We start from the raw sequence: 112375 nt of genomic DNA, 5'->3' as shown, positions 1-112375 counted from the left end.
GCGGCGGAAGAGCCCGACGAACCCGAAGACGATGTGCCGCCGCCCGAGGCCTTGGTGCCCTGCACGACCGTGACGTTGCCGCCTTCGAGCACCTTGCAGCCCTTTTGCTGGGCCACGGTGGCGTTGTTGGTGTACTCGTTGCCGCAACGCCAGACGCGCTCCTGCGCGAGCGCCGGCAGCGCGGCCAGCGAGGCGGCCAGGAAAATGAGGGAAGCAGTCTTCATGTGGAATCGGTGGAAGGCAGGTGGAGAGCGCAACAAAGGCGCATTTTCAGGCAATTCGACGCCGATGGTGACCAGATGTTCCGCGCCCATGAAAAAGGACGGCCGAGGCCGTCCTTTTGTTGTACTTCCACTCGGGCAGGCCGGGTGGAATGGCTGTTGCGCTTGAGCGTTCTACAGCCGATGTAGAGCCGATTTACAGCGAGTAGTACATGTCGAACTCGACCGGATGGGTCGCCATGCGGAAGCGCGTGACTTCCTGCATCTTCAGCTCGATGTACGCGTCGATGTAGGCATCGGTGAACACGCCACCCTTGGTCAGGAACGCACGGTCCTTGTCGAGGTATTCCAGGGCCTGGTCGAGGCTGTGGCACACGGTCGGGATCAGCGCGTCTTCTTCCGGCGGCAGGTGGTACAGGTCCTTGCTGGCGGCTTCGCCCGGATGGATCTTGTTTTCCACGCCGTCGAGGCCGGCCATCAGCAGCGCCGCGAAACCGAGGTACGGGTTCATCAGCGGATCGGGGAAGCGCGCTTCGACGCGGCGGCCCTTCGGGTTGGCCACGAACGGGATGCGGATAGAGGCCGAGCGGTTCTTGGCCGAGTAGGCCAGCTTCACCGGGGCTTCGAAGCCGGGCACCAGGCGCTTGTAGCTGTTGGTGCCGGGGTTCGTGATGGCGTTCAGGGCACGGGCGTGCTTGATGATGCCGCCGATGTAGTGCAGGGCGAAGTCCGACAGGCCTGCATAGCCGTCGCCTGCGAACAGGTTCTTGCCGTCCTTCCAGACCGACTGGTGCACGTGCATGCCGGAGCCGTTGTCGCCGACGATGGGCTTGGGCATGAAGGTGGCGGTCTTGCCGTAGGCGTGGGCCACGTTGTGGATCACGTACTTCTGCAGCTGGACCCAGTCGGCGCGCTGAACCAGCGTGCTGAACTTGGTGCCGAGTTCCATCTGGCCGGCGTTGGCCACTTCGTGGTGATGCACTTCGACCGGGATGCCCAGCGATTCGAGCACCAGGCACATTTCGGAGCGCATGTCCTGGAAGCTGTCGACCGGGGGAACCGGAAAGTAGCCACCCTTCACCGCGGGGCGGTGGCCGGTGTTGCCGTGCTCGTATTCCTTGTCGGTGTTCCACGAGGCTTCTTCGGACTCGATTTTCACGAAGCAGCCCGACATGTCGTTCTTCCAGCGAACGCCGTCGAACACGAAGAATTCGGGTTCCGGACCGAAGAAGGCGGTGTCGCCCAGGCCCGATGCCTTCATGTACGCCTCGGCGCGCTTGGCGAGCGAACGCGGGTCGCGCTCATAGGCCTTGCCGTCTGCCGGGTCGATCACGTCGCAGGTCAGGATCAGCGTCGTTTCTTCGAAGAAGGGGTCGATGTTGGCGGTGTTCGGGTCGGGCATGAGCTGCATGTCCGAGGCTTCGATTCCCTTCCAACCAGCGATGGACGAACCGTCGAACGCGTGGCCCGAGGTGAATTTGTCTTCATCGAAGTGCGACACAGGCACGGTCACGTGCTGCTCTTTGCCGCGGGTGTCGGTGAAGCGGAAGTCGACGAACTTGACCTCGTTTTCCTTGACGAGCTTGAGTACATCGGCGACGGTCTTTGCCATCAGTTTCTCCTGAGTTGGATGGTGGTTAGGAATACAGAGACGAGGGATGCAGTTTCTGTGCCATTGTCACCTCGCCGGATATGGCTTTGGTGACGGCTGCAAACCCCAAATGAAAGCAGAAGTTCACCGAATTGGTGCCATGAACTTTAACGCACCAATTCGGGGCCAAGCTTGGCATCAAAACCGTGCAGGCCTTCGATCAGCTGGGCGTAGGCGGCATCGAGCCGGCCGGGGTCGCCCTTCACGCCAAGCTCGATGTGGCGGCCATATTCGGGGTGATCGACGCTTGGAAGGCTGAACACCTTGACGCCGGAGTGCCGGTCTTCGATGGCCTGCATGAGCGGGGTCAGGGTGGCTTCCATGGCACCGAAAACGATCACGGACTTCTCCGCGACCGCGTTTTTGGTGAACAGATCGGCATATTGGCCGTCCAGCACCGACTCCACCATGGGCCAGGCCATGACCGGGAAGCCGGGCACGAAATGCACGTCGGCCACGCTGAAACCCGGGATCTTGTTGTACGGGTTGTAGATGAGCCGCGCGCCCTGCGGGAACACGCCCATGTTCAGCCGATGCACGTTGTCCGAGCGGTCGGGCTCGTAGGGCACGCCCTGCTCGCGCGCGGTGTCCTGCATGCGCTCGCGGATCAGCAGCTCGGCCTCGGGGTGCAGCGCCAGCGGCACGCCCAGCGCCTTGGCGGCGCACTGGCGGGTGTGGTCGTCGGGCGTGGCGCCGATGCCGCCGGTCGAGAAGACGATGTCGCCCGAGGCAAAGGCCCGGGCGAGCGCGGCGGTGATGCGCGCGGGCTCGTCGCCCACGTACTCGGACCAGCTGAGCTGCAGGCCGCGGGCGGCGAGCAGCTCGATGACCTTGGCCATGTGCTTGTCGGCCCGCTTGCCGGAAAGAATCTCGTCGCCGACGACGATGAGACCGAATGCGCGTGTCATGGTGAACCCCATTGAGAAAGAGCGGCCTTGTTGGCTTGCGCGACCTGGGCGGCTTCGATGGCGTCAGGCGCCGCTGTGCCGCCGGCAACCGACGCCGCGGCCACCGCGCGCTGCGCGCGCAATTGCCCGAGCGCGTCGAGGCAGTAGTGCGCGAACCAGAGCGCGGAAAAGGCGAAGACCAGTGTGTAGATCCAGATGGCGATCGGCACCAGCACGAAGAAAGCGGCGGCGAACAGCAGGCCCGATGCCCACACGATGCTGGGCGCCGCGCCCAGGTAGCCGCACAGCACGCCGATGCACAGCAGCGGCAGCCGGTGCGCGCGCAGCAGCGCGGCGCGCTCCTCGGGGCTGGCGTGCTCGGCCAGCGCGTCGAAGCTCATCACGCGGTAGGTGAGCCAGCCCCAGATCAGCGGCGGAAGAATGAGCACCAGCGGCGGAATGAGCCACAGCGGCATCGACACCACCAGCGCCACCAGTGCCAGCACGGTGACGCCCAGCGAGCGCAGCACGCTGCCGAAGAACGAAGCGCCCTTCTTCTGCTCCAGCGAAGGAAAGCGCCGCTCGGCCACCAGCTTGGTGAGCGCGGGCGCCATGAAGCCGGCCACGATCAGCAGGCACACCACCACGATGAGCGGCGTGGCGGCGAGCACCACGACCAGGGGCGCCAGCATGCCGGTGACATCGCCGGAGAACAGCCGGCCGATCCAGGCCCAGAAACTCGACAGCAGCGGCCAGGCATCGAGCGCGCCGCGCGTCCAGGCCATGGCGCCCTCCCAGAAAAAGTAGCCGAGCCCCGCGGCCAGCACCACCATCAGGCCCAGCGGCAGCAGCGACAGCACGATCACGCGCGGCAGCATGCAGTAGGCGACCGCGCGCCAGAAGGAGTCGAGGAGCAGGCGCATGAGGCAGCGAGGATAACGCCTGCGGCAAGCCGGTCAGGGGCCGTAGCCCCTCAGGCGCGCCCGACCATTCGCTTCAGGCCGAGCCACTGCTGCGCCCAGAAGCCGCGGCCGTAGTCGCGCACGCGGCCGTCGGCGCCGGGCTCGACCTGGTCGCGGATGCCGGTGGGGTCGTAGCGGTTCTCGAAGTTGGCGGTGCCGAACAGCATGTCCCACCACGGCAGCAGCACGCCGAAGTTGTGGCCGCCCAGCGTGCTCTTGCCGTTCGACTCGTGGCCCAGGCCGATGCTGTGGTGCAGCCGGTGAAAGCGCGGGCTGATCCACAGCCGCTCGCCCAGCGCGCCGAAGCTCAGGCGCAGGTTGGCGTGCTGCAGGCTCTCGCTGAGCTGCGTGAACGCGACGAAGGCAATGAACTGCCCCGGCGCCACGCCGATGAGCTGCGCCACCACCACGATGAGCGTGTCGTGCACGATGTCGTCGAGCAGGTGGTTGCGGTCGTCGCTCCACATGGTCATCTGGCGCTGCGAGTGGTGCAGCGAATGCAGGCTCCACCACCAGTTGAACTGGTGCTGGCCGCGGTGGATCCAGTAGCCGACAAAGTCGAGCACCACCAGGTAGATGGCAAAGGCCAGCACCGGCACGTCGGTCACGCCGGGCCACACCTCGTCGAGGTGGAAGGTGCCCCAGCCCGCCGTGCGCAGGCTGCCCATGGCGTCGTCGAAGAAGGGCTGCAGCACGAAGAAGATGGCCAGGCGGAACAGGCCGAGCCGGTGGATCAGCGTGTAGAGCACGTCGATGCGGATGGCCTGGCGGTCGACCACCGGCTCCACCGAGCGCCAGCGCTGCAGCGGGCCGATCACCGCGATCAGCACCACGATCTGGATGGCGCCGACCAGCAGCCAGCCGGTGGCATCGAAGGCGTCCTCGGTCCAGCCGCCCAGGCCCACGGCGAAGACCAGCGGCTGCACCACCGTCTCGAAGAACCAGCCCTGCAGCGTCGAAAAAAGATCCGTCAACCACTCGATCACGGGAAAAACCTCAAGGATGGGATGCGATCCAGGCGCGGAAGTCGGGGTGCTGGCGCAGGGTTTCGAAGCAGAAGCCCTTGGCCTTCAGGCCCACGATGAGCGGCTCCAGGTTGGCCGGCGCCCATGGGTCCTTGCGTGACCAGATGCCCAGGTGCGCCAGCAGGATGTCGCCGGGGCGGATGCTGCCCAGCGCCTGCGTCAGCAGCTTGGCGTTGCTGAACTTCTCGCTCGGCAGTTCGTCGCCCAGAAAGCCCGCGGGCGACCAGCCGGCGTACTTGTAGCCGCAGCCCTCGGCGGCGGCCAGCAAGGCCGGCGAGGTCTTGCCGCCCGGCGCGCGGTACAGCGGCAGCGGCTTCTTGCCGGTGATGGCGGCCAGCCGGTCGGACGACTTGCGGATGTTGGCGCAGTACTCGGCCGCGCTCCAGGTCGATTCCTTGCCGTCCTGCGGGCCGGCCGAAGGCTTGATGCGGAAGCTGGGCGGCGTGCCCTTGACGTCGGCGCGCCAGTAGGCGTGGTCGTAGGTGTGGGAGCCGAACTCGTTGCCCTCGGCCGCCCTCGCCTTCCACCACGGCGCCCAGTGGTCGTCCAGGCTGTCGCCGTCGGTCTGGGTGCGCTCGGCGGCGGCGAAGAAGGTGACGCGCACGTTCTGCCGCTTGAGCACGTCGGCCACCAGCGGCGCGACGCCCATGTGGCCGGTGTCGAAGGTCAGGTAGACGGGCTTCTCGCAGGTGGCCGCACCTTGCGACACCCCGGCGGCCCCGGCCGCCCAGGCCGCCGGCACCACGCTGCCGGCCAGCAGCGCCAGCGCGGTGGCGGCGCGCTTAGGTGCGCTTGCCATGGTCGAGCGTCCACACGCCGTGCGGCGAACGGCCCACGTTCACCTGGCGCACCACCTTCTGCGCCACCAGGTCGACCACGGTGAGCTTCTTGGCCCAGCGCGAGGTCACGTACAGCGTCTTGCCGTCGGCCGACACGTCCATGCAGTCGGGGCCGCCGGGCACGGCGTAGCTGGCGACCACCTTCAGCGTGCTCAGGTCGATGCGGCTGATGGTGTTGGCCACGCGGTTGCTCACGAACACCGTCTTGCCGTCGCCGGCCGAGCGGAAGGCGTGCGCGCCCTTGCCGGTGGGAATCTTGCCGACCAGCTTGGGCTCGGCGCCGGCCACGTCGAACACCTGCACGCCGTCGCCGCCGGTCAGGCCCACGAGCAGCGTCTTGTCGTTGTGCACGCCGAAGATGTCCGCCGGCATCGGGCCGGTGGCGGTGCGCCACTTGATGGCCTGCGTGGGCAGGTCGACGGCGATCATCTCGTCGCTGTCCTGCATGGTCACGTAGGCGATGGTGCTGGTGTTGTCGATCCAGATGTGGCTGGGCGTCTTGCCGGTGGCGATGCGCTTGGCCAGCTTCAGGTCCTTGCCGTCCCAGCGGTACACGTCCACGTGGTTCAGGCGGTTGCCCGCGGTGACGAACCACTTCATGTCGCGCGAGAACTGCAGCTGGTACGGATCGATGATGCCGTACACCACGCGCTGGACCACCGCCGTGCGGGGGTCGAGGAAGGTCAGCGAGTCGCCCGCCGAATTGGCCACGATGACCGACTTTTCGTCGGGCGTCATGTAGATGTGGTGCGGCTCCTTGCCGGTGGCGATGCGCTGCTTTTCGCTCCAGTCGACCGGGTTGATCACGCTCACGCTGGCGTCCAGCGAATTGAGCACGAAGATCGGCGGGGGTTCGGCCGGTGCGGCGGCGGCTGGCTGGAGCGCCAGGGCCGCGAAGGCAGTCAGGCAGGAGAACAGGAGGGCAGCGGTGCGGCCGGTCGGTCGGGCAGTGAGGCGCAAGGGGAAGTTCCGAGAGAGAGTTGGGAATGTTAACGGTCGAGCATTAAGACTGGCTGACCGCGAGCGCCCTCTTTCCCCCAGGCGCCGCCCCTCAGCCCTTGTCCCTCGGACGTTGGCCCCTCGATCGTTGGCGTTACTGGCCTTCAGACGGCTTGGCAGGCTTCGCCGTCTTGGTCGGCGCGCGCAGCGCAGCGACCTCCTCGGCCGTCAGCCAGCGCCATTGCCCGGGCGCCAGGCCCTCGGGCAGCGCCAGGTCGCCGATGCGCGAGCGGTGCAGACCCTCGACCCGGTTGCCGACCGCGGCCAGCATGCGCTTGACCTGGTGGTACTTGCCCTCGGTCAGCGTGAGCCGCAGGTGCAGCGGGCTGTCCGACTCGCAGGCGGCGGCGCGCACGGGCTTGGGGTCGTCGTCGAGCACCACGCCGGCCAGCAGCCGGGCGATCTGCGTCTCGTCGACCGGGTGCTTGGCCGTCACCTCGTAGACCTTGGGCACGTGGTGCTTGGGCGAGCCCATCTTGTGGATGAACTGGCCGTCGTCGGTCATGAGCAGCAGGCCGGTGGTGTCCTGGTCGAGCCGGCCGATGGCCTGAACGCCCTGCACCGCGCCCTTGTTGGGACGCAGGCGCAGCGGCGACGGCAGCAGCGTGTAGATGCTCGGGTAAGTCGAAGGTTTCTGCGAGCACTCGGTGCCGGCCGGCTTGTGCAGCATCAGGTAGGCCTTCTCGTGGTACGCCCACGGCGTGCCCTGCACGGTGAAGAGCAGGCCTTCGGGGTCGAGGTCGGCAAAGGGGTCGGTCACGGCCTGGCCGTCGATGCTCACGTGGCCTTGCTGTGCAAGGCCCGCGCACACGCGGCGCGTGCCGAAGCCCTGGGTATAGAGGATGTCTTGCAGGTGCATGGGGAATCAAAAAAAGCGGCCGCGGCCACAGGGCCACGACCGCCTTCGAGTGTGCCGCAGGATCAGTAGCCCGCCGCCAGGCCCGTGTTGCGGCGCGGATCGTTGGCGCCGTAGAAGCGGTTGTTGCCCACCGGCTTGCCGCCCAGCGTGGGCGCGCCCACGATGATGGCCGCCAGGTGGTTGGCCGGCTGCGGCACGCCCAGGTTGTGGCCCATGTCGGTCAGGATCTTGCGCGTGTCGGGGCTCAGCGCGAACACCTCGACGTTGGTGACGTCAGGCAGCCATTGCTGGTGGAAGCGCGGCGCATCCACGGCTTCCTGCACGTTCATGCCGTAGTCGACCACGTTCAGGATGGTGTGCAGCACCGCCGTGATGATGCGGCTGCCGCCGGGCGTGCCGACCACGAACACCGGCTTGCCGTCCTTCGACACGATGGTCGGGCTCATCGAGCTCAGCGGGCGCTTGCCGGGGGCGATGGCGTTGGCCTCACCCTGCACCAAGCCGTACATGTTGGGCACGCCGATCTTCGAGGTGAAGTCGTCCATCTCGTTGTTCAGCAGCACGCCGGTCTTGGCGGCCGTGACCTTCGCGCCGAACCAGTCGTTCAGCGTGTAGGTCACCGACACCGCATTGCCCCACTGGTCGGTGATCGAGTAGTGGGTGGTGTTGCTGCCTTCATGCGGCGCCACGCCGGGCTTGATGTCCTTCGACACGCCGGCCTTCTTCGGGTCGATGGCCGCGCGGATCTTCTCGGCGTAGCCCTTGTCGAGCAGGCGGTCGAGCGGGTTCTTTACAAAGTCGGGGTCGCCCAGGTAGCTGTTGCGGTCCACGTAGGCGTGGCGCATGGCCTCGATCTGGTAGTGCACCGACTGCGCCGAGCGGAAGCCCAGGTCCTTCAGCGGGTAGCCCTCAAGAATGTTGAGCATCTCGCAGATGATCACCCCGCCCGAGCTGGGCGGCGGCGCCGACACCACGCGGTAGCCGCGGTAGTCGCACTCCACGGGTGCGAGTTCGCGGGTTTGGTACTGGTCGAGGTCGGCCTGCGTGATGATGCCCTTGCCGGCCTGGCTCGACGCCACGATCGCGTTGCCGACCCAGCCTTTGTAGAAGCCGTCGGGGCCGCTCTTGCTGATGGCGCGCAGCGTCTTGCCGAGGTCTTTCTGCACCAGCTTCTGGCCGACCTGGAAGGGCTCGCCCTTGTTCAGGAAGATGGCGCCGGAGACCGGGTCTTTCTGGAAGTCGGCGGTGGAGGTCCACAGCATGTCGATGTCGCCCTGCTCCAGCGCAAAGCCCTTCTCTGCCAGCTGGATCGACGGGGCGATCAGCGCGGCGCGCTTCATGGTGCCGTACTTCTCGCGCGCGTATTCCATGCCCGAGACCGAGCCGGGCACGCCGACGGCGAGGTGGCCGTTGGTGCTCAGGCCCTTGACGACGTTGCTGTCCTTGTCGAGGTACATGTTGGCCGTGGCGGCCAGCGGCGCCTTCTCGCGGAAGTCGAGGAAGGTCTTGCGGCCGTCGGCCAGCTGCACGGTCATGAAGCCGCCGCCGCCGAGGTTGCCCGCCGCCGGGTACACCACCGCCAGCGCGTAGCCCACGGCCACGGCCGCATCGACGGCGTTGCCGCCGCGCTTGAGCACGTCGACGCCGACCTTGCTGGCCAGGTGCTGCGCGCTCACGACCATGCCGTGCTCGGCCGCAACGGGCGCGACCGATGCGGCGTTGGACGCGCCGGCGGCCGCCAGCGCGAGCACCGCCGTCACTGCGGTGCGCAGCTTGGGGGTCCAGTGGATGTGTTGCATGTGGAAGTCTCCTCTGTAGGTGTGATGGAAGAAGAAAGAGAAAGGGCGCGGGGGCAGCGTCAGGCCGTGAGCAGCGCCTTGCGGCGCAATGCGGCCAACGCCAGTGCGACCTGCTGGCGGGCGAATTCTTTCACCGTCGCCGGGTCGGTGAGCGGCTTGTCGTCCTTCACGAAGCGCAGGCGATCGGCGCGCACCTCGGCTTCGAGGTGCTCGGCGAGCGCATCGTGCGAGCGCGTGCCGTCCAGCAGCGGCAGCAGGCTGCGTTCGAGCGGCGACAACGACACAGGCTCGTGCCACTGGTTGCACACGCCGGCGTTCGCACCCGTGCCCATGGGCAAGGCGGGCGCGCTTCGCATGGCGGCCAGCGCCTGCGGCTGGCTGGAAACCGCGGCGGCCACCAGCACCGGAGAGCGCCGGATGCGCAAGGCACCGAGGATCAGCAGCTCCTCCAGCATGCTCATCACCACGGGCTCGACGGTGGCCGGCGATTGGTCGGTGAGGCGGGAGGCCGCCTCAGTCAGCGCCTGGGGCGACAGCGATGCGGGATAGGCGGCGTTCAACAGGTGCGCCACCGCCTTCTGCACCGGAAGCCGCGGCGTGACCTTCAGCCCGCGCATGGCATTGCAGGGCTGCGCTTGCGCATCGAGCGTGAACGCACCGCCGTCTTCGGGCGCGAACACGCCGGCGAACTCGAGCGCGCCGATGCGCGCGGGGTCCAGCCGGTAGCGCACGCTCGCGGCGCTCGCCTGCTTGACCAGCAGCGTCTGGCGGAAGGTGCGGTTGACCAGGAAGTCGAGGTACTGCTCCATCAGCACCTGGCTGCCGCCGCATTCACGCAGCAGCGGCTCGCGCACCTTGTCGCCGTAGTTCTGCACGAACATGGTCGACGGCTCGGCATCGCACAGGTAGGCCAACCCCTGGGCCTCGGCGCGCGCCACGAATTCCTTGAAGTAGCACGGCGCGTTGCACGGCTCGAGGAACTCGTGCAGCAGGTAGGAGCTGCTGGCGCTGCGCACGATGGGCATCGTTTCTTCGAGCGTCTTCTTGAGCACGCTGTCGGCACGCGCCGATTGCTCCAGGAACTCCAGCATGCCGCGCGCGTACGAGAGTTTTTCTTCGGGTGTGTCGCGCGGGCCGCCGCGCAGGATCATGGCGTCGCGCACGATCTCCCGCGCCTTCCAGCCGGGGTACACGTTGTAGCTCACGTAGGCCACGCCGTTCGGCGCCAGGTTCTGCGAGCAGATGCGCAGGATGGCCTCCTGCACCGGGCCCGGCACCCAGCTGTACACCCCATGGCAGACGATGTAGTCGAACTGGCCAAACGAGGCGTCGATGTCGGCGATGTCGAACGCCTTCAGCTCGATGTTCGACAGGCCCGTGTGGCCGATGGCAGTTACGCCATGCGCGACCTGCACCGGGGACAGGTCGACGCCGAGCGCCTGCGCGCCCGGGTGGCGCGCGGCGAAGGGAATCAGGTTGCCGCCGGCGGCACAGCCCAGCTCGAGCACGCGGGCCTTGGCGGGGTCGGGCGCCTCGAGGCCGAAGAGATACGCCAGCGCTTCCAGATGCTCCATCGCCGTCTGCGGGAACGGGTGCGAGTCGTAGGGCACCTCGTCGTAGTAGCGGGTCAGCGTGGAAGTCAGCGTATTCGGCACGGGTGTCCTTTTTCGGGATCTGGGCAGGCGGGACGCCTTGCTGCAGCAGCAGCGACGAGCGGTTTGCGTGAATGCAATGTGACAGCGCTGGGCGGACTATAGCTTCGCGGCCGGGCAAAAAACACGGGCGCCAAATGCCTCTTGCGCGCGCATAAAAAAAGCCCAGCCGCGAGGGCTGGGCTTGAAAGCCTATCTGCCTGGCAAGCATCAAGGCCCCCGCACAGGTCGACCCGCGGGGGACGGTTTACCCGTCAAGGAGAAATTGGAAACGCCGAGAGCCGCGTTGGGGGCGCTGTCGGCGCTACTGGGCATGACCGGGCGCAGCCAGTCGGCAGCAGCGTCCTCGGGCCACATGGCGCGCAGGCGTTCGTCACGCCACAGCACGCGCGCCATGTCTTCGAGCTCGACCACATCCACGCTGTGCCACTGCTGCTGCAGCCGGTGCGCGCAAGCGGCGATCCAGAGCGTGGCGGGCATGTTTTCGGTGGGCATGGTTTACTGTACATTCATACAGTCTTTTCAGCAAGGATGTTCGACATGTCCGTGACCACAGAAACGCCCGCGCCCATCAATCACGCGCTGAAGGAAGCGCTCGCCTGGATCTCGAAGTTCGCGCATGCGTGGCAGGCCATCGAGCCCGCGCCCCGCAGCCTGAGCATCGACGGCTTCATCATCTGGGGGCCGGTGCTCTACGAGAAGCACAAGCAGGAAGACCCGGTGCAACTGGCACGGCGGATGTTCGGCAACTCGGGCGAGTACTTCAAGTACATCTACCCGGGGCGCGGCCATGGGAGCAACGATGCCCGGTCTTAGAATGGCCCGATGAATTGGCGCACACTGTTTCCGCTTGCCTTGGTCCTCGCAGGCTGCTCGACTCCCCCTAACGAGGTGACCCAGGTGCGTGATGGCGTGTTCCGCGCCATGACCTACGTGCAGGCTTCTGACTACTGCGACGCAAGAAGCAAGACGCCACGTTGGCTCGGCAAGGCACCGGCCGAACAGGGCGTGCTGTTCCAGTGCAACTGATCTGCTGAGATTCGATCTTCGGGAGACTGGCGACGCTTGATGGCGTCGACCTTGGTTTTTCGACCCTGTGAGCTGTCGACCTTGGTGTTCGACTGACGGCGATGCAGGGAGACAAGGCGAGGAAGCATGTACCGCTTAGGTACGCCTCGCGGGCCTCACGTTGAGTAAGACCGGAATATGGTGGAGCTGGGGGGATTTGAACCCCCGTCCGCAAGCCTTCATCGCGCAGTTCTACATGTTTAGTGATCTGATTTAAGTCTCGCTTCCGGAGTCGCGCAGTCACACGCTAAACCGGACGCCAGCACCCTATTTTCTCGCCCCGACCCAAGGTACCCGGATCGGAGCCAGCCCATGTAATTATCTTTGCAGCCGGGAGGTTTCAGATTGCTCTGTCACCCCCTTGCCCAGCCCATCGGCCTGCTGTTGCAAAGCTCACTGGCAATTAAGCAGCGAGTGCGAAACGTTCGTCGTTTGCAGTTAGTTTGTTTGAATCTGTTTTACGAGCGCATTCAGCTCGACATGCCCCGCTGCGATTCCGAACCCACGTCGAAACCAGTGCAGCCCCAAGCGACTCATTTTAGGCGCTATTGAGCAACTTCAAGAGCTCCAGGGGCGAAGAGATTGAAGCATCTGCGTTCCACAGCGCCGAATCGGCCTGCGAACCCATGTAGCCATAGGCGGCGGCAACGGTGCGCATGCCTGCGGCCCGGCCCGCGATGATGTCGCGCTCGTCGTCGCCCACGTAGATGCACGCGTCCGACGGCACACCAAGGCGACGCGCCGCCTCGTGCAACGGCTCGGGATGCGGCTTGGCGAATGGCGTGGTGTCGCCGCTGACCACCGCGCCCGCACTCTCGAAAAGCGGAATGGCGCGCGTCAGCGGATCGGTGAAGCGCATCGACTTGTTGGTCACCACGCCCCAGAGCAAGCCCTGCTGGCGCAACGCCTCGATCAGCGTCTGGACGCCGTCGAACACGTGCGTGTTGAGCAACATGCGGCGCTCATAGGCAACGAAGAATTCCTCGCGCAGCTCGTTGAACTCCGGCGATTCCGGCGTGATGCCGAACGCCACGCCCAACATGCCCCGCGCGCCCGCGCCGGCCATCGGGCGATAGCGCTCCAGCGGATACGACGCAAGACCGCGATCGGTGCGCATCTTGTCCGCGGCAGCGCCCAGGTCGGGCGCGCTGTCGATCAGCGTGCCGTCGAGGTCGAACAGCACCGCCCGGGTCTGGCCGCCCATCATGCTTGCGCTTTCGGCAAAGCCGGCTTTTGCGTGGCAAACATGTAGTTGACGCTGGTGTCGCCGCTGAGCCAGTAGCGCCGCGTCAACGGGTTGTGCTCCAGGCCGCGCGTGTGTCGAAGGTCGAGGCCCGCCGCGCGGCAATATCCGGCCAGTTCGCTGGGCCGGATCAGCTTCGCGTACTCATGGGTGCCGCGCGGCAACATGCCCAACACGTACTCGGCGCCGACGATCGCCAGCATGAAGGCCTTCAGGTTGCGGTTGATGGTGGAAAAGAACACCCATCCGCCCGGCTTGACCAACGTGGCGCAAGCCTGGATGACCGACGCTGGCTGCGGCACGTGCTCGAGCATCTCCATGCAGGTGACCACATCGAAACTGCCCGGCTGCTCCGCGGCGATGGCCTCCGCGCTGATCTCGCGGTACTTCACGCCGCGCGTACCCGCCTCGAGCGCATGCAGTTGCGCAACCTTGAGCGCCTTGCCGGCAAGGTCGATGCCCAGCACATCCGCGCCCTTGCGGGCCATCGAATCGGCGAGGATGCCGCCGCCGCAGCCGATGTCCAGCACGCGTTGCTGCGAAATAGGCGCAATCCCGTCAATCCATTCCAGGCGCAATGGATTGATTTCGTGCAGCGGGCGGAATTCACTCTCCAAATCCCACCAGCGATGCGCCAGCTCTGAAAACTTGGCCAGTTCGGCCGGATCGGCATTCACGTTTTCTGTCATGCAGCGATTATGAAACGAGCAATGCCGGATAAACACCACACGGCTTTGACGAAAGACGGATCGCCAATTCGACGCCCATAAAAAAACCCCGCCGAGGCGGGGTTTTCATTTGATGGAATCAACCGATCAGTTGGCGCGGGTGCCGACCACTTCGATTTCCACACGACGGTTCTTGGCGCGACCTTCCTTGGTCTTGTTGTCAGCCACTGGCTGCGACTTGCCCTTGCCTTCGGTGTAGACGCGGTTGCGTTCGATGCCCTTCGAGACCAGGAAGGCCTTGACGGCTTCGGCACGACGGACCGACAGGCGTTGGTTGTAAGCAACCGAGCCGATCGAGTCGGTGTGACCCACAGCGATGATGACTTCGAGGTTGACGCCACGGATCTTCTCGACCAGGTCGGTCAGCTTGGCGCGACCTTCAGGCTTCAGAACCGACTTGTCGAAGTCGAAGAAGGCGTCGGCAGCGAAGGTAACCTTCGAAGCGGCGACTTGTGCAGCGGGAGCGGGAGGCACCACGCCAGGGGCGGGAGCAACAGCAGCCGGAGCAGCAGGAACCAGAGCGCCGTCGCAACCGGCAGCAGCCGTAGCAGGCGTCCAGTTGGCATCGCGCCAGCACAGTTCGTTCGTGCCGTTCTTCCAAACCAGTTCGCCAGTGCCGTTTTGCCAGTTGTCGATCGTAGGACCGCCGTCCGCAGCGGTGACACGGGTCTGCGCGCCGGCGGCAGTGGCGAGCGCAGCGACTGCAAACATCATCGCCACTTTATTCAGTTTCTTCATGGTTCTCCTCTTGGGGAAAAAGCCGCAGCCGCGCTGCGAATCAAGGACGCTTTAAGTGACCACCACCCAAAACGTTGAGGCGATTGTGCCATAGGGTCTTTGGCAAACAGGCCGCCGGGCACCCCGGAAGCGTAGGACGGAGGCGGAATAGGCGGCTTGTGTTGCGGCGGTGCGACACCCCTCACAGCGTAAAATTTCGCCTTCCTGCCGCCAGCCCCTTGCTCATGACCTCCTTCGCAAAAGAAACCCTGCCCATCAGTCTCGAAGAGGAAATGCGCAGCAGCTATCTCGATTACGCCATGAGCGTGATCGTGGGCCGAGCGCTCCCCGACGCCCGCGACGGTCTCAAGCCGGTGCACCGGCGCGTGCTCTTCGCCATGCACGAACTCAACAACGACTGGAACCGGCCGTACAAGAAGTCGGCCCGTATCGTCGGGGACGTCATCGGCAAGTACCACCCCCACGGCGACCAGTCGGTCTACGACACCATCGTGCGGCTGGCCCAGGACTTCTCGATGCGCCACATGCTCGTGGACGGCCAGGGCAACTTCGGGTCGGTCGACGGAGACAACGCAGCCGCAATGCGTTATACGGAAATTCGGCTGGCCAAAATTGCGCATGAAATGCTGGCCGATATCGACAAGGAAACCGTCGACTTTCAGGACAATTACGACGGCTCCGAAAAAGAGCCAAAAGTGCTGCCCAGCCAGTTGCCGAATTTGCTGGTCAATGGCTCTGGCGGTATTGCGGTGGGCATGGCCACCAATATTCCGCCGCACAACCTGAACGAGGTGGTCGATGCCTGCCTGCATTTGCTGCGCAACCCGCAGGCCACCATCGACGAACTGATGGAAATCGTGCCCGCGCCCGATTTCCCCACCGCCGGCATCATCTACGGCATCAACGGCGTGAAGGACGGCTACCGCACCGGCCGCGGCAAGGTTGTGATGCGCGCCAAGTGCCACTTCGAGGACATCGACCGCGGCCAGCGCCAGGCGATCATCGTCGACGAGCTCCCCTACCAGGTCAACAAGAAGACGCTGCAGGAGCGCATGGCCGAGCTGGTGCATGAGAAGAAGATCGAAGGCATCAGCCACATCCAGGACGAGTCCGACAAGTCGGGCATGCGCCTGGTGATCGAACTCAAGCGCGGCGAAGTGCCTGAAGTGGTGCTGAACAACCTCTACAAGCAGACGCAGCTGCAGGACACCTTCGGCATCAACATGGTGGCGCTGGTCGACGGCCAGCCCAAGCTGTGCAACCTGAAGGACCTGATCGAGGTCTTCCTGCAGCACCGCCGCGAAGTGGTCACGCGCCGCACCGTCTTCACGCTGCGCAAGGCCCGCGAACGCGGCCATGTTCTCGAAGGCCTGGCGGTCGCGCTTGCCAACATCGACGAGTTCATCCGCATCATTCGCGAATCGCCCACGCCGCCGGTCGCCAAGGCCGAGCTGATGACCCGCAGCTGGGACAGCAAGCTGGTGCGCGAGATGCTCACGCGCTCGCGTGCCGACGGCGGCACCATCAATGCCGACGACTACCGCCCCGAGGGGCTGGAGCGCGAATACGGCATGGGCAACGACGGCCTGTACCGCCTGTCTGAAACGCAAGCCCAGGAAATCCTGCAGATGCGCCTGCAGCGCCTCACCGGCCTGGAACAGGACAAGATCGTCGCTGAGTACAAGGACGTGATGGCCGAGATCGACGACCTGCTCGACATCCTGGCCAAGCCCGAGCGCGTGTCGATCATCATCGGCGACGAACTGGGCGCCATCAAGCAGGAGTTCGGCCAGTCGAAGGTCGGCGCACGCCGCAGCATGGTCGAGCACAGCGCGTACGACCTCTCGACCGAAGACCTGATCACCCCGACCGACATGGTCGTCACGCTCTCGCACAGCGGCTACATCAAGAGCCAGCCGCTGGGCGAGTACCGCGCGCAGAAGCGCGGCGGGCGCGGCAAGCAGGCCACGGCGACGAAGGAAGACGACTGGATCGACCAGCTCTTCATCGCGAACACGCACGACTACATCCTGTGCTTCTCCAACCGCGGCCGGCTCTACTGGCTCAAGGTGTGGGAAGTGCCGGCCGGTTCGCGCGGCTCGCGCGGCCGCCCGATCGTGAACATGTTCCCGCTGCAGGAAGGCGAGAAGATCAACGTCGTGCTGGCGCTGACGGGCGAAAAGCGCGTCTTCCCCGCCGACCAGTACGTGTTCATGGCCACCTCGATGGGCACCGTCAAGAAGACGGCGCTCGACGAGTTCAACAACCCGCGCAAGGGCGGCATCATTGCCGTGAACCTCGACGAGGGCGACTACCTGATCGGCGCCGCACTCACCGACGGCAAGCACGACGTGATGCTTTTCAGCGACGGCGGCAAAGCGGTGCGTTTCGACGAGGAAGACGTTCGCCCCCTGGGTCGCGCCGCGCGCGGCGTGCGTGGCATGTCGCTGGACCCCGGACAGGGCGTCATCGCCATGCTGGTGGCCGAGGACGAGCAGCAAAGCGTGCTCACCGCCACGGAAAATGGTTACGGAAAACGAACAAGCATTACGGAATACACCCGCCACGGCCGGGGAACCAAAGGCATGATCGCGATTCAACAGAGTGAGCGCAACGGCAAGGTCGTTGCCGCCACTCTCGTGCATGCGGATGATGAGATCATGCTCATCACCGACAAGGGCGTGCTGGTGCGCACCCGGGTTGCCGAAATTCGCGAATTGGGTCGCGCGACGCAAGGCGTCACGCTGATCGGGCTCGACGAAGGCGCCAAACTCAGCGGGCTACAACGTATCGTCGAAAACGACGCGAACGGCGAGAGCGAGCCTGACGCGGACGATACTTCCTCATCTTCAACGGAGAATCCTCAGTGAAAAAAATCAAACTCGCACTTCTGACGGTCGCCCTGGCTGGCACTTCGATGGCAGCAATGGCCCAGGACAAGGCCACGCTCATCAAGCAGTTCATCGACATCCAGCGTCCCGGCATCGAATCGCTGGCACGCGGCCTGGTCGAGCAGTCGAGCGCCCCGATCGCACAAGCGGGTTCGCAGTACCTGCAGACGCAAGTGCCTGAAGCCAAGCGCGAGTCGGCTGCCAAGGCCGCCGATGCCGAGCTGAAGAAGTACTTCGACGACGCCTACCCCATCGTTCGCGACAAGGCCGTGCAACTGGCCCCTGGCGCGCTGACCCCGCTGCTCGAGCAGAACTTCAGCGAAGACGAACTGAAGCAACTGCTGGCCTGGATCAACTCGCCCCTGAGCAAGAAGTACCAGGACCTGAACCCGAAGATGCAGACCGCGCTGACGGAAAAGCTGGTCGCCGACACGCGCGGCACCATCGAACCCAAGATGCGCGCGCTCGACGAGAACGTCGCCAAGGCCCTGGGTGCTCCCACCGAAGGCGCCGCCCAAGGTTCCGCCAAGGCTCCCGCCAAGGCACCAGCCAAGAAGTAAAGCAACGTGACCCAGCAGCAGACGCCGGCCGGCAAGCGCCCCTACAACTTCTCGGCCGGTCCGGCTGCCATGCCGGAGGCGGTGCTGCAACGCGCCGCCGCTGAAATGCTCGACTGGCAGGGCAGCGGCATGAGCGTGATGGAGATGAGCCATCGCGGCAAGGAATTCGGTGCCATCTGCACCCAGGCCGAAGCCGACATCCGCACGCTGCTGGCCATCCCCTCCAATTTCCACATCCTGTTCATGCAGGGTGGCGGCCTTGGCGAAAACGCCATCGTCCCGCTGAACCTGTCGCGCGGCAAGACTGCCGACTTCGTCATCACCGGCAGCTGGAGCATCAAGTCCCACAAGGAAGCGCAGCGCTATTGCAATGCGCGCGTGATCGCCAGCAACGCGGACGACCAGCACACGAAGCTGCCCGACCCGGCAACCTGGCAGCTCGGCAAGGATGCCTCGTACGTGCACGTGTGCTCCAACGAGACCATCAACGGCATCGAGTTCCAGCAACTGCCCGACCTGGCGGCGCTCGGCAGCAATGCCCCGCTGGTTATCGATTTCTCGTCGCACGTGGCCTCGCGCAGCGTCGACTGGTCGCGCGTGGGCCTTGCCTTCGGTGGTGCCCAGAAGAACCTCGGCCCCGCCGGCCTGACCATCGTGGTCGTGCGCGACGACCTGCTCGGCCATGCGCTCGAGATCTGCCCGAGCGCGTTCAACTACAAGACGGTGGCCGACAACACCTCCATGTACAACACCCCGCCGACCTGGGGCATCTACATGGCAGGACTCACGTTCCAGTGGCTGCTGGCGCAGAAGGAAGGCGAGCTGACCGGCGTGGCTGCCATGGAGCAACGCAACATCGCCAAGGCGAAGCTGCTGTACGACTTCATCGACGGTTCCGACTTCTACGCCAACCGCATCGACGCCAGCTGCCGCTCGCGCATGAACGTGCCGTTCTTCCTGGCCGACGAAAGCCGCAACGAGGCGTTCCTGGCCGGCGCCCGCAAGGCAGAGCTGCTGCAGCTCAAGGGCCACAAGTCGGTCGGCGGCATGCGGGCGAGCATTTACAACGCCATGCCGCTGGCAGGGGTGCAAGCGCTGGTGACCTACATGCGAGAATTCGAGCGATCGCACGCCTAGTTGCGTGCCCCGCTCAGTTGCTCGCACAGATGACCGATTCCGCACCCACACCACCCACCACGCCCGGCGCTCCCGCCGACCAATCCGAAAGCCTGTCCGATCTGCGCGTGCAGATCGACTCGCTCGACCAGCGACTGCTGAGCCTGCTCAACGAGCGCGCGCATGTGGCCGAACTGGTCGGCGAGGTCAAGAAGCGTGAAGGCACGCCCTTCTTCCGCCCCGACCGCGTGGCGCAGGTCATCGACAAGATGCAGAAGACAAATGGCGGTCCGCTCAAGGACCTCCATGTCGCGGCCATCTGGCGCGAAATCATGTCGGCCTGCCTGGCCCTCGAATCGCCACAGCGCGTGGCCGTGCTGGGCCCCGAAGGCACCTTCTGCGAACAGGCCGCCATCGAGTACTTCGGCGGCGCGGCCGACCTGATCTACTGCGCCAGCTTCGACGAGGTGTTCCACGCCACTGCCGCGGGCAGCGCCCAGTACGGCGTGGTCGGCGTCGAGAACTCCACCGAAGGCGTGGTCACCCGCTCGCTCGACCTGTTCCTGCACTCGCCCACGCACGTGGTCGGCGAAGTCAGCCTGCTGGTGCGCCACCACTTGTTGCGCAGCAGCAATTCGCTCGAGGGCGTCGAGGCCGTGCTGGCCCATCCGCAGGCACTGGCGCAGTGCCAGACCTGGCTGTCCAAGCACCTGCCCAACGCCGAACGGCGCGCCGTGTCGAGCAACGCCGAAGGCGCCCGCCTCGCGGCCACCAACCCGGCCTGGGCCGCGCTGGCCGGCGAACGCGCCGCCACCCGCTTCGGCCTGCACATCGTGGCGCACGCCATCCAGGACGACTCCTACAACCGCACCCGATTCGCGATCATCTGCCTGCCGCAGACGCTGGCCATGCCGCCGGTGTCGGGCCGCGACTGCACGAGCCTGATCGTCTCGGTGCCGAACCGCCCGGGCGCGGTGCACGACCTGCTGGTTCCCCTGAAGGCCAACAACGTGTCGATGACGCGCTTCGAGTCGCGACCCGCGCGCACCGGCCAGTGGGAGTACTACTTCTACATCGACCTCGACGGCCACCCCTCGCAGCCCAACGTGGCCGCGGCGCTGGCCGAGCTGCGCGGCCTGTGCGCGTTCTACAAGGTGCTCGGCGCCTACCCCGTGAAGGCCTGAGCGGGGCAGACAGACAGCATGTTCGAACAACTGGGACTGATCGGCTGCGGCCTGATGGGCGGCTCCTTCGCGCTGGCGCTGAAGCGCGCGAGGCTGGTGAAACGCGTGGTCGGCTACAGCAAGTCGCCCTCCACCACCGAGCGGGCGCGCCAGCTCGGCGTGATCGACGTGGCCGCGCCTTCCGCGCTGCTGGCGGTGTCGGGCGCCGACATCGTGCTGCTGGCCGTGCCGGTGGCGGCGTCGGAAGCCACCTTCAAGGCCATTCGCCACGGCATTTCGAGCGACACGCTGGTAATGGACGTGGGCTCGACCAAGGGCGACGTGATCGAGGCGGCGCGCAACGGCCTGCAGAAGCAGTTCTCGAGCTTCGTGCCGGCGCACCCCATCGCGGGCAAGGAGCTCTCGGGCATCGAGCACGCCGAGGCGTCGTTGTTCACCGGCCGCCAGGTCGTGCTGACACCGGTCAAGGCCACGCTGCGCTCCAACGTGCAGCGCGCCTCGCAGGTGTGGAGCGGCATCGGCGCCCATGTGCTCACGATGACGCACGAGGAGCACGACGGCGCCTTCGCCGCAGTGAGCCACCTGCCGCACCTGCTGGCCTTCGCGTACATCAACGGCCTCACCGCGCAGCCGCAGGGCGAGCGCTTCCTGAGCCTGGGTGGCCCCGGCTTTCGCGACTTCTCGCGCATTGCCGCGAGCGACCCCGTCATGTGGCGCGACGTGCTCATGGCCAACCGCGAACAGGTGCTCGAGCAGTCGCGCGCCTTTCGCAAGGCGCTGGACGACTTCGAGGCACTGATGGCCGCGGGCGACCTGCAGGCCATCGAGCAATCGATCGCCGCCGCCAGCAAGGCCCGCGCGGCCTGGAAACCGGCCACCGACACCTCGTCGCAGCAACAGGACAGCTGACATGTTCTCGACAGCCTTCCTCGACCTGCCCCCCCTTTCCGGCGCAGCCGGCACGGTTCGCCTGCCGGGCTCCAAGAGCATCTCGAACCGCGTGCTGCTGCTGGCCGCGCTGGCCAGCGGCACCACGACGATCCACGACCTGCTCGACTCCGACGACACCCGCGTGATGCTCGACGCTTTGCGTGCGCTCGGCTGCGGCATCGCGCCGGACGGCGCCACGCTGCGCATCACCGGCCTCGGCGGCAAGTTGGCGCCCAGCGAAAGCCTGCTCCCGCTGTTCCTCGGCAATGCCGGCACCGCGATGCGCCCGCTGACGGCGGCGCTGTCGCTGCTGGGCGGCGAGTTCGAGCTCAGCGGCGTGCCGCGCATGCACGAGCGCCCGATCGGCGACCTGGTGGACGCGCTCACCCAACTCGGCTGCCGCATCGACTACCTCGGCAATCCCGGCTACCCGCCGCTGCGCATCCACCCGGTGCCGCACCGCGAACTGGCGCTCGACGCGCCGATTCGCGTGCGCGGCGACGTGTCGAGCCAGTTCCTGACCGCGCTGCTGCTCGCGCTGCCCCTGGCCGCGGCCAGCGACATCGTGATCGAGGTGGTCGGCGAGCTGATCTCCAAGCCCTACATCGAGATCACGCTGAACCTGCTGGCACGCTTTGGCATCCAGGTGCGGCGAGACGGCTGGGAACGCTTCACCATTCCCGCGGGCAGCCGCTACAGTTCGCCGGGCGACATCCACGTGGAGGCTGACGCCTCTTCGGCCAGCTATTTCATCGCGCTCGGCGCCATCGCCACGGGCGTGCCCGGCAAGAACGGTATCCGCATCGAAGGCGTGGGTGCCGATTCGATCCAGGGCGACATCCGCTTCATCGACGCGGCCCGCCAGATGGGCGCCGAGGTCGACAGCGGCCCGAACTGGCTCGAAGTGCGCCGCGGCGCCTGGCCGCTGAAAGCCATCGACCTCGACGCCAACCACATCCCCGACGCCGCGATGACGCTGGCCGTGATGGCGCTCTACGCCGACGGCCCGAGCACGCTGCGCAACATCGCGAGCTGGCGCGTGAAGGAAACCGACCGCATCGACGCCATGGCCAACGAGCTGAAGAAGCTCGGCGCCACGGTCGAGGCCGGTCCCGACTTCATCCGCGTGCACCCGCTGGCGCCGGCCGGCTGGCGTGCCGCGAGCATCCACACCTACGACGACCACCGCGTGGCCATGTGCTTTTCGCTGGCGGCGTTCAATCCGGCAGGCGTGCCGGTGCGCATCCTCGACCCGCACTGCGTCGCCAAGACCTTCCCCGACTACTTCGAAACCCTGTTCTCGGTCGCGCAAGCCGCCGAGGTGCCGGTGATCTGCATCGACGGCCCGACCGCCTCCGGCAAGGGCACGCTGGCCGCCGAAGTGGCGCGCCTGCTGGGCTACCACTACCTCGACTCCGGCTCGCTCTACCGCGTGACCGGCTTGGCCATGCGGCGCGCCGGCCTGAGCGCCGACACGCAGCACGAAGCGCAGATCGCCGCCCTGGCGGCCGCCCTGCCCCTGCAGTTCACCGAGGGCAAGGTACTGCTCGACGGCGAGGATGTCAGCGAGGACATCCGCACCGAGGCGGCCGGCATGGACGCCTCCCGCGTGTCCACGCTGCCCGCAGTGCGCGAGGCGCTTTTGGGCCTGCAGCAGCGCTTTCGCGAGCTGCCCGGGCTGGTGGCCGACGGGCGCGACATGGGCACCGTGATCTTCCCCGACGCAGCGCTCAAGGTGTTCCTCACGGCCAGCGCCGCCGAGCGTGCCGAACGGCGCCATAAGCAGTTGATTTCAAAGGGTATTTCGACTACACTCGACAGTCTTCGCTCCGACTTGGAAGCACGTGACGCCCGGGACTCCTCTCGCAGCGTCGCCCCTCTGAAGCCGGCGCAAGACGCTCGCCACCTCGACAACTCCCGGCTTTCCATCGAGCAATCGATCGACACGGTGTTGAACTGGTGGCAAAAAGTACAGCCTTTCAAGTCCGCTTGAAAAGCTGGCGCCCGACGGAATATCGGAAGGCGCCTACCGCTCCAGCAGGCTCTCTTCGCGCGACAGCGCACCGGCCTGCTGGTTGTTCAACGAACCCGGGCTCACGCCCACCCAACCGCCGTCTCCAGACCCACAGCAGTCGCACGCAATTTCGCAAGAGCGCCTGCCAACCCTGCCTGACGGAAGGAACCATAAATGTCTGAATCTTTTGCCGACCTATTCGAAGAGTCCCTGAAGCGTTCCGAAATGCGCACCGGCGAGGTCATCACGGCCGAAGTCGTGCGCGTCGAACATAACCACGTCGTCGTCAACGCCGGTCTGAAGTCCGAAGCGTATGTGCCGATCGAAGAGTTCAAGAACGACAAGGGCGAACTCGAAGTCCAGGCCGGCGATTTCGTTTCCGTTGCCATCGGCAGCGTTGAAAACGGCTACGGCGACACCATCCTCTCGCGCGACACCGCGAAGCGCCTCGCTTCGTGGCTCGCCCTGGAGAAGGCGCTGGAATCGGGCGACTTCGTCACCGGCACCACCAGCGGCAAGGTCAAGGGCGGCCTGACCGTCCTGGTCAACGGCATCCGCGCATTCCTGCCGGGCTCGCTGATCGACACGCGTCCGATCAAGGACCTGACCCCGTACGAGAACAAGACCCTCGAATTCAAGGTCATCAAGCTCGACCGCAAGCGCAACAACGTCGTGCTGTCGCGCCGTGCCGTGGTCGAAGCCAGCATGGGCGAAGAACGCGCCAAGCTGATGGAAACGCTGAAGGAAGGCGCAGTCGTGCGCGGCGTGGTCAAGAACATCACCGAATACGGTGCGTTCGTGGACCTCGGCGGCATCGACGGCCTGCTGCACATCACCGACATGGCATGGCGCCGTGTTCGCCACCCGAGCGAAGTCGTTCAGGCCGGCCAGGAAATCACCGCCAAGATCCTCAAGTTCGACACCGAAAAGAACCGTGTCTCGCTGGGTCTGAAGCAAATGGGTGACGACCCGTGGATGGGCGTTTCGCGCCGCTACCCGCAATCGACCCGCCTGTTCGGCAAGGTCACGAACATTGCCGACTACGGCGCGTTCGTCGAACTCGAACCCGGCATCGAAGGCCTGGTGCACGTCTCCGAAATGGACTGGACCAACAAGAACATCGCTCCGAACAAGATCGTCTCGCTGGGCGACGAAGTCGAAGTCATGGTCCTGGAAATCGACGAAGACAAGCGCCGCATCAGCCTGGGCATGAAGCAGTGCAAGGCCAACCCGTGGCAAGAGTTCGCTCAGAACACGAAGCGTGGCGACCGCGTCAAGGGCCCGATCAAGTCGATCACCGACTTCGGCGTGTTCGTTGGCCTGGCTGCCGGCATCGACGGCCTGGTTCACCTCTCGGACCTCTCGTGGAACGAAGCCGGCGAAACCGCCGTTCGCAACTACAAGAAGGGCCAGGAAGTCGAAGCGATCGTGCTGGCAGTCGACGTCGACCGCGAACGCATCTCGCTGGGCATCAAGCAGCTCGACAGCGACCCGTTCACCACGTTCACCACCGTGAACGACAAGGGCCAGATCGTGACCGGCAAGGTCAAGACCGTAGACGCCCGCGGCGCTGAAATCGACCTGGGCGAGGACATCCTCGGCTACCTGCGTGCTTCGGAAATCTCGCGCGACCGCGTCGAAGATGCCCGCAACGTGCTGAAGGAAGGCGACGAAGTCACCGCCATCGTCGTGAATGTGGATCGCAAGACCCGCAACATCCAGCTGTCGATCAAGCAGAAGGACATGGTCGACGAACAAGGCGCCATGGCCAGCCTGAGCCAGCAGTCGGCACGCGAAAACGCGGGCACGACCAGCCTGGGCGCCCTGCTGCGCGCGAAGCTCGACAACAGCGACAACAAGTAAGCTGAGTCCGAAGACAGAGCAGGCCAGGCGCTCAGCTTGGCCACTCTGTCTTTTTTTTCGTCCACGTTTTTGTTTGGCCCATGACCCGCTCAGACCTCGTCGAAGAACTTGCAGCGCGCTTTGCGCAGCTCACTCACCGCGATGCGGAATACGCCGTCAAGACCATCCTCGACGCCATGAGCGACGCGCTGGTGCGCGGGCACCGCATCGAGATTCGTGGCTTCGGCAGCTTCTCGGTCAACCGGCGTCCGCCACGCATCGGGCGCAATCCGCGTTCGGGCGAGAGCGTGCAGATTCCCGAAAAGCGGGTGCCGCATTTCAAGCCGGGCAAGGCGCTGCGCGAAGCGGTCGATGCAAAGACCGCCGAACTCGACGCCGGCAAGGACGCCAAGGGCCACAAGGCCTGAGGGCCTGAACGCACTGGACACCAGCGGTTCGAAATGCCTGCAAACGTAGAATGCTCCCGGCAACGGGAACAGCTATGAAATACCTCCTGTGGCTGCTCAAGGCAGCCATTTTTTTTACGCTCTTCGCTTTCGCGCTGAACAACCAGCAGGACGCGACCGTCTACTTCTTCTTCGGCACCTACTGGCGCGCACCCCTGGTGCTCGTCGTGCTCGCGGCGTTCGCCGGCGGGCTCGTGGTGGGTGCGCTGGGCATGCTGCCCGGCTGGTGGAAACACCGCAGCGCGGCGGCGCAATTGCCCGCCACGTCCGCAACTTCCGCCGTGCCCAGCGTGGCGGACACGCAAACCTTCACACCCGCCGCCGCACCGGCCGCGGCGCCGACCATTTCAGTCACCGACCTTCCCGCCGTACGTCAACATGGACTTTGATCCCAGCTGGCTGCTGATCAGCCTGCCCGTCGCCTTCGTGCTGGGCTGGCTCGCATCGCGCTTCGACATCCGGCAACTCAAGCTCGAGAACCGCCAGGCGCCCAAGGCCTACTTTCGCGGCCTGAACTTCCTGCTCAACGAGCAGCAGGACCAGGCCATCGACGCCTTCATCGAGGCCGTGCAGAACGACCCCGACACCCAGGAGCTGCACTTCGCGCTCGGCAACCTGTTTCGCCGCCGTGGCGAATACCAGCGCGCGGTGCGCGTGCACGAGCACCTGCTCGGGCGCGGCGACCTGAGCCGCAGCGACCGCGAACGCGCGCAGCACGCGCTGGCGCAAGACTTCCTGCGCGCCGGCCTGCTCGACCGCGCGGAAGCCGCACTGCAAAAGCTCGAGGGCACGCGCTACGAGAACGAGGCGCGCCTGTCGCTGCTGGCCATCTACGAGCGTTCGCGCGAGTGGGCTCAGGCCGCCGACGTGGCGCAGAAGCTCGACGAATCCGACCAGGCGAGTTACAGCACGCGGCGCGCGCACCACCTGTGCGAGCAGGCCACCGAGCACGTCGCGTCGGGCGACCTGGCCGGCGCCGCCAGGCTGCTCGCGCAGGCGGTGGAACTCGCACCGCAGGCACCGCGCCCGGCCATCGACACGGCCAACCTGCAACTGCGCAACGGCAACCCGGCCGGCGCCTTCGACACCCTGGTCGCGCTCAGCGACACCGCGCCGCTCGCGCTGCCGCTCTATGCCGCCGCGCTGCAGCAGGCCGCGGTGGCCGCGCACCGTGAAGCCGACGCGCTCGAGCTGCTGCAGCGGCGCTACGTGGAGTCGCCTTCCATCGACGTGCTCGAGGCCATGATCGCGCTCGGCGGCACGCCGAGCGCCACTGTGGAAGAGCCGCAGCCCACGCCGCGCGACGGCTACATCGCGCACCTGGCGCAGCAGCCTTCGCTGGTCGCGGCATCGCGCTGGCTGGCCGGCGAGAAGTTCGAGCACGAGCAGTTCCACCCGCAGGTGCAACGCGCGCTCGACCAGGCCACCCGCCCGCTCATGCGCTACCGCTGCGCGGCCTGCGGCTTCGAGGCGCACCAGTACTTCTGGCACTGCCCCGGCTGCCAAGCCTGGGACAGCTATCCGCCGCGCCGCGTCGAAGAGCTCTGACACCCCCGAAAACCTTGAGCAATCCGATCAAGGTTTTGAACAAAGGTCACATGGCCGCGAACTATGCTTTCGCGCGTCAACGACCTGCTTTCTGATCCCGTTGAGCGCGGGCCGACGTTCTGTCGGCAGTGAGTCAAATCAACCAATCAGGGAGTAAAAAAATCATGTTCAAGAAAATCCTGGCCGCCACGGCCATGCTGTTCGCGGTCGCGTCGTTCGCCGCGGTCGACGTCAACAAGGGCACGGTCGCCGACCTCGACGGCATCAAGGGCGTGGGCCCCGCGATGTCCAAGCGCATCCTCGATGCGCGCAAGGAAGGCGAGTTCAAGGACTGGCCCGACCTCATGCAACGCGTGAAGGGCGTGAAGGAGAAGAACGCGGAGAAGCTGTCGGCTGAAGGCCTGACGGTGAATGGCCAGAGCTTCGGTGGCGGCGCACCCGCCAAGGCGAAGGAGGCCAAGGCAGCCAAGGCGCCCAAGCCCTGATGCCGGGCTGAGTCCGGTCTGAGTCCGGTCTGAGTCCGGCCCGAGTTTGGCCTCAAGCCGGCCTCTGACCCCGCTTCGGTCCGCCCCCGGATCGAGCCCACGCAAAGCCGCCTTCGGGCGGCTTTTTCACGCGCGCCGTGCCAGCCGCATGCAGGCTGCAACGCCCTCCGCATCACGGCGCAAGGCAGGGAAAGGCCTCAGCAAGTGGCCCGGAATTTGCACGTAAGCTGAGCTTTCATTCTGCTTTCATCACACTCCGGAGCGCGTCCATGAATCACAAGTTCGGCATTGCCCTGGCGGGCCTCACCCTCGGCGCCGCGGCCTTCGCGCAGACCAAGTGGGACCTCCCCACCGCTTACCCGGCCACCAACTACCACACCGAAAACATCACGCAGTTCGCCAAGGACGTGGACGCCGCCACCGGCGGCAAGGTGAAGATCACGGTGCACGCCAACGCCTCGCTCTTCAAGGCGCCCGAGATCAAGCGCGCCGTGCAGAGCGGCCAGGCGCAGGCCGGCGAGATCCTGCTGGCCAACTTCGCCAACGAGAACCCGATCTACGCGCTCGACGGCGTGCCCTTCCTGGCCACCACCTACCCCGAGGCCCGCAAGCTGTACGACGCGTCCAAGCCCGCCATGGAAAAGCTGCTCGCGGCGCAAGGCATCAAGGTGCTGTTCGTGGTGCCGTGGGCGCCGCAGGGCATCTACACCAAGAAGGAAATCAGCTCGGTGGCCGACCTGCGCGGCATCAAGTGGCGCGCCTACAGCCCGGCCACCGCCAAGATCGCCGAGCTCATCGGCGCGCAGCCGGTGCAGATCCAGCAGGCCGAGCTCAGCGCGGCGATGGCCACGGGCGTGATCGAGAGCTACATGAGCTCGGGCTCCACCGGCTACGACACCAAGACCTACGAGCACATCAAGAACTTCTACGACACGCAGGCCTGGATCCCGAAGAACGCGATCCTGGTCAACGCCAAGTCCTTCGACGCGCTCGACCCGGCCGCGAAGGCCGCCGTCGCCAAGGCCGCGGCCGACGCCGAAACACGCGGCTGGAAGGTCGCGCAGGAGAAGAACGACGAGTACAAGCGCCTGCTCGCCGAGCGCGGCATGAAGGTGCACAAGCCCTCGGCCAAGCTCGACGCCGACATGCGCCAGGTCGGCGGCATCATGCAGGCCGACTGGCTGAAAGTAGCCGGCGCGGACGGCGCCGCCATCGTGGACACGTACAAGAAGAAATGATGACGCCCCCACGCTCGTCACTTCGTGTATCGCCGCCCCCCGAGGGGGCGCAGGCCTCCCCTGGGACGGCCCGGCGGGACGCCTGAGCCATGCGCCGCTTCCTCGACCGCCTGTACGACGGTGCAGGCGCGCTCGGCGCGTTCTGCGTGTTCCTGATCTTCGTGCTGATGATCCTGGCCGGCGTGGGCCGGCAGATGAACTGGCACGTGAGCGGGCTCAACGACATCGTGGCCTGGCTGTGCGCGGCCGCCGCGTTCTTCGCGATGGCGCACGCGTTTCGCCATGGTGACTTCGTGCGCGTGACGCTGCTGCTGGAAGCGGTGCCGCCCAAGGTGCGCCGCGTGCTCGACGTGGCCTGCCTGCTCATCGCCTCGGTGTCGGTGGCCTACCTCACCTACTGGGCGACCAGCTTCACCTACGAAAGCTACGAGTTCGCCGAAATGGCCACGGGCCTGGTCGTCATTCCGATCTGGATTCCGCAATCGACCTTCGTGGTCGGCTGCTGGCTGCTGCTGATCGCCATGGTCGACGAGCTGGTCGGCGTGGTGCGCGGCGAGAAGCCGAGCTACCAGCGCGCCATCGAAGAGCGGCATGCCGCCGGCGATTTTTCTTCCGACGTCTGACGGGTCTTCATGATCGAAACACTGCTCATGGGCGCGCTGCTGCTCGCCATCATGCTGGTGCTGCTCGCGGGCGGCGTCTGGATCGCGATGACGCTGGCCATCGTCGGCTGGGTCGGCCAGGCTTTCTTCACCAACACGCTGCCGGGCAAGAACCTGTTCTCGGCCTTCTGGGAGAGCAACGCGAGCTGGGAGCTGGCGGCGCTGCCGCTGTTCATCTGGATGGGCGAGATCCTGTTTCGCACCAAGCTCAGCGAGGAGATGTTCGAGGGCCTGCGCCCCTGGCTCAACCGCGTGCCCGGCCGGCTGATGCACACCACCATCCTCGGGTGCGGCGTGTTCGGCTCGGTGTCGGGCTCGTCGGCGGCCACCTGCGCCACCATTGCGAAGGTGGCGCTGCCCGAGCTCAAGCGCCGCGGCTACAACGAGCAACTGGCCATCGGCTCGCTGGCCACCGCGGGCACGCTGGGCATCCTGATTCCGCCGTCGATCACCATGGTGGTGTACGCCGTGGCGGCCGACGCCTCGATCATCCGCATCTTCCTGGCCGGCTTCCTGCCGGGCTTTCTGCTGATGCTGCTGTTCTCGGGCTACATCGGCTGGTGGAGCCTGCGCCACCCCGACCAGGTGCCGCCTGCCGACCCGCCCACCACCTTCATGCAGAAGATTCGCCTGTCGGGCAACCTGATTCCGTGCGCGCTGCTGATCGTGTTCATCGTGTGGGTGCTGGTGGCCGGCTGGGCCACGGCCACCGAGTGCGCGGCCTTCGGCGTGCTGGGCTCGCTGGCCATCGCGGCGTGGGGGCGCAGCCTGACCTGGAAGAACTTCAAGGACGGCATCATGGGCGCCACGCGCACCAGCTGCATGATCATGTTCATCCTGGCGGGCGCGGCCTTTCTCACCAAGACCATGGCCTTCACCGGCATTCCGCGCGAGCTGGCCGAGTGGGTCGACAGCATGCACCTGTCGCCCTACGCGCTCATCGGCGCGCTGGTGGTGGTGTACCTGGTGCTGGGCACGGCGCTGGACGGCATCTCGATGATCGTGCTGACCAGCGCGGTGGTGCTGCCGATGATCCAAAAGGCAGGCTTCGACCTGGTGTGGTTCGGCATCTTCATCGTGCTGCTGGTCGAGATCGCGGAGGTGACGCCACCGGTGGGCTTCAACCTGTTCGTGCTGCAGAACATGACGGGCAAGGACAGCAACGTGATCGCGAAGGCGGCGATTCCGTTCTTCTTCTGCCTGGTGTTGTGCATCGCGCTGATCACGCTGTTCCCGAGCATCGTGACCATCCTGCCGGACCTGGTGATGGGAAAGGAGAAATAGACTCGCCCCCAGGCTTCGCGCACTTCGTGTCGCTTCTCCTCCCCCCTACCGGGGGCAACACCTGCGGCCCGGCGAAGCCGGTTCCGCGGTGTTTCTGAAGCAGGCTGGGAGCCACTAAAGTCCTCGCATGCTGCTGAACGCCTTCGTCATCTGCCTCGCCGCCTGTGTCGGCGCCCTCATGCGCTGGGGCTTCGCCCTGTGGTTGAACCCCGGCGGCATCCTGCCCTGGGGCACGCTGGCGGTGAACCTCATCGGGGGCTACCTGATCGGCGTGGCCATCGGCGTGTTCAACGGGCTGCCGAACATCGACCCCGCATGGCGGCTGATGGTCATCACCGGCTTCCTCGGCACGCTGACCACCTTCTCCAGCTTCTCGGCGGAAATCGTCGGCATGCTGATGACCGGGCGGCTCGGCCTGGCGCTGGGCACGCTCATGCTGCACCTGGGCGGCTCGCTGTGCCTCACCTGGCTGGGCTTTCGCACGGTGCAGGCTTTCTCGGGCTGAGCATGACAGGCGCATTGCCCCAAAAACAGCCTTATGTCTTACGGTTATAGATAAGGCTTTCCATAGGGTCGGCCGATAGAATCAACCCCAATGCCCCTGGTCTTTCTCGTCGCACTCCCCTTTATCGCCAGCGTGCTGGCCGCGTTGATGCCGTCCAACGCGCGCAACAGGGAGTCGACCCTCGCGGGGCTGGTCGCACTGGGTTGCGCCATCCAGGCGGCATGGTTCTTTCCGCAGATCGCGCACGGCAATGTGCTGCGGCAAGAAATCGAATGGCTGCCGGCCCTGGGCCTGAACCTCGTGTTCCGCATGGACGGCTTTGCGTGGCTGTTCTGCATGCTGGTGCTGGGCATCGGCGCGCTGGTGGTGCTGTACGCGCGCTACTACATGTCGGCCTCCGACCCGGTGCCGCGCTTCTTCTCTTTCTTCCTCGCGTTCATGGGCGCGATGATGGGCGTGGTGCTCTCGGGCAACCTCATTCAGATGGTGCTGTTCTGGGAGCTCACCAGCCTCTTCTCGTTCCTGCTCATCGGCTACTGGCACCACCGTCGCGACGCGCGGCGCGGCGCGCGCATGGCGCTCACCGTGACGGGCGCCGGCGGGCTGTGCCTGCTGGCCGGCGTGCTGGTGCTGGGGCGCATCGTGGGCAGCTACGAGCTCGACGAGGTGCTGGCCTCGGGCGAGCTGATTCGCGCGCACGCGCTCTACCCGGTGGTGCTGGTGCTGGTGCTGCTGGGCGCCTTCACCAAGAGCGCGCAGTTCCCGTTCCACTTCTGGCTGCCGCGCGCCATGGCCGCGCCCACGCCGGTGTCGGCCTACCTGCACTCGGCCACCATGGTGAAGCTGGGCGTGTTCCTGATGGCGCGGCTGTGGCCCGTGCTCTCGGGCACCGAGCAGTGGTTCTGGCTGGTGGGCGGCGCGGGCGCCATCACGCTGCTGCTGGGCGGCTTCATCGCCATGTTCCAGCGAGACCTGAAGGCGCTGCTGGCCTACTCGACCATCTCGCACCTGGGCCTCATCACGCTGCTGCTGGGGCTGAACAGCCCGCTGGCGGCCGTGGCGGCGGTGTTCCACGTGATGAACCACGCGACCTTCAAGGCGTCGCTGTTCATGGCGGCCGGCATCATCGACCACGAGACCGGCACGCGCGACATCCGCAAGCTCAGCGGGCTGATGCGGCTCATGCCCATCACCGGCACGCTGGCCATCATCGCCAGCGCCTCGATGGCCGGCGTGCCGCTGCTCAACGGCTTCCTGTCGAAGGAAATGTTCTTCGCCGAGACCGTGTTCATCCAGGCCACGCCCTGGGTCGACTTCAGCCTGCCGGTCATCGCGACCATCGCGGGCATCTTCAGCGTGGCGTACTCGGCGCGCTTCGTGTTCGACGTGTTCTTCGGCCCGCCCTGCGGCAACGACGTGCCCAAGCACCCGCACGAGCCGCCGCACTGGATGCGCGTGCCGGTCGAGCTGCTGGTGCTGGTGTGCCTGGTGGTGGGCGTGGCGCCGGCCTGGTCCATCGGCCCGCTGCTGGCGGCGGCCGCCACGCCGGTGGTCGGCGGCACGCTGCCCGAATACAGCCTGGCCGTGTGGCACGGCTTCAACCTGCCGCTCATGATGAGCTTCGTGGCCCTGGTGGGCGGCGGCGTGCTGTACCTGCTGCAGCGCCGCCAGCGCGCGCGCGGCGGGCTGGAGAACACGCCGCTGCTGCACCGCTTCGACGGCCAGGTCATCTTCGAGCACCTGCTCGCGCTGCTGAGCGAAGCCGGCCGGCGCAGCCGCCGCCTGTTCGGCACGCGCCGCATGCAGTGGCAGTTGCTGCTGCTGGTGCTGGTGGCCGTGGCGGGCGCCGCCGCCTCGTTGTGGGCCACGCCCGCGGCGCCCGGCACGCGCGAGCTGCTGCCCTTCTCGCCGATGTTCGCCATGACCTGGATCATCGGCGGCACCTGCGCGCTGGCCGCCGCGTGGCAGGCCAAATTCCACCGGCTCGCGGCGCTCATGCTCGCCTCGGGCGCGGGGCTGGTGTCGTGCGTCACGTACATCTGGTTCTCCGCCCCCGACCTCGCGCTGACCCAGCTGGTGGTCGAAGGCGTGACCACGGTGCTGATCCTGCTGGGCCTGCGCTGGCTGCCCATGCGCAGCAAGGACGTCATCCAGCCCGCGCGCGCGCGGCTGCGCCCCTGGGGCCGGCGCGGGCGCGACCTGCTGGTGGCCACCATCGCAGGCGCCGGCATGGCCACGCTGGCCTGGGCCATGATGACGCGCACCTTCCCGCAGAGCATCTCGCCCTTCTTCCTGGAGCGCGCGCTCACCGAAGGCGGCGGCACCAACGTGGTCAACGTGATGCTGGTCGACTTCCGCGGCTTCGACACCTTCGGCGAGATCACCGTGCTGGGCATCGTGGCGCTCACCGTGTATGCGCTGCTGCGGCGGTTTCGCCCGGCCATCGAGTCGATGGCGCTGCCGGCCCAGCAACGCCTGCAGGTCGACGACGGCAGCAGCGACCTGCTGAACCCGCGCCGCGCCAAGGACACCGCCGTCGGCTACCTGATGGTGCCCGCCGTGCTGGTGCGCCTGCTGCTGCCGCTGGCGGTGCTGGTGTCGGTCTACTTCTTCATGCGCGGGCACAACGCGCCGGGCGGCGGCTTCGTCGCGGGGCTGGTGATGTCGGTGGCGCTGGTGCTGCAGTTCATCGTCTCGGGCACCGAGTGGGTGGAAGAGCACCTGCGCATCTACCCGCGCCGCTGGATCGCCATCGGCCTGCTGCTGGCGCTGTGCACCGGCGGCGGCGCGGTGGTGTTCGGCTACCCCTTCCTCACCACGCACACCGCGCACCTGCACCTGCCCGTGCTGGGCGAGGTGCACGTGCCCAGCGCCCTCTTCTTCGACATCGGCGTGTTCGCGCTGGTGCTCGGCGCCACCATGCTGATCCTTACCGCCCTGGCCCACCAATCGGTGCGCAGCCACCGCTGGGCCGACGAACAGGCCGAGAAAGAAGCCCAGGCCGCGGCCGAAGCCGTGGAGGGAGCGCACTGATGGAAATCGTGCTCGCGCTCGCCATCGGCGTGCTCACCGGCTCGGGCGTGTACATGCTGCTTCGCCCGCGCACCTTCCAGGTCATCATGGGCCTGACGCTCATCTCCTACGCGGTCAACCTCTTCATCTTCAGTATGGGCCGGCTCAAGGTCGACAGCGAGCCGGTGCTCATCAAGGGCTTCGAGGCCACGCTGGCCAACACGGCCGACCCGATGCCGCAGGCGCTGGTGCTCACCGCCATCGTCATCGGCTTCGCCATGACGGCGCTGTTCCTGGTGGTGATGCTTGCCTCGCGCGGCCTCACCGGCACCGACCATGTGGACGGTGAAGAACGGCAGGAGGCGGAGTGAACGAAATCTCGCACCTGCTCGACGAGCTGCTCGAGTTCAGCATGCCGCACCTGGTGGCGGTGCCCATCCTCGTGCCCATGCTCACGGCCGCGCTCATGCTGCTGCTGGGCGAGAACCGCCGGCGTACCAAGTCGGCGCTGAGCGTGGTCTCGGGCCTGGTCGGCCTGCTGGCCGCGCTGGCGCTGCTGCGCTGGGTGAACGCGGCCGACACCGGCGGCGGCCCCGGCTCCATCGGCGTGTACCTGCCGGGCAACTGGCGCGCGCCCTTCGGCATCGTGCTGGTGGCCGACCGGCTCTCCACCATGATGGTCGCGCTTACCGGCGTCGTCGCCTTCGCCGCGTCGATCTATTCCACTTCGCGCTGGGACCGCGCGGGCGTGCACTTCCACCCGCTGCTGCAGTTGCAGCTCATGGGGCTGAACGGCGCCTTCCTCACCGGCGACCTGTTCAACCTGTTCGTGTTCTTCGAGGTGATGCTCGCGGCCTCCTACGGCCTGCTGCTGCACGGCTCGGGCCGGCTGCGCGTGCAGGCGGGGCTGCACTACATCGCGATCAACCTGGCGGCCTCGTCGCTGTTCCTCATCGGCGCGGCCATTTTGTACGGCGTGACCGGCACGCTGAACATGGCCGACCTGGGCGTTCGCATCGCCGAGCTCGCGCCGGGCGACCGCGGGCTGGTGCATGCGGCGGCGGCCATTCTTGCCACGGCCTTCTTCGCCAAGGCGGGGGCGTGGCCGCTCAACTTCTGGCTGGTGCCGGCGTACAGCGCCGCGGTGTCGCCGGTGGGGGCCGTGTTCGCGCTGCTGACCAAGCTGGGCATCTACACCATCCTGCGGCTGTGGACGGTGCTGTTCGCGCCCGACACCGGCGCCTCGGCCGCCTTCGGGCAGTACGCGCTGGAGGGCATCGGGCTGGCCACGCTGTTCGTGGGGGCCATCGGCATCGTGGGCACGCAGCGGCTGTCGAACCTGGCGGGCTTCAGCGTGCTGGTGTCCGCCGGCACGCTGCTCGCGGCGGTCGGGCTCGGCCAGCCCGCCGTGTGGGCGGGCGCCCTGTATTACCTGCTGAGCTCCACGCTCGCGGTGAGCGCGTTCTTCCTGCTGATCGACATGATCGAGCGCTGGCGCAACGCGGGCATGAGCGTGGCGCCGCACGAGGCCGCGGGCAATGCGCCCTACCTCACCGAAGACCTGCGCGTGCTGTCCGACGTGAACCTCGACGACGACGCCCAGGCGCTCTACGGCCGCGCGATTCCCGCGGGCGTGGCCTTCCTGGGGCTGAGCTTCATGGGCTGCACGCTGCTGCTCGCGGGCCTGCCGCCGCTGTCGGGCTTCGTGGGCAAGTTCGCGATGCTCTCGGGGCTGCTGGGCACGACGGCGGTGGGCGGCGCGGGCTGGGCCTTCCTGGCGCTGCTGATCGTCTCGGGCTTCCTGTCGCTCATTGCGCTGAGCCGCACCGGCATTCGCCACTTCTGGACGCAGCCGCACGCCACCATGCCTTCGCTGCCCGCGCTCGAGGTGTTGCCGGTGGCCGCCCTGCTGGCCGCCTGCGTGGCGCTCACGGTGTGGGCCGAGCCCGTCATGCAGCACGCCAAGGCCACGGCCGAGGGCCTGAAGACGCCCACGGCCTACCGCGACGCGGTGTTGGGGGCAAGGCAGATTCCCAATCCCCCGAAGCCTGCCACGAAGGAAGCCCCGGCCCCATGAAGCGCCTGATTCCTTCGCCACCGCTGTCCTTCGCGCTGTTCGTCGTCTGGATCCTGCTCGAACAGTCGCTGGAGGCCGCCACGCTGCTGTCGGCCGTGGTGCTGGCCATTGCCGTGCCGCTCATCACCAAGGGGCTGCGCCCCGCGGCCGTGCGCATGCGCCGGCCCGGCGTGGCGCTGCGGCTGTCGTTCGTGGTCACCTACGACATGCTCAAGTCGGCGTACGACGTGGCCCGGCTGCTGCTCACGCGCCGCACCACGGACATCCACGCGCGCTTCGTGCAGATTCCGCTGGACATGCGCGACCCCAACGGCCTGGCCGTGCTCGCGATGATCATGTGCCTCACGCCCGGCACCGCCTGGGGCGAGGTGTCGTTCGACCGCAGCACCCTGCTGATCCACGTGTTCGACCTGGGCGACGAAGCGGCCTTCGTCGCGCTCATCAAGCAGCGCTACGAACGCCCCCTGATGGAGATCTTCGAGTCATGACACCCGTTCTTTTCTGGGCCTTGAAGTTCGCGCTGTTCCTGCTGGCCGTGGCCATGCTGTGCGCGCTGTCGCGCCTGCTGGTCGGCCCCACGGCGCAAGACCGCGTGATGGCGCTGGACTGCCTCTACATCAACGGCATGCTGATGATGCTGGTGCTGGGCATCATCTACGCGAGCAACGTGTACTTCGAGGCGGCGCTGCTGATCGCGCTGTTCGGCTTCGTGGGGTCGACGGCCATCGCCAAGTTCCTGCTGCGCGGGGAGGTCATCGAATGAACGATTTCATCGTGGGCCCGCTGCCGCTGTGGGCCGAGATCATCACCGCCGTGTTCGCGGTGCTGGGCGCGGCCTTTGCCGCCATCGGCTCGTTCGGGCTGGTGCGCCTGCCCACCTTCTTCCGCCGCATCCATGCGCCCACGCTGGGCGCGACGGTGGGCGTGTGGTGCATGACGATTGCCACCATCGTCTATTTCTCGGTGCAGGGCTTCAGCCTGTTCCTGCACGCGGTGCTGATCGTGCTGTTCATTGCGCTGACCGCGCCCATCACCACCATCTTCCTGATGCGCGCGGCGCTGTTCCGCGAGCGGCAAAAGGGCGGCGACGTGCCGCCGCAGGCCAAGTCGGGCTGACCGGCTGACCAGTTGCACCTGGCTTGACCGGCTGGGCGCTCAGCTCGGCTGCAGCTGCTGCATTTCCTTCGCGCGCGCCACCTCCACCTCGCGGGGCAGCGTGACCGCGTTCTTCACCGCCAGGATCTCCGCCATCACGCTCACCGCGATCTCCGGTGGCGTCTTGCTGCCGATGTAGATGCCGATGGGCCCGCGCAGGCGCGCGAGCGATTCGTCGGTCTGCTCGAAGTGCTCGATCATGCGGTCGCGCCGCGCGTCGGCATTGCGGCGCGAGCCGATGGCGCCCACGTAGAAGGCCTCGCTCTGCAGCGCCTCCAGCAGGGCCAGGTCGTCCAGCTTGGGGTCGTGTGTGAGCGCCACCACGCAGCTGCGGCGGTCGGGCCGAAAGGCGAGCACGGCGTCGTCGGGCATCTCGGTGGTGATGTGCACGCCGGGCAGCGACCACGCGGTGCGGTACTCGGCGCGCGGGTCGCACAAGGTCACGGCGAAGCCGCTGAACTTGGCCATGGTGGCGAGGTATTCGGCGAGCTGGCCGGCACCGATGAGCAGCATGCGGTACTCGGGGCCGAAGGTGTTGGTGAGCTCGGTGTCGTTCACCGTGAGCTCGTCGGGCGCGCGCGCCTCGGCGAGCCGCACCGCGCCGGTGGCCAGCGTCACGGTGCGCTTCATGAGCTTGCCCTGCTCCAGCTGCGCGACCAGCAGGTCGAGCGAATCGGCGTCGGGCGCGTACTCGAGCAGCAGCTCCAGCGTGCCGCCGCACGGCAGGCCGAAGCGGTGCGCCTCGTCGGCGGTGATGCCGTACTTCACGAGCGCGGGCGGCGCGCCCAGCGGCACGTCTTCGCCCTTGCCGTGGGCATGGCTGTAGCGGGCGATGAGGTCGTCTTCGATGCAGCCACCCGACACCGAGCCGACCACGGCGCCGTCTTCGGCCAGGGCCATGATCGAGCCCACGGGCCGGGGCGACGAGCCCCAGGTGCGCACCACGGTGGTCAGCAGCGCGCGCTTGCCGGCACGCCGCCAGTCGCGCAGCGTGCGCAGCACCATGACGTCGAGGTTTTCCATGGGGCGGGTGCGTCCTCAGCCGGCTTCGCCAGACGTGCCCGATGTGCCCGCTGTGCCCGGCGTGCCTGGAGCGGCGGGTTCGTCCTTCTTGCCCAGCCCGATCTTCTTCATCAGCCCGGACATCATGCCGGCCTTCTCCGCCGGGGCTTCCGCGTCCTCGGCCACTGCCGCCGGCGGCGGGCCGTAGCGGCTTTGCATCTCGGCGTCGAAGCGCTTGAAGAAGTCGTCGGCGGTGGACTTGGCGGCACCGTCGATCAGGCGCTGGCCCAGCTGGGCGATCTTGCCGCCGACCTGGGCCTGCACGGTGTAGTCGAGCTCGCAGCCCGCGGCCGGCGTTGCGGCCGTGGCCTCGTGCGCCAGCGCGGCATCGACCGGCGCTTCGCCCTCCACCGCCCCGGCCGCCCCGGCCGCCAGCGGCTTGAGCGACACGCTGGACGAGCCCTTCGCAAAGCCCGCCACGCCGCCCTGCCCCTCGAAGGTCAGCTTGTAGCCGTCGGGCGCCACGATGTCCGACAGCATCACCTTGCCGCTGAACTTGGCCGACACGGGGCCGATCTTCAGCGCCAGCGCCACGCTGTAGGTGTTGTCGCCCGTCAGCTCGAACTTGTCGCAGCCGGGAATGCATTTCTTCAGCGTCTCGGGGTCGTTGAGCGCTTCCCAGGCCTGTTGTTGGGTGACGCCGAGGCGGCGGTTTCCGAGCATTTCCATGGTGGGTGTCCTTTTCTTGTCGTGTTCCGCGCTAGCGGCCGGAGTGCGCGTTCTGCCCCGACCTCATCAGGGCGGCCAGGCTCGAAGCCAGCTGCGCGAGTGCGCTGAGATTGTGAACCGCGAGCATCGCGTCCGCATGCCGGTGCAGCACGCCGGCCCCACGGGCCAGAGGGGCGTAGCCGTCGAAGCGCAGCAGCGGGTTGAGCCACAGCAACCGGCGCGAATGGCGCTTCAGCCACAGCAGCTCCTGCTCGAGCACCGCGGGTTCGCCGGTGTCCAGCCCGTCGCTGATCACCAGCACCAGCGTGCGCCGGCCGGTCAGGCGGCGGGCGTGGGCGCGGCGCAGTTCGCCCAGCGAATCGCCCAGCCGGGTGCCGCCCGCGAAATCGTCGATGGCCAGGCTGGCCGCGACCAGCATGTCGTCGGTGTCGGCCAGCCGGAACGCGGGCGTCAGGTCGGTCAGGCGGGTGCCGAAAGCGAACACGTCGCGCCGCCCCGCCCGCCGCGTGGCCGCATGCAGAAAGGCCAGCAGCAGCCGCGCGTAGCGCTCCATGGAGCCCGAGACGTCGACCAGCACCAGCAGCGGCAAGGGCTGCGGGCGCCGCGTGAGCCGGGGCAGCCGCAAGATTTCGCCGCCGGTGCGCGCCGCCTCCTGCAGCACGCCGGGCCAGTGCATGCGCGCATGCTGCCGGCCGGCCTCGCCCGCCAAGCGCAGGCGGCGCGACGGCAGCTCGGGCACAGGCAGGCGGATGTCGCGCGCCAGCCGCTCCACCAGCCGGTATTCGGAAGCGCCCAGCGCGTTGAAGTCGGCGTGCTGCAGGCGCTGGCGGTCGCTGGCGGTCATGGCCGCGTCGAACTCGATCTCGCGGTCGGGCTTGGCAGGCTCGGCGGGCTTCGCGGCATTGCGGGGCGCGGTGAGCGCCTCGCGCACGCGCGGCCGGCGCTTCGACGGCTCGGCCTTGCCTTCGGCGCTGGGCAGCATCTGCGCGAGCAGCTTGTTGGCCAGCTCCGGGTCCTTGAACCAGGCGTCGAACAGTTCGCGGAACACCATGCGGTCCTGCTCGCGGCTGACCATCACGGCCTCCATGGCGGCGCCCAGGTCGCGCTTGTCTTCCACGCCGACCAGCGTGGCCGCCTCGGCCGCCAGCGCGATGCGCATGGCGTCGGTGCGAACGCCCGCGCGGCGCAGCGCGCGGCCGAAGGCGGTGATGTTGCCGGCGAGCTTGCCGCTGCGCACATCGCCCAGCTGCGGAATGCCCTGGGAACCTGGATCACCGCCGGTGCGGGCTGCCTCTGCCATGCGCGTGCCCGGCGCGCTCAGTGCGCCGCCGGCTCCTCGGGCTTGAGCAGGTCCGACGCCAGCTCGCGCGTGAGCGCGGCCACGTCGTCGCGCTGCTTGAACAGGATGCCGGCAGTGTCGACCACCACTTCGGGATCGAGCTCGACCGTGTCCAGCGCAATCAGCGCCCTTGCCCACTCCACGCTTTCGGCGATGCCGGGCGCGCGCTGGAAGGCGTTGACGAAAGGCGCCTCGCGCAGCCGCGCCACGAAGGCCGACACCTGCGCCGACAGCGCCTCGCCCGCCTGCGGCACCTGGGCGCGCACGATGGCCAGCTCGCGCTCGCGCTCGGGGTAGTCGAGCCAGTGGTACAGGCAGCGGCGTTTCACCGCGTCGTTGAGTTCGCGCGTGCGGTTGCTGGTGAGGATGGTCACGGGCGGCACCACGGCGCGCACCGTGCCCAGTTCGGGAATGCTCACCTGGTACTCGCCCAGGTACTCGAGCAGGAAGGCCTCGAAGGGCTCGTCGGCGCGGTCCACCTCGTCGATGAGCAGCACCGCGCCGGGCGCCGGTGTCTGCAGCGCCTGCAGCAGCGGGCGGCGGATGAGGTAGTGCGGCTGGTAGACCTCGGCTTCCACGTCGCGCGCCGCGCCGCTGGCTTCGGCCGCGCGCATGTGCAGCAGCTGCGCGGCGTAGTTCCATTCATACAGCGCCTCGCGCTGCTCCAGCCCGTCGTAGCACTGCAGGCGCAGCAGCTCGCGGTTCAGCGCCTTCGACAGCGCCTTGGCCAGCTCCGTCTTGCCCACGCCGGGTTCGCCTTCGAGCAGCAGCGGGCGCTGCAGCTTCAGCGCGAGGAACACGGCCGTGGCCAGGCGGCGGTCGGCGAAGTAGCCGGCCTGCACCAGGCCGTCGGAGAGCGAATCGATGGTCGGGAAGATCATGGCCAAGCGTAGCGGAAGGCGCCGGTGCAGCGCGCCTTCCAGCCTCCTTGTGGCGTCGTCGTCTTCGTAGGCTTCGTGGGGAGCGCCCGCGCGCTCAGCCCAGCGCCTTGGTGACCGCGCGTTGCGTGAGCACGCTGATCAGGTTCGCGCGGTAGGCGGCGGAGGCATGCAGGTCGCTGTTGAGGTCGCTCGCGTCGATCTTCACGCCCGCGGCGGACGCGGCGGTAAAGCTCTGGTTCAGCGCGTCTTCCAGCCCCGCATGGCGGAACACGCCATTGCCCGCGCCGGTGACGGCCACGCGCACGACGCTGTCGTACTGCGCCACGAAGACGCCGACCAGCGGAAAGTGCGAGGCCTTCTGGCGCAGCTTCTCGTACACGGCGCGCTTGGGAACCGGAAAGCGGATGGCGGTGATCAGCTCGTCGTCTTCCAGCGCGGTGGTGAACAGGCCCTGGAAAAAATCGTCAGCGGCAATCTCGCGCTTCGACGTGACCACCGTGGCACCCGTGCCCAGCACCGCGCTCGGGTAGCACGCCGCCGGGTCGTTGTTGGCCACCGAGCCGCCGATGGTGCCCATGGCGCGCACCTGCCGGTCGCCGATGCGCGAAGCCAGGTCGGCCAGCGCCGGAAACGCCGCTTTCAGCTCGGCGTGGTTGGCCACGTCGAGGTGGCGCGACATGGCGCCGATGGTGAAGCTGTCGCCGTCCTTGCTGATGCCGGTGAGCTCGCTGATGCCGCTCAGGTCCACCAGCTGGTCGGGGGCGGAAAGCCGCAGCTTCATCGAGGCCAGCAGGGTCTGGCCGCCGGCCAGCGCCTTGGCGCCGGCACCGATCAGCTTGGCCGCATCGGCCACCGAGGCGGGCCGTTCGAGTGTGAAGGCGTACATGGTGTGTGGTTCCTTCTTTGTTGTGTTCAGGGAGCGGGCCGGCCCTGGGTGCTGGCGGCGAGCGCGGGCTCTTGCGGCATGGCGTCCTTCGCGGCGCTGCCGCTGCCCTTCTGCATCGCTTCCCAGACGCGGCTGGACGATGCGGGCATGTCGAAGTCCTTCACGCCCAGGGGCGCCAGCGCGTCGAGCACGGCGTTGATGACCGCCGGCGGCGAACCGATGGCCCCGGCCTCGCCGCAGCCCTTGGTGCCCAGCGGGTTGTGGGTGCACGGGGTGCACACGGTGTCCAGCTTGAACTGCGGAAACTCGGCGGCGCGCGGCATGGCGTAGTCCATGAAGCTGCCGGTGAGCAGCTGGCCCGTTTCGTTGTCGTACACGCAGTTTTCCAGCAGCGCCTGGCCGATGCCCTGCACCAGCCCGCCGTGCACCTGGCCCTCGACGATCATCGGGTTGATGATGGTGCCGAAGTCGTCCACGGCGGTGAAGCGGTCGACCCGCACCTCGGCGGTCTGCCTGTCGATCTCGACCTCGCAGATGTAGGTGCCGCCCGGAAAGGTGAAGTTGGTCGGGTCGTAGAAGGCGGTTTCGTTCAGGCCCGGCTCCAGCTTGTCGAGCGGGTAGTTGTGCGGCACGTAGGCCGTGAGCGCCACCTGGCCGAACGGAATCTTCTTGTCGGTGCCCTTGACCGTGAACTCGCCGTTGGCGAACTCGATGTCGGCGTCGCTCGCCTCCATCAGGTGCGCGGCGATCTTCTTGGCCTTGGTCTCGATCTTGTCGAGCGCCTTCATGATGGCCGCGCCGCCCACCGAGATGGAGCGCGAGCCGTAGGTGCCCATGCCGAAGGGCACGCGGCCGGTGTCGCCGTGCACCACGTCGACGTTTTCCACCGGAATGCCCAGGCGCGCCGCCACCACCTGCGCGAAGGTGGTCTCGTGGCCCTGGCCGTGGCTGTGCGAGCCGGTGAACACCGTCACGCTGCCGGTCGGGTGCACGCGGATCTCGCCGCACTCGAACAGGCCCGCGCGCGCGCCCAGCGCACCCGCGATGTTCGACGGCGCGATGCCGCAGGCCTCGATGTAGCTCGAGTAGCCGATGCCGCGCAGCTTGCCCCTGGCCTCGCTGGCCGACCTGCGCGCCGCGAAGCCGTCGACCTCGGCCAGCGCCTGCGCCTTGGTCATGCAGGCGTGGAAGTCGCCGGTGTCGTACTGCAGCGCCACCGGCGTCTGGTACGGAAAGGTGGTGATGAAGTTGCGCTTGCGGATCTCGTCCTGCCCCAGGTTCATTTCCCAGGCGCAGCGCGACACCAGCCGCTCCAGCAGGTAGGTGGCCTCGGGCCGGCCGGCGCCGCGGTAGGCGTCCACCGGCGCGGTGTTGGTGAACCAGGCATCGACCTCCACGTAGATCTGCGGCGTGGTGTATTGGCCCGCGAGCAGCGTCGCATAGAGGATGGTCGGCACCGCCGTCGAGAAGGTCGACAGGTACGCGCCCAGGTTGGCGTCGGTGTGCACGCGCATGGCGAGGAACTTGCCGTCCTTGTCCATCGCCATCTCGGCATGGCTCACGTGGTCGCGGCCGTGCGCGTCGGACAAGAAGCACTCCGAGCGCTCCGCCGTCCACTTGATGTTGCGGTTGAGCTGCTTGGCCGCCCAGGTGAGGCACACGTCCTCGGCGTACAGGAAGATCTTGGAGCCGAAGCCGCCGCCCACGTCGGGCGCGATCACGCGCACCTTGTGCTCGGGCAGGCCCAGCACGAACGCCGTCATGAGCAGCCGCTCGACGTGCGGGTTCTGGTTGGACACGTACAGCGTGTAGTCGTCGGTGCCGCGGCTGTAGCTGCCGATGGCCACGCGCGGCTCGATCGGGTTGGGAATGAGCCGGTTGTTGACCAGGTCGAGCTTGGTCACGTGCGCGGCGGTGGCGAACACCGTGTCGACCGCGGCCTTGTCGCCCAGCGCCCACTTGTAGCACTGGTTGTCGGGGGCTTCGTCGTGCAGCGTGGTGTTGCCGGTTTTCTTCGCCGCGTCGGCCACGCTCACCAGCGCGGGCAGCACGTCGTAGTCGACCACCACGGCCTCGGCGGCGTTCTTCGCCTGCTCGACCGTCTCGGCCACCACCATGGCCACGTGGTCGCCCACGTAGCGCACCTTGTTGATCGCCAGGATCGGGTGCATCGGCTCCTTCATGGGGGTGCCGTCGGGGTTGTTGATGAGCCAGCCGCAAGGCAGCCCGCCCATCTTCCCCTCGATGTCCTTGCCGCTGAAGATGCCGACCACGCCGGGCATCTTCAGCGCCTCGGCGATGTCGACCGACTTGACCGTGGCGTGGGCGTGCGGCGAGCGCACGAAGACCGCATGGCTCTGGTTGGCCAGCGTGATGTCGTCGGTGTAGTTGCCCGCGCCGGTCAGGAAGCGGTAGTCTTCCTTGCGCCGCAGCGCCTCGCCGATGTGGGGCAGGTTCGAGAAGTCGGAGGCACCCATGATGTCGCTCCCTTCACGCCGTGACGGTTGCTTTGACCGGCGTGCCCGAGGCCATCGCCTCGCCGCCCATCTTCACGGCCTTCACAATGTTCTGGTAGCCCGTGCAACGGCACAGGTTGCCGTCGAGCAGCTCGCGGATCTCGGTCTCGCTCGACCTGGGGTGGTGGGTGCACAGGTCGATGGCGCTCATGACCATGCCCGGCGTGCAGAAGCCGCATTGCAGGCCGTGGCATTCCTTGAACGCCGCCTGCATGGGATGCATGGTGCCGTCGGCCTCGGCAATGCCCTCGATGGTGGTGATATCGCTGCCCGCCGCCTGCGCGACCAGGATGTTGCACGACTTGACCGCCCGCCCGTTCACATGGACGGTGCACGCGCCGCACTGCGCGGTGTCGCAACCCACATGGGTGCCCGTGAGGTGGAGGTGCTCGCGGATGGCGTGGACAAGGAAGGTGTTGGGTGGCGCGTCGACCGTGACCTGGCGGCCGTTGACCTTGAAAGCGACCTGCATGTGGCTGTCTCCGTGAAAGGTGATGGCTGGTTCAGCGAAAGCATCTTGGATGGCGACCTTTCGCACTATCCTAGGCAAAACCCTTGCCACTTGCACAGAGCGCGCGAAATTCTCAAAATGAAACAGCTTGCCATCCGGCGAGCCGGGAAAAGCCCCGAAAAGCGCGTGCACGCGAGCCCCCCACGATGCCTGTCTCTCTTGTTTCACCGCCGCCGGAGCGGTCGCTGGCCATTGCCCAGGCCCGGCGCGAACTGATCGATGGCGAGTCGCCGCGCGCACGCGGCGCGGCCTGCATCGACTCATGGATCGCCCGGTCGTGGCAACGCTGCATCGAGGCCGGCCGCCGGCCGCAGCAGCGGGTGAGCTTCGAGCCGGTGAGCCGGAGTCACAGCTGCGACATCGCCGAGCGCAACCGCGCGCTGATCGCCGTGGCGCGTCCGGTGATCGAACGGCTTTCGCGCGCCATTGCCGACACGCGCTACTTCGCCATCCTGACCGACGCCGAGGGCATCGTGGTCGACGTGGGCAACCTGCCCGACGGCACCGACACCGCCAGCCGCTGCGCGCGCGACATCGGGCGCGTGGGCGTCGACCTGTCGGAGCGCGCCATCGGCACCAGCGCCATCGGCACGGCGCTGGCCGAGCAGGAGTCGGTGTGGCTGCACGGCGGCGAGCACTTCTTCGACGACACCAGCGTGTACAGCTGCGCCGGCGCGCCGCTCTTCGGTCCCCAGGGCGACTGCATCGGCATGCTCGACCTGACCGGCGTGCAGGTGGTGGAGCGGCCCGAGCTGCGGCACCTGGCCGCGCTGTCGGCGCGCAGCATCGAGAACACCCTGGTCATGCGCGAGCCCTGCGAGCTGCTGCTGCACCTGGCGTGGCCGGGCAGCCCGGCCGGCGAGGCGAGCGAAGGGCTGCTGTGCATCGATGCCGGCGGCAGCGTGACCGGCGCCAACGCGGCGGCGCGCCAGATGCTGCACCAGCCGCTGGCGCGCAACACGCAGCCGCTGCATTTCAACGACCTGTTCGCCCTGCCGCTGCACATGATGTTCGACGCGGCCCGCCGCGCCGACGCGGTGCTGGAGGTGCCGCTGTGGTCCGGCCTGCGGGTGCAGGTGCGGCCCCAGGGCGGTGGCCGCGGCGGCGCGGTGGCCGCGCCCGCCGTCGATGCACGCCCGCGCCTGCGCGACGTGGAGACCGCGCTGATCCGCAAGGCGGTGGCCGATGCGCGCGGCAACGTGGCCGAAGCCGCGCGGGCGCTGGGCATCAGCCGGGCGACGGTGTACCGCAAGCTGTGGCGCGGACGGCCGGCGGGCGCGCCGGACTGAGCCCTGCGCAGCAGGAAGAGATCAAGCGGCGCCACACGCCATCAGGCCCCATCAAGCACCCACGGGCACCTTGTCCAGGAAGCCCGTCACCGAGCGCAGCTTGCCTGCGTCGAGCTGCGCGAAGTCGGTGCCCTGGATCAGGTCTTGCGCCCCGCTCGGCCCGAGCGTCCACGAGAAGCGCAGCTGGTCGCCGTGCGCGTCGGCCTTGCCCAGCAGGTGGAAGCGAAAGCCCGGAAAGCGCTGGTGCACCGCGCCCACCAGCGCGCTGATCTGCGCGTGGCCGCTGGCCTGCGCCATCGGGTCGATGTAGTGGGCGTTGGCGGTCCAGCCGGCTTCGATCAGCGCGGCGCGGCGCGCGGCGTCGGTCTCGTTCCAGACGGCGATGTAGTCGCGGGCGATCTGGGTGGCATCGTGTGCGGCGGTGTTCATGGTGGCCATTCCTTTCGGGGGGTTCGACCCGCAACAGCGCGGGGTGAAGGAATGGTCGCGGCGCACGCGATTCGCGTCGATGACGTGGCAGGTTATGTGGGCGTTATGTGGTGGTGTCCATCGCCGCGTCCGCGTCCAGCGGAAACACCGGCCGGCGCACCTTGCTGAACGGGAACAGCCCGTAGTCCGAGCTGGTCACGCCCGGGCTGTCGCACTCCACCAGCGCGGCCGACAGCGGCACGAACACCGGCCGGCAGTACATGCGCGACTTCAGCAGCAGGAAGCGCTCGGTGCGCGGGTCGAGCCCCGCGCACTCGAACACGCCGATGTCCCACGGCTCCTGCGTGCGCTCGGTCACCACGATGCGCGCGGCACCGATGTCGAACAGCACCGTGCGGCCCATGCTGCTGCGCTGGCCGGTGTAGGTAGGGCCGGTGATGACGTAGTCGCCGTCGCTGATGGCGCGCACCGTGCCCGTCAGGCGCACCGGCGTCTTCGACAGGCCGATGCCTTCGAGCGACACCTTGTTGCCCAGCGCCACCGTCACTTCGGCGCCCTCGCCCGCCGCGACCAGCTCGGCCACCGCCTCGGGGTCGCACAGCGGGCCCACGCCGATGCCGTGCAGGCCCTGGGCCAGCGCCTCCTGCAGCACGTCCATGGTGTCGCAGCTGCCGCCGGACATGCAGTTGTCCCCGTGGTCGAGCAGCAGCACCGGTTTGGAGGCGCCATGCGCGATGAGCTTGGCGCGCGCAATCGATTCCGCCAGCGGTTCGCTGCGGTAGATGAAGGCCTCGCGCTCGTTCCACATCTGCGTGGCGATGCGGTCGGCCGTGGCCTGCGCGCGCTCGGGCGACTGCGCGTCGACCACGATCACGCTCATGCACGGCGCCTCGATGTCCGACAGCGAGAAGCCCGCCAGGATCGACACCGCCAGCGACTCCGACCGCTCGGCCGCCTGCGCCGCCTCGATGGCCCGCTGCATCGCGCCGGTGAACGAGGCGCTGCGCAGCGTGTGCGCCATCAGCGGCAGCTGGCGCCAGCGCATGTGCGGCTGGCTGCGGCCGGCGAGCAGGTCGAACAGCAGGCGGCCCGCGTGCGCGCCGGTCTCGTACATGTCGATGTGCGGATAGGTCTTGAAGCCGACGATGACGTCGGCGTTGCGCACCATTGCGGGCGTCACGTTGGCGTGCAGGTCGAGCGCCACGCCAATGGGCACGCCCGGCGCGGCGGCGCGCAGGCGCACCAGCAGGTCGCCTTCGCCGTCCGCGCTGTTCTGCGCCACCATGGCGCCGTGCAGGTCGAGCAGGATGGCGTCGCAGCCCGGCGCCGCGTCCACGATGCATTGGGTGAGCGTGGTGTAGGCCTGCGCATCGACCGGCCCGCTCGGGTTGGCCGAGGCCGACACCGGCGTGACCACCGCGGCGCCCGCCTGCTCGGCCAGGTCGATGAAGGCCGACATCGCGGTGCGCATGCCCTTGTTGTCGGCGTACGCCTGCGCGCCGAAGGTGGGGCCGTCGGGCCCGAAGGCCGCGAGCGGCGTGGGCACGGGCGAGAAGGTGTTGGTCTCGTGGTTGAGGCGCGCGATCAGGACCTTCACGACACCACCCCCGCGCTTTGCAGCATGGCCTGCAGCAGCACGTTGCAGCCGGCCTCGAGGTGGTCGGGCTGCGCGTCCTCGATCTCGTTGTGGCTGATGCCGTCCAGGCACGGCACGAAGATCATCGCCGCGGGGCACACGCGCGCGAGGTACACCGCATCGTGGCCGGCGCCGCTGATCACGTTCATCCAGCCCAGGCCCTGCGCCTGCGCCGCGTCGCGCACCGCCGACACCAGCCGGGGCGTGAACGGTTGCGGCGGAAAGTACACCACCTGCTCCACCGTGGCCACGACCTTGCCCTTGGTGGCGATGCGCTGCACCGCCGCCTTCAACTCGGCGTCCATGGCCGACAGCACCACGTCGTCGGCCGCGCGCAGGTCGACGCTGAGCTTCACGCGGCCCGGGATCACGTTGCGCGAGTTCGGATAGTTGTCGATCCAGCCGACCGTGCCGCGTGCGTGCGGCGCGTGCGCCAGCGCGATGCGGTTCACCTCGATGACGAGCTCCGACGCGGCGAGCAGCGCGTCCTTGCGCAGCTCCATCGGCGTGGGGCCGGCATGCGCTTCCATGCCCTGCATCACCACGTCGTACCAGCGCTGGCCGAGCGCGCCCTCGACCACGCCGATCACGCGCTCGTTGGCTTCCAGCACCGGGCCCTGCTCGATGTGCGCCTCGAAATACGCGCCCACCGGCGAAGCGGCGGCCGAGGCCGGCGTGCTGCCCGCGTAGCCGATGGCCTGCAGCGCATCGGACACGCTCACGCCCTCGGTGTCGCGCTGGGCCAGTGCGTGCTCCAGCGTGAAGGCATCGACGAACACGCCCGAGCCCATCATCACGGGCACGAAGCGCGAGCCTTCTTCGTTGGTCCACACGGCCACCTCGATCGGCGCCTCGGTCTGCACCTTGGCGTCGTTCAGCGCGCGCACCACCTCCAGCCCGGCGAGCACGCCGTAGTTGCCGTCGAACTTGCCGCCGGTGGGCTGGGTGTCGATGTGGCTGCCGGTGGTAACGGGGGGCAGCGCGTTGTCGCGGCCGGCGCGGCGCGCGAAGATGTTGCCGATGGCGTCCACGCGCACCTCGCAGCCCGCCTCGCGCATCCAGCGCGTGAACAGGTCGCGGCCCTGGCGGTCGAGCTCGGTCAGCGCGATGCGGCAGACGCCGCCTTTCTCGGTGGCGCCCAGTTGCGCCAGCTCCATCAAGGAGTTCCAGAGCCGCTGGCCGTCGATGCGGAGTTCGGTGTGTGATGTCATGGTGTTGCGAATGAGAAAAGAGGGGCGCGGGTGTTCAGGCAAGGCCCACGCCCAGGTAGCGGTCTTTCACTTCGTGGTCGGCCACGAAGTCGGCGTTGGCGGCCTCGTGCACGATCACGCCCTGCTCGACGATGTAGTGGCGGTCGGCCAGCTGCATGCAGACCTCCAGGTTCTGCTCGACCAGCAGGATGGCCACGCCCGCGGCCTTGATGGTCTTCAGCTGCGCGACGATTTCCTCGACGATCACCGGCGCGAGCCCCTCGACCGGCTCGTCGAGGATCAGCAGGCGCGGATGGTTCATGAGCGCGCGGCCAATGGCCAGCATCTGCTGCTCGCCGCCCGAGAGCTGCCCGCCGCCGTTGCGCCGCCGCTCCTTCAGGCGCGGGAAGATGCGGTAGATGTCGTCCAGCTGCCAGGGCGATTCGCGCCGCTGGCCGAGCAGCAGGTTTTCTTCCACCGACAGCAGCTTGAAGACGCCGCGGTGCTCGGGCACCAGGCACACGCCGCGCTGCGCGATGCGGTGCGGCGGCTGGCCGGCAATGTCAGCGCCCTGGAAGCGCACCCGGCCGCCGGTGGGCGTGACCGCGCCGGCAATGCTCTTGAGCGTGGTCGACTTGCCCGCGCCGTTGCGCCCCAGCAGCGTGACCAGTTCGGCCTCGCCCACGGTCAGCGAGACGCCCTGCAGCACATGGCTCTTGCCGTAGTGGGCGTGCAGCGCTTCGACTTCGAGGATGTTCGCGCTCATCGTGTCGCCTCCGTTGGTTGATGGCCGGCGATGCCCCGGCTGCTGTCCCCTCTCCCCTCGGGGAGAGGGCTAGGGTGAGGGCCAGCGGCGATGGCAAAGCCGCTGCATGTGCGAAGGCCCCTGCCCTCACCCCCGCCCTCTCCCCAAGGGGAGAGGGAGCAAGACATGACGCGGCTCATGCTTTTCCCCCGGTGATCATGTTGCCCAGGTACGCCGTGCGCACGCGCGCATCCGAGCGGATGTCGCCCGGCAGCCCCTCGGCCAGCACGCGGCCCAGCTGCATCACGGTGACGGTGTCCGAGATGTCCATCACGATGTTCATGTTGTGCTCGATCAGCACCACGGTGTGCGCGTCGCGCAGGCCGCGAATGAGCTGCTTCATGTCGTCGAGGTCGTCGATGCCCATGCCCGAGGTCGGCTCGTCGAGAAAGATGGCCTTGGGCTTCGCGGCCAGCGCCATGCCCACCTCGAGGCGGCGCTGCTGGCCGTGCGACAGCACGCTGGCGGGCGTGTCGGCCAGGCGCTCCAGGCCCACGCGTGCGAGCACCTCGGCCACGGTGTCGGCGCAGGCGCGCTCGCCCACCGGCGCACGCCAGCAGTTCATGGCCTGGCGCGGCGCGATGCCCTGCGCGGCCACGCGCAGGTTCTCGCGCACCGACAGGCTCGCGAACAGGCTGGTGACCTGGAACGAGCGCGCCATGCCGCGCTGCACGCGCTTGTGGTCGGGCTCGCGCGTCACGTCGTGGCCGTCGAACACGATGCGCCCGCCCGTGGTAGTGCCGGTGCCCGTGAGCATGTGGAACAGCGTGGTCTTGCCCGCGCCGTTCGGCCCGATCACCGAGTGCACGGTGTTGCGCTTGATCTTCAGGTCGACGCCGCCCAGCGCGGCGAACTTGCCGTAGTGCTTGGTGACGCCAATGGCTTCGATGAGAACGTCGCTCATGCCTTGTCTCCCTGCGCAGCGACCGCGGGGGTCGCTTTTGTCGCCTTTGACGTTGCTGTTTCAGGCACGGCCTTGCGGAACACGCGGCGCCAGGCGCTCTCGCCCAGGCCCCACAGCCCGCGCTGCATGCCGATGCTCACGCCGATCAGCAGCAGCCCCAGCAGCAGCAGCCAGCGCGGCCACAGCGTGGAGAGCCAGTCGGCCAGCAGCACATAGAAGGCCGAGCCCAGAACCGAGGCGAACAGGTTGCCGGTGCCACCGATGACGGTGATGACCAGGATCATCTCGCTGGTGTGGTACTCGGCGTTCGACAGCGGCGCGATGCCGGTCATCATCGCGTGCAGCCCGCCCGCCAGGCCGGTGACGGCGCCGGAGATGACGAAGGCCAGCAGCTTGAAGCGCTTCAGGTCGTAGCCCACCGCGGCGGCGCGGTCCTCGTTGTCGCGAATGGCCAGCAGCGTGCGGCCGAACACCGAGTCGGTCACGCGCAGCAGCAACGCGAACGCGATCAGGAAGACCACCGCCACGAAGGCGTAGTACTTCCACGGCGTGTCCATGAAGGCGGGGCGCGGCACGTCGAGCAGGCCGTTGTCTCCACCGGTGAGGCCCGAGGCGGTGTACGCCACGAAATAGAACATCTGCGCGAAGGCCAGCGTGAGCATCACGAAGTAGGTGCCGCGCTGGCGAATGGCCACCCACCCGACCACCGCCGCGCCCAGCGCGCCCATGGCCACGGCCGCGAGCAGCGCCAGCGGCATGGGCACCTGCAGCCGCGTGAGCAGGATGGCGATGGTGTAGCTGCCCAGCCCGAAGAAGATGCCCTGGCCGAACGAGAGCAGCCCCGTGTAGCCCAGCAGCAGGTTGCAGCCCACCGCGGCAAGGCCGTAGATGAGCACTTCGCTCGCGAGCGAGCCCGAGCGCAGCACCAGCGGCAGGCCGAGCGCGACGACGAGCGCCAGCAGGAATGAATATTTTCTTGGCATGGCGTGGGTCATCCTCTGCGGCCGAGCAGGCCATGCGGGCGCAGCAGGAGCACGGCCCCCATCGCGACGTAGATCATCAGGCTCGCGCCCGGCGGCCAGATGGTGCTCATCAGGCTCTGCACGATGCCGATCAGCAGCCCGCCGACCAGCGCGCCGCCGAAGCTGCCGAGCCCCCCGATCACCACCACCACGAAGGCCACGCTGAGCGCCTCCACCCCCATGAACGGCTCGGCGCCGCGAATGGGCGCGGCCAGCACGCCGGCCAGCGCCGCGGTGGCCGCGCCCAGCGCGAACACCAGGCTGAACACGCGGAACACGTTGATGCCCAGCAGCGACACCATCTCGGTCGATTCGCTGCCCGCGCGCACCGCGCTGCCCAGGCGCGTGCCTTCGAGCACCCACCACAGCAGCACCGCGAGCACGGCGGTGAAGCCGATGACGAACAGCCGGTACTTCGGGTAGATGAAGCTGCCCCACATCACCACGCCCTGCAGCAGGTCGGGCGTGGGCACGCTGTTGCCCAGCGGGCCCCAGAACACGATGACGATCTCTTGCACCGCCAGCGCCAGGCCCACGGTGACCAGGATGTGGAACTCGTGCGGCTTGGCGTACACGCGGCGCAGCAGCAGCTTCTCGGCCAGCCAGCCGAGCGCGCCCACCACGAGCGGCACCACCACCAGCGCGACCCAGAAGTCCAAGCCCCACTGCATGGCCTGGTAGCACAGGTAGGCACCCAGCAGGTAGAATGCGCCGTGCGCGAAGTTCACGAAGCGCAGCAGGCCGAACACGATGGACAAGCCAACGGCCAGCAGGAAATACAGCATGCCGATGCCGATTCCGTTGATGGTCTGGAGCAGGTAGACAGACATGGTTATGCGTAATGACAGGCTCGAATGCGGTGCCCCCTAAAGAACACCGCGGAACCGGCTTTGCCGGGCCGCGGGTGTTGCCCCTGAAGGGGGTTGGAGGCCACGCGCAGTGGGCAAGCCTGGGGGTTAGCTCAACTTGCAGCCTGTCTTGTCGACGGACAGGAACGACTTGCCCGAACTCACCACGTCCACGTAGTCGGCCGGGTTCGCCATCTTCGACTTGGCCTTGCCCTTGAGCAGGTAGTAGTCCTTCACCACCTGGTGGTCGGCCTTGCGGATTTCTTCGGCGCCGGTGAGGCCGTCGTACTTCATGCCTTCCAGCGCGGCGATGACGGCCTTCTGGTCGACCGTGCCGGCCTTGACGATGCCGTCGATCAGGATCTTGGTGCAGATGTACGAGCCGGCCAGGCTGTAGTTGGGCACGATCTTCAGCTTGTCGGCCGTGCGCTTGACCAGGTCCTTGTTGAGCGGGGTGTCGGCCGTGTGCCAGTACTGCGCGCCGAAGTACACGCCGTCGCACAGGTCGGCGCCCAGCTCGTCGAACTGCTCCAGGCCCGAGGCCCAGGCCATGAGGATGGTCATGTTCTTGTGCATGCCGAAGCTCACCGCCTGGCGCAGTGCCGCCGACGACTGCGCGCCGAAGTTCAGCAGCAGCAGCACGTCGGGCTTGGCGGCCATGGCGTTGGTGAGGTAGCCGCTGAACTCCTTCTCGTTGAGCGAGTGGTAGCTGTTGCCCACGTGCTCGATGCCCTTCTCCTGGAAGATGTTCTTGGCCGCGCTCAGCAGGCCGTCGCCGAACACGTACTGCGGCGTGATGGTGTACCAGCGCCTGGCCTTCGGCATGGAGGCGATCAGCGGGCGCACCGTCTGCTCGATGGCGCCGAAGGTGGGCACCGACCAGCGGAAGGTGGCGGGGTTGCAGTCTTTGCCGGTGATTTCGTCCGCGCCCGCGGTGGTGATGAACAGGCCGCCGGCCTTCTCGGCCTCCTTGCCCATGGCCAGGGCTTCGGACGACAGGATGCCGCCCGCGAAGAACTTCGCGCCCTGCTGCTGCGAGGCTTCCTGCACCTTGCGCACGGCGGTCGCGGGCTTGCCTTCGGTGTCGAGCACCGTGTAGGCCAGCGGGCGCTTCAGCACGCTGCCGTACTGCTCGATGGCCAGCTTCATGCCCAGGTCGGCGAACTTGCCGTTGGCCGCGAAGGCGCCCGACATCGGCACCGGGCAGCCGAAGCGGATGGCCTCGGCCGATTGCGCGAAGACCGAGCGGCTCGCCAGGAGCGAGGCCGGGGCGGCCGACAGGGCGGCGAGCTGGAGGAGGTGTCTGCGTTGCATGGTGGGTTCTCCGGTCGTGGGGGAAAGTTGAGGAGCGGTTGAGGAGCGCTTGAGGAGCGGTTGAGGTGGGAACGGAACGTGGATGCCTGCGAATGCGGGCGAATTTAAGCGGATAAATAGGATTAATATGCTGGTAAAAACCCGCTAGCAAAACCCGTACCCAACGCCAGAGAGGGCCCTCGCATGACGCCGTTTAAGATCGCCCGCTGTTGCGCATCCCGCGCATCTCCCGATGGGCATGGAGCGTGTGAATGAGAGTGGGGCAGAACCGCCCGAAGCGGCAAAAGCTCTCGGACGTCATCGTCGAAGACGTCAAGCGCTGGATCGTGGCGGAGCGCAAGCAGCCCGGCGACCGGTTGCCCAACGAGAAGGAACTGATCGAGCTCTTCGGCTATTCGAAGAGCACCGTGCGCGAGGCGCTGAAGGCGCTGGAGGTGCGCGGCCTCGTCGCCATTCGCACCGGCCCGGGCGGTGGCGCGTACCTGCAGCAGGTGTCGGTGGACCATGCGTCGGAGCCGCTGCGCAACTTCCTGCACTTTCACCACCTCGACGGGCACCACATCTACCAGCTGCGCAAGGCGCTGGAGCCCGAACTGGCGGTGAGCGTGGTCGGCAAGCTCACGCCCGAGCAGTTCGAGAAGCTCGAAGCCAACGTGCGCCTGTGCACTGTCGAGCCCACCAACGAGGATGAGCTGCGCACGCAGCGCGAGGCCGAACTGGCCTTTCACACCATGCTGGCCGAAAGCTGCCCCAATCCGGTGCTTTCCTTCATGTGCCGCTTCCTGAACGACCTGCTGCGCGACCTCGTGGTCTACAAGAAGGCGCTGGACCACCACCACTTCGGCGAGACCAACGTCGACTACCACACGCAGTTGCTGGCCGCCTACCGCAAGGAAGACGCGGACGAAGTGCGGCGCCTGATGGCCGAGCACATGGTCGACGCGGAGCACCACATGCACGAGATGGAAGCGCACATCGGGGCGAAGCACCTGCTGCTGCCCAGTGGGCAGCGGTAGCCGGATCGAGCCTGAACGGCCGCAGATGGCCGATCGGGCGCATCGCGGCGATCGATGCAGATATCCCTAATAATAGAGCAGCTCTTTGCCGTCTTCATCCCTGAGATGAAGCTCGCCGCGGTCGGACACGCCCATGAGTCGGGGTCGTACGGATTCGATGGCCAGCAGGCTGTTCCTTGTCCTCTGGTAGAGGCTGATTCCGCCGTGATCGCCGCGGCCATCGCAGCAGGCCAGGTCCGCAGGCCAATAGGTGATCCAGAAAAAATGCTGCCCGTAGCCCGTCCATCTTTCCCATGAACTGAAGGCGGGCACGCCACCGGTTCGGCCCTGGCCCTGGAAGTAGCCGTCGACCTCGGCCGCGGTGGCCTGCCGGAGACTGCTGGTCGGGATGATGCCCACCTCCCGGTGGGACAAGGAATAGATCGCAATCGAAGGGTCCTGCGCCAGTGAGTCGACGCCCAGCGCGTCGATCTGTGCGTGGTTGCCGAGGACGGTTGCGTTGGTGGTCAACAGGGCGATCAAGGTCGAATCGGAGATGCTGCGCGCCACGTCCTGTCGGGTCACGTCGAGCGGCAGTAGTGCGAGTTGATGCTTGCCGTGCGCGTCGTACCGTTGGATATTGGAAGCAAGCTGGCGGTGCAGGTAAGCCTTGATGACCTGCAACCGCAACTGCTCCGGCGCCAGTGGAGGGCACGGCTTGCCACAGGTTTCGACCTTGATGGCCTCGACGATCTTGACCCGATACGACCAGACCCCACCGAGGGCCAACATCAGGCCCAGCAAGACAGCGGTCACCCGGAATTCACGCATGTGCCTTCTCCAGGCACTCCTGAAACGCCAACACCGCCCGCGACGGCTTCGGTGACCTGCGCAGCAGGCTCACGAACCGGCACGCATAGTTGAAGCGCGCCGGCAGCACCGCCTTCATGAGCCCGCGCTGCTCGAATGCCTGCGCATAGTGGTCGGGCAGGAAGCCCAGGAACCGCCCCGAAAGAATCAGCGTGGCGATCGCCTCCTGGTCGAAGCCCGTGGCCTTGCGCGACAGCTTGGCGCGGTGGCTCAGCTCCATGTTGGGCGAGTGGTAGCCCAGCCCCGCGAAGTGATGTTCGCGCAGCTTCGCCCAGGTGAGCCTGGCGTGGCTGGCATCGAACAGCGGATGGCCTTGGCCGCAGTACAGCAGCATGGTCTCGTCGAACAGGTCGGCGTACACCAGGCTCTTGGAGCTGCGGTGCGCCGGGATGATGCCGATCTGGAAGTTGCCTTCGAGCACCCCCTGCTCGATGGCGTTGATGGAGCCCACGTGCAGCGCCAGGCTCACCTCGGGCGCCATCTCGGTGAAACGCGCGATCGCCTGGCCGATGCGGGCCTTGGGGTTGGTGGCCGTCTTGTCGAACACCGCCACCTCCAGCTGCCCGCCCATGCGGTTGTGGATGTCGTCGATGCTGCCGCGAAAGGCATCGACCGAGGCCAACAGGCGCAGCGTTTCGTCATACACGCGCTGCCCTTCGGCCGTGAGCGCGAAGCCCGCGCGCCCGCGCCGGCACAGCACCAGGCCCAGCCGCGTTTCCAGGTCCTTCACGTGGCGGCTCACGGTGGAGGTGCCGATGTTCAGCTCCAGCTCGGCGGCCGCCATGCCGCCGCAATCGACCACGCTCTTGAACACCTTGAGCAGGCGCAGGTCCATGTCGCTGAGCTGCCCCAAAACGGCGCGGTTGCGCGGGCCGGCGGCACCGTTGCGGGGCTTTTCTTTTACTTGCATGAAGTGTCAAGTGAACATTGATATTGCGCCATTCTCCACACTGAAGGGTGTGCCAACAATCGGCGCATTCCATCAGCCCTCGGAGCCCGCCCAGCGCGGGAATCGCCATGACACTCGCCGCCCCCGCCATCGACCCCACGCCCGCCGTGCGCACCGACGCCGCCTGGCTCGACGCGCACTGGATGCCCTACACCGGCAACCGCAACTTCAAGGCCGATCCGCGGATCATCGTGGAGGCCAAGGGCGCGTACTTCACCGACGTGGACGGGCGCAAGATCTTCGACGGCCTCTCCGGCCTGTGGTGCTCGGGCCTGGGCCACGGCCGCCCCGAGATCACCGAGGCGGTGAGCCGCCAGATCGCCAAGCTCGACTACTCGCCCGCCTTCCAGTTCGGCCACCCCGCCTCGTTCGAGCTGGCCAACAAGATCAAGGAACTCACGCCCGCCGGGCTGGACTACGTGTTCTTCACCGGCTCGGGCTCCGAAGCCGCCGACACCTCGCTGAAGATGGCGCGCGCCTATTGGCGCACCAAGGGCCAGGCCAGCAAGACCCGCCTGATCGGCCGCGAGAAGGGCTACCACGGCGTGAACTACGGCGGCATCTCGGTGGGCGGCATCGGCGCCAACCGCAAGCTCTTCGGCCAGGGCGTGGAAGCCGACCACCTGCCGCACACGCAGCTCGCGTCCAACGCCTTCACGCGCGGCATGGCCGAGCACGGCGCGGAGCTGGCCGACCGCCTGCTCGACCTCATTGCGCTGCACGACGCGTCGAACATCGCGGCCGTCATCGTGGAGCCCTTCTCGGGTTCGGCCGGCGTGGTGATCCCGCCCAAGGGCTACCTGAAGCGCCTGCGCGACATCTGCACGGCCAACAACATCCTGCTGATCTTCGACGAGGTCATCACCGGCTTCGGCCGCTGCGGCGCGCTCACGGGCGCCGAGGCCTTTGGCGTGACGCCCGACATCATGAACATCGCCAAGCAGGTGACCAACGGCGCGCAGCCGCTGGGCGCGGTGGTGGCCAGCAAGGAGATCTACGACACCTTCATGGCCGCCGGCGGCGCCGACTACATGCTGGAGTTTCCGCACGGCTACACCTACGGCGCGCACCCGGTGGCCTGCGCCGCCGGCATCGCGGCGCTCGACGTGCTGCAGAAGGAAGACATGGTCGGCCGCGTGCAGGCGCTGGCCCCGCACTTCGAGAACGCGGTGCACAGCCTGAAGGGCAGCAAGCACGTGACGGACATCCGCAACTACGGCCTGGCTGCCGGCCTGACCATTGCGCCGCTGCCGGGCGAGCCCGCCCGCCGCCCGTACGAGATCGCGATGAACTGCTGGAAGAAGGGCTTCTACGTGCGCTACGGCGGCGACACCATCCAGCTGGCCCCGCCCTTCATCTCGGAGAAGGCAGAGATCGACCGCATGGTGAACGCGCTGGCCGACGCGCTGGCCGAGACGGCCTGACCCTGGTGTTCCCCGGACCGCGGCTTCATCGAAGCCCCGGTCCTACAGGTGGCTCACGGGCCGCCTTCCCATAATCGTCGGCATGACGGTACTGCGCAGCGACATCCCCGCCCGCCTGGACCGCCTGCCGTGGTCGCGCTGGCATTGGCGCGTGGTGATCGCGCTGGGCGTGGCCTGGGTGCTCGACGGCCTGGAGGTCACGCTGGTGGGCTCCATCGGCGCCGTGCTCGAGCGGCCCGACACGCTCGGGCTCACGGCCGGCGAGATCGGCCTGTCGGGCTCGGTGTACGTGGCGGGCGCGGTCATCGGCGCCCTGCTCTTCGGGCGGCTCACCGACCGGCTCGGCCGCAAGAAGCTGTTCCTGGTCACGCTGGTGGTCTACACCATCGGCACGCTGGCCACGGCCTTCTCCCCCAACTTCGCCTTCTTCGCGCTGTGCCGCTTCGTCACGGGGCTGGGCATCGGCGGCGAATACGCGGCCATCAACTCGGCCATCGACGAGCTGATTCCGGCGCGCGTGCGCGGGCGCGTGAACCTGGCGATCAACGGCAGCTTCTGGATCGGCGCGGCGCTGGGCGCGGCGCTGAGCCTGGTGCTGCTCGACGCGCGCGTCATCGGCCCGGTGTGGGGCTGGCGCGCGGGCTTCGCGCTGGGCGGGGTGCTGGCGGTGGCCATCCTGCTGGTGCGGCGCGACGTGCCCGAGAGCCCGCGCTGGCTCATCGCGCACGGGCGCGCCGACGAGGCCAGGCGCATCGTCGGGCAGATCGAGGCCGAGGTCGAAGCGCAGCACGGCCCGCTGCCGGCGCCGCAGGGCCATGTCACGTACACCGACGCGCGCCAGACCAGCCCGTCGATGCGCGAGGTGGCGCGCGTGCTGTTCAGCCGCTACCGGCAGCGCAGCGTGGTGGCGCTGGCGCTGATGGTGTCGCAGGCCTTCTTCTACAACGCCATCTTCTTCACGTACGCGCTGGTGCTCACGCGCTTCTATGCGGTGCCCGAGGCCAGCGTGGCGTTCTATATCTTCCCGTTCGCGCTGGGCAACGTGCTGGGGCCGCTGCTGCTGGGGCCGCTGTTCGACAGCCTGGGCCGGCGCAAGATGATCGCGCTGACCTATGTGCTCGCGGGCATCGGCCTGGCCATCACCGGCTGGGCCTTCATGATGGGCTGGCTCGACGCGCGCAGCCAGGCGCTGTGCTGGTCGGCGGTGTTCTTCCTGGCGTCGGCGGCGGCCAGCTCGGCCTACCTCACGGTGAGCGAGGTGTTTCCGCTGGAGATGCGTGCGATGGCCATCGCCATCTTCTATGCGGTGGGCATGGGCGCGGGCGGCTTCGCGGCGCCGCTGCTGTTCGGCCTGTTGATAGAAACCGGCAGCCGCGGCGCGGTGATGGTGGGCTACGGCATCGGCGCCGTGCTGGTCATCGTGGCGGGGCTGCTGGCCTTGCGCTATGCGGCGGACGCGGAGCGCAAGCCGCTGGAAGAAGTGGCGCCGCCGCTTGCCGCTGAAGGCGGCGAGCGCTGAGCCTCAGCCCTGCCGCCCTGCCCCCTGCCCCCTGGTCTCTGCGCTAGAGCGCGCAGGTGCGGAAACCGAAGAAGCCGTCGTCCCGCTCCGGCAACGCGAAGCCGCGGCGCCGGGGCGACCGCAGCCGCGCACGCGTCGCGAAAGACGCACCGCGCAGCACGCGCGCCTTGCCGAACGCCGCCGCCGGATCGAACTCGCTGCCCGCGCTCCACGGGTCGGCCCGGTAGCCGGGCCAGGGCTGCAGCGTGCCGGCCGTCCATTCGTGCACGTCGGCCCAGCGAAAGCCGCGGCGCGCGGCGGTGTGCGCGGCAATTTCCCATTCGACCTCGGTCGCGATGCGCCGGCCGGCCCAGCGCGCCCACGCATCGGCCTCCCACCAGCTGAGGTGCACGGCGCTGTGGTGGCCGGCCGCGCGCACGGTCGCGCCGAAGCGCTGCTGCAGCACCGAGCCGCCGCTGCCGTTGCGCGCCACGCCGATCTGCTCGACATGCCGCGGCCCGCGCCGCCCCTCGACCTGCGCGGCCAGCCAGCGCCAGCCCTGGCCGTGCCACAACTCCTCGCGGTCGTAGCCGCCGTCGTCGACGAACTCGATGAACTGGCTCCAGGTGATGGGCTGCGCGTCGATCTCGAACTCGGGCACGTCCACCCGATGCGCCGCGCGCTCCTGCGCAAAGGCGAAGCCGCTGTCGGGCAGCCCCAGCTCCCAGCGCGTGGCGGGCAGCAGCAGCGGTTCGCGCGTGACGGCCACGGGCGCCTGCTCGATGCCCAGGGGCAGCCCCAGCGTCTGCGCCATCACCACGAACTGCTCGCCGCGCAGGTCTTCATGGAACAGCGCCAGGCGGTAGAAATACAGGCCGGCGTCGGTCTCGGCCGCGTGCTCGAGCAGCTCCAGCGTGCTCTCCAGCGTTTCCAGCAGGTAGGACTTGGTCTGGGCAAGGTCGGGCAGGCTGGGCGACCAGCGGTGGCCGGGCGCGCTCTGCGCCGGGTTCCACCAGCCGTCGGCGCCGGGGTCGATGGCGGCCAGCCGCGTGGGCCGCACAGGGCAGTCGACACCGAAGGCGCGCTGCGTGTTGCGCCCGATCCACCATTCGGCGAACCAGCCGATGTGCCCGGCCAGCCACACCGGGGGCACCACGCCTTCTTCTTCAGGCACCGGCGGCACCGAGAGCGCCTCGACGCCCAGCGCCTGCTCGTAGAGCGACAGCAGGTGCAGCGTGTGGTTGCGGGCGTCGATGAGGGCCAGCGACAGCAGCTCTCGGCCCGCGCGGCTCATGTCGGGGGAATCGATCGAATGGGGCAGGCCCGTGGCACCCGAAGGCGTCGAAGGCGGAAGGCGCGAAGACATGGGAGATTATGGCGACGAGGCTCGCGTGCGGGGGTTCGAAAAGGCCGGGGCTACCGGGTAAACCCCGTCTGTGTAGCAAGGCAATACAAAGGTTCACCGCGGTAACATCCGCGGCTTTGCGCAGCCCCCACCAGGGGCCGGCGCTTCACCTTGGGCTTCGTGGGAGACACCCCTTGTCTGCATTCCTCAAGTTCGCGACCGGCATGGACTGGGTCAGCGAAAAACTCGGCAAGATCGCCGGCTACGCCGTCCTCGGCGCATCGCTCATCTCGGCCGGCAACGCACTCATTCGCTACGGGCTCGACTTCAGCAAGAACTCCTGGCTCGAGATCCAGTGGTACCTGTTCGCCGCCACCGTGATGCTCGGCGCGCCCGTGGTGCTTCGCTTCAACGAGCATGTGCGCGTGGACATCATCTACGGCAAGCTGAAGGGCTACGGACCGGTGTATGTCGACCTGTTCGGCCTCACCTTCTTCCTGCTGCCGGTGATGGGGCTCTTCACCTACCTCACCTGGCCCTTCTTCTGGAACATGTGGGTCACGGGCGAGATGTCGGGCAACATCGGCGGCCTCATTCGCTGGCCTGCCGCGCTGCTGATGCCCGTGGGCTTCGCGGCGATGTTCCTGCAGGGCGTTTCGGAAATCATCAAGCGCATCGCCTACCTGCGCGGCCTGATCACCATGGACACGCATTACGAGAAGCCGGTGCAGTAAGCGCGCCTCGCTCGCTCCGCTCTCTCCGGTTTTCCGCTCCCCAAGGCCCGCCCCTTTCGCACCGCAGGTAAGTCGCAATGCACATGGAAAATTTCGCCCCGATCATGTTCGCGGGGCTCGTGGTGATCATGCTGATCGGCTTTCCGGTCGCGTTCTCGCTCTCGGCCCTGGGCCTGATCTGCGGCTTCTTCGCCATCGAGATGGGCTGGTTCCCGGCCGGCTTCATGGCCAACCTGCCGCTGAACGTGTTCGGCATTTTGTCGAACGAAACACTGCTGGCCATTCCGTTCTTCACATTGATGGGAGCCGTACTGGAGAAATGCGGGCTGGCCGAGGACATGCTCGACTCCATGGGCCAGCTCTTCGGCCCCGTGCGCGGCGGCCTGGGCTACTCGGTGATCATCGTGGGCTTCATCCTCGGGGCCATCACCGGCACGGTGGCCGGCCAGGTGATCGCCATGGCCATGATCTCGCTGCCGATCATGATGCGCTACGGCTACGACATGCGCTACTCGACCGGCGTGCTCGCCGCGTCGGGCACCATCACGCAGCTGGTGCCGCCCTCGCTGGTGCTGATCGTCATGGCCGACCAGCTCGGTACCGACGTGGGCCAGATGTACAAGGGCGCGTGGGGTCCGTCGATCCTGCAGGTGATCATCTTCGCGATCTACACCTTCATGGTCGGGCGCATTCGCCCGCACTACGTGCCGGGCCTGCCGGCCAGCGCGCGCACGCTGCACGGCTGGGCGCTGTGGGGCAAGTGCCTGCGCGGCATCATTCCCTCGGCCATCCTGATCTTCGCGGTGCTGGGCTCCATGGGCGGCCTGCCCTTCATGGACAAGGCCATCGCCACGCCGACCGAGGCCGGCGCGATGGGCGCGGTGGGGTCGCTCATCCTCGCGCTGATCCACCGGCGCCTGAACTGGCAGCTGATGAAAGACGCCATGGAAGGCACCATGCGCCTCACGGCGATGGTGGTGTTCATCCTGATCGGCTCGCGCGTGTTCTCGCTGGTGTTCCAGGGCGTGGACGGCGCCAAGTGGATCGAGCACATGCTCTCGGGCCTGCCCGGCGGGCAGGTGGGCTTCCTGATCGCGGTGAACATCTTCGTGTTCTTCCTGGCGTTCTTCCTCGACTTCTTCGAGATCGCCTTCATCATCCTGCCGCTGCTGGGGCCGGTGGCCCACAAGCTGGGCATCGACATGGTGTGGTTCGGCGTGCTGCTGTGCGTGAACATGCAGACATCGTTCATGCACCCGCCGTTCGGCTTCGCGCTGTTCTATTTGCGGGGCATTGCCGACACCCTCTTCAAGAACGGGGCGCTGCCGAAGAAGGTGGAGTCACGCGACATCTACCTGGGCGCGGTGCCGTGGGTGGCGATGCAGCTGCTGCTGGTGGCCATCGTGATCTTCTTCCCGCAGACCGTGACCGTGTTTCTCGAGAAGGAAAAGGTCGTCGACATCGACAAGGTCAACCTCGACATGCCCGCCGACGCCGAGCCTCCGCCCGCGCCCGACAGCAACGGCGTGAACATGGAAGACCCGTTCGGCAACAGCAAGAAGGACGAGGCGCCGACGTCCGAGCCAGCGCCAGAGCCCGCGCCGCCGGCCGCGAGCGAAGCCAACAAGCCGTGAGCGAACACGCCACGGAGAGCGCCACGGAGAGCGCCACGAAGAGCGCCACGGAAGGCGCCGCCTTCCCTCCCCTGCTGCGCACGCTGGCGGTGGTGCTGGTGGTCGACCTCTTCGCATTCGGCATCTGGAGCCTGCCGTCGCTGCGCACGGCCGAATGGACGACCAGCGCGCTGGTGGTGATGGCCATTGCGGCGCTGTGCGTGGTGTGGGTCGGCTACTGGATCGTCTACAGCCGCACCCGGCTCGAAGGCGACGAACTGGTGCAGACCTGGCTGTGGGACAAGCGCGTGAAGGCACAAGACGTCGCGCAGCTCAAGCTGGTGCACATCCGCATGCTCGAGCGGCTGATTGCGCCGCGGCTGCTGGTGCGCCGTCGCATGGGCGGCATCACCTGGTTCCATGCCTACGACCCGCAGGTGCTGATCGCGTTCGGGCAGCGCGTGGCGGAGCTTGCCGTGCCTTCTTCTTCGCCTGTCGCCGCGCCTGCTGAAGCGCGGTAGTCGGCTCTGTTCGGGGCGCGTGAACAGGCAGGCCCCAAGGCACAAGTAAAAAGGCCCCGCCGAAACCGGCGGGGCCTTTCAAGACGCGAGGACGCGAAGACGCGACGCTTACAGCTTCTGCTGCTGCATGAAGCGGTCGAACGTGCCTTCGGTGTAGCGGAACCAGGCGTTCTGGTCGGCCAGGAATTTCGACCAGTCGCCGTAGATCTTCTTCCACTCGGGGTTGGTGTTGTTCAGGTCCGAGTAGATCTGCTGGGCCGACTTGAAGGCCGCGTTCATCACGTCCTGCGAGAACGGACGCAGCTTGGTGCCCGAGCCCACGAGCTGCTTCAGCGCGATCGGGTTCTTGGCGTCGTACTTGGCCGTCATCGTGATGTTGGCGTGCGCGGCAGCGGCCTCCACGATGGCCTTGTACTCGGCCGACAGGCCTTCCCATGCCTTGGTGTTGATGTAGAAGTCGAGCTCGGGGCCGCCTTCCCACCAACCCGGGTAGTAGTAGAACGGCGCGATCTTGTTGAAGCCCAGCTTCTGGTCGTCGTACGGGCCGACCCACTCCAGGCCGTCGAGCGTGCCTTTTTCGAGCGCCGGGTACAGGTCGGCGCCGGGAATCGACTGCGGAATCACGCCGAAGGGCTCCAGCACCTTGCCCGCGAACGGGTTGGTGCGGAACTTCAGGCCCTTCAGGTCGGCGACCGACTTGATTTCCTTGCGGAACCAGCCGCCCATCTGCGCGCCCGTGTTGCCGCCCGGCAGGTTGATGATGTTGTACTTAGCGTAGAAGGCGCGCATCAGCTTCAGGCCGTTGCCTTCGTACATCCATGCGTTCTGCTGGCGCGTGTTCATGCCGAAGGGCACGGCGCAGCCCAGGCAGAAGGTCGGGTCCTTGCCGTAGAAATAGTACGGGGCCGTGTGGGCCATCTCGACCGAGGCGTTCTGCACGCCGTCCACCACGCCGAACGCGGGCATCAGCTCGCCGCCCGCATGCACCGAGATCTGGAACTTGCCGCCCGTCATGTCGCTGACGCTCTTCGCGAACACCTCGGCGGTGCCGAAGATGGTGTCCAGCGACTTGGGAAAGCTCGACGCCAGGCGCCAGCGAACGGTGGCCTGGGCATGAACCGCGGGTGCAATGCCGGCAGCCAGAACGCCCGCGATGCCGGCGTTTTTGATGAGGGAACGACGATCCATTGATAGCTCTCCGAGTTCTTGGAAAAAACGAAACGCGGCTTGTGACCGCGTTGGGGACTTTTGTATAAGCCGGGGCGATTGTAAAAACGCACTTACAGCCTCCGGCGGGGGTTTACCCTGCGCCGCGCATCATGCGTTCCGGCAGGGTGCGGGAGGGTCGGGCAGACGAGGCATAAAATGTTAAATCGCCTTACATCCCTTCTGACAACGTCCGACGACGGCATCCAAACATGAGACTCCCTACTTCCTTCAAGCCCGCACTGCTCGCGTTCGCCGCGGCCACCGCTTTCGGCGCGCAAGCGGCCGACATCAAGATCGGCGTCGCCGCCGCCCTGTCCGGCGGTGCCGCGCAGTACGGCTCGGCCATCCGCAACGGCTTCCAGCTGGCGGCCGATGAAATCAACGCCGCCGGCGGCATCAACGGCGACAAGATCGTGCTCGCCATCGAGGACGAGCAAGGCAAGAAGGAAGACGCCATCAACGTCTTCAAGAAGCTCATCTTCCAGGACAAGGTCCTGATGACCTTCGGCCCCACGCTGTCGAACTCGGCCCAGGCGGCCGACCCGATCGCGCAGGCCGCGAAGACCGTGGCCTTCGGCACCTCGAACACGGCGGACGGCATCACCTCCATCGGCGACTACGTGTTCCGCAACTCGGTGACCGAAGCCGACGTGCTGCCCGAGACGCTGCGCGTGGCCATCAAGCACGCCAACGTGAAGAAGGTCGCGGTGCTGTACGGCAACGACGACGTGTTCACCAAGAGCGGCTACGACAACTTCAAGAAGGCGCTCGAAGACCTCAAGCTGCCCGTGACCACGACCGAGACCTTCGCCAAGGGCGACGTCGACTTCAAGGCCCAGCTCACCAAGATCAAGGCCACCAACCCCGACGCCATCGTGCTGTCGGCCCTGCTGGCCGAAGGCGCCCCGGTGATGGTGCAGGCCCGCCAGCTCGGCCTGAACGTGCCGATCATCGGCGGCAACGGCATGAACTCGACCAAGATCTTCGAACTGGCCAAGGGCAGCTCGGACAACCTGTACGTCGGCAGCCCCTGGTCGGCCAGCAACGCCACGCCGGAGAACACCAAGTTCCAGAAGGCCTACAACGACAAGTTCAAGGCCGCGCCCGACCAGTTCGCCGCGCAGGCCTACGACGGCCTGTACGTGGTGGCCCAGGCCCTGAAGGGCGTGAAGCTCTCGGGCAACCTGGCCGCCGACCGCACCGCCCTGCGCGACGCGCTGCCCAACGTGAAGTGGACCGGTGCCACCGGCGCCTTCACCTTCGCGCGCGCCAAGGACAAGGCCGGCAAGCCCGCCGGCTACGACGCGCAGCAGCAAGCCATCGTGAGCGTCACGAAGGGCACCGCGTTCGTGATCGAGAAGTAAGCAAGACCCGTCTTGCCGCTTCGGTGGCGGGCCGCGGGGCCCGCCATGACTCTCGCTTCTGGCGCAGGACTGTCGACTGCGCCGTTTTCTTTTTTGATTTGCCGCAACGGCCTTCGTGCGTTGCGGCCTGACGGAAGCCCATCGTGCTCGATCAGCAGCTTGTCAACGCCTTGTCGCTGGGGTGCGTCTACGCACTCTTCGCGCTCGGCTTCACACTCATCTTCGGCGTGCTCGGCGTCATCAACCTCTCGCACGGCGCGGTGTTCATGGTGGGCGCATATGCGGCCGCCGAGTTCATGCGCGTGTCGGGCATGCCCCTGTGGGTCGGCCTGCCGTTCGCGTTCGCGTTCTGCGGCGTGCTCGGCTTCCTGGTCGACGTGCTGGTGCTCAAGCCGCTGCGCAAGCGCAACGCACCCCACCTGATTCCGATGATCGCCACCATCGGCGTGGCCATCATCCTGAACAACGGCATCCAGGGCATTTTCGGCGCGGAAAACCTGCGCTTCCCGCCCGGCACCATTCCCGACGACGCGCTGGTGTTCGCCGGCATCCACGTCACCGTGCTCGAGCTGGGCATCGTGCTGGCGTCGTTCGTGCTCATGGGCGTGCTGATGCTGTCGCTGCAGCGCACGCAACTGGGCCGCGCGCTGCGCGCCATCGCCGAGTCGCCCAAGGCGGCGTACCTGGTGGGCGTGAACGTCGAGGGATTGTTCTACCTGACCTCGTTCGTGGCCGCCGGCCTGGGCGGCGTGGCGGGCGTGCTGATCGGGCTGTACTCGAACGCGCTCTTCCCGCTGATGGGCCAGCCGATGCTCGAGAAAGGCATCGCGGTCATCATCCTGGGCGGCATGGGCGACATCCGCGGGGCGCTGCTGGGGGGCCTGTTCCTCGGTTTCGCCGAGGTGCTGTCGGTGGCCTACGTCGGCTCCAACATGCGCGACGCGGTGGCCTTCGGCCTGCTGTTCCTCGTGCTGCTGGTGCGCCCGAAGGGCCTCTTCGGTTCGCTGAAGGAGCGCAAGGTCTGATGGAAGCGCTCGACAACTTCTGGTCGGTCTACAGCAACCTGGTGCTCTCGCTGGGCATCAACGCGCTGCTGGCACTCTCGATCTGGCTCACGCTGGCCTGCGGCATGCTCGCGCTGGCCAACGCGGCCTTCATGGGCATCGGCGCGTACACCGCGTCGATCCTCACGCTGAACTACGGCGTGCCCTTCCCGGTGGCCATTGCCGCGGGCATGGCGGCGCCGGCGCTGGTGGCCTTCATCATCGGCAAGCCGACGCTGCGGCTGTCGGGCGTGTACCTGGCCATGGCCACGCTGGCCTTCGGCGAGGTGGTGCGCATCGCCATCCTGAACACCGAGTCGCTCACGGGCGGCGCGCTGGGGCTGAACGGCATTCCGCAATCCACCCAGTGGTGGCACGTGGCGCTGGCGTTGGTGCTGGTGCTGCTGGTGCTGTGGCGCGTGCGCCGCTCCAAGGTGGGCCGCGCCTTCGAGGCCATCAAGGAAGACGAGACCGCCGCCGGCCTCATGGGCATCGACGTGGCGGGCCACAAGATGCTGGCCTTCGTGCTGGGCGGCGCCATCGCCGGCCTGGCGGGCACGCTGAACGCGCACCTGACCTTCTTCATCGGCCCGGCCGAGTACGGCTTCAACCGCGCGGTTGACATCCTGACGATGGCGATCCTGGGCGGCATCGGCGGCCTCACCGGCCCGGTGCTGGGCGGCACCATCCTCACGCTGCTGCCCGAGATGCTGCGCGGGCTGGGCGCCTTCCGGCTGGTGGTGAACGGCTTCATCCTGGTGCTGATCGTGCTGTTCCTGCCCAAGGGCATCTGGGACCCGGCGCGCATCCGCCAGTGGTTCGGCCGCAAGGGGAGCGCAGCATGAGCGACCAGACACTTTTGACATTGAAGAACGTGTCGCGGCACTTCGGCGGGCTCAAGGTCCTGCAGGACGTGAACCTCGACATTCCCAAGGGCGGCATCTTCGGGCTCATCGGCCCGAACGGCGCCGGCAAGACCACGGTGTTCAACCTGATCACCGGCCTGCTGCCGACCACCAGCGGCACCATCCATTTCGAGGGCCAGGACCTGGCGGGCCGCAAGCCCTTCCAGATCACGCGCGGGGGCATCGCGCGCACCTTCCAGAACATCCGCATCTTCAAGGAGATGTCGCTGCTGGAGAACGTCACCGTGGGCATGGACGCCAAGCTGCGCTACGGCCCCTTCGGCCTGCTGGCCGGCTCGGGCCTGTTCCGCAGCGAGGAAAAGCGCGCGCGCGACCGTGCGCGCGAACTGCTCAGCTGGGTCAAGCTCGACCACAAGGCCAACGACGTGGCCGACAACCTCTCGTACGGCGACCAGCGCAAGCTGGAGCTGGCGCGCGCGCTGGCCACCGAGCCCAAGCTGCTGCTGCTCGACGAACCCGTCGCCGGCATGAACAGCACCGAGAAAAGCGAGCTGATGGTCGAAATCGAGAACATCGCGCAGCGCGGTTTCACGGTGTTCATGATCGAGCACGACATGCGCTTCGTGATGGGGCTGTGCGAGCAGATCGCGGTGCTGAACTTCGGGCGCATCATCGCGCGCGGCGGGCCGGACCAGATCCGCAACGACCCGCAGGTGATCGAGGCCTACCTCGGCCGCGAAGACGACGAAGCCACGAACGACCAGGAGGCCGCAGCATGAGCGCGGCGACGATGACGACGACCACCCCCTTGCTGAAGGTGCACGACCTGAAGGTGTCCTTCGGCCACGTCGAGGCCGTGAAGGGCATCGACTTCGAGCTGCACGAAGGGCAGATCACCACGCTGGTGGGCGCCAACGGCGCCGGCAAGTCGACCACGCTGCTGGCGCTGTCGGGGCTGGTGAAGAAGACCGCCGGGCGCGTGACGTTCGCAGGCCAGGACATCACCGGCCTGTCGCCGCACAAGATCGTGGCCGGCGGCGTGGTGCAGGTGGCCGAAGGCCGCGCCACGCTGACCACGCTCACGGTGCGCGACAACCTGGAGCTGGGCGCCTACACGCGGCGCGACGGCGCGGCCGCGCGCGCGGCCGACCTGGAACGCATCTACACGCTGTTCCCGGTGCTGAAGGACCGGGCCGACGGGCTGGCGGGCAACCTGTCGGGCGGCGAGCAGCAGATGCTGGCCATCGGCCGCGCATTGATGGCCAAGCCGCGCGTGCTGCTGCTGGACGAGCCCTCGATGGGGCTGGCGCCGATCATCGTGCAGGACATCTTCCGCACGCTGCGCGAGATCAACAAGCAGGGGCTGACGATCTTCCTGGTGGAGCAGAACGTGCGCCAGGCGCTGAAGATCGCGGACCGGGCCTATGTGATCGAGACGGGGAGCATCGTGCTGTCGGGGACGGGGCGCGAGCTGCTGGGCAACCCGAAGGTGCAGGACGCGTACCTGGGGAGCTGAGCAGGCTGTCTTTTCTTTCTCCCTCCCCCGCTGGGGGAGGGAGCCATACCGGAAACTCAGGCGCGGCCGAAGCGGTCGGCGATGGACTTCTCGATGCCTGCCGCGTCGAGCCCGATGCCCGACAGCAGCTTCGCCGGATCGCCATGCTCGATGAACACGTCGGGCAGGCCCAGCTGCAGCACCGGCTTCTGCACGTTCGCGGCCTGCAGCGCCTCGAGCACCGCGCTGCCCGCGCCGCCCATGACGGCGCCCTCTTCCAGCGTGACGAACGCATCGTGCGTGGCCGCGACCTTCAGCAGCAGCTCGACGTCCAGCGGCTTGGCCCAGCGCATGTTGACCACCGTGGCGTCGAGCGACTCGGCCGCCGCGAGCGCGGGGTACAGCAGCGTGCCGAACGCCAGGATCGCGATGCGCTTGCCTTCGCGGCGCACCTCGCCCTTGCCGAAGGGCAATGCGTCGAGCGTGAGGTGCGGCGCCACGCCGGCACCCGCGCCGCGCGGGTAGCGCACCGCCACCGGGTGGCTCTGCTCGTAGGCGCTGGTCAGCAACTGGCGGCATTCGCGCTCGTCGGCCGGGCAGGCGATGCTCATGTTCGGAATGCAGCGAAGGAACGGAACGTCGTACGCACCCGCGTGCGTCGCGCCGTCGGCGCCCACCAGGCCCGCGCGGTCGAGTGCGAACACCACCGGCAGGTTCTGGATCGCCACGTCGTGGATCAGCTGGTCGTACGCGCGCTGCAGAAAGGTCGAGTAAATCGCGACCACGGGCTTCAGCCCCTCGCAGGCCAGGCCGGCCGCGAAGGTCACGGCGTGTTGCTCGGCGATGCCGACGTCGTAGTAGCGATCGGGAAAGCGCTTTTCGAACTCCACCAGCCCCGAGCCTTCGCGCATGGCGGGCGTGATGCCCACCAGCCGGCCGTCGGCGGCCGCGGTGTCGCACAGCCAGGTGCCGAACACCTGCGTGAAGGTCTGCTTGGCCACGGCGGTCGACTTCACCAGCCCCACCTGCGGATCGAACTTGCCCGGGCCGTGGTACGCCACGGGGTCGGCCTCGGCCAGCTTGTAGCCCTGGCCCTTCTTGGTCACCACGTGCAGGAACTGCGGGCCGTCGAGGTGCTTCAGGTTCTCCAGCGTGGGCACCAGCGAGTCGAGGTCGTGGCCGTCGATGGGGCCCACGTAGTTGAAGCCGAACTGCTCGAACAGCGTGGCCGGCACGACCATGCCCTTGGCATGCTGCTCCAGGCGCTTGGCCAGCTCGAACAGCGGCGGCGCGTTGCGCAGCACGCTCTTGCCCACGTTCTTGGCGGCGGCGTAGAAGTTGCCGCTCATCAGCTGCGCGAGGTAGCGGTTGAGCGCGCCCACCGGCGGGCTGATCGACATGTCGTTGTCGTTCAGGATGACCAGCAGCTTGCAGTCGCACACGCCGGCGTTGTTCAGCGCCTCGAAGGCCATGCCGGCCGTGAGCGCGCCGTCGCCGATGATGGCCACGGTGTGGCGGTCTTCGCCCTTCTGCTTGGCGCCCATGGCCATGCCCAGCGCGGCCGAGATGCTGGTCGACGAGTGGGCGGTGCCGAAGGTGTCGTACTCGCTCTCGGTGCGCTGCGGAAAGCCGGAGATGCCGCCGATCTGGCGCAGCGTGGGCATGCGCTCGCGCCGGCCCGTGAGGATCTTGTGCGGGTAGGTCTGGTGGCCCACGTCCCACACCAGGCGGTCGTGCGGCGTGTTGAACACGTGGTGCAGCGCCACCGTGAGTTCGACCGTGCCCAGGTTCGAGCTCAGGTGGCCGCCGGTGCGCGAGACGTTGTCGAGCACGCAGGCGCGCACCTCGTCGGACAGCTGGCGCAGCTGGGCCCGGTCGTACTTGCGGATCGGCGCGGGGTCGTGGAGTGTGGGAAGCAACGGAGCCATGGGGTGGTGTGTTCTTTTCTCTCTCAGCGGTCGCGGTCGACCACCATGTGGGCCAGTGCGCGCAGGGCCGCGGTGTCGGCCAGGCCGCTGCGTTCGAGCGCGGCGAGCGCGTCGGCCAGCAGTTGCCGGGCCTGTGCGCGCGCACCGTCGAGGCCCAGCAGCGAAACATAGGTGGGCTTGTCGGCCGCGGCGTCCTTGCCGGCGGTCTTGCCCAGGGTTTGCGAATCGGCGACCACGTCGAGGATGTCGTCCACCACCTGGAAGGCCAGGCCGATGGCCGCACCGTAGTCGCGCAGCGCGGCCAGCGCCGCGGGGCTGACCGGCCCGCAGGCCGCGCCCATCTCGACGCTGCCCTGCAGCAGCGCGCCGGTCTTCAGGCGGTGCATTTCGCGCAGCTGCGCTTCGTTCAGCGCAATGCCCACGCTGGCCAGGTCGATGGCCTGGCCGCCGGCCATGCCCTGGCTGCCCGCGGCGCGCGCGAGCAGGCGGCACAGCAGGGCCTGCATGGCGGCGGGTACCTCGTCGCCTTCGGGCGTGAGCAGCTCGAAGGCCAGGGCCTGCAGCGCGTCGCCGGCCAGCAGGGCGTCGGCCTCGCCGAACTTGACGTGCACCGTGGGCTTGCCGCGGCGCAGCACGTCGTTGTCCATGCAGGGAAGGTCGTCGTGCACCAGCGAATAGGCGTGGATCAGCTCGGTGGCGCAGGCCGCGCGCAAGGCCGCGGCGGTGTTGCCGCCCACGGCCTCGGCCGCGGCCAGCACCAGCAGGGGCCGCAGCCGCTTGCCGCCGTCGAGCACGGCGTAGCGCATGGCGTCGCCCAGCAGCACGGGCGCATCGACGCCGACCCAGCGCGACAGCGCGGCCTCGACGTTCGCGAGATGGGGTTCGTTCCAGGCGGAAAGGGTCTTGGCGTCCCAGTTGACCGCGGGCGACGGGTGGGTCGTGGCGGCGCTCATTCGGCCGTCCAGACCTTCAGGCTGCCCGCGTCGAGCACCTTGATCTGGTCTTCGACCGCCTGCAGCTTGTCGCGGCAGAAGGCGAGCAGCGCGGCGCCGCGCTGGTAGCTGCCGAGCAGCTGGTCCAGGGGCAGCTGGCCCGATTCGAGTTCCGCCACCAGTTGTTCCAGTTCCTGAAGCCCGGCTTCGTAACTGGCGGGCATCGGGCCCGTGTCGGGCGTGGCCGCCGGGCTGGACGTGGAAGGAGAAGGCACCTTGGGCATGCAAGCGAAACGTGGGTGAAACCGGGCATTTTAGGGCGCGGACCGAAACAGGCACCCCCGGGTACAATGCGAACTTCTCTCGTTGGCGACACCAACACACTCTCCGGGCCGTCGAAGCCTCCAGGCGGCGCCTCCGTTCTTTTCTTTTTTCTCTCCCTGTGGGGAGCTTGGTCAGGTCCTCCATGTCTGATTTAAGTCTTCAACTGCAGCAGGCCACGAGCCAACTTCCAGTTTCCGCGTATTTCGACGAGGCGCTGTATGCCCGCGAAATGCAGAACCTTTTTGCGCGAGGGCCCCGCTACGTCGGCCATCGCCTGGCCGTGCCCGAAATGGGCAACTTCCACACGCTGCCGCAAGAGCACCAGGGCCGCGCGCTGGTGCACACGCCCAAGGGCGTGGAGCTGATCTCCAACGTGTGCCGCCACCGCCAGGCCCTCATCCTGCAGGGCCGGGGCCAGCTCGACAACCAGGCCGGCGGCAACATCGTGTGCCCGCTGCACCGCTGGACCTACGCCGCGAGCGACGCGCGCACCACGGGCACGCTCATCGGCGCCCCGCACTTCGACCAGGACCCGTGCCTGAACCTGCACAACTACCCGCTCACCGAGTGGAACGGCCTCCTGTTCGAGAAGAACGCCGACGGTTCCGGCCCCGACGTGGCGGCCGACATGGCGGGCCTGGGCCCGCAGGCCGACCTCGACTTCTCGGGCTACGCGCTGGACCGCGTCGAGCTGCACGAGTGCAACTACAACTGGAAGACCTTCATCGAGGTCTACCTCGAGGACTACCACGTCGGCCCGTTCCACCCGGGCCTGGGCAGCTTCGTCACCTGCGACGACCTGCGCTGGGAGTTCAAGCCGCGCTATTCGGTGCAGACGGTGGGCGTGGCCAACCGCCTGGGCCGCGCGGGCAGCCCGGTCTACCAGAAGTGGCAGGAGCAGCTGCTCAAGTACCGCGACGGCAAGCCGCCGAAGTACGGCGCCATCTGGCTCACCTACTACCCGCACGTGATGGTCGAGTGGTATCCGCACGTGCTCACGGTGTCCACGCTGCACCCGGTGAGCCCGACCAAGACGCTGAACATGGTCGAGTTCTTCTACCCCGAGGAAATCGTCGCGTTCGAGCGCGAGTTCGTCGAGGCCCAGCAGGCCGCCTACATGGAAACCTGCGTGGAAGACGACGAGATCGCCGAGCGCATGGACGCCGGGCGCCGCGCGCTCATGCTGCGCGGCGACAACGAGACCGGCCCCTACCAGAGCCCCATGGAAGACGGCATGCAGCAGTTCCACGAGTGGTACCGCGTGGCCATGCAGAACAGCGTCGCGTGACGCGCGCCATTCCGCTCACCGCGCCAAGCCGCCAGCCAGCTCGAACAAGCCCCGGGGCCACCCGGGCACCCTTCCTTCCCCTCTGTTCATAAAGTAGAGACGATGCAAGCGCTCTGGATGGTGCTCGGCGCCTTTTTGTTCGCCACGATGAGCGTGGTCGTGAAGATCGCTTCCGAGTGGTTCAACAGCGGCGAGATGGTGCTGGGGCGCGGGCTGATCGGCATCGTGTTTCTCTGGCTGCTGGCACGCAACCGCGGCGTGTCGCTGGCCACCCGCTACCCCGGCATGCACGCCTGGCGCAGCACCATCGGCGTGATCTCGCTGGGCGCGTGGTTCTACGCCATCGCGCACATGCCGCTGGCCACCGCCGTCACGCTGAACTACATGAGCAGCGTGTGGGTCGCGGCCTTTCTGATCGGCGGCGCGCTGCTGGCCTGGGTGCCGGTGCCCGGGCGCGACGGCCGCGTGGAGCGCCCGCCGCTGCAGGGCGCGCTGGCGCTGACGGTGCTGGCCGGTTTTGTCGGCGTGGTGCTGATGCTCAAGCCCACGGTGAACGGCAACGAAGGCTTCGCCGGGATGCTGGGCCTGCTGTCGGGGCTCACGGCCGCCTTTGCCTACATGCAGGTGGTGGCGCTGTCGCGCATCGGCGAGCCCGAGCTGCGCACGGTGTTCTATTTCGCGGTCGGCTCGGCCGTGGCGGGCGGCTTTGCCACCGCGGCCACCGGGTTTTCGGGCGGTGGCGCGTGGACCTGGCAGCACGCGCTGTGGCTGCTGCCCATCGGCTTGCTGGCCGCTCTCGGACAACTCTGCATGACCCGCGCCTACGCCACCGCCAAGACCCAGGCCGGTACGCTGGTGGTCGCCAACCTGCAGTATTCGGGCATCGTCTTCGCGGCGTTCTACAGCGTGGTGCTGTTCGACGACCGCATCGACGCGGCCGGCTGGGGCGGCATGGCGCTTATCATCGCCAGCGGCATTGCTGCAACTGTGTTGCGACAGCGGGCGGTGCCCAAGGCGCCAGCCGAGGAACATTGAGGCGCCGGCCGAGCAACATCGATTCGCGCCCCGTGCGCATGACCTGACAAGCGAAGGACACACACCATGTACACCACCCTCATCAGCGTCGAACAACTCCAGCAGCTGCAAGCCGGCGACACCCCCTTCATGGTCTTCGACTGCACCTTCGACCTCATGAAGCCCGACAGCGGCGTGCAGCAGTACGCCGCCGCGCACATTCCCGGCGCGCACTACGCCAACCTCGACACCGACCTCAGCGCCAGGCACGGCGTGCCCGGCGCGCACGGCGAAGTGGTGGTCGCGCAGGAAGACGGCCTGCCCGCCTCGGGCGGGCGCCATCCGCTGCCCAGCCGCGAGAAGTTCGCGCAATGGCTCTCCAGCGTGGGCTTCGCCAACGGCATGCAGGCCGTGGTGTACGACCGCAACGGCGCCAACTACTGCGGTCGCCTGTGGTGGATGCTCAAGTGGATGGGCCACGACGCGGTGGCCGTGCTCGACGGCGGCCTGCAGGCCTGGCAGGCGGCGGGCGGCGAGGTCACCGGCCGCGAGGAGCCCGCGCGCTTCCAGTCGAACTTCGTCACCGGCGAGCCGCTGGCCAGGCTGGTGACCACCGACACCGTCGTGCGCCGGCTGGGGCAGCCTGACCAGAACCTGATCGATGCGCGCGCCGGTGCACGTTACCGCGGCGAGGTGGAACCTCTGGACCCGATTGCCGGTCACATCCCCGGGGCCCTGAACCGGCCCTTCGCCGAGAACATCGGCCCCGACGGCAAGTTCAAGCCGGCATCGCAATTGCGTGCCGAGTTCGAGACCTTGCTCGCGGGGCGAGACCCGGCGAGCGTTGTCCACCAGTGCGGCAGCGGCGTGAGCGCCGTGCCCAACCTGCTGGCCATGCAGGTCGCCGGACTGGGGACCACAGCGCTCTATGCCGGCAGCTGGAGCGAATGGAGCAACACGCCGGGGCTGCCGACCCGGCAAGGCGCGCAACCATGACATTGACGAATCGACGAGTCCAGGCCCTTCGACGCGGCTCGGCACTCGCACTGGCCGCCGCATTTCTTGCGGCCGCCCCGTTCCTCGCCGCACAGGCGCAGGAGCAGCACGCCCATGTGCACGGCCAGCTCAAGCTCGACGTGGCCGTCGACGGCCCCACGGTGGTGATCGACATGGAGTCCCCGCTGGACAACATCGTGGGCTTCGAGCGCGCACCGAAGACCGAGGCCGAGAAAAAGACCGTCGAAGAAGCCGTGGCCCAGTTGCGCGCCGCGGACAAGCTCTTCATCGTCGACCCCGCCGCCAACTGCAAGCTCGGCCCGGTCGACCTGCGTTCCGGCGCGCTGGGCCTGGGCAACCCCGACCCGAGCGAGCCCGTGGGCCATGCCGACCTGGACGCCACCTTCTCCTTCAACTGCACCAACGCGGCCGCCGCGAAGTTCATCGACGTGAACCTGTTCGCCGTGTTCAAGGGCCTGCGCCAGATCGACTCGCAAATCGCCACCGCACAGGGCCAGTTCAAGCGCCAGCTGAAGCGCCCGGCCGGCGCGCAGGCCGCGCAGCCCGCCCGCCTGGGCTGGGGCAAGTGACACCGTGAGCGTCGCCCCCGAGGCCCGCACGGCAGCCAACGCGAATACGGACAACGCCGCGACCGACAACGCCGACACTTCGCCACTGCGCGTGGTGCTTTCCGCCGAAGCGCTGCGCTTCTCCTGGCCCGGCGTGAAGACGCCGTGCATCGACATCGAGGCGTTCCGCATCTCGGCCGGCGAATCGGTGTTCCTGCACGGCCCCAGCGGCTGCGGCAAGAGCACGCTGCTGTCGCTGCTGGCCGGCGTGCTGGTGGCCGACGAAGGCCGCGTCATGCTGCTGGGCCACGACTGGTCGCAGCTCTCGGGCGCGGCGCGCGACCGCAGCCGCGTGGCGCACGTGGGCTACATCTTCCAGCAGTTCAACCTGCTGCCGTACCTGAGCGTGCTCGACAACGTGCTGCTGCCCTGCCGCTTCTCGGCACGGCGAGAAATACAGGCCTCGAAGCACCGCCCCGCGCGCGAGGAGGCCGAGCACCTGCTCGACCAGATGGGGCTGGACCGCAACCTCTGGAAGCGCCAGGCGCTGCAGCTGTCGGTGGGCCAGCAGCAGCGCGTGGCCGCGGCGCGCGCGCTCATCGGCCAGCCCGAGGTGGTGATTGCCGACGAGCCCACCTCCGCGCTCGACGAAGACCGGCGCGAGGCCTTCCTCGACGTGCTGCTCACGGCCTGCGTGGAGAACCACAGCGCGCTGGTCTTCGTGAGCCACGACCAGCGCATTGCGCAGCGCTTCGCGCGGCACGTGCTGCTGCCCGAGATCAACCGCGCGGCGAGCAGCGCGATGGCGGTGGACGCATGAAGGCGCTCGCATGAAGGCTCTTTTCTCCATCGCATGGCGCAGCGCCTGGAACCGCCGCTTCACGCTCGCGCTCACGGTGTTCTCCATTGCGCTGTCGACCTTCCTGCTGCTGGGCGTGGAGCGCATCCGCACCGAGCTGCGCGAGAACTTCGCGTCTTCGGTCTCGGGCACCGACCTGATCGTGGGCGCGCGCACCGGCTCCACGCAGCTGCTGCTGTACTCGGTGTTCCGCATCGGCGCGGCCACCAACAACATCTCTTGGAAGAGCGTGCAGGCGCTGCAGGCGCACCCCGGTGTCGACTGGGTGGTGCCGCTGTCGCTGGGCGACTCGCACCGCGGCTTTGCGGTACTGGCCACGTCCACCGACTACTTCACGCGCTTTCGCTACGGCGACAAGCAGCTGCTGAAGCTGCGCGAAGGCAAGCCCTTCAACGAGCTGTTCGACGCGGTGGTGGGTGCCGAGGTGGCCGACAAGCTTGGCTACCACGTGGGCCAGAAGATCACGCTGGCGCACGGCAGCGGCGAGCTCAACGTGGCCGAGCATGCCGACAAGCCCTTCACCGTGGTCGGCGTGCTCGCGCGCACCGGCACGCCGGTCGACCGCACGGTGCACATCGGGCTGGCGGCCATGGAAGCGATTCACCTCGAGTGGGTGGGCGGCGCGCCGATGCCCGGCGTGCACATTCCCGCGGAGCAGGTGCGCAAGTTCGACCTCACGCCCAAGAACGTGACGGCCGCGCTGGTGGGCCTGAAGAACCGCGCGGCGGTGTTCGGGGTGCAGCGCTGGATATCGACCTACACCGGCGAGCCGCTCATGGCCATCCTGCCCGGCGTGGCGCTCGACGAGCTGTGGAGCGTGATCGGCATCGGCGAGAACGCGCTGCTGCTGATGTCGGCGCTGGTGGCGCTGGTGAGCCTCGCGGGGCTGGTGTCGGTGGTGATGGCGGGGCTGAACGAACGCCGGCGCGAGCTTGCCGTGCTGCGCGCCGTGGGCGCCGGCCTGCGCCACGTGCTGGCGCTGCTGGCGCTCGAAGGCGCCATGGTCACCGTGCTGGGCGTGCTGCTGGGCGTGGTGATGGCGCTGCTGGGCATCGCCCTGCTCTCGCCATGGCTGCAGGCGCAGTTCGGGCTGACACTGAGCCTTTCAGAACCTACACTGAACGAATGGCTGCTGATGGCAAGCCTGCTGGTCGCCGGATGGCTGGCAAGCCTGCTGCCCGGCATTCGCGCCTACCGCCTTTCCCTTGCCGACGGCCTCTCGCCGAGGATCTGAACCATGCCCACTGTCCACGCCCGTTCTCAAGCACCCGCATCGAACTCTTCCAAGGCTTTCACGCGGCTTTCAATGCTGATTGCCGGCGCCGGCCTCGCGGCCGCCGCCTGGGCCGCCGAGCCCGCCCCCAAGGACACCACCGCCACCAACCCGCTCGGCGGCAAGGCGGCGGCGCCGGCCGCGGCCAAGCCCGCTTTAAGCCAGCCGGGCCAGCCAGGCCAGGCGCGCCAGATCACCTGGGAAGAGCTGGTGCCCAAAGACTGGGACCCGGCCAAGGAATTCAAGGGCATGGACCTGAGCGCGCTCGACGACGGCGACCCGCGCGCCAACGAGCTGCTCATGAAGATGCAGGAGGTGTCGAACAACGCACCGACCAACCCGACGATGAACGGCGTCGAAGTGAAGATACCGGGCTTCATCGTGCCGCTCGAGGAAGCCAAGGGCGAGGTCACCGAGTTCCTGCTGGTGCCCTACTTCGGCGCCTGCATCCACACGCCGCCGCCGCCGGCCAACCAGATCCTGCACGTGGTGCCGCAAAAGGGCGCCAAGTTCCGCGCCATGGACACCGTGTGGGTCACCGGCAAGCTGCAGACGCTGCGCAACGATTCGATGATGGGCGTGAGCGGCTACCACGTGAGCGCGGCCAACGTCACCAAGTACACCGGCGGCGCGAAGTAAGAAAAGACCCCCCGGCGGGTCAGCTGTAGCCCGCGGCCTCCCGGCCGTGTGGCTGTGCGCCGACAGGGTTGACGGCGCACCACCGACACAGTCGGTTGCATCCGGGGCGCAGGCTTTGTCATCGCCTGCTGCCGCGCGCCGTTGAAAGAGTTCCGGGCACGACGCCGGCGTCCTCATGGAACTCCGATGACAAACAACAACTTCGCCCCCCGCCTGCTGACGATCTCGCTGTGCATCAGCGCCCTCGTTCTCGCAGGCTGCGACAAGACACCCAGTGCACCCGCAGCGGCTGCAGACCCGGCGACCACCATGCCCGCGCCCTCGGTGCCTCAGACATCTGCCGCGCCTGCGGTGGCAACCCCTGCGGCCTACACGCCGCCTTCCGCCGAGCAGCTCTACCAACTGGTCGCCCCCATCGCGCTGTACCCCGACAAGCTGGTGGCGCAAGTGCTGGCCGGCGCCACCTACCCCGAGCAGATCACCGCCGCGCACGACTGGCTGGGCCAGAACCGCAACCTCAAGGCCGGTCCGCTCGCCGATGCGGCCAACCAGCAACCGTGGGACCCGAGCGTGAAGTCGCTCACCGCGTTCCGCCCGGTGGTCGACCAGCTGGCCGGCAACATCCCGTGGACCACGGCGCTGGGGCAGGCCTACTACAACGACCCGGCCGACGTGATGAACGCCATCCAAGTCATGCGCCAGCGCGCGGCCAAGGCGGGCCGGCTGAAGAACAACGACAAGCTGCGCGTGGCCAGCGCCGCCACGCCCCGAGGCTATGCGCCGTCGCCCGACATGCAGCCGGTGTACGGCGGCCCCGCCGTGATCGAGGCGCCGCCGCAATACATCACCATCGAGCCGGTGCAGCCCGACGTGGTGTACGTGCCCGCGTACGACCCGCAGGTGATCTACGGCTCGCCCGAGCCCGTGTACCCCGGCTACGCCTACGCGCCACCGGTGCAGGTGGCGCCGCAGGGCTACAGCGGTGGCCAGCTGGCCGCGGCGGGCGTGCTGGCCTTCGGCGCCGGCGTGGTGGTGGGCAGCGCCTTCGAGCGGCACGGCTGGGGCTGGAACTCCTGGAACGTGAACTGGGGCGGCCCGCGCGGACGTGACCGCGATCGCGACCGTGGCGCACCGCCGCCCGCCTTCGCACGGCCGGCCGTGGTCTACAACAACAGCACCTACGTGTCGCGCTCGACCACCGTGATCAACAACGTGAACGAGCGCAACGTCTACAACAACAACGGCGGTGGCGCACGCGGTGGCTTGCCGCCCAACTTCTCGGCGGGGCCGGCGTTCGCGCAGCAACAGCAGGCGCAACAACAGCAGGCCCAGCAGCAGGCACTGCTCGCGCAACAGCAACAGCAGAACGCGCAGCGCCAGCAGCAGCAAGCGGTGATGGCGCAGCAGCAGGCGCAGGGCCAGCAGCGCGCGCAAGAACAGGCCCAGCAGCGCGCACAACAGCAGGCCCAACTGCAGCAAGCGCAGCAGCAACAAGCCCAGCAAGCCCGGCAACAACAGCAACAGCAGGCGATGCAGCAGCAGCAGGCGCGCGAGCAGCAACAGCAAGCACGCCAGGCGCAGATGCAGCAGGGTCAGCAGCAAGAACAACAGCGCCGCCAGCAAGCTCAGCAAGCGCAGCAAGCCCAACTGGCGCAGCAGCAGGCGCAACAACAGCAGCGAGGCGGCAATGCGCCCGGGCAGCCGCCACAACAGGCCCTGCAGCAACAACAGCAACGTCAGCAGCAGCAGGCCGCCCAGGAGCAGCAACGCCAGCAACAGCAGGCGCAGGCCGAACAGTCACGCCGTCAGCAAGCACAGGCCCAGGCTCAGCAGCAACAAGGCCAGCAACAGGCGCGTGAGCAACAGCAGCAGCAAGCCCAGCAGCGCGCGCAGCAGCAGGCTCAACAGCAGCAACAGCAGATCCAGCGCCAGCAGCAGCAACAACAGCAAGCGCAGCAGGCACAACAGGCGCAGCAACAACAGGCCCAGAACCAGGCCCGCCAGCAGCAACAAGCGCAACAGGAACAGATGCGCCGCCAGCAACAACAACAGCAGCAGCAAGCGCAACAGGCGCAGCAGGCTCAACAAGCCCAGCAGCAGGCCGCACGCGCGCAACAGCAGCAGCAACAACAGGCGATGCAGCAGCAACGCCAGCAACAGCAAGCCGCGATGGCGCAGCAACAGGCGCAAGCCCAGCAGCGCGCACAGCAGCAGGCCCAACAGCAGCAACAGCAGATGCAGCGCCAACAGCAGCAAGCCCAGCAGCACCAGCAGCAGGCCCAGCAACAGCAGGCCCAGCAGCAACAGCGCATGGCTGCCGCGGCAGCGGCTGCGCAGCAACGGCGTCCGCCCGGTCGTCCGGGCGAGCCGGGGCAGCAGCCTCAGTAAGCAAGCCTAGGCAGGCCTCGACAAAGGCTGTGCAAGGGCAAGCAAGGCCCGCTTGAGCGCCGCACAAGGCGCTCAGCGCACCCGCCTCAGTTCTTGCCGAGTTCGGTCAGCAGCCGCGTCACGAGGTAGATGCGCGGCACGATCGAGTCGACTTCGATGTACTCGTCGCGTGCGTGGTAGCCGAAGCCCGCGAGGCCGAAGCTCTCGACGACCGTGGCCTTGCCCGAGCGGCCCGCGAAGCCCGCGTCGGTGCCGCCGCCGGTCATGGGCGTCAGCGCCAGTTCGCGGTCGAGTTCCTTGTAGATGGCCTGCGCCCGCTCCGCCAGCGCGCGGCCCTTCTCGCCGGCGACGAAGGCCGGGCGGCCCACCTCGAGCTTCACCGTGGTCTCGGTGTCGGGCACCAGCTTGCCGGCGGCCACCTTGGCCTGCAGCGCGGCCTCCAGCTTCTTCTCTGCGCCGGGTTGCGTGATGCGCACGTCGCCCAGCGCCTGGGCCTTCTCGGTGATCTGGTTGAGCGGACCGACGGCGCGCGCCACGGTCCAGTTCAACGCCACGCCGGGGATGTCCTTGGCGAGATCCTTGGTCTGCAGCATCTGGTACGACAGCTCGTACAGCGCGTTGCGGCCCAGCTCGGGTGCGGCGCCGGCGTGCGATGCACGGCCCTTCACGTCCAGCGTGGCGGTGGCGATGCCGGCCGCGCCCAGCAGCAGCGATTCGCCCTTGGCCACCGACTTGGCCGCCGTGGGCTCGAACGACAGCACTGTGTCGTGCTGGTCGGCCAGCGTGGCGATCAGTTCGCCCGAGCCGACCGAGCCCACTTCCTCGTCGGGGTTCATCACCACGGTGAGCGTGTCGTAGTCGCGCCAGCCGGCGTCGGCCAGGATCTTCAGCGACGCCATGATCACCGCGAGGCCGCCCTTGTCGTCGGCGATGCCGGGGCCGTAGATGCGGTTGCCGTCGACCTTGTACGGCTGGCCGCTCAGGATGCCCGCGGGGTACACGGTGTCCATGTGGCCCTGCAGCATGATCTTGCGCTTGCCCGTGCCCTTGAGCGTGGCAATGACGATGTCCGCGCCCGCGCCGGCCGTGGCCTTGCGACGCTCGGTCTTGAAGCCCGCGGCCTTCAGCCGGCCTTCGACCAGGTCGGCCATCTTCAGCAGGCCGTCGACGTTCAGGCTGCCCGACTCGATCAGCACCATTTCCTTCAGGTTGTCGATCACCGCGGGCTGCGCGCGCTCGGCGGCGGCAAGCAGCCTGGCGTCGGGCGCGGCCTGCACGGTGGCGACGGCGCCGAGCGCGAGGCCGCAGGCCAGGGCGATGGAACGCAGGGAGAAGATGGAAGCGCGCTGGGTCATGGTGGTTCTCGACTCGAAGTGAATGGCGGCGACGAGCATAGCCATGCGAGCAGAAATTCCCAGCAAATCGGCGACAGCGGCAGCGGGAGCGGTGCCGGCGAAAAAGCGACTAGCGCTTGCCGCGCGCCGCGCGCTTCTTCGCGGGCACAGGCGCAGGAGCGGGAGCGGCCGCAGGCGCCTTCGCCGCCGCCCTGGTCTTGCGCGCCGGCCTTGCTGCGGCCGCTGTCTCCACCACCGGCGCGAACACCGGCGCCTCGCGCGCCGACGTCATGTGCTCGCTCTCGCCGATGGTCATGCCGATGATGCGCGCCAGCTGCCGGCTCACGCTCACGTACGCATGGCCCAGCCGGCTGTCGAAGTACAGCGAGTCGCCGCGCCCCAGGCGCACGACCTCGCCGTTGTCGAAGTGCACGTCGATCTCGCCCGACAGCACATAGGCGAACTCCTCGCCCGCGTGGCGCACGAAGTCTTCCGGCCCGTGCACCTGGCGCGCGTGCACGGTGCCGACGATGGGGCTCATCTGCTTGCCCGCGGCCGTGGTGCCCAGGAACTCGTAGGCAATGGCCAGCCCTCGGTACACCACGCCCTTGCCCGCGCGCGTGACCACCGGCCCGTCGAGCTGCGCGGGCTTCACGCCGGCGCCCGCGAACATCGCGTTCATGTCCATGTCCAGCGCGCGGCCCAGCGCGGTGAAGTTCTCGTAGCCCAGCGCGAGCTGGCCTCGCTCGGCGCGCGAGATGGTGGTGATCGACACGCCCGAGCGCTCGGCCAGCTCGGCCAGCGTCCAGCCGAAGCGCTTGCGCGCGGTGCGCAGGCGGTGACCGAAAGTGGTGCGGTCCAGGGTGGGCGGCTGTTCCCTGGCCCTGGCTGCCGGCTTGGTCCCTGTGTGTGGATTCACGCGCGTCTTTCTCTTGTGGTGCAGCCGGATTCTGCCAGCCCGGGGGCGCGCCATCCATGCCAACCCGCGTGACGCGGGCCCGGAAGTTGCGTATACGCAAATTGCGGGAACGCAAATTTCACCGTTGCGGTGCACCATGGTTTCCCCTTGGTGGCCTTCATTTAATTTGCGTATCCGCAAAATTGTTCCTACACTTTTCGCCGATGACTTCTTCCACACCCACTCCCACCGCCACCGACTTCCTCGTGATCGGCGGCGGCATTGCCGGGGCTTCGGCGGCGCACTGGCTGGCACCGCATGCGCGCGTGATCCTGCTCGAGCGCGAATCGCAACCCGGCTACCACTCCACCGGCCGCTCGGCCGCGCTCTTCATGGAAAGCTACGGCACGGCGCAGGTGCGCGCCCTCACCATGGCCAGCCGCGCCTTCCTCGAGCACCCGCCCGAGGGCTTCGCCGAACACCCGCTGCTCACGCCGCGCGGCGCCATGATGGTCGCGGGCGCCGAGCACATGGCCGAGCTCGAAGCGCACTGGGAGGTGCTGCGCGCCATGGACACCGGCGCCTCGCGCCTGAGCGGCGAGCAGGCCCGCGAGCTGGTGCCGGTGCTGCGCCCCGACCAGGTGCTGGGCGCGGTGTACGAGCCCGACGCGGCCGACATGGACGTGCACGCCATCCACCAGGGCTACCTGCGCGGCATGCGTCGCGCCGGCGGCCAGCTGGTGTGCGACGCCGAGGTGACCGCCATCGAGCGCGTGGGCGGGCGCTGGCGCGTGACGGCCGGCGGCCGCGTGTACGAGGCGCCCGTGGTGCTCAACGCGGCCGGCGCGTGGGTCGACACGGTGGCGCAGCTGGCGGGCGTGCCGCCGCTGGGCATCGAGCCGCGCCGGCGCTCGGCCTTCATCTTCGCGCCGCCCGAAGGCGCCAGCGGCGCCAACGCCGCGCAATGGCCCATGGTGTTCGGCGCCGACGAGGGCTGGTACATCAAGCCCGACGCCGGCATGCTGCTCGGCTCGCCGGCCAACGCCGACCCGGTGGAGCCGCAGGACATCCAGCCCGAAGAGATGGACATCGCCATCGCCATGCACCGCATCGAGGAGGCGACCACGCTCACCATCCGCCGCCCCACGCGCACCTGGGCCGGCCTGCGCTCCTTCGTGCCCGACGGCGACCTGGTGGGCGGCTTCGAGCCCGAGGCGCCCGGCTTCTTCTGGGTGGCCGCGCAGGGCGGCTACGGCATCCAGACCTCGGCCGCCATGGGCGAGGCCTGCGCCGCGCTGGCACGTGGGCTGCCGCTGCCGGAGCGCATCGCGGGCTTCGGGCTCACGGCCGAGATGCTCGGCCCGCAGCGGCTGCGCGCGGCCAACCCGGGCTGACACCGGCTGACACCGGCTAATACCGGCCAAGTGCTTCGCTTCTTCCGAGACAAGAACCTCACCTCACGAGAAAAACCACCATGCGTGTCTTCAGTGCCTCCCTCGCCACCGAAACCAACACCTTCGGCCCGATGCCCACCGGCATCGCCTCCTTCAAGGACCGCGGCTACTTTCCCGCCGGCCAGCACCCCGATGCGCTCACGATCTACTCGGGCCCGCTGTGGGCCGCGCGCATCCGCGGCAAGGAAAAGGGCTGGACGCTGCTCGAAGGCATGGTCGCGGGCGCGCAGCCCAGCGGCATCACCACGCGCCACGCCTACGAGACGCTGCGCGACGAGATGCTCAACGACCTGCGCGCCGCGCTACCGGTCGACATGGTGCTGCTGGGCCTGCACGGCGCCATGGTGGCCGACGGCTACGACGACTGCGAAGGCGACATGCTGCAGCGCGTGCGGCAGATCGTCGGCCCCGACGTGGTCGTCGGCGCCGAGCTCGACCCGCACAACCACCTCACGGCCGCGATGGTCGACAACGCGAACGTGATGGTCTCGTTCAAGGAGTACCCGCACACCGACGTGCTCGAACGCGGGCTGGAACTGGTCGACATCTGCGCGGCCGCGGTCGAAGGCAAGGTCAGGCCGGTGGCCGCGATGGTCGACTGCGACATCATCGTCACCGTGCACACCTCGCGCGAACCGGCGCGCAGCTTCGTGCAGCGCATGCAGGCGCTGGAGGGGAAGGACGGCGTGCTGTCCGTGTCGCTCACGCACGGCTTCTCGTGGGGCGACGTGCCAGAGATGGGCACCAAGGTGCTGGTGTACACCGACGGCGACCAGGCCCAGGCCGATGCCCTCGCGCGCCAGCTGGCCGACGAGGTCGTCGCCATGCGCGATGGCCTCACGGTGAACTACCCGAGCATCGACGCCTCGCTCGACGAGGCGATGGCCTTCGACGGCGGCCCCGTGGTGCTGGCCGACGGCGCCGACAACCCCGGCGGCGGCGCGGCGAGCGATTCCACCTTCATCCTGCGCCGCATGCTGGAGCGCGGCATCACCAACGCGGCGCTGGGCCCGATGTGGGACCCGATCGCGGTGCGCATCGCGTTCGACGCGGGCGTGGGCGCGCGGCTGCAGATGCGCATCGGCGGCAAGATCAGCCCGCTCTCGGGCGACCCGCTGGACCTGGACTGCACCGTGAAGGCGCTGCAGCACGACCTGGTGATGACGGGCCTGTCGAACACGCCCACCGCCATGGGCGACTGCGCGCTGGTGGAGGTCGCGGGCATCGAGGTCGTGCTGATCACGCGGCGCAACCAGGCCATGGGCACCGACCTGTTCACGCAGCTGGGCTGCGACCTGGCCGCGAAGAAGATCGTGGTCGTCAAGTCGTCGCAGCACTTCTACGCGTCGTACTCGAAGGTGGCGAAGCACGTGATCTACGCGGGCGCCCCGGGCGCCGTGACGCTCGACCTCACCACCCTGCCCTACCGCAAGGCGCGCCTGCCGAAGTGGCCGATCGGCGTTGCGGCCTGAAATCTTTTTTCTCTTCTTTTTCGCCCCACCCCACCGGAGAACCGACGATGAAACGACGAACGCTTGCCGCCCATGCCGCCATGGTTGCCCTGGCCCTTTCGGCAGCCGCTGCCGTGAGCCTGCCCGCGCTCGCCCAGACACCGCCCAAGACGCTGAAGGTGGTGGCGCATGCCGACCTGAAGATCCTCGACCCGACCTTCACCACGGCCTACATCTCGCGCAACTTCGGCCACATGGTGTACGACACCCTGTTCGCGCAGGACGCCACCGGCAAGCCGCAGCCGCAGATGGTCGAGAAGTACACGACCTCGAAAGACGGCAAGCAGTGGAGCTTCACGCTGCGCCCGGGGCTGAAGTTTTCCGACGGCGCCGCCGTGACCTCGGCCGACGCCGTGGCCTCGCTGCAGCGCTGGGCCGCGCGCGACAGCCTGGGCCGCGCCATGACGGCGGTGGGCGCCGAGTGGAAGGCCACCGACGCGCGCAGCTTCACGCTCACGCTCAACGAACCCTTCGGCATGGTGCTCGACGCGCTGGCCAAGCCCTCGGGCTTTCCGCCGGTGATATTGCCCGAGCGCATCGCCAAGCTGCCGGCCACCGCGCCACTGACCGAGGTGATCGGCTCCGGGCCCTTCATGTTCAAGCGCGACGAATGGGTGCCGGGCAACAAGACGGTGTTCGTGCGCAACCCCAACTACGTGGCGCGCAGCGAGCCGCCCAGCGGCCTGGCCGGCAGCAAGAAGACCAGCTTCGACCGCGTCGAGTGGCTCTACCTGCCTGACGCCAACAGCGCCGTGTCGGCGCTCAAGCGCGGCGAGGTCGACATCATCGAGCAGCTGCCGCCCGACTACATCGCGCCGCTGCGCACCGACAGCAGCATCAAGATCGGCTCCGGCGGCGCGTACCAGGGCTTCCTGGTCATGAACCAGCTGCACCCGCCCTTCGACAACCCCAAGGTGCGCCAGGCGCTGCTGCAGGCCGTGAGCCAGGAGCGCTTCGTGGCGGCCATGGGCTTCCCGCTGGACATGCGCATGGCGTACTGCGCCACCTACTTCATCTGCGGCAGCCCGAACGACACGGCCGCCGGCGCCGAGCCCTACCGCAAAGCCGACGTGGCCAAGGCCAAGCAGATGCTCGCGGCCTCCGGCTACAAGGGCGAGAAGGTGGTGCTGATGGTGCCCAGCGACGTGCCCTACCTGAACGCCGAGGCGCTGATGGCCGCGCAGACCATGAAGAGCATCGGCATGAACGTCGACGCGCAGAGCATGGACTGGGCCTCCATCGGCGCGCGCCGCGCCAAGCGCGACGCGGCCGACGCGGGCGGCTGGAACATGTACGTCACCGTGGCCGGCGAGTTCGACGCCAACTCCCCCATTGCCAACGCCTACCTGGGCGCGGCCTGCGGCAACACCCTGCCCGGCTGGCCCTGCGACAAGCCGCTGGACGAGCTGCGCACCGCCTGGCTGAAAGAAACCGTGCCCGCCAAGCGCAAGGAGTTGCTCGACGCCTTCCAGGCCCGGGCCTACGAGGCGGTGCCGTACATCAATGCGGGCCAGTACTCGGCCGCGTTCGCCGCGCGCGCCAACCTCAAGGGGCTGGACAAGCTCTGGGCCGGCATGCCGACGGTGTGGATGCTCGACAAGTAGTCCGAGCGCCACCCCTGACGCCTACGCCAACACCAGCGCCCCCCGCCAGCACAACGCCAGCCAACCCAGTTCAAGGGCATCGCCATGGGCTACATCCTTCGACGCTTTCTCTCGACGCTCCCGGTCATGGCGGTGGTGGCCGTGGTGGTGTTCCTGCTGATCCACCTGTCGCCGGGCGACCCGGCCGCGCTCATCGCCGGCGACCTGGCCACCACCGAAGACATCGAGAAGCTGCGCGCCGCGCTCGGGCTGAACCTGCCGCTGTGGCAGCAGTTCGGGCTGTGGCTGGGCAAGCTCTTCACGGGCGACCTGGGCACCTCGATCTTCACGCAGATGCCGGTCACGCAGCTACTCGGGCAGCGGCTGGAGCCGACCGTATCGATCGCCGCGCTCACCATGCTCATCACGCTGGTGGTGGCGGTGCCGCTGGGCACGCTGGCCGCCTATCGCGCGGGCAGCTGGGTCGACCGGCTGGTGATGCTGTTCGCGGTGCTGGCCTTCTCGGTGCCGGTGTTCCTGGTGGGCTACCTGCTGGTCTACAGCTTCGCGGTGCAGCTGCCGTGGTTTCCGGTGCAGGGCTACGCGCGCTTCGCCGACGGCGCGCTGCAGTGGCTGCATTCGCTGGTGCTGCCCTGCGTGAACCTGGCGCTGGTGTACATCGCGCTGGTGACGCGCATGACGCGCGCCACCGTGCTCGAGGTGCTGCACGAGGACTACATCCGCACCGCGCGCGCCAAGGGCCTGGGCGTGTTGCCGGTGCTGGGCCATGCGCTGCGCAACGCGGCCATTCCCATCGCCACCACCATCGGCGCGGGCATCGCGCTGCTCATCGGCGGCGTGGTCGTCACCGAGACGGTGTTCGCCATTCCGGGCGTGGGCCGGCTGGTGATCGATTCGGTGCAGCGCCACGACTACCCGGTGATCCAGAGCGTGCTGCTGCTGTCGGCGGGCGTGTACGTGCTGATCAACCTGCTGATCGACCTGAGCTACCGGCTGTTCGATCCGCGCATCCAGTACTGAAGAAGCCCACGTCATGTCCACGGTACTTCCCTTGAACACCTCCCCTGTTTCCTCCGTCGCCGAGACCCCGGCCGACGAAGCCCCCTTCGTGCCGCCGCGCTGGCGCTGGGTGCGCAAGCACCCGACGCTGATCGTCGGGGCGCTGCTGCTCATCGCGGTGGCCGCGCTGTCCATCGCCGCGCCGTGGATCGCCACGCACGACCCGCAGGACATCGACCCGCTCGCGCGCATGCAGCCGGCGTCGGCCGAGCACTGGTTCGGCACCGACGCGCTGGGCCGCGACGTGTTCAGCCGCGCCGTGTGGGGCGGCCAGGTGTCGATGATCGTGGGCGCCGCGGTGGCGGTGCTGGCCACTTTCTTCGGCGTGGTGCTGGGGTTGGTGTCGGGCTTCGTGCGCTGGGCCGACGGACCCATCATGCGGGTGATGGACGGCCTCATGGCCATTCCCGGCATCCTGCTGGCCATTGCGCTGATGGCGGTCACGCGCGCCAGCCTCACGACGGTGATCGTGGCCATCACCGTGCCCGAGATCCCGCGCGTGGTGCGGCTGGTGCGCTCGCTGGCGCTCACCCTGCGCGAGCAGCTCTACGTGGAGGCCGCGCACGCGGTGGGCACGCGGCTGCCGGTCATCCTGGTGCGCCACGTGCTGCCGAACATCGTGGCGCCGCTGGTGGTGCAGGCCACCTTCGTGGCGGCGGCCGCGGTACTGACCGAGGCGGCGCTGTCGTTCCTGGGCGTGGGCGTGCCGTCGCAAACGCCGAGCTGGGGAAACATGATGGCCGAGGGCCGCAACTTCGTGACCGTGGCGTTCCACATCATCCTGTACCCCGGGCTGCTGCTGGCGGCCACGGTGCTGGCCATCAACCTGCTGGGCGACGGCCTGCGCGACGCGCTCGACCCGCGGCTGGCGCGGCAACTGTGACCGGTCGACTGAACGTGCGAACGAGCGAACCAGTGAACGAGCGAACGAGGCACAGCCCATGACCACCCCCATGTCCCACACCGCCCTCGCCCCCGGCGAGCCGCTGCTCGAAGTCGACAACCTGCGCACCCACTTCCACACGCTGGCCGGTGTCGTGCGCTCGGTCGACGGGGTGTCGTACACCGTGCGCGCGGGCCGCACGCTGGGCGTGGTCGGCGAGTCGGGTTGCGGCAAGAGCGTGACCGCGCTGTCGATATTGCGGCTGGTGCCCACCCCGCCCGGGCGCCACATGGGCGCCGTGCGGCTGCGCGGCACCGACCTGATGCAGCTCAGCGAGCGCGAGATGCGGCAGATTCGCGGCAACCGCATCTCCATGATCTTCCAGGAGCCGATGACCTCGCTGAACCCGGTGCTCACCGTGGGCCGGCAGATTGCCGAGACGGTGCAGCTGCACCAGAAGGCCAGCCGCGCCGACGCGATGAAGCGCGCGGTCGAGATGCTGCGCGTGGTGCAGATTCCCGAGCCCGAGCGCCGCGTGAACGAGTACCCGCACCAGCTCTCCGGCGGCATGCGCCAGCGCGTGATGATTGCGCTGGCCCTGGCCTGCAACCCCGAGGTGCTGATCGCCGACGAGCCGACCACCGCGCTGGACGTGACCATCCAGGCGCAGATCCTGGAGCTCATCAAGCGGCTGCAGAAGGAGCTGGGCATGGGCGTGGTGATGATCACGCACGACCTGGGCGTGGTGGCCGAGAGCTGCGACCGCGTGGTGGTGATGTACGCGGGCAAGAAGGTGGAAGAAGCCGACGTCATCGACCTCTTCGACCGCCCGCTGCACCCCTACACGCGCGCGCTGATGGCCTCCATGCCCGCGATGAACACCGCGAGCACGCGGCTCACCGAGATTCCCGGCCTGGTGCCGGCCGCGCATGAACTGGGCCGCGGCTGCGCCTTTGCCGCGCGCTGCAGCCATGCGCGCGAACGCTGCCGCGCCGAAACGCCGCGGCTCGCGCAGCAAGGCGGCGACCACGTGGTGGCCTGCTTCGCGGTGGAAGAACACTGGGCGGACGCGCCCGAAGTCACAGAGGTATCGGCATGACGACCACCGAGGCGCCGCTGCTGCGGGTGCGCAACCTGCGCAAGCACTACACATCACCCAAGCGCTGGCTGCAGCCGGCCAAGCCGGCGATACAGGCGGTCGACGGCGTGTCTTTCTCGGTGGCGCGCGGCGAAACGCTGTCGCTGGTGGGCGAGTCGGGCTGCGGCAAGACGACGACGGCCAAGTCGGTGATGCGGCTGGTGGAGCCGACCTCGGGCTCGGTGGAGCTGGAAGGCCAGGAGCTGCTGTCGCTGTCGCCCGAGGACATGCGCCAGCGCCGGCGCGACCTGCAGATCATCTTCCAGGACCCCTACGCTTCGCTGAACCCGCGGCTGACGGCCGGCGACATCGTGGCGGAGCCGATGCGAAATTTCGGCAACTTCGGCGGGAGCGCCGCGGCCGAGCGCCGCGAGCGCGTGCAGTGGTTGTTCTCACGCGTGGGCCTGCGGCCCGAGGCCGCGAAGAAGTACCCGCACGAGTTCTCTGGCGGCCAGCGCCAGCGGCTGGGCATCGCGCGCGCGCTGGCGTTGAACCCCAAGCTCATCGTGTGCGACGAGCCGGTGTCCGCGCTCGACGTGTCGGTGCAGGCGCAGGTGGTCAACCTGCTGATGGACCTGCAGGCCGAGTTCGGCATCGCCTACCTGTTCGTGGCGCACGACCTGGCGGTGGTGCGGCACATCAGCCATCGCGTGGCGGTGATGTATCTCGGCCATATCGTGGAGATTGCCGACCGCGACACCCTGTTCTCCAAGCCGCTGCACCCGTACACCGAGATCCTGCTGTCGGCCGTGCCCGTGCCCAACCCACGCACGCCCGCGCGCCGCTTGTTGCTGCAGGGCGACCCGCCCAGCCCCGCGAACCCACCCTCGGGATGCCGCTTTCACACACGCTGCCCGATGGCACAGGCGGTGTGCAAGGAGAAGGTGCCAGAGCTGAGCGAGCGTGCGTCTTCTTCCCAGGGCGGCCATTGGGTGGCTTGTCACTTTCGCTGATGACGAGCTGTTGCTTTGTGCGTTGCGCTCGCATTCGTTCAGGGCGAGATCACGCCGGCGGCCGGTTCACCCGCCCTGAACAACAGCGCCAGGAACACCCGCAGACACAACACCAGAAAGGATCGACATGACCGAACCCATCACCCACTACGACCTGCTCATCCGCGGCGGCACCGTCATCGACGGCACCAAGGCACCCCGCTTCGATGCGGACATCGGCATCACGGGCGGGCGAATCGCCGCCATCGGCAAGCTCGCGGGCCACACGGCCGAGCAGACGATCGACGCCACCGGCCGCATCGTCGCGCCCGGCTTCATCGACTCGCACACGCACGACGACCAGGCCGTGCTGTCGCAGGCGCAGATGCCGTTCAAGGTGTCGCAGGGCGTGACCACGGTGGTGGCCGGCAACTGCGGCATCAGCGCCGCGCCGCTGCGCATGGACATGGACCTGCCGATGCCGCTGAGCCTGCTCGACTCGCCGGTGGAAGGCCGCTTCACGACCTTTGCCGCCTACCTCGACGCACTGCGCGCCACGCCTTCTTCGGTGAACGTGGCCGCGATGGTCGGGCATTCGACGCTGCGCGCGGTGGTCATGGCCGACCTCGACCGGCCCGCCACCGACACCGAGATCGCCGCCATGCAGGCGCTGGTCGAAGAGGCGATGCAGGCCGGCGCCATCGGGCTGTCGACCGGCACCTTCTATCCGCCGGCGGTGAAGGCGACGACCGAGGAAATCATCGAGGTCGGCCGCCCGCTCAGTTCACGCAAGGCGCTGTACGTGACGCACATGCGCGACGAGAGCGACCGCGTGATGGAGTCGCTGGAAGAAACCTTCCACATCGGCCGCGCGCTCGACATTCCGGTGGTGGTGTCGCACCACAAGGTGCAGAACACGCAGAACTTCGGCAAGACCAAGGTCACGCTGCCCTTCATCAAGGAGGCCATGCAGCACCAGTGCATCGGGCTCGATTGCTACCCCTACACCGCCGGCTCCACCATGATCCGCACCGACCGCGGAATGATGGAAGGCCGCGTGCTTATCGCGTCGAGCGAGCCGCACCCCGAGTGCGCGGGCCGCGACCTGAAGGACATCGCGGCCGAATGGGGCGTGTCGGGCGAAGAAGCCGCGCAGCGGCTGCAGCCCGGCAGCGCGATCTATTTCATGATGGACGAGGAAGACGTGCAGCGCATCCTCGCGTTCGACGAGACCATGATCGGCTCCGACGGCATTCCGCTGGGCGACAAGCCGCATCCGCGGCTGTGGGGCACCTTTCCGCGCGTGCTGGGCCACTACAGCCGCGACGTCGGCCTGTTCCCTCTGGAGACGGCGGTGTGGAAGATGACGGGCCTCACCGCGCGCAACTTCGGCCTGCACGAACGCGGCACGCTGAAGCCGGGCCACCACGCGGACGTGGTGATCTTCAACGCCGCAACGGTGCGCGACACGGCCAACTACGAAACGCCGACGCAGCCGGCGGAAGGCATCGATGCGGTGATCGTGAACGGTGCGCTCACCTGGCGCCACGGCGTGCACAGCGGTGCGCGCAACGGGCAGGTGATCACGCGGCGGGACGCGAGCTGAGCGCAGTCAGTCCGGTGCGTTCATGACGCGGTCGAACTCCTCGTCGGCCGGCACGTTGTCGGCGTCGAGCTCGCTCGCGTCCGTCAGGTCGATGCCTGTTTCTTCCGACAGGTCGTCGGACGCTTCGCTCTCGGGTTCTTCGAAATCATCGGCGGGCGCGTTGTCCGTGGTGTCCGTGGTGTCGTCCTCGTCTTCCAACGATGCGGCGGAGCGCGCGGTGGCGTCGATGTTGTTCATGATCGGGTTCCTCGGCTGATGACTGACAGGCCCCCTATGGTGCGCCTGTTTGGGCCGCAGCGGCTCATCCGGGGCGCAGCGTCGGTGTCGGAAAGTTTCCCGCCGCGCGCCCGTGGGCCGAACCTGATGCTTTTGTCTCAGTGCGGCGTCGAGCGGCGCCTGTGCTGGATCAGTCCTTGTGCACGTGCCCGTGTTCGCCGTGGCCCGGGTCGTCGTGGCCGTGCTCGTGCCCATGCTCGCCGTGCGCCAGCCGGCTCACGGCCGTGACCAGCACGATGCCCGCGACCAGCCACAGGATCTGCGCGGCGGTCTGGCGTGCCGGCAGGCGCTTTTGCAGTTGCGGAATCAGGTCGGCCAGCGCCACGTACACGAAGCTGCTGCCGGCCAGCACCAGGAAGTAAGGCAGCCAGCTGTGCAGCTGGTCGACCAGCCACCAGCCCGCGATGCCGCCCAGCGCGGTCATGGTGCCCGCCAGCGACACCTTCACCAGCGCCGCGCGCTGGTTGGCCGAGCTCTGGCGCAGCACCACGAGGTCGCCGATGTGGTGGGGAATCTCGTGCGCCAGCACCGCCAGCGCGGCCACTAGGCCCAGGCGCCAGTCGGCGGTGAAGGCCGAGGCGATCAGGATGCCGTCGCCGAAGCAGTGCACGCTGTCGCCGGTGAGCACGGCCCAGCCGCCGGTGCGGGGTCCGTGGTCGTGGGAATGTCCGTGGTGCGCATGGCCATGGTCGTGGTCGTGGCCGTGATCGTGGCCTTCGTGTCCCGCCGCGGGCTTCTCGTCGCCATGGTGGTGCTCGTGCCCGTGGTGCCACAGCTCGGCCTTGTCGAGCAGGAAGAAGAACACCAGCCCGAACAGCAGCACGCCGAACAGCAGCGCCGGTTCGATGCGGCTTTCGAAGGCCTCGGGCAAGAGGTGCATGAAGGCGGTGGCGAGCAGCGCGCCGGCCGCCAGGCTCAGCAGGTGCTGCGGGTTCACGCCGCCCGAGCCGTTGCGTACGCCCACCTTCAAGAGAAAGGCCGCGAGCCAGACGCTGCCGATGCCGGAGACCAGGGTCGCCGCGATGATGACTATCAAATTCATAGCTGCTTGCGCAAGAGGGACGGCCGCTGGAACTGTTCCAGAAGCCGTGGTCCGTTCATAAAAAGAGAAAAGGCCGTCATTCGACGGCCTTCGGCGGGGGTGGCTACAGAGCGCCGGGTTCAGGCGACGCCATTGGCTTTGAACCAGGCCGTGGCGCGTTGCCAACCGTCTTCCGCAGCGCTCTTCAGGTAGCTGGGGCGGTAGTCGGCATGGAACGCGTGGCCTGCTTCGGGGTACACGACGAAGCTCGATGCCTTGGCCGCCGGAGTCCCATTGGCCAGAGCAGCTTTCATCTTATCAACCGTGTCAAGGGGGATCCCCTGGTCTTTTCCGCCGTACAGGCCGAGCACCGGCGCCTGCAGGCTGGCGGCCACGTCGACCGGGTGCCGGGGCTGCAATTCGCCGGGCTGGCCGACCAGCCGGCCGTACCAGGCCACGCCCGCCTTCACCTTGCCGGTGGCCGCGTACAGCCACGTGATGCGCCCGCCCCAGCAGAAGCCGGTGATGCCGGCCCGGGTGATGTCGCCGCCGTGGGCCTTGGCATAGGCCAGCGCGCCGTCGAGGTCGGCCAGCACCTGGGCGTCGGGCACCTTGGTGACGATGTCGGCCTGCAGCTTGGGAATGTCGGTGTAGCCGCGCGGGTCGCCCTGGCGCGCGTAGAGCTCGGGCGCGATGGCCAGGTAGCCGAGCCTGGCGAAGCGGCGGCAGGTGTCGGCGATGTATTCGTGCACGCCGAAAATCTCCTGCACCACCAGGATGACCGGCAGGCCGGTCTTGCCCGCGGGCGCCGCCGCGTAGGCGGGCACGTCGAAGCCGTTCACGCTGTACTTGACGGGGCCGGCCGTCAGGCCTTCGGAAGAGGTGGCGATGGCGGTCTGCGCCACCACGGGCATCACGGCCGCCGCGTAGCCCACGCCGATGGCGGCCTTCAGCGCGGTGCGGCGCGTGGCGCCCTGCGCGGTGCTGTCGCCGGGGCGAAGCGAGTCGAAATCGGAACGGCGGTCGTCGAGGGACATTGAAAAGGCTCCAGTGGGTGCATCGAAAAGGACACAAGGGGCGTGGCGCGAAAAACGCACGCCGCAATGTAGGCCAAATCGGCTGGAGGCCGCATGTCCCGAAATTCGGTGGGGTCGCAGGCGGGTATCGGCGGATTCAGCCGTAGGCCCGGCGCGCCAGCGCCGCCGCCAGCACCTGCGCCGGGTCGACCAGGTCCAGCCCCGCCACAGCGGGCAAGCCCTGCAGCCCCAGCGGCACCTCGGTGCAGCCCATGATGATGGTCACCGGCCCGTGGCGCTCGGCGAGCCGCAGCGCCACGTCGGAAAAGCATTGCGCGGCCAGCGGCATGTTGCCGGCCTTCACGCCCTCGAAGATGCCGCGCGTGATGATGCGGCGCTCGTCCACGGAGGGAATGTGGCAGCCCAGCCCGGCCTCGGCCAGCGCCTGTTCATAGAGGCGCACGCGGTAGGTGCCTTCGGTGGCCATCAATGCCACGTCGCGCGCGCCCTGCTCGGCCAGCTGCCGCGCGGTTTCGCGCGCCATGTGCAGCAGCTCGACCTGCGGAAAGCGCGCCTGCAGGCTGCCATGCCAGGCGTGCGCCGTGTTGCAGGCGATGGCCACGGCCCGGCTGCCCAGCGCGGCCAGCCGGCCCAGCGCCTGCAGCATGGGCTCCAGCGGCTGGTGCGCGCCCTGCTCGGTGGAGGCCAGCGCGTCGGTGCGGTCGGGCACCGGCACCTGCGCCAGCCAGTGCTCCGGAAAGGACTGGTCGCGCACCGGCTCGCCGCGCGCGCGCATCTGCTGCGCGCAGGCCTGCACGAAGAGCCGGACGAAGTCGGCGCCCGCCGCGGGGCCCATGCCCCCCAAGATGCCGACGGTGTGCGTCACTGCGATGTCCTTTGCGTCACTTCGGTATCAGGTCGCGGGCTTGTCGCTCAGCGCCTTGAGGTTTTCTTTCAGCTGCTCGCTCATGGGCAGGTTCAGCGGCACGCCCTTCGGCGGAATCGGCTGCATGAACCACTTGGTGTAGAGCTTCTCGAACTCGCCGCTCTTCATCATGGCGCTGAAGGTGTCGTCCACCAGCTTCTTGAAGGCCGGGTCGTCCTTGGGCAGCATGCAGGCGTAGGGCTCGACCTGCAGCGACTCGCCCACCACCTCGTAGTCGGCCGGCGCCTTCGAATTGGCGATCAGGCCGAACAGCAGGATGTCGTCCATGGCGAAGGCCACCGCGCGGTCGCTTTCCACCAGCAGGAAGGAGTCGGCGTGGTCCTTGCCGAGCACGATGTCCATGCCGAGGTTCTTCTCGGTGTTGTACTTGCGCATGACCAGCGCGTTGGTGGTGCCGGTGGTGCTGGCCACGGTCTTCTTGGCGAGGTCGGCGTAGTCCTTGATCTTCGAGGACTTCTTCACCAGCAGGCGCGTGCCCGTGTAGAAATGGTTGATGGCGAAGGCCACGTCCTTGCCGCGCGCGCTGTTGTTGGTGGTGGAACCGCACTCGAGGTCGACGGTGCCGTTGGTGATCAGCGGAATGCGGTTCTGCGAGGTGACGGGCATCAGCGCGACCTGCAGGTTGGGCTTGTTCAACTTCTTCTTCACCGCCTCGACCACGGCGTTGGAGAGTTCCACCGAGAACCCGATCGGCTTGTTGGGGCCGTCCAGGTAGCTGAAGGGGACCGACGATTCGCGGTAGGCCAGCGTGATCTTGCCGGTCTCGGCGATCTTGGCCAGCGTGTCGGCCGCTTGGGCCGCCGGAGCGGTGAAGAGCACCGCGGCAGCCAGGGATGCCATCAGGACGGAGAGTTTCATTCGAGCCTTCAGTCGGTTGCGTTGAACAGGAAGGCCAGTGTAAGAAGGAGTGACACAAACCGGCAATTCCAATAGAACGCCGACCCATACCCAAAAGTTATGGGCTGGCTTTCTTTTGGCATTTCCGCCGGGCGCGGCACAAACCTACAGTCACGGCTGTCCCCCGTCTTCTTGCCTCCCCCTCTTTCCTTCTCTTCCCTTCTGAAAGTTGCCCCATGCATGTGTGTGTGCTCGGTGCCGGCATCGTGGGCCTGGCCACCGCCTGGCAGCTCGAACGCCAGGGCCACCAGGTCACGGTGATCGACCGCGCCGCGCCCGGCGCGGGCGCCAGCGGCGGCAACGGCGCGCAGCTGAGCTACTCGTACGTGCAGCCGCTCGCCGACCCGTCGATCTGGAAGCAGCTGCCCAAGCTGCTGTTCTCGCCCACCTCGCCGCTCAAGCTGCGGCCGCAGCTCGATCCGCTGCAGTGGCGCTGGGGCATGGAATTTCTCGCGGCCTGCAACGCGCAGACCTCGCGCGACACCACGGCCCGGCTGCTGGCGCTGGCCGCCGAGAGCCGCGCCGGCTTCGAGGCGATGCAGGCCGACATCGCGCCCGACTGCGACTTTTCCGCCACCGGCAAGCTGGTGCTGTACGCCAGCGCGGCGTCGCTCGAAGGCGCGCGCGCGCAGCTGGAGCTGCAGCGCGCCATGGGCAGCGAGCAGCGGCTGGTGACACCCGACGAATGCATCGCCATCGAACCCGCGCTGGCCAGCTACCGCGGCCAGATGGCGGGCGCGGTGTACACGCCGAGCGAGTGCGCGGCAGATTGCCTGAAGGTGTGCGGCGAGCTGCTGCGGGCGCTGCGCGCGCGCGGCGTGCGCTTCATGCTGGGCACCGACGTGCAAGGCTTTGCGCGCAGCGGGAACCGCATTGCGGCGGTGCGCACCAGCGACGGTGACGGCAACGGCAACGGCGACGGCGACGTAGAGGCCGACGCGTTCGTCATGGCGCTGGGCTCGGCGTCTCACACGCTCGGGCGCGCGCTGGGCGCTTACCTGCCGGTGTACCCGCTCAAGGGCTACAGCATCACGGTGGAGGTCGATCCTTCGCCGGGCGCCGCACCAACAGTGAACGTGACCGACAGCGCCCGCAAGGTGGTGTTCGCGCGCATCGGCTCGCGCCTGCGCGTGGCGGGCATGGCGGAACTGGTGGGGCACGACGCCAGCATTCCGGCGACGCGCATCGAGACGCTGGCCGCGGCCACGCGCGCGGTGTTTCCGCACGCATCGAAGCTGGAGCAGCTGCACCCCTGGACGGGCATGCGCCCGGCCACGCCCAAGGGGCTGCCGATCATCGGACGGCTGCGGAGCGCGCCGCCGAACATGCTGTTCAACACGGGCCACGGCGCGCTGGGGTTCACGCTGGCCTTCGGCTCGGCGCAGCGCGTCGCGCAGGCATTGGCGGCCTGAAGCACGCCCCACTTGCCCCCGGCTGCCCTGCCCGCCCTGCCCCGGCTCAGTCGCCCGACACCAGCTTCAGCCCGATCACGCCCGCCAGGATCAGCGCGATGCACAGCACGCGCAGCGGCGCCGCCGAGTCGCCCAGCACCACGATGCCGACGATGGCGCTGCCGGCCGCGCCGATGCCGGTCCACACCGCGTAGCCGGTTCCCATCGGCAGCGTGCGCATCGCCAGCGACAGCAGCACCACGCTCGACACGCCCGCCGCGAGCGTGAACAGCGAGGGAACCCAGCGCGTGAAACCGTCGGACGCCTTCATGGCGAAGGCGAACGCGATTTCCAGAAGGCCAGCCAAGCCGACCAGTGCCCATGCCATGCGCGACGGCTCCATGGGGTGCCGCGCGCTCAGGCCTTGGCGGCCGCGGGCGGCACGCGGAACGACACGCCCAGGCGGTTGAAGGCGTTCATCAGGCCGATGGCATAGGTGAGCTCGGACAGTTCCTTGTCGCTGAACTCGGCGGCGGCGGCCTCGTAGTCGGCATCGGGCACGCCGGTGTCGGCCACGCGCGTCACGCTCTCCGCCCAGGCCAGCGCCACGCGCTCGCGCGGGTCGAACACGGCGCCCGACTCGCGCCATGCCTGCACCAGCACGAGCTTGTCGACGGGCAGGCCCGCCTTGAGCAGGTCGCGCGAATGCATGTCGATGCAGTAGGCGCAGCCGTTGACCTGCGACACGCGCAGGTAGACGAGGTCGACCAGCGCCTTGGGCAGGCTGCCTTTCTGCAGGGCGGCGTAGACGCCTCCGAATGCCTTGTAGCCCTCGGGGGCGGCCTGGGTGTAGTCGATGCGGTTGCTCATGGCGAGTCCTTTGTATGCAGGTTGGAAAGGACGCTATCGTCCGATTTCTTGGCCCAGGCAAGAAGGGCCAAGATCGGCTTTAGCTACTGGGCCATGATCGGTGGCCCTCTCGCTCATGACTCGCTCATGGCTCGCTCACGAAGCGCTCACGCCGCGCTGTGGCTGCCGGGCTCCAGCAGGCGCAGGATGCGCTTGCCCAGCGTCTGCGCCGTCTGCATCGAATCGAGGTTCGTGAAGCCCAGCAGCAGCGCCGGGTCGCCTTCCTCGGGCGTCAATGCCCAGTCCCTCAGCGCCTCGGCGTAAAGGCCTTCTTGCCGCATGCGCGCGACCAGCCGCCGGTCGGAGCGCTCGTCCTTCAGCCGCAGGATCAGGTGCATGCCCCCGGGCTGCGCATCGATGCGCACATGGGGCGCCAGCACGCTCTCCAGCCCCGCGATGGCGGCGGCGCGGCGCTCGGCGTAGAGCGTGCGCGTGCGCTGGATGTGGCGCGCGAAGTGGCCCTCCTTGATGAAGGCGGTGACGATGGCCTGCGTCAGCGCGGGGCTCCCGCCGGCGAAGACCTGCATGACCTGCTCGAAGCGCTCGACCTGCGCTTCGGGCACGACCAGGTAGGCCAGCCGGATGCTGGGGAACAGCACCTTGCTGAAGGTGCCCGCGTAGAGCACGCGGCCCTCGCGGTCCAGGCTCTTCAGCGCGGGCAGCGGCCGGCTCACGTAGCGGTATTCGCCGTCGTAGTCGTCCTCGACGATCCAGGCGCCGGTGCGCGCGGCCCAGTCCAGCAGCGCGAGGCGCCGGGGCAGCGAAAGCGACACGCACAGCGGGCTCTGGTGCGCGGGCGTGACCACGGCGGCGCGCGCGCGGGGCGCCCGGCGGATGCCCTCGGCCACCACCATGCCGTCGCGGTCCACCGGCACCGGCACGGCCGCGACCTGCATGCCGGCCAGCAGCTCGCGCGTGGGCGGGTAGCCCGGGTCTTCGAGCCAGACGCGGTCGCCCGCCTTCAGCAGCGCCTGGCCCACCAGCTGCACCGTGTGGCGGTAGCCGGAGGTCACGAACACCTGCGACGGCGCGCAGTCGATGCCACGTGCCACCTGCAGGTAGGCGGCAATCTCGGCGCGCAACGGCGCCGACCCGAAGACGGCCGGATGCACCATGTCCGAAGGCTGCGTCGCGCGGATGCAGCGCGCGCCCAGCCGGGCCCAGATCTTTCGCGGGAACGCATCGAGCGCGGGCAGGCCCATCTGGAACGGCAGCACGGAGTCGGGGCGGTAGCTGGCCGCGGGCACGTCGTGGTCGGGCCGCGGCGCCCTGCTCTGCACCGGCCTGCGCGGCTGCAGGTCCGGCGACACGATGGTGCCCGCCTGTCCGCGAGCCTGGATGTAGCCCTCGGCGGCCAGCAGCGAATAGGCCGCGTCCACCGTGCCCCGTGCCAGCCCCAGCTCGCGGGTCAGCGCGCGCACCGACGGAATGCGGTCGCCGGGCTTCAGCAGGCCCTGGGCGATGGCGTTGCGAAAGCGGTCGTAGATCTGGCGGTAGTAGGGCTCGCCGGCCGCGGGGTCGAGCGGGGAAAGCGCTGGAAGCTGTGAAAGTTGCGAAAGCTGTGAAGGAGGCGCGATGGGCCCGGTCTTGCCCGTTTGCATCGGGCGGCCTAGATCGTTTCCTCGATCGCCTGCTGCATGCACCGCGTGATGCCGCGCACCGCCACCGAGTCGGGCTTGGCGGCGAAGCGCAGCGCGCGGATCGGCACCGGAATGTGCGGCTCCAGCGTGAGCACGTCGACCTTGTCGCGGTCGGCCGAGCGCGCGGTGCAGCCGTCGACCAGCGCCACGCCGATGCCGTGGTGCGCCATGGCCAGCGCGGCGTGGTAGGTCTGCACCGTCACCACCGCCTGCTGGAAGCCCACGCCCGCCTGCCGGCAGGCCTGGCTCAGGCTGGTGCCGACGGGGTCGCGGCTGTCCAGCCCGATCACCGGGCGCTTCACCAGGTCGTGCAGCGCCACCGAGCCGTTGCGCACCAGCGCGCGCGGCAGCATGCCCTTGGGCGCGATGCACACCATGCGGCTGTCGGCCAGCGTCTCCTGCGTGAGCGAAGGGTGCACCGCGGGGCTGAACGCGAAGCCCACGTCGGCCTCCTGCACCAGCAGCGCCGACATGATCTGCGGCGAGTGCAGCGACTCGACCGTGATCTTGTAGCCCGGGTGCTTCTCGCGAAAGGCCTTCAGCGCGCGCGGCAGGATGTCGTAGCTCAGCGCCAGCACGCTCAGGATGCGCAGCTCGCCGGTGTCGCCCGCGGTGCGCAGGTTGCCCGCCAGGCGCTGCACCTCGTCGAGCTGCGCGAACAGCCGCTCGATGTGCGGGTACAGCGTGAGCGCCTCGGTGGTCGGCGTGAGCCGGCCCTTGGCGCGCTGGAACAGCGGAAAACCCAGCTGCATTTCGGCGTGCTGCAGCGTGCGGCTCACCGCCGGCTGCGTGATGTTGATGAGCCGCGCCGCCGCGCTCACGCTGCCCGTGAGCATGATCGCGTTGAAGACCTCGATGTGGCGCAGGCGCATCGCGGGCGCCGGGTCAGCGGGCGGTCTTGCCGCGGGCGATGTCCATCACCATGCGGGTGCCCAGGTAGAGGCGCGGCTCGATGGAGTCGACCAGCACGTACTCGGCATCGGCCGAGTGCGCGCCGAAGCCCTGCAGCCCGAAGCGCTCGATGACGGGCGCCTTGGTCTTGAGCGCCGCGAAGGCCGCGTCGGTGCCGCCGCCGGCGGCCTTGTCGTCGGCACCCAGCGGGCGGCCGAGTTCTTCCTTGTAGATCTGCTGCGCATGCGCGGCCATGGCGCGCGAGGCGTCGGTGGCTTCCAGCGGCGGGCGGCGGCGCTCGAACTTGAGCTCGACCTTGGCCTCGGGAATCAGCTGCTTCTTCACGCGCTCGTTCACCTGCTGCTCGATGCGGTCGTAGTCGCTTACCTTGAGCACGCGCACGTCGGCGCCGGCGGTGGCGCTGGCCGGGATCACGTTGCGGTTGCTGCCCGACTTGGAGATGGTCCAGTTCATCTTCAGGCCCGTGGCCGGGTCCGACAGGTCGCGCATCTGCAGGATCTGGTGCGACAGCTCGTACAGCGCGTTCACGCCCAGCTCGGGCGCCGAGCCCGCGTGCGAGGCCTTGCCCGCCACATGCAGCGTGACGGAGGCGATGCCGGCGGTGGCCAGCGAGAGCTTGTCGTCCTTCACGTAGGCGCCTTCGAAGGACATGACGGCGTCGTGCTCGGCGCCCATGCGCGTGATGAGCGCGCGCGCGCCGGGCGAGCTGATTTCCTCGTCGCCGTTGATCAGCACGGTGAGCGTGCCGTACTCCTTGAACTTCATCTGCTGCAGCATCGACACGATGTGCGTGATGACGGCAATGCCCTGCTTGTCGTCGGCGATGCCCAGGCCGTAGGCCTTGTCGCCCTCGATGCGGAACGGCTGCTTGTTGAGCATGCCGATGGTGTAGACCGTGTCCATGTGCGCGATGAGCAGGATCTTCTTCTTGCCCGTGCCCTTGAAGGTGGCGCGCACCACGCGGCCCATCTTCTCGGGCGTGTCTTCCATGCGGTAGGCCTCGGCGCTCGGGTCGATCAACTCGACCTCGCCGCCCAGCGCCTTGAACTTGCCGGCGATGAGGTCGGAGATTTTCTCGAGCCCGTCGAGGTCGCGGCTGCCCGATTCGATGGAGACCAGCTCCTTGAGCGTGTCGAGCAGCGCGGGCTTTTCCTTGGCGGCGAGCGAGGCGATGCCGGCGTCGGGCGCGGCGAAGGCGGTGCCCGCCAGGGCGGCGCAGACAGCGGCAATGAGGAGTTGGCGATGCGGAAATTTCATGTGCGTGCGGGTTGTATGGGTTGTCTCGTCTTGGCGTGCGGTCAGTGCGCCTTGTCCCAGTTGGGACCCACGCCGATCTCGGCCAGCAGCGGCACCTTCAGCGCGGCAACGCCGGCCATGAGGCGGGGGATCTCGGTGCGCACCCATTCGACCTCGGCCTCGGGCACTTCGAACACCAGTTCGTCGTGCACCTGCATGATCATCCGGGTGCCGCGCTTTTCTTCGTCGAGCACGTTCTGTACCTTGACCATGCTCAGCTTGATCAGGTCGGCCGCGGTGCCCTGCATGGGCGCGTTGATGGCCGCGCGCTCGGCGCCGCCGCGGCGCGGGCCGTTGGGCGAGTTGATCTCCGGCAGGTACAGGCGACGGCCGAACACCGTTTCCACGTAGCCCTGCTCCTTGGCGAGCGCCTTGGTCTCGTCCATGTAGGCCTTCACGCCCGGGTAGCGCGCGAAGTAGCGCTCGATGTACGAGGCCGCGGCCTTGGTCTCGATGCCCAGGTTCTTCGCCAGGCCGAAGCTGCTCATGCCGTAGATCAGCCCGAAGTTGATCACCTTGGCGTAGCGGCGCTGCTCGCTCGAGACCTGGTCGGGCGTGGAGCCGAACACCTCGGCGGCGGTGGCCCGGTGCACGTCGATGCCTTCGGTGAACGCGCGCAGCAGCGACTCGTCGCCGCTGATGTGGGCCATGATGCGCAGCTCGATTTGCGAGTAGTCGGCACTGGCGATCACGCGGCCCGCCGGCGCCACGAAGGCCTCGCGCACGCGGCGGCCTTCGGGCGTGCGGATCGGAATGTTCTGCAGGTTCGGGTCGTTGCTGCTCAGCCGGCCGGTCACGGCCACGGCCTGCGCGTAGTGCGTGTGCACGCGCCCGCTGCGCGGGTTGGCGAGCTGCCCCAGCTTGTCGGTGTAGGTGCCCTTGAGCTTCGACAGGCCGCGGTGCTCCAGGATCTTGGCCGGCAGCGGATAGTCTTCGGCCAGTTTCTCGAGCACTTCCTCGTCGGTGCTGGGCGCGCCGCTCGGCGTCTTCTTGACCACGGGCAGGCCCAGCTTGGTGAAGAAGATCTCGGCGATCTGCTTGGGCGAACCGAGGTTGAAGGGCTGGCCGGCGATGTCGTAGGCCTCCTGCTCCAGCGCCATGATGCGCGTGCCGAGCTCGTGGCTCTGCGCGGCCAGCGTGGGCGCGTCGATCAGCACGCCGTTGCGCTCGATGCGGTAGAGCGCCTCGCTCGAATCCATTTCGAGCTGGTAGACGAACAGCAGCTTTTCGTCCTTCTGCAGCTGGGGCCACAGGGTGTCGTGCACGTCGAGCGTCTGGTCGCTGTCCTCGCACGAGTATTCGGCCGCCTTGGCGATGTCGACCTGGCTGAACGGGATCTGGTGCGCGCCCTTGCCGCACAGGTCTTCGTACGAGATGCCGCTGCGGCCCAGGTGGCGCTCGGCCAGGCTGGAGAGGCCGTGCGGCTTGTGCACTTCGAGCACATAGCTCTGCAGCATGGTGTCGTGCGCGTAGCCCTGCACCTCGATGCCGTGGTTGGCGAACACGTGGCGGTCGTACTTGATGTGCTGGCCGAGCTTTTTCTTCTCGCCGTTTTCCAGCCAGGGCTTGAGCCTGGCGAGCACCTCGTCGATGGGCAGCTGCTCGGGCGCGTCGGGGTAGTTGTGCGCCAGCGGAATGTAGGCCGCTTCGCCGGGCACCACGCTGAAGCTCACGCCGACGATCTGCGCGACCATCTCGTCGAGCGAGGTGGTCTCGGTGTCCACCGCTGCGAGCTCGGCCGCCTCGAGCCGGGCGAGCCAGGCGTCGAACTGTTCCCAGGTGGTGATGGTGTCGTACTTCAGGTTGCTGGCGGGCGCGGCGGCTTCGAGCGCGTCGATTTCAGAGGGCTCGTCGAACAGGCCACCCTGGTCGCTGTCGGCCTTGGCGGCCGATTTCTTCTTCAGGTTTTCCTCGATGAGCTCGGGCGGCACTTCCTGCGCCTCGAGCCCCTTCACCAGGCTCTTGAAGCCGTACTTCTCGTAGAAGGGCTTCAGCTCGACGGTCTGCGGCGCGCCCACCGGCAGGCCTTCGAGCGACGGCAGGCCGGCAACGTGGCCCTCAAGATCGCAGTCGGTGCGAATGGTGACCAGGCGCCTGCTGAGCGGGAGCTTGTCGAGCGCGTTGCGCAGGTTTTCGCCGGCGGCGCCCTTCACCTCGGCGGCACGCGCGACCAGCGCGTCGAGCGAGCCGTATTCGAGCAGCCACTTGGCCGCCGTCTTGGGGCCCACCTTGGGCACGCCGGGCACGTTGTCGACCGTGTCGCCCACCAGCGTCTGGTAGTCGATCATGAGCGCGGGCGGCACGCCGAACTCGGAGGTAACGCCGGCCACGTCGCGCCGCTTGCCGTTCATGGTGTCGATGATGGTGATGTGCTCGTCCACCAGCTGGCTCAGGTCCTTGTCGCCGCTGGAGACGATCACTTCCACGCCCTGCGCGGCGGCGATCTTGGCGAGCGTGCCGATGACGTCGTCGGCCTCCACGTCGGGCACGCTGAGCACCGGCCAGCCGAGCAGCCTGACCACGTCGTGGATGGGGTCGATCTGGCTGCGCAGGTCGTCGGGCATGGGCGAGCGGTTGGCCTTGTACTCGGGGTACCAGTCGTCGCGAAAGGTCTTGCCGGGGGCGTCGAAGATGCAGGCCGCGTAGTCGGCGCGCACCTCGCGGCGCAGCGCGGTCATCATGTTGATCATTCCCCGGATCGCGCCGGTCGCCGGGCTCTTGGGGTCGCCGGGCACGGCGCGCAGGTCGGGCATGGCGTGGAAGGCGCGGTAGAGATAGCTCGAGCCATCGACGAGCAGCAGCGTTTTCTTGTCGGTCATCGGGGCATTTTGCCGTGCCCGAAGCGGCGCCCGGAACCACGACGCCATGAGGTGGCAACCGACGCGCCAAATGCAGGCGCACGCCTACAATCAGGCCATGCCTAGCTCCACACTCCTGGTCGCCCGCCGCATCCTGCTGGCGCTGGCTTTCACAGCCCCCCTTGCCGCCGTGAGCGTCGTGCACGCGCAGCAGCCCGCACCCGCTGCAGCACCTGCTTCGGCAGCCCCCGCCCAGGCGCTACCAAATCAGGAGCAGTCCGCCGCCGACGGCCGACGCAACCAGAAGGTCGAGAACCTCCACACCGAAGACAGCGGCGCCTCGGTCGACGAAGTCCGCTACGGCGGCCGCACGCAGAGCATCAACGTCAAGCCCAAATCGAACGTGCCGGGCTACGAAGTGCTGCCGGCCGACCAGGCCACCGGCCGCCAGGGCTCCTCGGAAACCGGCGCCAACGGCCCGCGCGTGTGGAACGTGATGAAGTTCTGATGGCCGTGCGCTCCCTCGTCTTCGCTTTCGCTTCCCTTTGCGTTCCTGCCGCGCCCGCCGCGGCAACGCCCCGCTGAACACCCCCATGGCAGTTTTTACCGAAGTCGGTTTCGGCGAGGCAGACGCGCTCGTCCAACGCCTGGGCCTGGGCCCGCTGCGCGAGCTGCGCGGCATCGAGGGCGGCATCGAGAACACCAACTACTTCGCCACCACCGAGTCGGGCGAGTTCGTGCTGACGCTGTTCGAGCGCCTGAGCGCCGAGCAGCTGCCCTACTACCTTTGCCTGATGAAGCACCTGGCCGGCGCCGGCCTGCCGGTGCCCGCGCCCGTGGCCGGGCCTCCCGTGGTCGAGAAGGCGAAAAAGGGCCAGCTGCCCCTGCAGTCCGCCGAGGCCGACTGCGACCTGCTGCACACCGTGGCCGGCAAGCCGGCCGCCGTGGTGCTGAAGCTCTCAGGCCGCAGCGAGCTCGCCCCCGGCGCCGCGCACTGCGCCGAGCTGGGCGCCATGCTGGCGCGCATGCACCTGGCGGGGCGCGACTTTCCGCGCACCCAGCCCAACCTGCGCGGCCTGCCCTGGTGGAACGACACGGTGCCCGTGGTGCTGCCCTACATCGAGGAAGCGCAGGCCGACCTGCTGCGCGCGGAGCTGGCCTACCAGAACCACGTGGCCGAGTCGTCGGCCTACGCGGCGCTGCCACGCGGCCCGGTGCATGCCGACATGTTCCGCGACAACGTGATGTTCGCCACCGGCCACGGCACGGATGACGCCGACGGCCACGCCCCCCGCCTGACCGGCGTGTTCGACTTCTACTTCGCCGGCACCGACACCTGGCTGTTCGACCTGGCCGTGTGCCTGAACGACTGGGCCATCGACCTGCCGAGCGGCCGGCACGACGCCGAGCGCGCCGACGCATTGCTCTCGGCCTACGAAACCGTGCGCCCCCTGAACGCCGCCGAGCGTGCCCTGCTGCCCGCCATGCTGCGCGCCGCGGCGCTGCGCTTCTGGATCTCGCGCCTGTGGGACTTCCACCTGCCGCGCGAGGCAAGCATGCTCAAGCCCCACGACCCCGCGCACTTCGAGCGCGTGCTGCGCGACCGCGCCTCCCACCCGCATGCCATGGCCCAGGCGCTAGAGCCGGCCATGGCGGCCTGACCGCAACACATGAAACTCAACCTCGTGCCGGCGCGAACCGGCGCCGCCTGGGTCCGCCTCGGACTCAAGACCTTCTGGCGTCAACCGCTGGCCTTCATCTCGCTGTTCTTCCTGCTGATGGCGGTCATCTCGACGATGTCGATCGTGCCCATCCTCGGCAGCCTGCTGGCGCCCGGCCTGGTGCCATTCATGACGCTGGGGCTCATGGTCGCCACGTCGGTGGCGTACACGGACAACGCCGAAGGCGTCGGCCGCGCGGGCGACACGCAGCGCCCCACCGGCTCGGCGATGTTCGTGGCCGTGTTCAGCGCCATGCGCACCGAATGGCGCTCGCTGGTGGTGCTGGGCGTAATTTCCGCCGTGTACTTCGTGCTGGCCGTGATGGTGACCACGCTGGTCGACGGCGGCCAGCTCGCCCGCGCCTACCTGCTGGACGACCCGCTCACGCCCGAGGTCATCGCCAGCAGCGACTTCCAGCTCGCCCGCATGCTGCTGATGTGCCTGAACCTGCCGCTGTCGCTGGCCATGTGGCACGCTCCGGCGCTGGTGCACTGGCACCGGGTGGAGCCGGTGAAGAGCATCTTCTTCAGCATCGTGGCGCTGTTTCGCAACTTCGGCGCCTATGCGCTGTTCGGCATCGCGTGGTTCGGCGTGTTCCTGATCGCCGGCATCGGCATGGGACTGGTCGCCACGCTGCTGATCGGCGTGGGCGCGCTGGGCTCGGGCGGCGCCGCGCTGGCGGTGGGCAACGTGCTGATCGTGGGCACGGCGCTGGTGCTGGCGGCCATGTCGCTGAGCTCGACCTGGTTCACCTTCCGCGACACCTTCGAGCCGAACTGATCCTGGCCGGGGCCGCCAGGATCGGGCTTTGCCTCAGCCCGCCGGCGGTGCCCCGTCCTTGCGCAGGCTCGCGAACAGCGACCACGCCATTCCGGCCAGCAGCAGCAGGCCGACGCCCAAAGCCCCCCACAGCCACCACTTGCGCGAGGCCACCTGGGTGGGAACCGGCGCCTGCACCGCGGCGGCAACGGCAGCAGCGGCCGCATTGACTGCAGCCACGGGCAACGCCACCGACGCACCGTCCGCCACCACCGGCTTGTCCGCGGCATAGCCCGGAATCAGCGTGGACAGCGCCAGTGGCGCCCCCGGTACGCTGCCTTCCACGGGACTTGCGGCATTCGCCTGCGGCGTGGCACTCCACGCCAGCGAGAAAGGCGCCGCGCCCTGCGCCAGGAACACCAGCGTGCGCGGCACCGCGCCCACGGCGATGCTCGGCGGCGTCGCGCCCAGAACACTGATCGGCCCCGCGGTGCGCAGTCGCAACCGCGCGTACACCGCCCCGTCGAGCGCCAGCAGCGGCGAGCGCGCCTCGCCGCCGGCCTGCGCCAGCCGGTACGCCACGGCATCGACCAGCGGCGCCTCGTCCGGCCCCGCGTTGCGCACCACCGGCCTGCGCTGCTGGTGGCGCAGGGCGTACAGCGGGTTGCGCGGCACCGACTGCTGCGCCGCTGCAGGCGCCGCCACGGAGTCGGACAGGCCCGAGACGCCCACCTGCGCCAGCGTGTTGATGTCGGCCAGGTCGATGCGCAGGCTCTGCACCGGCAAGCCGCGCGGCAGCACATAGTCGCAATAGTCGGTAACACAGCGTTCGGGCCGGAGCGCGGCGGACCATTCGAGCGGCGCCACGGGCTCCACCTCTTGCACGCTGTCGATGCCCACGGCGGTGAGCGTGGCGCCCTGCTTCGGGTCGCTCCAGCGCAGGCGCAGGAAGCGCGTGCGCAGGTTGTTCAGGTCGACCGCGAGCCGCTCGATGGTCTGGCCGCCATGGGCCAGCCGCACTAATTGCTCTTCGCCGCCCACGGGGCGCCACTGGCGCAGGTCGTCGCTGGCTTCCAGGCGAAAGGCAAACAGGCCGCGCGCATCGGGCGCGATGTCGAAGCGGGCCTGCAACAGGCTGCCCTTGACCTGGCTCACGTCGATGAGCCACTGCGCCGCGTCGTCGGTCCTGGCCGCGGCATTTTTTGTTTCGAGCACCAGCGAGCCGTCGGCGCGCAGCGAGAACGCGAGCGCGGCGTCGCCCGATGCGGCGCTGCTGCCGGGCAAGGCAAAGATCGG

105 protein-coding genes and 1 other RNA gene (2 of these 106 cut by a window edge) are annotated in these 112375 nt (G+C 68.0%); 55 read left to right on the top strand and 51 right to left on the bottom strand.

The annotated features are described in order from the left end of the window. The 11 genes from QTI51_RS03845 to QTI51_RS03795 all read right to left on the bottom strand — a co-directional run. Positions 1-224, bottom strand: the 5' portion of a protein-coding gene (locus QTI51_RS03845) for a hypothetical protein (RefSeq protein ID WP_116908081.1). The gene continues 292 nt to the left of window position 1, outside the view; 224 of the gene's 516 nt are visible here — the first part of the coding sequence; the start codon lies at positions 222-224; its stop codon lies beyond the left edge, outside the window. 193 nt (positions 225-417) lie between these two features. Further along, positions 418-1833, bottom strand: a complete 1416-nt coding sequence (gene glnA, locus QTI51_RS03840) for a type I glutamate--ammonia ligase (RefSeq protein WP_116908082.1) — start codon at positions 1831-1833, stop codon at positions 418-420. 146 nt (positions 1834-1979) lie between these two features. Continuing rightward, entirely contained in the window at positions 1980-2780 is an 801-nt protein-coding gene (locus QTI51_RS03835) for a competence/damage-inducible protein A (RefSeq protein WP_207786639.1), read from the bottom strand. Beyond that, a complete protein-coding gene (locus QTI51_RS03830; RefSeq protein WP_116908084.1) occupies positions 2777-3682 on the bottom strand; it encodes an EI24 domain-containing protein in 906 nt (301 codons plus the stop codon). Before QTI51_RS03830 ends, QTI51_RS03835 begins: the two co-directional genes overlap by 4 nt. Positions 3683-3732: 50 nt before the next feature. Further along, positions 3733-4707 carry a sterol desaturase family protein gene (locus QTI51_RS03825; RefSeq protein ID WP_116908085.1) on the bottom strand — a complete coding sequence of 325 codons (975 nt, stop codon included), beginning with the start codon at positions 4705-4707 and terminating at the stop codon, positions 3733-3735. Positions 4708-4717: 10 nt separating this feature from the next. Further along, positions 4718-5545 carry a polysaccharide deacetylase family protein gene (locus QTI51_RS03820; protein WP_116908086.1) on the bottom strand — a complete coding sequence of 276 codons (828 nt, stop codon included), beginning with the start codon at positions 5543-5545 and terminating at the stop codon, positions 4718-4720. After that, positions 5529-6545, bottom strand: a complete 1017-nt coding sequence (locus QTI51_RS03815) for a YncE family protein (RefSeq protein ID WP_116908087.1) — start codon at positions 6543-6545, stop codon at positions 5529-5531. The genes QTI51_RS03820 and QTI51_RS03815 overlap by 17 nt, the downstream gene beginning before the upstream one ends. Positions 6546-6678: 133 nt before the next feature. Next, positions 6679-7443, bottom strand: a complete 765-nt coding sequence (locus QTI51_RS03810) for a pseudouridine synthase (RefSeq protein ID WP_116908088.1) — start codon at positions 7441-7443, stop codon at positions 6679-6681. 62 nt (positions 7444-7505) lie between these two features. Beyond that, positions 7506-9242, bottom strand: coding sequence for a gamma-glutamyltransferase (gene ggt / locus QTI51_RS03805; RefSeq protein ID WP_116908089.1), 1737 nt, complete (start codon positions 9240-9242; stop codon positions 7506-7508). A 59-nt stretch (positions 9243-9301) separates the two neighbouring features. Next, positions 9302-10897 (bottom strand): class I SAM-dependent methyltransferase, encoded by a 1596-nt coding sequence (locus QTI51_RS03800; RefSeq protein WP_116908090.1) that lies wholly within the window; start codon positions 10895-10897, stop codon positions 9302-9304. A gap of 207 nt (positions 10898-11104) precedes the next feature. Then, entirely contained in the window at positions 11105-11389 is a 285-nt protein-coding gene (locus QTI51_RS03795) for a hypothetical protein (protein WP_116908091.1), read from the bottom strand. 45 nt (positions 11390-11434) lie between these two features. Here QTI51_RS03795 and QTI51_RS03790 point away from each other — a divergent pair, with 45 nt between their 5' ends. Continuing rightward, complete coding sequence (locus QTI51_RS03790) at positions 11435-11710, top strand: hypothetical protein (protein ID WP_116908540.1); 276 nt, start codon at positions 11435-11437, stop codon at positions 11708-11710. Between the two features lie 9 nt (positions 11711-11719). Next, on the top strand, positions 11720-11923 hold the full coding sequence (locus QTI51_RS03785; RefSeq protein WP_116908092.1) for a hypothetical protein: 204 nt from the start codon (positions 11720-11722) through the stop codon (positions 11921-11923). Positions 11924-12101: 178 nt separating this feature from the next. Here QTI51_RS03785 and ssrA read toward each other — a convergent pair. The 4 genes from ssrA to ompA all read right to left on the bottom strand — a co-directional run bounded on the left by ssrA (position 12102) and on the right by ompA (position 14671). Beyond that, positions 12102-12488, bottom strand: a transfer-messenger RNA (tmRNA) gene (ssrA, locus tag QTI51_RS03780). 12 nt (positions 12489-12500) lie between these two features. Further along, positions 12501-13166: an HAD-IA family hydrolase gene (locus QTI51_RS03775; protein WP_116908541.1), complete on the bottom strand. Its 666-nt coding sequence runs from the start codon at positions 13164-13166 to the stop codon at positions 12501-12503. Beyond that, positions 13166-13894: a bifunctional 2-polyprenyl-6-hydroxyphenol methylase/3-demethylubiquinol 3-O-methyltransferase UbiG gene (gene ubiG, locus QTI51_RS03770; protein ID WP_116908093.1), complete on the bottom strand. Its 729-nt coding sequence runs from the start codon at positions 13892-13894 to the stop codon at positions 13166-13168. The genes QTI51_RS03775 and ubiG overlap by 1 nt, the downstream gene beginning before the upstream one ends. Positions 13895-14020: 126 nt before the next feature. Continuing rightward, positions 14021-14671: an outer membrane protein OmpA gene (gene ompA / locus QTI51_RS03765; protein ID WP_116908094.1), complete on the bottom strand. Its 651-nt coding sequence runs from the start codon at positions 14669-14671 to the stop codon at positions 14021-14023. 224 nt (positions 14672-14895) lie between these two features. On the opposite strand from ompA, the gene gyrA reads away from it, so the two are divergent. From gyrA to mnhG, 21 genes are all read left to right on the top strand, one after another. Beyond that, positions 14896-17541, top strand: a complete 2646-nt coding sequence (gene gyrA, locus QTI51_RS03760) for a DNA gyrase subunit A (RefSeq protein WP_286513720.1) — start codon at positions 14896-14898, stop codon at positions 17539-17541. A 47-nt stretch (positions 17542-17588) separates the two neighbouring features. Then, positions 17589-18122, top strand: coding sequence for a DUF2059 domain-containing protein (locus QTI51_RS03755; RefSeq protein ID WP_286512813.1), 534 nt, complete (start codon positions 17589-17591; stop codon positions 18120-18122). A gap of 69 nt (positions 18123-18191) precedes the next feature. After that, positions 18192-19259, top strand: a complete 1068-nt coding sequence (gene serC, locus QTI51_RS03750; RefSeq protein ID WP_286513724.1) for a 3-phosphoserine/phosphohydroxythreonine transaminase — start codon at positions 18192-18194, stop codon at positions 19257-19259. A 29-nt stretch (positions 19260-19288) separates the two neighbouring features. Then, positions 19289-20422 (top strand): prephenate dehydratase, encoded by a 1134-nt coding sequence (gene pheA, locus QTI51_RS03745; RefSeq protein ID WP_116908542.1) that lies wholly within the window; start codon positions 19289-19291, stop codon positions 20420-20422. A gap of 18 nt (positions 20423-20440) precedes the next feature. After that, positions 20441-21331: a prephenate dehydrogenase gene (locus QTI51_RS03740; RefSeq protein ID WP_116908098.1), complete on the top strand. Its 891-nt coding sequence runs from the start codon at positions 20441-20443 to the stop codon at positions 21329-21331. Position 21332: 1 nt separating this feature from the next. Next, positions 21333-23345, top strand: a complete 2013-nt coding sequence (locus tag QTI51_RS03735) for a bifunctional 3-phosphoshikimate 1-carboxyvinyltransferase/cytidylate kinase (RefSeq protein ID WP_116908099.1) — start codon at positions 21333-21335, stop codon at positions 23343-23345. A 195-nt stretch (positions 23346-23540) separates the two neighbouring features. Then, positions 23541-25229: a 30S ribosomal protein S1 gene (gene rpsA, locus QTI51_RS03730; protein ID WP_116908100.1), complete on the top strand. Its 1689-nt coding sequence runs from the start codon at positions 23541-23543 to the stop codon at positions 25227-25229. Positions 25230-25309: 80 nt separating this feature from the next. Next, a complete protein-coding gene (locus QTI51_RS03725; RefSeq protein WP_116908101.1) occupies positions 25310-25636 on the top strand; it encodes an integration host factor subunit beta in 327 nt (108 codons plus the stop codon). A gap of 74 nt (positions 25637-25710) precedes the next feature. Further along, a complete protein-coding gene (locus tag QTI51_RS03720) occupies positions 25711-26064 on the top strand; it encodes a LapA family protein (RefSeq protein WP_116908102.1) in 354 nt (117 codons plus the stop codon). After that, a complete protein-coding gene (gene lapB, locus QTI51_RS03715) occupies positions 26054-27223 on the top strand; it encodes a lipopolysaccharide assembly protein LapB (protein ID WP_116908103.1) in 1170 nt (389 codons plus the stop codon). The genes QTI51_RS03720 and lapB overlap by 11 nt, the downstream gene beginning before the upstream one ends. A 164-nt stretch (positions 27224-27387) precedes the next feature. Then, the gene (locus QTI51_RS03710) at positions 27388-27708 is read left to right on the top strand and encodes a ComEA family DNA-binding protein (RefSeq protein WP_116908104.1); all 321 of its coding nucleotides are present in this window, start codon (positions 27388-27390) and stop codon (positions 27706-27708) included. 269 nt (positions 27709-27977) lie between these two features. Next, positions 27978-28946: a TRAP transporter substrate-binding protein gene (locus QTI51_RS03705; RefSeq protein WP_116908105.1), complete on the top strand. Its 969-nt coding sequence runs from the start codon at positions 27978-27980 to the stop codon at positions 28944-28946. Positions 28947-29035: 89 nt separating this feature from the next. Beyond that, positions 29036-29569 carry a TRAP transporter small permease gene (locus tag QTI51_RS03700; RefSeq protein ID WP_116908106.1) on the top strand — a complete coding sequence of 178 codons (534 nt, stop codon included), beginning with the start codon at positions 29036-29038 and terminating at the stop codon, positions 29567-29569. A gap of 9 nt (positions 29570-29578) precedes the next feature. Then, positions 29579-30892: a TRAP transporter large permease gene (locus QTI51_RS03695; protein ID WP_116908107.1), complete on the top strand. Its 1314-nt coding sequence runs from the start codon at positions 29579-29581 to the stop codon at positions 30890-30892. Positions 30893-31019: 127 nt separating this feature from the next. Further along, on the top strand, positions 31020-31397 hold the full coding sequence (gene crcB / locus QTI51_RS03690; RefSeq protein WP_116908108.1) for a fluoride efflux transporter CrcB: 378 nt from the start codon (positions 31020-31022) through the stop codon (positions 31395-31397). A gap of 90 nt (positions 31398-31487) precedes the next feature. Further along, positions 31488-34430, top strand: a complete 2943-nt coding sequence (locus QTI51_RS03685) for a monovalent cation/H+ antiporter subunit A (protein ID WP_116908109.1) — start codon at positions 31488-31490, stop codon at positions 34428-34430. Further along, entirely contained in the window at positions 34430-34780 is a 351-nt protein-coding gene (locus tag QTI51_RS03680) for a Na+/H+ antiporter subunit C (protein ID WP_093124545.1), read from the top strand. Before QTI51_RS03685 ends, QTI51_RS03680 begins: the two co-directional genes overlap by 1 nt. A 41-nt stretch (positions 34781-34821) precedes the next feature. Next, positions 34822-36486: a monovalent cation/H+ antiporter subunit D gene (locus tag QTI51_RS03675; protein ID WP_116908543.1), complete on the top strand. Its 1665-nt coding sequence runs from the start codon at positions 34822-34824 to the stop codon at positions 36484-36486. Then, on the top strand, positions 36483-36974 hold the full coding sequence (locus QTI51_RS03670; protein ID WP_116908110.1) for a Na+/H+ antiporter subunit E: 492 nt from the start codon (positions 36483-36485) through the stop codon (positions 36972-36974). Before QTI51_RS03675 ends, QTI51_RS03670 begins: the two co-directional genes overlap by 4 nt. Continuing rightward, positions 36971-37249, top strand: coding sequence for a K+/H+ antiporter subunit F (locus QTI51_RS03665; RefSeq protein ID WP_116908111.1), 279 nt, complete (start codon positions 36971-36973; stop codon positions 37247-37249). The genes QTI51_RS03670 and QTI51_RS03665 overlap by 4 nt, the downstream gene beginning before the upstream one ends. Further along, positions 37246-37602, top strand: a complete 357-nt coding sequence (gene mnhG / locus QTI51_RS03660) for a monovalent cation/H(+) antiporter subunit G (protein ID WP_116908112.1) — start codon at positions 37246-37248, stop codon at positions 37600-37602. The genes QTI51_RS03665 and mnhG overlap by 4 nt, the downstream gene beginning before the upstream one ends. A gap of 39 nt (positions 37603-37641) precedes the next feature. Here mnhG and QTI51_RS03655 read toward each other — a convergent pair whose 3' ends face one another. The 7 genes from QTI51_RS03655 to QTI51_RS03625 all read right to left on the bottom strand — a co-directional run bounded on the left by QTI51_RS03655 (position 37642) and on the right by QTI51_RS03625 (position 45466). After that, complete coding sequence (locus QTI51_RS03655) at positions 37642-38664, bottom strand: XdhC family protein (RefSeq protein ID WP_116908113.1); 1023 nt, start codon at positions 38662-38664, stop codon at positions 37642-37644. A gap of 15 nt (positions 38665-38679) precedes the next feature. After that, positions 38680-39372: an SRPBCC family protein gene (locus QTI51_RS03650; protein ID WP_116908114.1), complete on the bottom strand. Its 693-nt coding sequence runs from the start codon at positions 39370-39372 to the stop codon at positions 38680-38682. A gap of 31 nt (positions 39373-39403) precedes the next feature. Then, positions 39404-40672: a vWA domain-containing protein gene (locus QTI51_RS03645; protein ID WP_116908115.1), complete on the bottom strand. Its 1269-nt coding sequence runs from the start codon at positions 40670-40672 to the stop codon at positions 39404-39406. Positions 40673-40689: 17 nt separating this feature from the next. After that, positions 40690-41592 carry an AAA family ATPase gene (locus QTI51_RS03640; protein WP_116908116.1) on the bottom strand — a complete coding sequence of 301 codons (903 nt, stop codon included), beginning with the start codon at positions 41590-41592 and terminating at the stop codon, positions 40690-40692. Positions 41593-41686: 94 nt separating this feature from the next. After that, complete coding sequence (locus QTI51_RS03635; protein WP_116908117.1) at positions 41687-42478, bottom strand: FAD binding domain-containing protein; 792 nt, start codon at positions 42476-42478, stop codon at positions 41687-41689. A gap of 26 nt (positions 42479-42504) precedes the next feature. Continuing rightward, the gene (locus QTI51_RS03630; RefSeq protein WP_116908118.1) at positions 42505-44955 is read right to left on the bottom strand and encodes a xanthine dehydrogenase family protein molybdopterin-binding subunit; all 2451 of its coding nucleotides are present in this window, start codon (positions 44953-44955) and stop codon (positions 42505-42507) included. 13 nt (positions 44956-44968) lie between these two features. Further along, the gene (locus QTI51_RS03625; protein ID WP_116908119.1) at positions 44969-45466 is read right to left on the bottom strand and encodes a (2Fe-2S)-binding protein; all 498 of its coding nucleotides are present in this window, start codon (positions 45464-45466) and stop codon (positions 44969-44971) included. Positions 45467-45651: 185 nt separating this feature from the next. On the opposite strand from QTI51_RS03625, the gene QTI51_RS03620 reads away from it, so the two are divergent. Beyond that, positions 45652-46794, top strand: a complete 1143-nt coding sequence (locus QTI51_RS03620; protein WP_116908120.1) for a helix-turn-helix domain-containing protein — start codon at positions 45652-45654, stop codon at positions 46792-46794. A 51-nt stretch (positions 46795-46845) separates the two neighbouring features. Here QTI51_RS03620 and QTI51_RS03615 read toward each other — a convergent pair whose 3' ends face one another. The 8 genes from QTI51_RS03615 to QTI51_RS03580 all read right to left on the bottom strand — a co-directional run bounded on the left by QTI51_RS03615 (position 46846) and on the right by QTI51_RS03580 (position 54942). Then, positions 46846-47223, bottom strand: a complete 378-nt coding sequence (locus QTI51_RS03615) for a nuclear transport factor 2 family protein (RefSeq protein ID WP_116908544.1) — start codon at positions 47221-47223, stop codon at positions 46846-46848. A gap of 103 nt (positions 47224-47326) precedes the next feature. Then, complete coding sequence (locus QTI51_RS03610; RefSeq protein ID WP_116908121.1) at positions 47327-48820, bottom strand: M81 family metallopeptidase; 1494 nt, start codon at positions 48818-48820, stop codon at positions 47327-47329. Next, positions 48817-50070 (bottom strand): Zn-dependent hydrolase, encoded by a 1254-nt coding sequence (locus QTI51_RS03605; RefSeq protein WP_116908122.1) that lies wholly within the window; start codon positions 50068-50070, stop codon positions 48817-48819. Before QTI51_RS03605 ends, QTI51_RS03610 begins: the two co-directional genes overlap by 4 nt. A 34-nt stretch (positions 50071-50104) precedes the next feature. Next, positions 50105-50815, bottom strand: a complete 711-nt coding sequence (locus tag QTI51_RS03600) for an ABC transporter ATP-binding protein (RefSeq protein WP_116908123.1) — start codon at positions 50813-50815, stop codon at positions 50105-50107. Between the two features lie 175 nt (positions 50816-50990). Then, the gene (locus QTI51_RS03595; protein WP_116908124.1) at positions 50991-51758 is read right to left on the bottom strand and encodes an ABC transporter ATP-binding protein; all 768 of its coding nucleotides are present in this window, start codon (positions 51756-51758) and stop codon (positions 50991-50993) included. Continuing rightward, positions 51755-52741 (bottom strand): branched-chain amino acid ABC transporter permease, encoded by a 987-nt coding sequence (locus tag QTI51_RS03590; protein WP_116908545.1) that lies wholly within the window; start codon positions 52739-52741, stop codon positions 51755-51757. The genes QTI51_RS03595 and QTI51_RS03590 overlap by 4 nt, the downstream gene beginning before the upstream one ends. Before the next feature lie 8 nt (positions 52742-52749). Continuing rightward, on the bottom strand, positions 52750-53610 hold the full coding sequence (locus QTI51_RS03585) for a branched-chain amino acid ABC transporter permease (protein ID WP_116908125.1): 861 nt from the start codon (positions 53608-53610) through the stop codon (positions 52750-52752). Between the two features lie 126 nt (positions 53611-53736). Beyond that, positions 53737-54942, bottom strand: a complete 1206-nt coding sequence (locus tag QTI51_RS03580; RefSeq protein WP_116908126.1) for an ABC transporter substrate-binding protein — start codon at positions 54940-54942, stop codon at positions 53737-53739. Positions 54943-55193: 251 nt separating this feature from the next. On the opposite strand from QTI51_RS03580, the gene QTI51_RS03575 reads away from it, so the two are divergent. Continuing rightward, positions 55194-55958 carry a FadR/GntR family transcriptional regulator gene (locus tag QTI51_RS03575; RefSeq protein WP_116908127.1) on the top strand — a complete coding sequence of 255 codons (765 nt, stop codon included), beginning with the start codon at positions 55194-55196 and terminating at the stop codon, positions 55956-55958. A gap of 66 nt (positions 55959-56024) precedes the next feature. Here QTI51_RS03575 and QTI51_RS03570 read toward each other — a convergent pair whose 3' ends face one another. Together QTI51_RS03570 and QTI51_RS03565 are read right to left on the bottom strand one after the other, a co-directional pair. Beyond that, positions 56025-56768, bottom strand: coding sequence for a hypothetical protein (locus tag QTI51_RS03570; protein WP_116908128.1), 744 nt, complete (start codon positions 56766-56768; stop codon positions 56025-56027). Continuing rightward, positions 56761-57717: a LysR family transcriptional regulator gene (locus QTI51_RS03565; RefSeq protein WP_116908129.1), complete on the bottom strand. Its 957-nt coding sequence runs from the start codon at positions 57715-57717 to the stop codon at positions 56761-56763. Before QTI51_RS03565 ends, QTI51_RS03570 begins: the two co-directional genes overlap by 8 nt. Before the next feature lie 107 nt (positions 57718-57824). On the opposite strand from QTI51_RS03565, the gene aptA reads away from it, so the two are divergent. Beyond that, entirely contained in the window at positions 57825-59180 is a 1356-nt protein-coding gene (aptA, locus tag QTI51_RS03560; protein ID WP_116908130.1) for an omega-aminotransferase AptA, read from the top strand. A gap of 82 nt (positions 59181-59262) precedes the next feature. Next, the gene (locus tag QTI51_RS03555; protein ID WP_116908131.1) at positions 59263-60699 is read left to right on the top strand and encodes an MFS transporter; all 1437 of its coding nucleotides are present in this window, start codon (positions 59263-59265) and stop codon (positions 60697-60699) included. 43 nt (positions 60700-60742) lie between these two features. On the opposite strand, the gene QTI51_RS03550 is transcribed toward QTI51_RS03555, so the two are convergent. Next, the gene (locus tag QTI51_RS03550) at positions 60743-62044 is read right to left on the bottom strand and encodes an SUMF1/EgtB/PvdO family nonheme iron enzyme (protein ID WP_116908132.1); all 1302 of its coding nucleotides are present in this window, start codon (positions 62042-62044) and stop codon (positions 60743-60745) included. A gap of 173 nt (positions 62045-62217) precedes the next feature. On the opposite strand from QTI51_RS03550, the gene QTI51_RS03545 reads away from it, so the two are divergent. From QTI51_RS03545 to QTI51_RS03535, 3 genes are all read left to right on the top strand, one after another. Continuing rightward, positions 62218-62757 carry a TRAP transporter small permease subunit gene (locus QTI51_RS03545; RefSeq protein ID WP_116908133.1) on the top strand — a complete coding sequence of 180 codons (540 nt, stop codon included), beginning with the start codon at positions 62218-62220 and terminating at the stop codon, positions 62755-62757. A 77-nt stretch (positions 62758-62834) separates the two neighbouring features. After that, on the top strand, positions 62835-64391 hold the full coding sequence (locus tag QTI51_RS03540; RefSeq protein ID WP_116908134.1) for a TRAP transporter large permease: 1557 nt from the start codon (positions 62835-62837) through the stop codon (positions 64389-64391). Further along, positions 64388-64891, top strand: coding sequence for a hypothetical protein (locus tag QTI51_RS03535; protein ID WP_286512838.1), 504 nt, complete (start codon positions 64388-64390; stop codon positions 64889-64891). Before QTI51_RS03540 ends, QTI51_RS03535 begins: the two co-directional genes overlap by 4 nt. 108 nt (positions 64892-64999) lie before the next feature. On the opposite strand, the gene QTI51_RS03530 is transcribed toward QTI51_RS03535, so the two are convergent. Further along, on the bottom strand, positions 65000-66079 hold the full coding sequence (locus tag QTI51_RS03530) for a TRAP transporter substrate-binding protein (RefSeq protein WP_116908135.1): 1080 nt from the start codon (positions 66077-66079) through the stop codon (positions 65000-65002). 230 nt (positions 66080-66309) lie between these two features. Here QTI51_RS03530 and QTI51_RS03525 point away from each other — a divergent pair, with 230 nt between their 5' ends. The 5 genes from QTI51_RS03525 to QTI51_RS03505 all read left to right on the top strand — a co-directional run bounded on the left by QTI51_RS03525 (position 66310) and on the right by QTI51_RS03505 (position 70889). Further along, on the top strand, positions 66310-67464 hold the full coding sequence (locus QTI51_RS03525; RefSeq protein ID WP_116908136.1) for an ABC transporter substrate-binding protein: 1155 nt from the start codon (positions 66310-66312) through the stop codon (positions 67462-67464). Between the two features lie 143 nt (positions 67465-67607). Next, on the top strand, positions 67608-68489 hold the full coding sequence (locus QTI51_RS03520; RefSeq protein ID WP_108134767.1) for a branched-chain amino acid ABC transporter permease: 882 nt from the start codon (positions 67608-67610) through the stop codon (positions 68487-68489). After that, positions 68489-69352: a branched-chain amino acid ABC transporter permease gene (locus QTI51_RS03515; RefSeq protein WP_116908137.1), complete on the top strand. Its 864-nt coding sequence runs from the start codon at positions 68489-68491 to the stop codon at positions 69350-69352. Before QTI51_RS03520 ends, QTI51_RS03515 begins: the two co-directional genes overlap by 1 nt. Continuing rightward, on the top strand, positions 69349-70152 hold the full coding sequence (locus QTI51_RS03510; protein WP_116908138.1) for an ABC transporter ATP-binding protein: 804 nt from the start codon (positions 69349-69351) through the stop codon (positions 70150-70152). Before QTI51_RS03515 ends, QTI51_RS03510 begins: the two co-directional genes overlap by 4 nt. Beyond that, a complete protein-coding gene (locus QTI51_RS03505) occupies positions 70149-70889 on the top strand; it encodes an ABC transporter ATP-binding protein (protein WP_116908139.1) in 741 nt (246 codons plus the stop codon). The genes QTI51_RS03510 and QTI51_RS03505 overlap by 4 nt, the downstream gene beginning before the upstream one ends. Before the next feature lie 56 nt (positions 70890-70945). Here QTI51_RS03505 and dxs read toward each other — a convergent pair whose 3' ends face one another. From dxs to xseB, 3 genes are read right to left on the bottom strand one after another with little or no spacing between them, the layout of a single operon-like run. Then, positions 70946-72796 carry a 1-deoxy-D-xylulose-5-phosphate synthase gene (gene dxs, locus QTI51_RS03500; RefSeq protein ID WP_116908140.1) on the bottom strand — a complete coding sequence of 617 codons (1851 nt, stop codon included), beginning with the start codon at positions 72794-72796 and terminating at the stop codon, positions 70946-70948. 23 nt (positions 72797-72819) lie between these two features. Beyond that, a complete protein-coding gene (locus tag QTI51_RS03495; protein ID WP_116908141.1) occupies positions 72820-73749 on the bottom strand; it encodes a polyprenyl synthetase family protein in 930 nt (309 codons plus the stop codon). Further along, positions 73746-74012 carry an exodeoxyribonuclease VII small subunit gene (gene xseB / locus QTI51_RS03490; RefSeq protein ID WP_116908142.1) on the bottom strand — a complete coding sequence of 89 codons (267 nt, stop codon included), beginning with the start codon at positions 74010-74012 and terminating at the stop codon, positions 73746-73748. The genes QTI51_RS03495 and xseB overlap by 4 nt, the downstream gene beginning before the upstream one ends. A gap of 182 nt (positions 74013-74194) precedes the next feature. Here xseB and QTI51_RS03485 point away from each other — a divergent pair, with 182 nt between their 5' ends. The 8 genes from QTI51_RS03485 (at position 74195) to QTI51_RS03450 (ending at position 83078) form a co-directional block, all read left to right on the top strand. Then, positions 74195-75340, top strand: a complete 1146-nt coding sequence (locus tag QTI51_RS03485; RefSeq protein ID WP_116908143.1) for an aromatic ring-hydroxylating oxygenase subunit alpha — start codon at positions 74195-74197, stop codon at positions 75338-75340. Between the two features lie 102 nt (positions 75341-75442). Beyond that, positions 75443-76375, top strand: a complete 933-nt coding sequence (locus tag QTI51_RS03480) for a DMT family transporter (RefSeq protein ID WP_286512848.1) — start codon at positions 75443-75445, stop codon at positions 76373-76375. Positions 76376-76441: 66 nt separating this feature from the next. After that, positions 76442-77350, top strand: a complete 909-nt coding sequence (locus tag QTI51_RS03475; protein ID WP_116908144.1) for a sulfurtransferase — start codon at positions 76442-76444, stop codon at positions 77348-77350. Then, positions 77347-77940 carry a DUF2796 domain-containing protein gene (locus QTI51_RS03470; RefSeq protein WP_116908145.1) on the top strand — a complete coding sequence of 198 codons (594 nt, stop codon included), beginning with the start codon at positions 77347-77349 and terminating at the stop codon, positions 77938-77940. The genes QTI51_RS03475 and QTI51_RS03470 overlap by 4 nt, the downstream gene beginning before the upstream one ends. Positions 77941-78025: 85 nt before the next feature. Beyond that, complete coding sequence (locus tag QTI51_RS03465; RefSeq protein WP_116908548.1) at positions 78026-78739, top strand: ABC transporter ATP-binding protein; 714 nt, start codon at positions 78026-78028, stop codon at positions 78737-78739. 10 nt (positions 78740-78749) lie between these two features. Continuing rightward, positions 78750-80012 (top strand): ABC transporter permease, encoded by a 1263-nt coding sequence (locus tag QTI51_RS03460; RefSeq protein ID WP_286512853.1) that lies wholly within the window; start codon positions 78750-78752, stop codon positions 80010-80012. A 3-nt stretch (positions 80013-80015) separates the two neighbouring features. Beyond that, entirely contained in the window at positions 80016-80690 is a 675-nt protein-coding gene (locus tag QTI51_RS03455) for a DUF3299 domain-containing protein (RefSeq protein ID WP_116908147.1), read from the top strand. 186 nt (positions 80691-80876) lie between these two features. Continuing rightward, the gene (locus QTI51_RS03450; protein ID WP_116908148.1) at positions 80877-83078 is read left to right on the top strand and encodes a DUF3300 domain-containing protein; all 2202 of its coding nucleotides are present in this window, start codon (positions 80877-80879) and stop codon (positions 83076-83078) included. Between the two features lie 86 nt (positions 83079-83164). Here the strand turns inward: QTI51_RS03450 and QTI51_RS03445 are convergent, their stop codons facing one another. Further along, positions 83165-84433: a M20/M25/M40 family metallo-hydrolase gene (locus QTI51_RS03445; protein WP_116908549.1), complete on the bottom strand. Its 1269-nt coding sequence runs from the start codon at positions 84431-84433 to the stop codon at positions 83165-83167. Between the two features lie 109 nt (positions 84434-84542). Continuing rightward, positions 84543-85331 carry a helix-turn-helix domain-containing protein gene (locus QTI51_RS03440; RefSeq protein ID WP_286512856.1) on the bottom strand — a complete coding sequence of 263 codons (789 nt, stop codon included), beginning with the start codon at positions 85329-85331 and terminating at the stop codon, positions 84543-84545. Positions 85332-85534: 203 nt separating this feature from the next. Between QTI51_RS03440 and QTI51_RS03435 the strand changes: the two genes are divergently transcribed. The 8 genes from QTI51_RS03435 to QTI51_RS03400 all read left to right on the top strand — a co-directional run bounded on the left by QTI51_RS03435 (position 85535) and on the right by QTI51_RS03400 (position 95497). After that, the gene (locus QTI51_RS03435) at positions 85535-86704 is read left to right on the top strand and encodes an NAD(P)/FAD-dependent oxidoreductase (RefSeq protein WP_116908150.1); all 1170 of its coding nucleotides are present in this window, start codon (positions 85535-85537) and stop codon (positions 86702-86704) included. Positions 86705-86784: 80 nt separating this feature from the next. After that, positions 86785-88236 (top strand): M81 family metallopeptidase, encoded by a 1452-nt coding sequence (locus tag QTI51_RS03430; RefSeq protein ID WP_116908151.1) that lies wholly within the window; start codon positions 86785-86787, stop codon positions 88234-88236. Between the two features lie 47 nt (positions 88237-88283). Next, positions 88284-89879 (top strand): ABC transporter substrate-binding protein, encoded by a 1596-nt coding sequence (locus tag QTI51_RS03425; protein WP_116908152.1) that lies wholly within the window; start codon positions 88284-88286, stop codon positions 89877-89879. Between the two features lie 84 nt (positions 89880-89963). After that, positions 89964-90899 carry an ABC transporter permease gene (locus QTI51_RS03420; protein ID WP_116908153.1) on the top strand — a complete coding sequence of 312 codons (936 nt, stop codon included), beginning with the start codon at positions 89964-89966 and terminating at the stop codon, positions 90897-90899. A gap of 13 nt (positions 90900-90912) precedes the next feature. Beyond that, positions 90913-91821: an ABC transporter permease gene (locus QTI51_RS03415; RefSeq protein WP_116908154.1), complete on the top strand. Its 909-nt coding sequence runs from the start codon at positions 90913-90915 to the stop codon at positions 91819-91821. Positions 91822-91879: 58 nt separating this feature from the next. Further along, positions 91880-92920, top strand: coding sequence for an ABC transporter ATP-binding protein (locus tag QTI51_RS03410; protein ID WP_116908155.1), 1041 nt, complete (start codon positions 91880-91882; stop codon positions 92918-92920). Further along, the gene (locus QTI51_RS03405; protein WP_116908156.1) at positions 92917-93912 is read left to right on the top strand and encodes an ABC transporter ATP-binding protein; all 996 of its coding nucleotides are present in this window, start codon (positions 92917-92919) and stop codon (positions 93910-93912) included. Before QTI51_RS03410 ends, QTI51_RS03405 begins: the two co-directional genes overlap by 4 nt. A 127-nt stretch (positions 93913-94039) precedes the next feature. Next, entirely contained in the window at positions 94040-95497 is a 1458-nt protein-coding gene (locus QTI51_RS03400) for an N-acyl-D-amino-acid deacylase family protein (RefSeq protein WP_286512864.1), read from the top strand. Positions 95498-95503: 6 nt separating this feature from the next. On the opposite strand, the gene QTI51_RS03395 is transcribed toward QTI51_RS03400, so the two are convergent. The 5 genes from QTI51_RS03395 to QTI51_RS03375 all read right to left on the bottom strand — a co-directional run bounded on the left by QTI51_RS03395 (position 95504) and on the right by QTI51_RS03375 (position 99614). Beyond that, positions 95504-95734, bottom strand: coding sequence for a hypothetical protein (locus tag QTI51_RS03395; protein ID WP_116908158.1), 231 nt, complete (start codon positions 95732-95734; stop codon positions 95504-95506). Positions 95735-95903: 169 nt separating this feature from the next. Further along, positions 95904-96815 (bottom strand): ZIP family metal transporter, encoded by a 912-nt coding sequence (locus QTI51_RS03390; protein WP_116908159.1) that lies wholly within the window; start codon positions 96813-96815, stop codon positions 95904-95906. A 119-nt stretch (positions 96816-96934) separates the two neighbouring features. After that, positions 96935-97831 (bottom strand): dienelactone hydrolase family protein, encoded by an 897-nt coding sequence (locus tag QTI51_RS03385; protein WP_116908160.1) that lies wholly within the window; start codon positions 97829-97831, stop codon positions 96935-96937. A 136-nt stretch (positions 97832-97967) separates the two neighbouring features. Continuing rightward, complete coding sequence (locus QTI51_RS03380) at positions 97968-98702, bottom strand: aspartate/glutamate racemase family protein (protein WP_116908161.1); 735 nt, start codon at positions 98700-98702, stop codon at positions 97968-97970. A gap of 21 nt (positions 98703-98723) precedes the next feature. Next, complete coding sequence (locus QTI51_RS03375) at positions 98724-99614, bottom strand: transporter substrate-binding domain-containing protein (protein ID WP_116908162.1); 891 nt, start codon at positions 99612-99614, stop codon at positions 98724-98726. A 215-nt stretch (positions 99615-99829) separates the two neighbouring features. Here QTI51_RS03375 and QTI51_RS03370 point away from each other — a divergent pair, with 215 nt between their 5' ends. Beyond that, positions 99830-101065 (top strand): D-amino acid dehydrogenase, encoded by a 1236-nt coding sequence (locus QTI51_RS03370; protein ID WP_116908163.1) that lies wholly within the window; start codon positions 99830-99832, stop codon positions 101063-101065. 46 nt (positions 101066-101111) lie between these two features. Here the strand turns inward: QTI51_RS03370 and QTI51_RS03365 are convergent, their stop codons facing one another. The 6 genes from QTI51_RS03365 to polA form a co-directional block, all read right to left on the bottom strand. After that, on the bottom strand, positions 101112-101432 hold the full coding sequence (locus tag QTI51_RS03365; protein WP_116908550.1) for a DMT family transporter: 321 nt from the start codon (positions 101430-101432) through the stop codon (positions 101112-101114). Positions 101433-101461: 29 nt separating this feature from the next. Beyond that, positions 101462-101914: a carboxymuconolactone decarboxylase family protein gene (locus tag QTI51_RS03360; protein ID WP_116908164.1), complete on the bottom strand. Its 453-nt coding sequence runs from the start codon at positions 101912-101914 to the stop codon at positions 101462-101464. Between the two features lie 146 nt (positions 101915-102060). Continuing rightward, a complete protein-coding gene (gene pdxR, locus QTI51_RS03355) occupies positions 102061-103554 on the bottom strand; it encodes a MocR-like pyridoxine biosynthesis transcription factor PdxR (protein WP_116908165.1) in 1494 nt (497 codons plus the stop codon). Between the two features lie 8 nt (positions 103555-103562). Further along, the gene (locus QTI51_RS03350; protein ID WP_116908166.1) at positions 103563-104465 is read right to left on the bottom strand and encodes a LysR family transcriptional regulator; all 903 of its coding nucleotides are present in this window, start codon (positions 104463-104465) and stop codon (positions 103563-103565) included. Positions 104466-104478: 13 nt separating this feature from the next. Beyond that, positions 104479-105762: a M20/M25/M40 family metallo-hydrolase gene (locus QTI51_RS03345; protein WP_116908167.1), complete on the bottom strand. Its 1284-nt coding sequence runs from the start codon at positions 105760-105762 to the stop codon at positions 104479-104481. A gap of 41 nt (positions 105763-105803) precedes the next feature. Then, positions 105804-108620 carry a DNA polymerase I gene (gene polA, locus QTI51_RS03340; RefSeq protein ID WP_116908168.1) on the bottom strand — a complete coding sequence of 939 codons (2817 nt, stop codon included), beginning with the start codon at positions 108618-108620 and terminating at the stop codon, positions 105804-105806. Between the two features lie 97 nt (positions 108621-108717). On the opposite strand from polA, the gene QTI51_RS03335 reads away from it, so the two are divergent. From QTI51_RS03335 to QTI51_RS03325, 3 genes are all read left to right on the top strand, one after another. Continuing rightward, complete coding sequence (locus tag QTI51_RS03335) at positions 108718-109107, top strand: hypothetical protein (RefSeq protein ID WP_116908551.1); 390 nt, start codon at positions 108718-108720, stop codon at positions 109105-109107. 85 nt (positions 109108-109192) lie between these two features. Next, positions 109193-110260: a homoserine kinase gene (locus tag QTI51_RS03330; protein WP_116908552.1), complete on the top strand. Its 1068-nt coding sequence runs from the start codon at positions 109193-109195 to the stop codon at positions 110258-110260. A gap of 9 nt (positions 110261-110269) precedes the next feature. Then, positions 110270-111100 (top strand): BPSS1780 family membrane protein, encoded by an 831-nt coding sequence (locus tag QTI51_RS03325; RefSeq protein WP_116908169.1) that lies wholly within the window; start codon positions 110270-110272, stop codon positions 111098-111100. A gap of 33 nt (positions 111101-111133) precedes the next feature. On the opposite strand, the gene QTI51_RS03320 is transcribed toward QTI51_RS03325, so the two are convergent. Further along, positions 111134-112375: the 3' portion of a DUF3999 domain-containing protein gene (locus tag QTI51_RS03320; protein WP_286512871.1), read on the bottom strand. Its footprint extends 291 nt past the window's final position; the window shows 1242 of its 1533 coding nt (coding positions 292-1533); its start codon lies beyond the right edge, outside the window — the gene reads right to left on this strand; the stop codon is at positions 111134-111136.

Origin of the sequence: Variovorax sp. J22G73 (genome assembly GCF_030317035.1) — a bacterium.
In the GTDB taxonomy this organism is placed as follows: Bacteria; Pseudomonadota; Gammaproteobacteria; order Burkholderiales; family Burkholderiaceae_C; genus Variovorax.
Note: the sequence above shows the minus strand (reverse complement) of the source record. Positions and strands in the feature narration are given on the sequence as shown.

Bases quoted from the DNA above. Each gene is read 5' to 3' on its own strand.
- glnA (WP_116908082.1), bottom strand. From the start codon at position 1,833: ATGGCAAAGACCGTCGCCGATGTACTCAAGCTCGTCAAGGAAAACGAG.
- QTI51_RS03835 (WP_207786639.1), bottom strand. From the start codon at position 2,780: ATGACACGCGCATTCGGTCTCATCGTCGTCGGCGACGAGATTCTTTCC.
- QTI51_RS03830 (WP_116908084.1), bottom strand. From the start codon at position 3,682: ATGCGCCTGCTCCTCGACTCCTTCTGGCGCGCGGTCGCCTACTGCATG.
- QTI51_RS03820 (WP_116908086.1), bottom strand. From the start codon at position 5,545: ATGGCAAGCGCACCTAAGCGCGCCGCCACCGCGCTGGCGCTGCTGGCC.
- QTI51_RS03810 (WP_116908088.1), bottom strand. From the start codon at position 7,443: ATGCACCTGCAAGACATCCTCTATACCCAGGGCTTCGGCACGCGCCGC.
- ggt (WP_116908089.1), bottom strand. From the start codon at position 9,242: ATGCAACACATCCACTGGACCCCCAAGCTGCGCACCGCAGTGACGGCG.
- QTI51_RS03795 (WP_116908091.1), bottom strand. From the start codon at position 11,389: ATGCCCACCGAAAACATGCCCGCCACGCTCTGGATCGCCGCTTGCGCG.
- QTI51_RS03790 (WP_116908540.1), top strand. From the start codon at position 11,435: ATGTCCGTGACCACAGAAACGCCCGCGCCCATCAATCACGCGCTGAAG.
- QTI51_RS03785 (WP_116908092.1), top strand. From the start codon at position 11,720: ATGAATTGGCGCACACTGTTTCCGCTTGCCTTGGTCCTCGCAGGCTGC.
- QTI51_RS03775 (WP_116908541.1), bottom strand. From the start codon at position 13,166: ATGGGCGGCCAGACCCGGGCGGTGCTGTTCGACCTCGACGGCACGCTG.
- ubiG (WP_116908093.1), bottom strand. From the start codon at position 13,894: ATGACAGAAAACGTGAATGCCGATCCGGCCGAACTGGCCAAGTTTTCA.
- ompA (WP_116908094.1), bottom strand. From the start codon at position 14,671: ATGAAGAAACTGAATAAAGTGGCGATGATGTTTGCAGTCGCTGCGCTC.
- gyrA (WP_286513720.1), top strand. From the start codon at position 14,896: ATGACCTCCTTCGCAAAAGAAACCCTGCCCATCAGTCTCGAAGAGGAA.
- QTI51_RS03755 (WP_286512813.1), top strand. From the start codon at position 17,589: ATGGCAGCAATGGCCCAGGACAAGGCCACGCTCATCAAGCAGTTCATC.
- serC (WP_286513724.1), top strand. From the start codon at position 18,192: ATGCCGGAGGCGGTGCTGCAACGCGCCGCCGCTGAAATGCTCGACTGG.
- pheA (WP_116908542.1), top strand. From the start codon at position 19,289: ATGACCGATTCCGCACCCACACCACCCACCACGCCCGGCGCTCCCGCC.
- QTI51_RS03740 (WP_116908098.1), top strand. From the start codon at position 20,441: ATGTTCGAACAACTGGGACTGATCGGCTGCGGCCTGATGGGCGGCTCC.
- QTI51_RS03735 (WP_116908099.1), top strand. From the start codon at position 21,333: ATGTTCTCGACAGCCTTCCTCGACCTGCCCCCCCTTTCCGGCGCAGCC.
- rpsA (WP_116908100.1), top strand. From the start codon at position 23,541: ATGTCTGAATCTTTTGCCGACCTATTCGAAGAGTCCCTGAAGCGTTCC.
- QTI51_RS03725 (WP_116908101.1), top strand. From the start codon at position 25,310: ATGACCCGCTCAGACCTCGTCGAAGAACTTGCAGCGCGCTTTGCGCAG.
- QTI51_RS03720 (WP_116908102.1), top strand. From the start codon at position 25,711: ATGAAATACCTCCTGTGGCTGCTCAAGGCAGCCATTTTTTTTACGCTC.
- lapB (WP_116908103.1), top strand. From the start codon at position 26,054: ATGGACTTTGATCCCAGCTGGCTGCTGATCAGCCTGCCCGTCGCCTTC.
- QTI51_RS03710 (WP_116908104.1), top strand. From the start codon at position 27,388: ATGTTCAAGAAAATCCTGGCCGCCACGGCCATGCTGTTCGCGGTCGCG.
- QTI51_RS03705 (WP_116908105.1), top strand. From the start codon at position 27,978: ATGAATCACAAGTTCGGCATTGCCCTGGCGGGCCTCACCCTCGGCGCC.
- QTI51_RS03700 (WP_116908106.1), top strand. From the start codon at position 29,036: ATGCGCCGCTTCCTCGACCGCCTGTACGACGGTGCAGGCGCGCTCGGC.
- QTI51_RS03695 (WP_116908107.1), top strand. From the start codon at position 29,579: ATGATCGAAACACTGCTCATGGGCGCGCTGCTGCTCGCCATCATGCTG.
- crcB (WP_116908108.1), top strand. From the start codon at position 31,020: ATGCTGCTGAACGCCTTCGTCATCTGCCTCGCCGCCTGTGTCGGCGCC.
- QTI51_RS03685 (WP_116908109.1), top strand. From the start codon at position 31,488: ATGCCCCTGGTCTTTCTCGTCGCACTCCCCTTTATCGCCAGCGTGCTG.
- QTI51_RS03680 (WP_093124545.1), top strand. From the start codon at position 34,430: ATGGAAATCGTGCTCGCGCTCGCCATCGGCGTGCTCACCGGCTCGGGC.
- QTI51_RS03675 (WP_116908543.1), top strand. From the start codon at position 34,822: ATGCCGCACCTGGTGGCGGTGCCCATCCTCGTGCCCATGCTCACGGCC.
- QTI51_RS03670 (WP_116908110.1), top strand. From the start codon at position 36,483: ATGAAGCGCCTGATTCCTTCGCCACCGCTGTCCTTCGCGCTGTTCGTC.
- QTI51_RS03665 (WP_116908111.1), top strand. From the start codon at position 36,971: ATGACACCCGTTCTTTTCTGGGCCTTGAAGTTCGCGCTGTTCCTGCTG.
- mnhG (WP_116908112.1), top strand. From the start codon at position 37,246: ATGAACGATTTCATCGTGGGCCCGCTGCCGCTGTGGGCCGAGATCATC.
- QTI51_RS03655 (WP_116908113.1), bottom strand. From the start codon at position 38,664: ATGGAAAACCTCGACGTCATGGTGCTGCGCACGCTGCGCGACTGGCGG.
- QTI51_RS03650 (WP_116908114.1), bottom strand. From the start codon at position 39,372: ATGGAAATGCTCGGAAACCGCCGCCTCGGCGTCACCCAACAACAGGCC.
- QTI51_RS03645 (WP_116908115.1), bottom strand. From the start codon at position 40,672: ATGGCAGAGGCAGCCCGCACCGGCGGTGATCCAGGTTCCCAGGGCATT.
- QTI51_RS03640 (WP_116908116.1), bottom strand. From the start codon at position 41,592: ATGATCTTCCCGACCATCGATTCGCTCTCCGACGGCCTGGTGCAGGCC.
- QTI51_RS03635 (WP_116908117.1), bottom strand. From the start codon at position 42,478: ATGTACGCCTTCACACTCGAACGGCCCGCCTCGGTGGCCGATGCGGCC.
- QTI51_RS03630 (WP_116908118.1), bottom strand. From the start codon at position 44,955: ATGGGTGCCTCCGACTTCTCGAACCTGCCCCACATCGGCGAGGCGCTG.
- QTI51_RS03625 (WP_116908119.1), bottom strand. From the start codon at position 45,466: ATGCAGGTCGCTTTCAAGGTCAACGGCCGCCAGGTCACGGTCGACGCG.
- QTI51_RS03620 (WP_116908120.1), top strand. From the start codon at position 45,652: ATGCCTGTCTCTCTTGTTTCACCGCCGCCGGAGCGGTCGCTGGCCATT.
- QTI51_RS03615 (WP_116908544.1), bottom strand. From the start codon at position 47,223: ATGAACACCGCCGCACACGATGCCACCCAGATCGCCCGCGACTACATC.
- QTI51_RS03605 (WP_116908122.1), bottom strand. From the start codon at position 50,070: ATGACATCACACACCGAACTCCGCATCGACGGCCAGCGGCTCTGGAAC.
- QTI51_RS03600 (WP_116908123.1), bottom strand. From the start codon at position 50,815: ATGAGCGCGAACATCCTCGAAGTCGAAGCGCTGCACGCCCACTACGGC.
- QTI51_RS03595 (WP_116908124.1), bottom strand. From the start codon at position 51,758: ATGAGCGACGTTCTCATCGAAGCCATTGGCGTCACCAAGCACTACGGC.
- QTI51_RS03590 (WP_116908545.1), bottom strand. From the start codon at position 52,741: ATGCCAAGAAAATATTCATTCCTGCTGGCGCTCGTCGTCGCGCTCGGC.
- QTI51_RS03585 (WP_116908125.1), bottom strand. From the start codon at position 53,610: ATGTCTGTCTACCTGCTCCAGACCATCAACGGAATCGGCATCGGCATG.
- QTI51_RS03580 (WP_116908126.1), bottom strand. From the start codon at position 54,942: ATGCAACGCAGACACCTCCTCCAGCTCGCCGCCCTGTCGGCCGCCCCG.
- QTI51_RS03575 (WP_116908127.1), top strand. From the start codon at position 55,194: ATGAGAGTGGGGCAGAACCGCCCGAAGCGGCAAAAGCTCTCGGACGTC.
- QTI51_RS03570 (WP_116908128.1), bottom strand. From the start codon at position 56,768: ATGCGTGAATTCCGGGTGACCGCTGTCTTGCTGGGCCTGATGTTGGCC.
- QTI51_RS03565 (WP_116908129.1), bottom strand. From the start codon at position 57,717: ATGCAAGTAAAAGAAAAGCCCCGCAACGGTGCCGCCGGCCCGCGCAAC.
- aptA (WP_116908130.1), top strand. From the start codon at position 57,825: ATGACACTCGCCGCCCCCGCCATCGACCCCACGCCCGCCGTGCGCACC.
- QTI51_RS03555 (WP_116908131.1), top strand. From the start codon at position 59,263: ATGACGGTACTGCGCAGCGACATCCCCGCCCGCCTGGACCGCCTGCCG.
- QTI51_RS03550 (WP_116908132.1), bottom strand. From the start codon at position 62,044: ATGTCTTCGCGCCTTCCGCCTTCGACGCCTTCGGGTGCCACGGGCCTG.
- QTI51_RS03540 (WP_116908134.1), top strand. From the start codon at position 62,835: ATGCACATGGAAAATTTCGCCCCGATCATGTTCGCGGGGCTCGTGGTG.
- QTI51_RS03530 (WP_116908135.1), bottom strand. From the start codon at position 66,079: ATGGATCGTCGTTCCCTCATCAAAAACGCCGGCATCGCGGGCGTTCTG.
- QTI51_RS03525 (WP_116908136.1), top strand. From the start codon at position 66,310: ATGAGACTCCCTACTTCCTTCAAGCCCGCACTGCTCGCGTTCGCCGCG.
- QTI51_RS03515 (WP_116908137.1), top strand. From the start codon at position 68,489: ATGGAAGCGCTCGACAACTTCTGGTCGGTCTACAGCAACCTGGTGCTC.
- QTI51_RS03510 (WP_116908138.1), top strand. From the start codon at position 69,349: ATGAGCGACCAGACACTTTTGACATTGAAGAACGTGTCGCGGCACTTC.
- QTI51_RS03505 (WP_116908139.1), top strand. From the start codon at position 70,149: ATGAGCGCGGCGACGATGACGACGACCACCCCCTTGCTGAAGGTGCAC.
- dxs (WP_116908140.1), bottom strand. From the start codon at position 72,796: ATGGCTCCGTTGCTTCCCACACTCCACGACCCCGCGCCGATCCGCAAG.
- QTI51_RS03495 (WP_116908141.1), bottom strand. From the start codon at position 73,749: ATGAGCGCCGCCACGACCCACCCGTCGCCCGCGGTCAACTGGGACGCC.
- xseB (WP_116908142.1), bottom strand. From the start codon at position 74,012: ATGCCCAAGGTGCCTTCTCCTTCCACGTCCAGCCCGGCGGCCACGCCC.
- QTI51_RS03485 (WP_116908143.1), top strand. From the start codon at position 74,195: ATGTCTGATTTAAGTCTTCAACTGCAGCAGGCCACGAGCCAACTTCCA.
- QTI51_RS03480 (WP_286512848.1), top strand. From the start codon at position 75,443: ATGCAAGCGCTCTGGATGGTGCTCGGCGCCTTTTTGTTCGCCACGATG.
- QTI51_RS03475 (WP_116908144.1), top strand. From the start codon at position 76,442: ATGTACACCACCCTCATCAGCGTCGAACAACTCCAGCAGCTGCAAGCC.
- QTI51_RS03470 (WP_116908145.1), top strand. From the start codon at position 77,347: ATGACATTGACGAATCGACGAGTCCAGGCCCTTCGACGCGGCTCGGCA.
- QTI51_RS03460 (WP_286512853.1), top strand. From the start codon at position 78,750: ATGAAGGCTCTTTTCTCCATCGCATGGCGCAGCGCCTGGAACCGCCGC.
- QTI51_RS03455 (WP_116908147.1), top strand. From the start codon at position 80,016: ATGCCCACTGTCCACGCCCGTTCTCAAGCACCCGCATCGAACTCTTCC.
- QTI51_RS03450 (WP_116908148.1), top strand. From the start codon at position 80,877: ATGACAAACAACAACTTCGCCCCCCGCCTGCTGACGATCTCGCTGTGC.
- QTI51_RS03445 (WP_116908549.1), bottom strand. From the start codon at position 84,433: ATGACCCAGCGCGCTTCCATCTTCTCCCTGCGTTCCATCGCCCTGGCC.
- QTI51_RS03435 (WP_116908150.1), top strand. From the start codon at position 85,535: ATGACTTCTTCCACACCCACTCCCACCGCCACCGACTTCCTCGTGATC.
- QTI51_RS03430 (WP_116908151.1), top strand. From the start codon at position 86,785: ATGCGTGTCTTCAGTGCCTCCCTCGCCACCGAAACCAACACCTTCGGC.
- QTI51_RS03425 (WP_116908152.1), top strand. From the start codon at position 88,284: ATGAAACGACGAACGCTTGCCGCCCATGCCGCCATGGTTGCCCTGGCC.
- QTI51_RS03420 (WP_116908153.1), top strand. From the start codon at position 89,964: ATGGGCTACATCCTTCGACGCTTTCTCTCGACGCTCCCGGTCATGGCG.
- QTI51_RS03415 (WP_116908154.1), top strand. From the start codon at position 90,913: ATGTCCACGGTACTTCCCTTGAACACCTCCCCTGTTTCCTCCGTCGCC.
- QTI51_RS03410 (WP_116908155.1), top strand. From the start codon at position 91,880: ATGACCACCCCCATGTCCCACACCGCCCTCGCCCCCGGCGAGCCGCTG.
- QTI51_RS03405 (WP_116908156.1), top strand. From the start codon at position 92,917: ATGACGACCACCGAGGCGCCGCTGCTGCGGGTGCGCAACCTGCGCAAG.
- QTI51_RS03400 (WP_286512864.1), top strand. From the start codon at position 94,040: ATGACCGAACCCATCACCCACTACGACCTGCTCATCCGCGGCGGCACC.
- QTI51_RS03395 (WP_116908158.1), bottom strand. From the start codon at position 95,734: ATGAACAACATCGACGCCACCGCGCGCTCCGCCGCATCGTTGGAAGAC.
- QTI51_RS03390 (WP_116908159.1), bottom strand. From the start codon at position 96,815: ATGAATTTGATAGTCATCATCGCGGCGACCCTGGTCTCCGGCATCGGC.
- QTI51_RS03385 (WP_116908160.1), bottom strand. From the start codon at position 97,831: ATGTCCCTCGACGACCGCCGTTCCGATTTCGACTCGCTTCGCCCCGGC.
- QTI51_RS03375 (WP_116908162.1), bottom strand. From the start codon at position 99,614: ATGAAACTCTCCGTCCTGATGGCATCCCTGGCTGCCGCGGTGCTCTTC.
- QTI51_RS03370 (WP_116908163.1), top strand. From the start codon at position 99,830: ATGCATGTGTGTGTGCTCGGTGCCGGCATCGTGGGCCTGGCCACCGCC.
- QTI51_RS03365 (WP_116908550.1), bottom strand. From the start codon at position 101,432: ATGGCATGGGCACTGGTCGGCTTGGCTGGCCTTCTGGAAATCGCGTTC.
- QTI51_RS03360 (WP_116908164.1), bottom strand. From the start codon at position 101,914: ATGAGCAACCGCATCGACTACACCCAGGCCGCCCCCGAGGGCTACAAG.
- pdxR (WP_116908165.1), bottom strand. From the start codon at position 103,554: ATGCAAACGGGCAAGACCGGGCCCATCGCGCCTCCTTCACAGCTTTCG.
- QTI51_RS03350 (WP_116908166.1), bottom strand. From the start codon at position 104,465: ATGCGCCTGCGCCACATCGAGGTCTTCAACGCGATCATGCTCACGGGC.
- QTI51_RS03345 (WP_116908167.1), bottom strand. From the start codon at position 105,762: ATGAAATTTCCGCATCGCCAACTCCTCATTGCCGCTGTCTGCGCCGCC.
- polA (WP_116908168.1), bottom strand. From the start codon at position 108,620: ATGACCGACAAGAAAACGCTGCTGCTCGTCGATGGCTCGAGCTATCTC.
- QTI51_RS03335 (WP_116908551.1), top strand. From the start codon at position 108,718: ATGCCTAGCTCCACACTCCTGGTCGCCCGCCGCATCCTGCTGGCGCTG.
- QTI51_RS03330 (WP_116908552.1), top strand. From the start codon at position 109,193: ATGGCAGTTTTTACCGAAGTCGGTTTCGGCGAGGCAGACGCGCTCGTC.
- QTI51_RS03325 (WP_116908169.1), top strand. From the start codon at position 110,270: ATGAAACTCAACCTCGTGCCGGCGCGAACCGGCGCCGCCTGGGTCCGC.